The organism is Rahnella sp. CFA14(1/10) (assembly GCF_004195095.1).
Classification (GTDB): domain Bacteria; phylum Pseudomonadota; class Gammaproteobacteria; order Enterobacterales; family Enterobacteriaceae; genus Rahnella; species Rahnella perminowiae.
Genome location: NZ_SEWS01000006.1, coordinates 230,545 through 345,887 on the forward strand (window position 1 = coordinate 230,545; position 115,343 = coordinate 345,887).

Genomic DNA, 115,343 nt, shown 5'->3' on the forward strand with positions numbered 1-115,343 from the left:
GCCACCGTAGTCAGCATGGGCCTGGCCTGGAGCGCGCAGGCTGCCGACACCATCAAAGTCGGTATCATGCACTCGCTTTCCGGCACCATGGCGATTTCAGAAACCCCGCTGAAAGACGTGGCGCTGATGACCATTGACGACATCAACGCCAAAGGCGGCGTGCTGGGCAAAAAACTGGAACCGGTGGTCGTCGATCCGGCTTCCAACTGGCCATTGTTCGCCGAAAAAGCCCGCCAGTTGCTGACGCAGGATAAAGTCGCGGTAGTGTTTGGCTGCTGGACCTCGGTGTCGCGTAAATCCGTGCTGCCGGTGTTTGAAGAACTGAACGGCCTGCTGTTCTATCCGGTGCAATACGAAGGCGAAGAAATGTCGCCAAACGTGTTCTACACCGGTGCAGCGCCTAACCAGCAGGCGATCCCGGCGGTGGAATATCTGATGAGTGAAGACGGCGGTGCGGCCAAACGCTTCTTCCTGCTCGGCACCGATTATGTGTATCCGCGAACTACTAACAAAATTCTGCGCGCCTTCCTGCATTCCAAAGGCGTGAAAGACAGCGATATCGAAGAAGTCTATACGCCGTTCGGTTACAGCGATTATCAGACTATCGTCTCCAACATTAAGAAATTCTCCGCAGGCGGAAAAACTGCCGTGATTTCCACTATCAACGGTGATTCCAACGTGCCGTTCTACAAAGAACTGGCAAATCAGGGTGTGAAAGCGACCGATGTGCCGGTAGTGGCGTTCTCTGTGGGTGAAGAAGAACTGCGTGGGATCGACACCAAACCGCTGGTGGGCGATCTCGCGGCGTGGAACTACTTCGAGTCCGTCGATAACCCGACCAACAAGAAATTCGTGGCCGAATGGAAGGCCTACGCTAAAGCCCACAAACTGCCAAACGCCGATAATGCGGTCACCAACGACCCGATGGAAGCGACTTATGTCGGTATCCATATGTGGGCACAGGCGGTGGAAAAAGCCGGTACGACGGACGTGGATAAAGTCCGCGCCGCCATGGCCGGGCAGACCTTCGCCGCACCATCCGGCTTCACGCTGACCATGGATAAAACCAACCATCACCTGCACAAACCGGTGATGATCGGCGAAATCGAATCCAACGGTCAGTTCAACGTGGTCTGGCAGACCGACAAACCTATCCGCGCCCAGCCGTGGAGCCCGTACATCGCGGGTAACGATAAAAAGCCAGATACTCCGGTAAAAACGACTCACTGATCATTCATGAGTCGCCATTAATACCCCACCCCTCCCCTTCGCAGGGGAGGGAGCAGATCGGCGCTTTTCACTCCTCCCCTGCGAAGGGGGGGACTGGGGAGAGGGTTTAGCAACGAACTCCGGGCAACAGGAAAACATCATGACGCATTTTTTATCTCACTTCAGGCCACTGATTTTCCTGCTTGGTTGCCTTCCGCTTCTGGCCGTGGCGGGGGCGGCGAATGACTTTGCTGCCGCCAGCCGCAGCCAGCAGGCCACGTTATTACAGCAATGGGCGGCCGATCCGCAGCCGGAAAGACTGCCCCTGCTCGAAGCACTGAAGCAGGAAAACGTCGTCACCGACGAAGCGAAACATGCGTTTGTGCAAAAGGGTGAGCAGCTGGCACCGCTGGAAGGTGACGTGAAGCCGCAGGGCGAAGTCAAAAAAGTCTGGCTGAATAACCGTCTGCGTATCCTGATTGCCAATGCGCTTTCCGCACACCGTCTGGTGAGCACAGACAGCGCCGTCCGGTTGCAGGCCGCCAAATCTCTGCAACGCGAAGCGCAGGCCGATCAGTTGCCGCTGCTGACCCGTCGTCTTGAGCTGGAAAAGGACAGCACGGTGCACGACGCCCTTTCCATCGCGCTGGCGAATTTACAGCTGGCCGATACCCGTCCGCAGGTGCGCCTGAAGGCCGTTGAACTGCTCGGCACGTCGGGCGATCCGGACACGCAAGGCCGTCTGCAAAGCCTGACGGATCCGAAAACCGAGCCTGACGCTACGGTGCGCAACGCCGCGCTCGCCAGCCTGAAAGCGGTGCAGCATCGCCTGATGATTGGCGATTTGCTCGGGCAGGCGTTTACCGGTTTGTCGCTCGGCTCGATTCTGCTGCTGGCTGCCCTCGGTCTGGCGATCACTTACGGTTTGCTGGGCGTGATTAACATGGCGCACGGCGAAATGTTAATGATCGGCTCCTATTCGACCTATATGGTGCAGTCGCTGTTTCAGCACTACGCGCCGGGTCTGCTGGCGCTGTATCCGCTGGTCGCGCTGCCGGTAGCCTTTTTCATTACCGCCGGGATTGGCATGGCGCTGGAGCGCACCGTCATCCGCCATTTATACGGACGCCCGCTGGAAACCTTGCTGGCGACCTGGGGCATCAGCCTGATCCTCATCCAGGGCGTGCGCATGCTGTTTGGCGCGCAAAACGTCGAAGTGGCGAACCCCGGCTGGCTCTCCGGCGGTATTCAGTTGCTGCCAAATCTGGTGCTGCCGTACAACCGCATCGCGGTAATCATCTTCGTATTGCTGGTGCTCGGCCTGACCTGGTTGCTGCTTAATAAAACCCGGCTGGGCATGAACGTACGCGCCGTGACGCAAAACCGCGCCATGGCGGCCTGCTGCGGCGTACCGACCGGACGCGTCGATATGCTGGCGTTCGGTCTTGGTTCCGGCATTGCCGGTTTAGGCGGCGTGGCATTATCGCAGCTCAGCAATGTCGGCCCGGAACTCGGCCAGGGCTATATCATCGACTCCTTCTTAGTCGTGGTGCTTGGCGGTGTCGGACAACTGGCCGGTACCGTGGTGGCGGCTTTTGGGCTGGGCATCGTGAACAAAATTCTTGAGCCGGAGATCGGCGCAGTATTGGGGAAAATCCTGATCCTCGCGCTGATTATCCTGTTTATTCAGAAACGTCCTCAGGGACTCTTCGCCTTCAAAGGCAGGGTGATTGACTGATGAGCCAGCCTCTGACGATTACCGGCGTACAAAAAGCGCCAAAGATTGCGATTTCGGTGGGCACGCTGGTGCTTATCGGTCTGATTGTGATGCCGTTTCTGGCGCTGTTGCCCGCCAGTAATCCGCTGGCGATCTCCACCTATACGCTGACATTGATCGGCAAGATCCTCTGCTACGCGATCGTGGCGATCGCGCTCGATCTGGTCTGGGGTTACGCCGGTTTGCTGTCGCTCGGCCACGGGTTATTTTTCGCCCTTGGCGGTTATGCGATGGGCATGTATTTAATGCGGCAGGCCGCAGGCAGCGGACTGCCGGATTTTATGTCGTTTCTGTCGTGGACGGAGCTGCCGTGGTTCTGGGCGGGTACTCAGCATTTTGCGTGGGCGCTGTGTCTGATCGTACTGGTGCCCGGCGCGCTGGCGTTTGTTTTCGGTTATTTCGCCTTCCGCTCAAAAATCAAAGGTGTCTATTTTTCGATCATGACACAGGCGCTGACTTACGCCGGTATGTTGCTGTTTTTCCGCAATGAAACCGGCTTCGGCGGCAATAACGGTTTCACCGGTTTCACCACCCTGCTCGGCTTTCCGGTTACCGCTACCGGTACCCGCGTGGGATTATTTTTAGCCACGGTTATGGTGCTGGTCGTCAGTCTGGCGCTCGGCTTTGCGCTGGCGCGCAGTAAATATGGCCGCGTGCTGACGGCAGTGCGCGACGCTGAAAACCGGTTGATTTTCTGCGGCTACGATCCGAAAGGCTTCAAGCTGTTCGTCTGGACAATTTCCGCCATGCTGTGCGGCCTGGCGGGTGCGCTGTATGTGCCGCAGGTCGGAATTATCAACCCGGGTGAAATGTCGCCGACCAACTCCATCGAAGCGGCTATCTGGGTGGCCCTCGGCGGACGCGGCACGCTGATCGGCCCGATTATTGGCGCAGGCATCGTCAACGGCGCGAAAAGCTGGTTCACCGTCGCCATTCCCGAATACTGGCAATTTGTGCTCGGTGGCATGTTTATTCTGGTGACGCTGTTCCTGCCGCAAGGTGTGATCGGCCTGCTGCGCAAGAGGAAATCCTGATGGATCCGCTCAACATGACCGAAGACCTGTTTACCCGGCCGCAGCTGGCGGACCGGCATCGCGAACAAACTGACCCGATTTTGCAACTGGAAAACATCAACGTCAGTTTTGACGGATTTAAGGCGCTGACCAATTTGTCGCTGAACATCGGCGTCGGTGAATTACGCTGTGTGATCGGCCCGAACGGCGCGGGAAAAACCACGCTGATGGATGTCATCACCGGCAAAACCAAACCGCAAAGCGGCCGCGTTTTTTACGATCAGCGTACCGATCTGACGAAGCTGGATCCGGTGCAGATTGCGCAGTCCGGCATCGGGCGGAAATTCCAGAAACCGACCGTATTTGAAGCACTGACCGTATTCGAAAATCTGGAAATCGCGCAGAAAACCCATAAATCGGTATGGGCCTGTCTGCGTGCCAAAATGAACAGCGAACAGCGTGACCGCATTGATGAAATGCTTGGTACGCTGCGCCTGGCAGCGGAACGCCACCGGCCAGCAGGCCTGCTTTCGCATGGCCAGAAACAGTTTCTGGAAATCGGCATGCTGCTGGTACAGGAGCCGCATCTGTTGCTGCTCGACGAGCCGGCGGCAGGCATGACTGATGCCGAAACCGAATACACCGCCGAGTTGTTCAAACAACTGGCGGGCAGACATTCGCTGATGGTAGTCGAGCACGATATGGGGTTTGTGGAAACCATCGCTGACCACGTCACCGTGCTGCATCAGGGCCAGGTACTGGCTGAAGGCTCGCTGCGTGAAGTGCAGGCCAACGAGCAGGTCATCGACGTGTATTTAGGACGCTGAGGAATCGCATTATGTTGCAGGTAAATGAACTGAATCAGTTTTACGGCGGCAGCCACATTTTGCGCGGCCTGTCTTTCGAGGCAAAAATCGGTGAGGTCACCTGCCTGCTCGGGCGTAATGGTGTCGGGAAAACTACACTGCTCAAGTGCCTGATGGGACTGATTCCGGCGAAGTCCGGCACCATCAGCTGGCAGGATCAGGTGATCAATAACCGCAAACCGCACCAGCGCGTGCAGGCAGGGATCGCTTACGTCCCGCAGGGACGCGAAATTTTTCCGCGCCTGACGGTGGAAGAAAACCTGCTGATGGGATTATCGCGTTTCTCCGGCAGTGCGGCAAAGCAGGTGCCGGATGAAATCTATCACCTGTTCCCGATCCTGCTGGAAATGAAACATCGCCGTGGCGGTGATTTGTCCGGCGGCCAGCAGCAGCAACTGGCAATCGGCCGCGCGCTGGCCTGTAAGCCGGGCCTGCTGATCCTCGACGAACCGACAGAAGGCATTCAGCCATCGGTGATCAAGGAAATCGGCGCAGTGATCAAACAGCTCGCCGCCCGGGGCGACATGGCGATCCTGCTGGTTGAACAATTCTATGATTTCGCTGCCGCTCTGGCCGACAGCTATCTGGTGATGTCGCGCGGCAGCATTGTGAAACGCGGTCGCGGGGCAGAAATGGAGGCGGAAGGAGTTCGGGGGCTGGTGGCGATTTAGTCGCACTGACTTTTTAGAAGACAAGCCGACATTTTTCCGCCACATTTAGACCCTTTTTAAGTCCGCACTGAAAAGATTAAGAGTATGAAAATCAAAAGTCAGGAAGCCCTGATGCGTCAGCGTAAGCGCTGGATCATGCTGGCGGTGCTGGTGGCGGTTATCGCCGGGTGCCATCAGTGGTGGAAACAGGGGAAGCTGGTTTCGGAGCAGTGGAGCCCGAATAAACAGTACGTGGTGCGCGAGTATAAAACCTTTGAATTTATCCCGCGCATGACCATGCCGGGCGATGGCGGTCATTACTCCGGCTACATGCGCGTATATAACCGTGACGGTAAGCAGTTTTACGAAGAGTATTCCGATCTTCTCGACTTTATCGAAGGCCCGTTCTGGGCGAAAGAAGGCGTCTACTGGATGGGCAATGAAAATCAGGACATCGTGCGGCTGCCGACGTCGCCGGTGGAGTGAAACTTCACTGATGAAACCTTAGGCAGTTTAGGATTAACAGCCGTACAATATTTCGAATGAATCGAACGAATCATTCGAAGGAAGTCAACATGAAGTCACTAAGCGCTAATGAAGTCAAAACTCAATTTGGTGATGTTCTTTTGAGAGTCCAGCGGGAACCTGTGTAAATCAATCGGAACGGCAAACCCGTAGATCTCTTCCGGTTTCTCCATCAGCACCATGTGGCGTACTTTTTAACCACTCCTGCCGGGCTCGTATTTATGGTAATCATGCATAAGAGCCGATCTCCTGCCGATACTCTTTCCATGAGATTGCATGAGCCTGAAGCCAGTTATCAGGTTATGCTTCGGGATTAACAGACACAAAAAGCCGCGACTTGCGCGGCTTTTAACATTTCAGCATCAGAGCAAATCTTTAACTTCTGACTTTACGGTAGATAAACAGCACAACAATTGCACCAATCACCGCGACAACGAAGCTGCCGAAGTTGAATCCGTCCACGCGACCAAAGCCGAAGAAGGTACTGATATAACCCCCTACAACAGCACCGACAACACCCAGAACGACAGTCAGAATGAATCCGCCGCCATCTCTGCCTGGCATGATCCACTTCGCCAGAATACCTGCGATCAGACCAAAGATAATCCAGGATAAAATTCCCATTTTTCGACTCCTCCGAATAAATTTCCGTTACCGTGAATATTGTTCAGCCAAGTTAGCCAAACAAGAGCAGAACGATTCAGGCCCTGCGAGCAGAACGCGTGTTTTACACGCATGCCCTCCTTCTTGAACTACAGATAAAGTCTAGCACCATTCTACAAAACCGCCCAAAATCAGCAGGAAGGGAAGAAATGCAGAGAAATCTAAGGCACTTTCAGACAGTGTCAGCACGAATGCGGTTTCGTCAGTTGCCTGCACGGGGACGTAAAATTGCGTAAAAAGTAGAGCAAATTTTTTGAACGAGATACTCAAATCAATCCGTTTTTCATCCCTGAAGATCACGCCTATTATACATTCATCGAAAGGCAACCACCTTTCACTCTCATAACCTGAATGGATAAATCATCATGAAAAACGTCAAAATTTTTGCTGTAGCTGCCACCCTTTCCCTGATTTCTTTCGGCAGCTTCGCGGCTCAGCAGATTAATCAGCCAACAAATGACATGCAGAAAATCGGTGTAATTTCCGCCGCCAACTCCACCTCTATCAGTGGCCTGGAAGCGAAACTTTCTCAACAAGCACAGGAAGCCGGTGCCTCTTCTTACCGCATCATCTCCGTGACCGGTAACAACAAACTGCACGCTGACGCTGAAATCTATAAATAATCTCCTGCATAAAACCCGCTGAAAAGCCTGTGGAAGCCCGACTTCCACAGGCTTTTTTATTTGCCCGTATTTTTATGCCGAATTTCATTTAAATTCGTGATTGCATCTGTGCCGCACGTTTCACTATTCTGGGTTTTTCGCTCATCAGGAAAAGCCATGACCCTCACCGAATCCCTGCTTTCTTACGCGCTTGCCGCCGGTATTTTAACGCTTACGCCCGGTCTCGATACCGCACTGGTGTTGCGCACTGCTGCCAGTCAGGGCAGTAAAAAGGCGCTGTTTACCGCTTTTGGCATCAGCACAGGATGTCTGGTCTGGGGCGCAATGGTGGCACTCGGTCTCGGTGCCGTGCTGGCTGCCTCTGAAATCGCCTTCAATGTTTTGAAATGGATCGGTGCCGCGTATCTGGCCTGGCTGGGACTGCAGATGTTGTTCAAACCCCGCAGCGAAATGAACATGAATGCGCCGGAAAGCCGCCACAAAGCCTTGCGTATCGGAAACTCGCCGTTCGTTAAAGGTCTTTTTGGCAATGTGCTTAACCCGAAAGTCGGCGTGTTTTATGTCTCCTTCCTGCCGCAGTTCGTCGCCACCGGCTATCCTGTCGGGCCATATATTTTCGGCCTCGCCGCCATGCATGCGGTGATCGGGACGTTATGGTCAGTCACGATGATTTCGGCCACCCGCCCGCTGTCGCGCTGGTTGCGCCGTCCGGCAGTGGTCAGAACGCTGGATCGCCTTACCGGCACCGTATTTATCGCTTTTGCAGTTCGCCTCGCTACGACAAAACGTTAACAATAAAAGGAAAAATGTCATGAAGACCCGTCTCAGCCATGCCCCGACCGAAAGCGATCTCGAGGAGATCAAAACGGCACTGCGGGATTTCAACAGAAACTTTATCCCGAAACCGACATTCCGCGAGTTGGGTATTTTTGTGGAAGATGAAAATGGAAAGAAGCTGGCGGGTATCGTAGCGGAAACCGTCGGTTACTGGATGTACATAAAAATGCTATGGGTCGATGAATCGCTGCGCGGCAAAGATGTCGGCACGCAGCTGATTACAGAAGCAGAAGAAGAAGCCAAAGCACGGGGTTGCCGTTACTCGCTGGTTGATACGTTCAGTTTTCAGGCGCGGCCTTTCTATGAACGTATGGGCTATAGCATGCAAATGGCGCTGGAGGATTATATCCCTGACTCCCGTGCGCCGGACGATGCGCCCTCAACGCATACGCGGTTCTTTCTGACAAAAACGTTAAGCTGAAAGCGCCAGCCATTCCTTAACCGATGGCCGCTGCCATTGCGCATCTGCATACGCGGCCAGTTTTTCCGGTACCGGATCACCGTTCAGATGCAGACGGTTAATCATCAGCGCCAGATCCACGTCCGCAATACACCATTCGCCAAATAAATGTTCTTTGTCGCCCAACAAAAACGCGGCGGCGGCATACAGTTTTTCAGCCGCCTGCTGTCCGTTTGTACTGAGCGCCGGACGTTTCGCACCGGCAAACACCACTTCAGTTGAGCGCTCTTCGCGAATGGGCATCAGATCACTGCGCAGCCATGCCTGTACTTCACGGGCCTTGGCGCGGTTTTCAGGGTCAGCCGGGTAAATCGCCGGGAACGTCGGCGCCGGGAATAACTCTTCGACATATTCATCAATCGCAGAAGATTCGGATAAGACAAAAGCGCCGTTGGTTAATGTCGGTACGCGGCGGGTGATGGAAATCGCCGAATAATTTTCTTTCAGGTTTTCTGCATTAGCCAGATCCACCTTTTCCAGTTCAAAGGGAATGCCTTTTTCGGTTAACGCGACAAAAGCCGACATCACGTAAGGACTGAAAAAATTGGCGTCGGAATACAAAATTAGCGAAGGCTGGCTCATAGCAAACTCCTGAAAGAAAGAGAACAAAGGAGAAAAACATAGCGCAGAAAGAGGGAGGTGTCGTTAAAAACTCATTCAGATGATAAACCCGAGTGGAGTTGTTGGGATACGGGCAAATTTTCTCATTCTAAAAAATGCGTACATCATCTTATACATTCAGCTAATTTTCAGAAACTGATTAAACAAGATATTTTCCGCACCAAACTTTCGCACGTTTTTTAGCCATTGCCATTTGGCTTAAGTCAATATACCCTCTAAAAAACCGCCAAACAAACGGACTTCAAAGGGCGCCTTATGGATAATTCAGAAGAGATAGCACAGCGCATTACCGACATAATTATTTCACCTGATTCAGCTATTGGTTTGGTACATGGAATACTTTCCGTGCCAGTTGATCTGGGATATCTTGCGTATGGTTTTTTCGATACAGACTATACTTAACGATTTCAATAAATATGTTTCAGAAAGCGAAAAAAACAAAACATACAGCCGATCTTTTTTCTCAGTTGTCGGCAGAACTGCAACTAACACAGTTATTGCCGGGAAAGTTGCTATCGCGATAGCTCAAGGAACAAGCTTTTTTGTGAAAGTAAGAGGCGGGGTCATTGGAAACATATTATTAGTCTGAGGAATGAAAGAACGCTGCAGTAGGTCAAATAGGCGCAATCCTTGGCGGTGCATCAGTCTGGTTTTCGTTATTCTTTGTATTTTATTTTGATACCTGGCTGGAGAGATTGCTCGCCATTTCAGCTATGGTATTTGTCATATGGATTATTGGTAAACTAATCGATAAATATTACCCGCAAGATAACTAAACATTAAAAATAAGGATATTTCATGTCAAATCCAGCATATTTATTTCTAACCGGAGTAGATGGTTCGCCGATTGTTGGTGGTTCGTTGAAGCCGAATACTTCAATATCATTTTGGAAAATGTAAAAATTACATCCATTGCACCAAATTTATACCCAAGCAACCAGACTGGAACACATTTTGAAACTATCCAACTACGCTATGAAAGCATTACATGGAAGTATGTAAACGGGAATATCATTTATAAAGATACCTGGAATGAACGCATAACCGCCTAATAGATCGGCGACAACCCACTACAGCCTCCCTCTCTGCTTCTGAAATCCAAAAACGACATATAAAGTCGGCATTTTTACGCCTCCAACCCGGCCCATCCTTATTCATTGTAACAATGAATAAGGATGAGGTCCGCCAAAGATAAACATTCGCATCCTGCGCCGGTCTCCCTATACTGCTGTTATGTCGGCTGATTCAGCACCTGTTCAGGAAACTCCTATGAAGTCATGGCTCTTACCTCTTCTGCTGCTTGCGCCGCTCTGCTCGCAGGCGGCATCCACGCCGAAAGAAATCAAAGCACGGTTCAGCCAGTTCAAGGTCGGGGATAAAACCATTTGCCTCGATGACGTGACTTACGCCAACAACAGCAAAATGAAAGTGATCGAGAACGGTTTTGTCGTCTCGAAGCGCAAGAATGTGCTGGTTTACCAGAGCAACACGTTATTTCTGCTCGGTAATGACGTCACGGTGAACATTAAGGCCGTGATTGAAAGCCGGGCGGGGAAAACAGGATTCAGTAACCAGTTTAAACAGGCGATGATCCGGGTCGACGGAATGGATGATCCGACACGCGCCAGTGAGAAGGCCAAAATCATTCAGTCTTTTGAAGACGTGATTGCAGATAAAAATAATGAAACTCCCTACAGCTCGGTGGCGCTGACGGATAAAGGCTACATCATCACGCAGATGGAAAGTCATTCCACCACCATCAGCGAATGCTACGTTACGCCGTATAAAAAATCGCCGAAGGAGTGATTCTGATGACCTTTTTATCCGCTATGCGTGATACTTTTTACCCGCAATTTTTTGATCGGCTGGTCAGCGATTACGCCAGAGAAAATGTTAGTTCAGGCCGCTGGCAGCAGGAAAATGCGCTGACACGATCACAAGGTGAAATAACGCGTTTGCTGCCGCAGGGCCTGGCCACACCGGATAATTATTTGTTTGAAATAAGAACAGAGGCCGACGGGGAAACTGCGGGGTATATTTGGTTTGCGGTCAGTGAGCGTCAGGGCGAGCGTAGCGCTTTTATTTATGAAGTGTCAGTGTTTCCGCAATTTCGCCGTCAGGGTCATGCCCGCGCAGCCTTTTTACAGCTGGAAGAAAAAGTGCGCGGACTGGGTTTGACATCTGTCGGCCTGAATGTGTTTTATAAAAACAGTGCTGCGCAGGCGTTATACAGCAGTCTGGGCTATGCGCCGACCAATCTGACGATGGTAAAAGCGTTAAGCGCAGAATGACAGCGCCGGTCAGCGCTGGTATTTAATAAAATCAGTCAGCCGCCCCACACGATCGTACAGTTTGCGGGCAGTATGATTCGAGGTTTGGGTCGTCCAGTAGACGTTAGCTTTATTGTTTTCATCGGCGTAGGCGTAAACCGCTTCAATCAGTTTTTGCCCGATCCCCAGTTTACGCGCGCCGTCATCGACATATAAATCCTGCAAATACACCACCTGCTGCATATGCCAGCCATGATCGTGATTGATACAGTTCACCAGACCGACCAGTTTCCCCTCATACTCCGCCACATAGCCAAACATACTGGCATACTCGGGCTGCGATAACCGCCGGAAGGTGTGATCAAACTGCGCCGGATCGAGCGTCGACTGATAAAAATCCAGGTAATCGCGCCATAACATTTCCCACTCCTGACGGTCTGCGGGCGTTAACGGACGGATCACCACATCTTGCGGCTGGCTCATCGGGACATTCTCCTGAGGAAATGAAAACGTTACGGACGTGACTGCGGATAATGTATCAGGTCGTGGAAACGTACGGAATGACCGCTTTCATTGCGGTAAGCGTGCGGGCAATCGGCGGCAAAACGCAAAGCTTCACCGGCACTGAGCAGGCGCGTCATACCGTCCACCGTCAGTGTCAGTTCTCCTTCGATAACAATGACATGCTCAATCACACCGGCTTCGTGTGGCGTGGATTCGCTGCATCCACCCGGTTCAAGATCGATAACAAACATGTCCATACGCAATGTGGTGTCAAACGGAAACAAAGGCACTACGCGCATTCCTGAGCTGTCGCTGTTAAACGTGGTCAGCAAACCGTGCCGGTGCAATGCCGCCGACTGCGCAGGCGGGGTTTCAAGAAACTCCGAGAACGAAACATTCAGGCCACTGGCGATTTTCCATAGCGTCGCAACGGTCGGGCTGGATTCGCCGCGTTCAATTTGCCCCAGCATTGCCTTGCTGACACCGGTGTGTTCTGCCGTCTGGCTGAGACTCCAGCCACGTTCGCTGCGAACGGCTTTCAGCTGGCTGCCAATATGGCGGGTGAGCTCCTGCATCCTGACTCCTCTGGCAATCATTTTTAGCGATCATGGTTGTGCGCTATAACGCACAATGATATTTTGAGCGCATCCGATGTACGCTATAACGCACAACAGCATACCGCCAGCAAGCGGTAACCAGAAGGAATTTCACCTATGGCCTCGCGTTTCAGTCCGCAGGATTTGACATTTTCGGCGGTAATCGCCGGATTTGTTGCGGTTTTAGTCGGTTATACCAGCTCCGCAGCGATTATCTTTCAGGCAGCGGAAGCGGCAGGGGCCAGCGCGGGACAAATTGGCGGCTGGCTGAGTATGCTGGGTCTGGGCATGGGGGTCACCAGCATCGGGCTATCACTGTATTACCGCACACCGGTGGTGACGGCCTGGTCGACACCCGGCGCGGCGCTGCTGGTCACCAGCCTGCCCGGCACCTCACTTAACGAAGCCATTGGCGTATTTGTCTTTGCCACCGGGCTGATCCTGCTGTGCGGCGTGACCGGCTTATTCGCCCGACTGATGCATTACATCCCGCAGGCGCTGTCAGCGGCGATGCTCGGCGGCATTCTGCTGCGCTTCGGGCTGGACGCCTTTACCTCACTGCAAAGCAATTTCGCCCTTGCAGGCACCATGTGTCTGGTGTATCTGCTGGCAAAGCGCGCCCTGCCGCGCTATGCGGTGGTGCTCGCACTGGCCGCCGGGCTGATCGTCGCCGGATTACAGGGTGATATTGCGCTGCACGGCCAGACGCTGACCTTCGCCGCACCGGCGTTTGTGATGCCGCATTTCACGCTTTCCTCAATTATCGGCATCGGCATTCCGTTTTTTGTGGTGACCATGGCCTCACAGAATGCGCCGGGCATCGCCACACTGAAAGCGCACGGCTATCATCTGCCTGTTTCGCCCCTGATTTCCTGGACGGCGCTGACTGCGTTAGTTTTAGCGCCGTTCGGCGGTTTTACCATCTGTATCGCCGCCATTACCGCCGCGATTTGTATGGGCGAGGACATTCATCCCGATCCTAAAAAACGCTATATGGCGGCCGTCTCGGCTGGCGTTTTCTATCTGATTGCGGGCGTGTTTGGCGGCTCCATCGGCATGGTCTTTACCGCCCTGCCACAGGCGCTGATCCACACCATCGCCGGGCTGGCGTTGCTCGGCACCATTGCAGGCAGCCTGTACCGCGCGCTGGAAAACGAGCGTCAGCGCGACGCGGCAATCATTACGTTTCTGATCACGGCTTCCGGTGTCACGCTGCTGGGTGTCGGTTCGGCATTCTGGGGTCTGGCGGGCGGTGTGATAACTCATCTGATCCTCAGCATGCCGGCGCGAAATCGTGATAAATCCGCCGGGAAAAGTTGAGTCCGTTCAAGTTATGGGTAACAGGTTTTCGTAACACGGCACAAGGTGACGTCGATCACATTTTCTGACCGGTAAACCCTCTTTACTGGGCGCAATCAGGCCCTTTAAAGAGCGAGAATCCCATGACTATTGCCACACAATCCTGCGTCGTGACCGGGAAAAAAGACGTCTCGGTGATCCACCAGACCCTCAGCTATACCGGCCAGGGCACGCTGGTGAAAATCACCCGCGGCGGCATCTGCGGTTCGGATCTGCATTATTACGAACACGGCGCTGTCGGTGATTTCAGAGTGCGCGAGGCGATGGTACTTGGCCATGAAGTGGTCGGTGTGGTGGATAAATCGGATAACCCGCGTTTGCAGCCCGGTCAGAAAGTGGCGCTGAACCCGAGTAAGCCGTGCAAAGCCTGCAAGTATTGTCTGTCCGGTGACGAAAACCAGTGCACCACCATGAAATTTTTCGGCAGCGCGATGTATTTCCCGCACATCAACGGCGCGTTCACGCAGTATAAAATCGTCGACAGCGACCAGTGCATTCCTTACGACAATCAGGTCAGTGACCGCCTGATGGTGTTCGCAGAACCGCTGGCCGTCGCCATTCATGCCGTAAACCAGGCGGGCGATATTCATGGTAAAACCGTGTTTGTTTCCGGCGTAGGTCCGATTGGCTGCTTAATCGTGCTGGCAGCAAAAGCCAAAGGCGCGGCGCAAATCGTGGTGACCGACCCGAGCGAACGTTGCCGTACGCTGGCACTGGCAGTTGGCGCAAATAAAGCACTGGACGCTGCACAAGGTGATTTCAGCGAATATCAGGCAGAGAAAGGCTTTTTCGATGTCTCCTTCGATGCCTCCGGCCATCCGTCTTCCATCCGCCGTTGTCTGGAAGTGACCCGCGCACGCGGCACCCTGGTGCAGGTTGGCATGGGGCCGGTAGTGAATGAATTCCCGCTGATGTCGCTGATTGCCAAAGAAATTAACTGGGTCGGCAGTTTCCGTTTCACAGAGGAATTCAATACCGCCGTCGAATGGCTGGCGAATAGAACCGTCGATCCGATGCCATTGCTGTCAGCAGAATTCCCGCAGGAAAGTCTGGTGGAAGCGCTGGAATACGCCCTGGATAAATCCAAAGCGTCAAAAGTGCAGCTGGTCTTCTAGCCCGGTCTGCAATACCAGTCACAATATCAAAACACCGTTTCATTTTATGATGTCCTCTGATTTTTATCCTCAGAGGACATTTGCATTATGGTAAAGGACAAGGCGAAAAAGCAGGTCGCGCTGCTGCTGGCTAACGGATTTGAAGAAGGCGAAGCGGTGATTGTGCTCGATATTCTTGAGCGGCTGGAGATTCAGGTCACCACGCTGGCCTGCCAGGAAAGCCTGACGCTGCGCACGTATCACGGCATTCAGATGCAGGCCAACGAACTGCTGTCCGCGCAGGGCGACCGCTTATTCGATGCTGTGGTAATGCCCGGCGGACCGGAAGGCTCAGTGGCGCTGGCGGCCAGTAAAGCGGTGGTGGAATTTGTCCGACGTCACGACGACGCCGGTAAACTGATCTGCCCGCTGTGCTCCGCTGCCGCGCGTGTGCTGGGCGGGAACGGTCTGCTGAAAGGCCGTCGTTACGTCTGTTCCGGCGATTTATACCAGGACGTGAAAGACGGCGTTTACGTCAATGAGTCCTTTGTGGAAGACGGTAACTTGCTCAGCGGAAAAGGATTAGGGCTGGCGTTTGACTTCGCCTTCCAGCTGGCATACCGCCTGACCGGCGATGCTGAAACCACCAATTTCCAGGCTGATCACATCGATTATCACCACTGGCGCGCCGGCCAGAAGCGTTGATCAAAAAGTTGAACCGGGGCAGATGGCGCAGGTCGTCCGCCCCGGTCAGTATCCTGTCCGTTTTTGGCATTCTTCCCTTTCCAATTCAGGCGCACACTGATTTCACACTCACCAGATGGAGTCCGTAAATGACCCAAAGCGCCCTGTTAAATATCGACGTTCAGCGTTCATTTGAACAAAAAGACTTCTGGCAACAGGATGATTTACCGGCTTTCAGCGAAGCCCTCAACGGCCTGATCGATGGCTGTCAGACCCGCAATGTACCGGTTATCGATGTATTTCACGTCAACCCTGATGGCGACTTTTCGCTGGCCTCCGGTCTGGTCACACCAATGACTTTTCTCACACACCGGCCGCAGCATGTTGTGCATAAACATGTCCACAATGCCCTGACCGAATCCGGCCTCGATGGCTGGTTGCGCGAAAAAGGCATCACGCATCTGATTATCGCCGGTATGCGCACCGAGCAGTGCTGTGAAACCACGGCCCGGGTGGCGTCAGACCTCGGCTATTCAGTGACCTTTGTCACCGATGCGACACTGACGTTTCCGATGACGCACGCCAGTGGTATCACGCTGAGCGCACAGGAGATCAAATTGCGGACCGAACTGGTACTCGCCGACCGCTTTGCCACTGTCACTGACGTGACCGGTGCGCTGGCGCAACTCGACCGCACTGTGTGAAGATAGCGTTTTTCCCCACAGACGGATGAAGCACTATGCAGCGCAATGTCTACTTTGTGACGCTCCCCGGCGTGATGTCGTTAGATCTTACCGGCCCGGCGGAAGCGTTGCGCCTGAGCGGGCAATTTTCGCTTCATTATATCGGGCCGCAGCCGGAAGTGATGATGTCAACCGGCCTGATGGTCAGCCATTTGCAGCCACTGCCGCAAAGCCTGCCCCCGGGCAGTATTGTGATCATACCGGGTGTGGCAGAATCCGACGAAAACTTCTCCTCACCGGTCGCACAGACCGCCTGTGAGTGGCTGCATCAGCAAAAAAGCGCCATTGAAGCAGGAAATTTAAGACTGGTATGCATCTGTTCCGGCAGCCTGCTGGCCGGGCAAGCCGGTCTGCTCGACGGCTATCAGTGCACCACGCATCACGATGTAATCGGACGGTTGCGCGAGCAGGTACCTGCTGCCCAGGTGAAAGATAACCGGATATTTGTCGAAGACCGTTCGGTACTGACCAGCGCAGGCATCAGCGCCGGTATCGATCTGGCACTACATCTGATCGCCACACATCTTGGGCCGCAGGCCGCGCTGGATGTTGCCCGCGAAATGGTGGTCTATTTCCGCCGTGGCGGTGATGATCCGCAACTCTCTCCGTGGCTGCGTTACCGTAATCATCTGCACCCCGCGGTGCACCGTGCGCAAAACCTGATTGCTGCCGAGCCGGAATCGGCCTGGCAGGTGGAAGATGTTGCCGCCAGGGCGCACATCAGCGCACGCCACCTCACCCGTTTGTTCCGACAACATCTGGGCATCAGCGTGCGTGACTACCACGAGCAATTGCGTATCGCCGTGGCGCAACAACGCCTTCAGCAGGGATCCGGCATCGAAAAAGCCGCACTCGCTGCGGGCTTCTCATCCGCACGGCAATTACGCCGGGCGCAGGAGCGGTGGGCGTAATATCAGGTCAACCGGGAAGTCACAAGAACACGTATATTATTTTCTCCTGATTAAGAATAAAATTCCTTCAGTACTTAACCATGACTTCAGGAAATTGAGATGTTTAAGATAACAGACTTAATTGATCTCCAAACCCTTGCTGAATCTGTCGAGTTAGAATTTAAACAAGCACAGGGGCAGGATGGTCAAGGGAAATTACCTCAGGATTTTTGGCCAACATATAGTGCAATGGCTAATACCCGAGGAGGCTATGTTGTCTTAGGTGTCAAAGAAAAAAAGGGTCAGTTCATTCCTGTAGGAATTAATGATCCGGAAAAAATCAAAAAAGAGTTGTTTAACAATCTTAACAATAAAAACCTGGTAAATATAAATTTGCTAACAGATGCAGATGTGCAAACAACACTTCTTGATAACAAACTCATCCTTGTGATCCATATTCCTATTGCAAACCGACATCAAAAGCCTATTTTCCTTAAAAATAATCCTCTTGAGTTTACCTATATCAGGCTTCATGAAGGCGATCGCCATTGTTCTCAGGAGCAAGTAAAAAGAATGCTGGCAGAGCAGGTTGAGGATAGCCGAGATGATAAAATTCTCACTGGCTTTGACCTGAATGATATTGAACAAGAAAGCCTGAATGCTTATAAACAACTTTTAGCGATTGCGAAACCACAACATCCATGGTTAGAGCTTAATAATTTCGATCTTATGACCAAAATTGGAGGCTGGCGTAAAGATCGTCAGACGGGTCAGGAAGGAATCACTCTCGCTGGTATTCTGATGTTTGGGACCTGGCAAGCTATTCAGGATGCAGTACCTCATTACTTCGTTGACTATCAGGAACGCCCGGAAGCAAAGACCGAGTTACGCTGGGTAGATCGTTTATGCCCTGATGGTACATGGTCAGGAAATATCTTTGATTTTTATCGACGGACATATCGAAAACTAACAACAGACCTAAAGATTCCATTCAAAATTAAAGATGGTGTGCGTCAGGATGATACATTAATTCATGTTGCGCTACGCGAAGCCTTAGTTAATACACTTGTTCATTCTGATTACACAGGACGCGCATCTATATTGATAGTTAAACGCCCCGATATGTTTGGTTTTCGCAACCCTGGGCTAATGAGAATCCCGCCAGAAATAGCAATAAAAGGCGGAGAAACTGATTGTCGAAACCGGCGCATGCACCAGATGTTTCTCAACATTGGTGCTGGCGAACGAGCCGGTTCCGGTATCCCAAAAATTTACAGCGGCTGGCAATCCGCAAATTGGCGCGCACCAAAACTTTATGAGAAAACTGAGCATACCGAGCAAACATTACTAGAACTTTCAACAGCAAGTTTGATTCCTGAATACATTTCAGCGCAGCTCCAAAAACTCTTCGGTACCAGGTTCAGTACCCTTGATGACTTTGAGCGCATGATCATAACGACTGCGGCGATAGAAGGGTGGATTAATCACCAAAGAGCCTGCCAGCTGACGAGCAAACACACGCGGGATGTCACGCTGGCGTTACCTCGTCTTGAGGCTAAAGGTTTTCTGGTTTCTAGTGGTGAGCGTAAGGATAAATCTTACAGCCTGCCGGGAATGGAGCAACCTCCTTCCCCTGAAGATGTATTTTCAAATGCGTTAAGTCTCATCTCTGACTTCACGCATAGCAAAAACAGCTTAACGCATAGTGAAGGGGACTTAACGCATAGCAAAAATAATCCGATGAGCCATGATGCAATGCTACCGAGAATAGATGAGCATCGAGACTCTCATGGCAGATATATTAGCCCTTTATTAGACCGACCTTTTGTAGACCAGCTTGACGCGTTGGAATTATCCTTTAGAAATTATTTATTAAGCCTTGCAAAACCTGCAAGAGAGAAAAGAAGATTAACCAATGAAGAGATGCGAGATGTCATTAGTACATTGTGTAACGAACATTACATCGCCATCTCAGTTTTAAGTGATCTTACAAACAGAACGGCTCAAAATATCAGACAAAGCCATTTAAAACCCATGGTTGAAAAGGGTGAATTAAAACTGGCTTTTCCCAATAAACCAAATACCCCAAAACAAGGATATACCGTTACATAACAACTGGGTTTCAGAGTATTCAGCTCACCCAGTTCCGGCGGTCTATTTTCCCCAGCCCCATCGCCAGAAATAATCCGCCGCCGAGTCCGCAGATAAACAAAAAGACCAGGTTCAGCAGCGGGTATTGCGGAAAGTCGAGATGCCGGCCGCGCAGGCCGGTGATGATCAGCGCATGAAAGCCGTAGATAGCCAGAGAGTGGCGGGAGATTAACGAAAATCCTGGCAGGAGACGTTGTGCCAGTGTGTTCTTGAAAACCACAAATAAAGACATCGCAGAGATAAATACCAGCGGACCACTGTAGATATAAAAGGTATCGGCGAAACTCTGATTAATCTGCATTTGCCGGTATGTGCCGGTGGCAATCGCCAGCGTGCTGAGAATGAACATGGCGCTGGCGACGAGCGTGATCGCCGTTTTTTCAGTCCTGAGCTGGCTGATGGCGCGGCCCAACAGGGCATATAGCACGTAATAGAAAGTGTCACCGCTAATGTATAAATCCAGCGGCAAAAGATGGATTTTGTGCCACGTCACGGCAGGAAGCTGCGGATTTGCCAGTACGCCGAACAGCATTGCGACAATCAGCAGGTATCTGCCGGATACGGCTTTAACATTAATCAGCGGGGAAAGCAGGTAAATCAGGATAATCGCGTAGAAGAACCAAAGATGGTAAAACACCGGTTTTTCCATGATAAGACGCAGAGACGGCCAAAACCCGATTTTTGTCATCGTGAGGATATAAATCAGCGAGACGGCGCTGTAGAACAGCAAACATAATGTGACTCGCAGAAAATGGCGTTTTTGCGCGCTCCTTTCCCCCAAGAACAGCGCACCGGAAATCATAAAAAACAGGGGTACGCAGACGCGCGAAGCGGAATTGAGCACGTTTGCCGCCGTCCATTCAGGGGTATTTACCGCAGCGAAATTGACGACCAGCGACGTGCTGGCGTGGATCATCACCACCATCATGCAGGCGAGTGCGCGCAGATTATCTATCCAGCTGATTTTTTGGCTCATTCCCGGTAATTTCCTTCTTATCGATGGGCTGTTTGCAGCCTAGCCAGCTTTTGGACGGCTAACAAGGCAAAAGTGCCGATCTCAGATTGTGCTGAACGTGAACCTGAACATTGCGTTGCGCTCAAATAATCGGCAAAATAGTCCCTATTACTGCCTCGCTTGCGAAACCCGCCCGGACAGTCTCTTATTTTCTGCTAATTTTCAAAGAATTAGCCTTACGTCTGTGAAATAACTACAATGCATAATTCTCCAAATACTGCTTCCCTTCTGGGTCGGCAGGCGCTTTTGTTCCCTCTGTGCCTGGTGCTGTTCGAGTTCGCGACTTATATCGGCAACGATATGATCCAACCGGGCATGCTGGCCGTCGTGGCTAATTTTAATGCCGGCGAAGAGTGGGTGCCGACATCCATGACCGCTTATCTCGCTGGCGGCATGTTCCTGCAATGGCTGCTCGGTCCGCTGTCCGACAGGCGCGGCCGTCGTCCGGTCATGCTCGCGGGCGTGAGTTTTTTCATCATCACCTGTCTGGCGATTCTGTTTGCGCAAAATATAGAACAATTTATGGTGATGCGATTCCTGCAGGGCATCAGCCTGTGCTTTATCGGCGCGGTCGGCTATGCCGCTATACAGGAATCTTTCGAAGAATCGGTGTGTATTAAAATCACCGCCATGATGGCTAACGTCGCGCTGATTGCGCCGCTGCTCGGGCCTCTGGCTGGTGCGGCGCTAATCCACGTTGCGCCATGGCAGTCAATGTTTGTGATCTTCGCCCTGCTCGCCGCCATTGCGCTGTGGGGATTGTGGAAATCGATGCCGGAGACCGCTTCCCGCCTGGGCGAACCGTTCTCCATGCCAAGCCTGCTGCGTGATTACAAGCATGTGCTGAAGAACCGCCAGTTCCTGTGTGGTGCGCTGGCGATAGGTTTTGCCAGCCTGCCATTGCTGACGTGGATTGCACAGTCGCCGGTGATTTTAATCAGCGGTGAAGGGTTAGCGGCCTATGATTATGGCTTGTTGCAGGTACCGATTTTCGGCGCACTGATTATCGGTAACATCACACTGGCGCGCCTGTCCGGCAAACGTACCGTCGAATATCTGATTAAACTGGGCGCAGGCCCAATGGTGGTTGGTTTGCTGATCGCAGCTGCGGCCACGCTGTTTTCCGCACATGCGTATCTGTGGATGACTGCCGGTCTGAGCCTGTACGCCTTCGGGATTGGTGTGGCGAATGCCGGTCTGTACCGTCTGACGCTGTTCTCCAGCGACATGAGCAAAGGCACGGTTTCCGCCGCCATGGGCGTCATCAGTATGTTGATTTTCACACTGGGCATTGAACTGGCAAAAGTGGCTTATGTCGAAGGCGGTGCGGGGATGTTTAATACATTCAATTTGTTAAGCGGTCTCGCCTGGCTGGCGCTGGTGGTGGTATTTCTGCGCAGCCGACAGGTGGTTCTGCCGCCAAACAGCGTGGTGTGATTTCGTTCGTTTCACCGCTCTGTTTCAGAACAAGACATGGAAGATCGCTCTCCCATGTCTTTCGTTTACGTCTTTCTATTCTTGTTTATTTCTTGGATGGATCGCAGCGCGGCAAGGTGTTCATGAGAAGCCCGGGTGGTATCAATGCCTGCGATGCAGATCTCGCCACTGTCAGGGATATCCAGTCCGCCTGACAGGTTCATCAGGGTGGATTTTCCTGGATAGGTTTTACTGGCAACAATACCTGCCAGGATATCCGAAACCATATGCAGCGGCGCAAGGATGACGGGTTTCCTGCTCTGATGCAGCGGTTTAACGAATTGATCTAACTGATATGCACAATTTTCCAGCTGGCTGACGACACGCTGATTTTTGCCATAAGTTGCCGCGTAATCCAGGGCTTTCCGGCGTTGCGCAATCCAGGTGAAATCGACGATGCCGGTGTCGTTTAACAAACACCGTTTATTTTCATTGGCGACCAGCGTCAGTGCTTTTTGATGTTTCCCTATACATCGCAGAAAACGCATCACATGCAACATTCCAAAAATAATTTCTAATGGCAATAACTTATAAAGAGACAGTCCAACTTTTATTATCCGGCTATAAAATAAGAAAATTTTATAGTTTATAGCCGCCCCCAAAGACATGCTGTGCAAATAGATCCATACCGGAACAAAGCGCATTATATCTCCAGTGGTTTATGCCTGGTAAGCAGGGAGATAAGTTGATCACCAAAAGCTTTAAAATCGCGATCCTGATAGGCAAGCCATTGCTTGTTTACAATAAATGCCGGCGTTGCAGAGACGTCATAATAGTTACTGACAGCTGACATATATTGAAGTAACGCTTTGACCGCCGGCGATGCGTTGATTTCGTGATATTTCCCAACGTCAATACCATTATGTTCCAGCCAGTTATTTAAAACAGTGTCGTCAGCTAAATCAATGTTATCTTTGATCACAGCTGTATAGATTTTTTCCCGATATTGAGACTCCAGCCCCATCACCTCAAGTGTTGCAAATAACGGTGCGTAACGGGCTAAACCACTCTGACCAAAGGTGCCGCATCGGAATTGAGAACAATATATTGATAATAGGCAACGGTGCGACCTATTGAAACAGCAAAAATGAAAATCGTATATATCACAATATATAAAAACCGTTTAAACATGACTCTCTATCCTTAGATATGAACATCCGTCCACGGTCACGTTTAAAATATTACAATTAGCGCATTCATAATGTTTTATTATTGAATTAACATATAAAATATTTATATAGGCACTTTAAGTTAACCGCTAAATGAGAGCAATGCACATGATGTATTAAGTAATCTCACTGACGATGGCGTTTTTATATGCCATCGTCAGCCGGAAAAATCAATTACGGTCAGAATGCGCGATCATTCCTCAGAAAAGCCCCATCGGTTTACTCGAATAAGAAACGAGTAAACATTTCGTTTGCTGATAGTGATCCAACATCATTTTATGAGTCTCGCGCCCGATACCGGACTGTTTGTAACCCCCAAATGCGGCATGCGCCGGATAAGCGTGATAACAGTTGGTCCATACGCGCCCGGCCTGAATATTGCGGCCCATGTGATAGGCCACATTGCCGTCACGACTCCAGACACCTGCGCCTAATCCGTAAGCGGTATCATTGGCAATTTGCAGCGCATCGTCCATATCTTTAAACGTGGTGACGGCCAGCACCGGTCCGAAGATTTCTTCCTGGAAAACACGCATGTTGTTTTTACCCAGCAAAATGGTGGGTTGCAGGTAATATCCCTCGTTCAGCGAACCTTCGAGTTTTTTCTTCGCGCCGCCGGTCAGTACCTCTGCGCCCTCTTTTTTACCGATTTCGATATAATCCAGAATGGTTTTCATCTGTCCGGCAGAAACCTGCGCGCCCATCTGGGTTTCAATATCCAACGGGTTACCGGTTTTAATAGCCTCAACACGTTTGATCGCACGTTCCATAAAACGTTCGTAGATAGATTCCTGAACCAGCGCACGGCTCGGACAGGTACAGACTTCACCCTGATTGAAGGCAAACAGCGCAAACCCTTCCAGCGCTTTGTCGAAGAATTCATCCTCTTTATCCATCACATCGGCAAAGAAAATATTGGGTGATTTACCGCCCAGTTCCAGCGTGGCCGGGATCAGGTTTTGTGCGGCATAGCCGGCGATTTGCTGGCCGACCTCCGTCGAGCCGGTAAACGCCACTTTCGCGATACGTTTAGACGTCGCCAGATATTCGCCGATCTCACCACCCGCGCCGTTAACCACATTAATGACGCCCGCAGGCAAAATGTCCTGCACCAGCTCCATCAACAACAGAACGGACAGCGGCGTCAGTTTGGCGGGTTTGAGCACAATGCAGTTACCTGCCGCCAGCGCCGGTGCCATTTTCCAGCACGCCATCAACAGCGGGAAGTTCCACGGGATAATCTGCGCCACCACGCCGAGCGGTTCGTGGAAATGATACGCAACGGTTTCGCTGTCGATTTCGCTGATCCCCCCTTCCTGCGCACGCACGCAAGAGGCGAAATAGCGGAAATGGTCGATGGCTAACGGCACGTCGGCGCCGCTGGTTTCGCGGATCGGTTTACCGTTATCCCAGGTTTCGGCGTTTGCCAGCAGTTCAATGTTTTGTTCCATGCGATCGGCGACTTTCAGCAGTAAATTTGCACGCTGCTGCACCGGCATTTTTCCCCATGCGTCTTTGGCCTTATGGGCGGCGTCCAGCGCCAGATCGACGTCATCGGTGCCGGAGCTGGCCACTTGGCACAGTACCTCGCCGGTCACCGGTGTCAGATTGTCGTAATACTGTTTTTTCACCGGCGCGACCCATTCACCGCCAATGAAGTTGTCGTATTGTTTTTTGAGTTTAAGCGGGAAACCGTATTCTTCCGGTTTGACGGCATGAGGATTTTTATCATAAGCCATGATGGAACTCCTTTATGCAGCAGGGATTAGCAGAGCGCTGCATAAAGTCTAGGCAGTGAAAATCGAACCGGTGGGATGTAAAGAGAACTCTTCGAGCGGCTTCACACCTTTTTAGCTGCAAAGCTGGCGTTACCACTCCCGGGTGGGGTGGTGCGCGCGAAACTCTCGCGCTGGAACAGGCGTTCTGCCAGTTTTACCAGTTCAGGACGCTCAACACACCAGCCCGGCGCGATACGCCGGAAATTGAGATAGCCCAGACAACAGGCGACAGCAATATCGGCCACATTGAGGCTTTCAGAATTGAGCAATGTACGGCTTGCCGCATGCTTTTCCAGCGCATCCAGCCCGCGCAACAGTTTTTCCCTCTGGCGCAAAATCCAGGCTTCGTTACGTTTATCAGCATCGCGGCGACCTTCCAGCACCAGCGCCACGGCGGCATCAGTGACCCCGTCGGCCAGCGATTCAATTTGCCTCACACGTAACGCGTCCAGCGGTTGCCACGGCAACAGCGTGGGTGCGACATTCATCAGTTCGATGAACTGCACAATAATCGGCGAATCATAAAAAATTTCGCCATCATCGGCCACCAGCGCGGGGACTTTTCCGAGAGGATTGTACTGTGTGATTTTGCAGCCCGGTTCGTGGGGCGTGTCGTTAATGAAATCAAACGGGATGCCTTTTTCCAGCAACATCACCGAAATTTTGCGCACATACGGGCTGGTATAACTGCCGATCAATTTCATCAGACCCTCCTCGTTTTCGCCGGAACCTCTATTAAAACTAGCAGCCATGCAGGGGTTTACCAGTCACGGCTGCCGGTTTTACCGGTTATTCAGCGGGAAACAGGAACGGGTTGATGCCGCTGCCGGAAAAACCTTTGTCCTCCAGACGGTCATCAAGTAACAGCGTCGCAAGGTCGTCCGCTACCGCGTCTGCCTGCGGGTCTTTATCCTGATAAATCACTTTCAGGTAAGCATTGCAATCGTCGCAGGCTTCGGCTTTCACCGTGGCCTGTTCATCGCCGATGGACCAGAGGTTTACATGTTCCATTGCATCGCAGTTGCTGCATTTTGCGCGCACGACATGCCATTCACTTTCGCAAAGATTACAGTGCAGATAGCGCAGGCCGCTGTGGGTACCAAACGCGATCACCGCAGAAACGGGAACGCTGCCGCACACCGGACAGAACAGACGATTTTCGCCATAATCTGCCCGCCCGACACCGCGCAGTTGCGCCGCCATCTGTGCCCAGTACAGCGACAACGCAGCCCAGATAAACGGGGCTTTGTCAGCCGGAACGTGTTTGAAATCCTGGCAAAGCAGCTCTGTCGCCATCATTTCGCGCTGAAGATTCGGGGAGTGTTCAAGGCGCTCAAGCACACCGAGCACCGGCTCTGACGCGCCGTGTTTGAGCACCCTGATCAGCGCATCCAGCAATGTAAGCCAGTGCGGCGTTCGTGGAAACAACCGGCAATCGAGCGGCGGTTTACCCGCCGCTTTCGCTAATTCATCACGCAGGTCGACAGTGAGCGGGAAATCTTTCAGCACGCGCTGCTGGGCATCGCAAATCGCCGCAGCAAAATTCAGATATCCGTCGAGCGGGCTGTCTTCGGCCAGTTTACGCAGGCGATCGGCACGGCGCTGATACAGCGTTTTCAGATTGGCGAACAGTACCGGCGGGATATTCCCCGCCGTGGTTTTACCGTCTGCCAGCGCGTCCCGGGGAACAATCTGGATGCTCATCCGGCTTTCCTCTCATCTTTATCTTGTTCTTTCTTCAACGCTTCAGCACGCACCTGACGGTACCAGCGTGGATGGTGATACTTCGCCCATGACGCAGGCACTTTACCGCCGGTCATCGCCGGGATAGAGCCTTTCGCCCAGGTCGCAGCGTAGACATGCATGATAATCACCAGAATCAGGCCGATGCCGGCCAGCGAATGCACCAGCAGCGCCAGACGGATCAGCGGGATCGGGAAATAACCGGCAAACCACGGACGCCAGATAATGACGCCGCTGGCCATCAGAAGCACAAGACAACTGATCGCCGCCCAGAACACGCATTTCTGACCGAAGTTGTAGCGCCCGGTATCGCCGACCTCATGGTTGGTCAGCACTTTACCGATATTTTTCACCCACACAATGTCGTCTTTTTCCGGCAGGTTGTGCTTCCAGTAGCGCAAGAACATGCCGAGGAAAGAGATGAACATCACCACGCCGAAAAACGGATGCAGGATACGCGCCATCTGGGGTGTGCCGTAAATGTTCATCAGCCAGTTAAACGACGGGAAAAAGAAGCCGATGCCGCTGAGGGCGAGCGTCACAAAACAAAAGGCAACAATCCAGTGATTGAGACGTTCCGCCAGATTATAGCGCTGGATTAACTTCTCTTTTTTCATGGTCGTTTCTCCTCATCATCATGTTTTTCTTCCTCTTCTCTGTGCTCATCCTCTTTCACGTAGTTCGGCCCCACGCCCAGGAAATGGAATGCTGCGGCGGCGAAGGTTACTGCGAAGCCGACAGCAGCCAGTGGTTTCCAAACCCCTTTCCACAAGGTGACCGCCGCGCTGATGGCCGGATCTTTTGGCAGGCCGTGATACAACTCAGGATTGTCGGCGTGATGCAGCACGTACATCACGTGCGTACCGCCAACACCCTGCGGATCGTATAAACCGGCATGATCAAACCCGCGACCTTTCAGCTCGCTGACCCGTTCTGCAGCTAAATCCTGCATGGCGGTTTTCGTACCGAAATGAATTGCACCGGTCGGGCAGGTTTTCACACACGCCGGTTCCTGACCCACACTCACACGGTCAACGCACAGCGTGCATTTATAGGCACGGTTATCCTGTTGATTGATGCGCGGAATGTTGAACGGGCAACCGGCGATGCAGTAACCGCAGCCGATGCAATGTTCCGACTGGAAATCGACGATGCCGTTGGCGTACTGCAAAATCGCGCCTTCCGCCGGACAGGCTTTCAGACAGCCCGGATCGGCGCAGTGCATACAGCCGTCTTTGCGGATCAGCCATTCCAGCTTGCCGTTTTGTTCCACTTCAGAGAAACGCATCACCGTCCAGGATTTCGCACTGAGATCCATCGGGTTATCGTAAACGCCGGTGTTGATACCGACCTCATCGCGCAGGTCGTTCCATTCGGAACAGGCGACCTGACAGCCTTTACAGCCAATGCAGGTGGTGACGTCGATAAGTTTCGCCACTTCCTGCTGATGGTCACGGGCGCGCGGCGCTGGCGTCAACCCGTTGGTTGCGGACTTACGCAGTATGTCCTGAGATTGCATTGCCATAATTCGCCTCCGTTAGACCTTTTCCACGTTAACCAGGAACGCCTTGAATTCCGGCGTTTGCGAGTTAGCGTCACCGACTGACGGCGTCAGCGTGTTGGCTAAATAACCTTTACGCGTCGCACCTTCAAATCCCCAGTGGCACGGGATGCCAATGGTATCGACGTGCTTACCGTCGATGGTCAGCGGCCGGATGCGCCTGGTCACCACGGCTTTGGCCACGATGAATCCGCGCTTCGAAGACACTTTCACTTCATCACCCTGCGCAATGCCCTTCGAGGCGGCCAGACTTTCGCCGATCTCGATAAACTGCTCAGGCTGCGCAATGGCGTTGAGCAACGCGTGTTTGGTCCAGTGGCGGAACAATTCGGTAATTGAATAGGTGGTCGCCACATACGGGAAGTCTCGGGCGGTGCCCATATTCGGCAAATCACTGGCAAAAATACGCGCAACCGGGTTCGAGATAACGTCCGGATGCAGCGGGTTGGTGCCAATCGGTGATTCGATAGGTTCGTAATGCTCGGGGAACGGACCGTCGGCCATTTTGTCGGTCGCAAATAAACGCCCGACGCCTTCCTGTTGCATGATGAACGGCCCGACACCCGAACCCGGCGCAGCGGCGCTGTAATCCGGGACGTCAAAACCGGTCCACTTCGCACCATCCCAGCGGATGATTTCGCGTTTCGGATCCCACGGCTGTCCCTGCGGGTCGGCGGAGGCGCGGTTATACAGAATGCGGCGGTTGAGCGGCCAGCACCATGCCCAGCCGGACGTGCAGCCCAGACCGGACGGATCGGCGTTATCGCGGCGCGCCATCTGATTACCGGCTTCCGTCCAGCTTCCCGTATAAATCCAGCAGAAACTGGCCGTGCTGCCGTCATTTTTCAGATGGGCAAATGTTGAAAGTTGCTGGCCTTTTTTCGCCAACAGATTGCCCTGATCGTCATGAATATCGGCCAGCGCTTTGCCGTTGGCTTCGCGGGCGATCTCTTCCGGCAACGGGTCGAGTGGATCCTGATAATCCCACGCCATATTCAGCACCGGCAGCGGGTTCGCACCGCCTTCTTTCTGATACAGTTCGCGCAGTTTCATAAACAGACGGGCGATAATTTTGCCGTCATGCAGCGCTTCACCCGGTGGCTCAGAGGCCTGAAAGTGCCATTGCAGCCAGCGACCGGAGTTGACTATTGATCCGTTTTCTTCGGCGAAACAGGAAGACGGCAGGCGGAACACTTCGGTCTGAATATCGGCGGTTTGTACGTCGTTCATCGCGCCGTGGTTCTGCCAGAAATTCGAGGATTCGGTGACCAGCGGGTCGATCACCACCATGTATTTGAGTTTCGAGAGCGCGCGCGAAGATTTGTTTTTATCCGGGAATGCCGCCAGCGGATTGAAGCCCTGCACGATATAGCCGTTGAGTTTGCCTTCGGTCATCAGCTCGGTCTGTTGCAACACATCGTAGCTTTTGTCCCATTTCGGCAACCAGTCAAAGCCCCAGTCATTTTCCGCCGTGGCATGTTCGCCCCAGAAGCTTTTCATCATGCTGACGAAAAAATTCGGCGTGTTTTTCCAGAAATTGACCTGTCCGTCCACCAGCGGCACGGGGGTGATTTGTTGCAGATAATCAGTAAAACGGGTCTGTTTTTCAGACGGCAAAGGCATGTAGCCGGGCAGGTTCAGAGACAACAAACCGAGGTCGGTATAGCCCTGAATATTGGAGTGACCACGCAGGGCATTCACGCCACCGCCGGGCATACCGATATTGCCGAGCAGCAACTGGATCATCGCCGCACAGCGGATGATTTGTGCGCCGCCGGTATGGTGCGTCCAGCCCAGTGCATACAAAATGGTCGACGTTTTGTCGCGCGCACAGGTTTCCGCCAGAATGGAACTGATCAGCAGGAAATCTTCTTTCGGGGTGCCGCACAAGCGCTCCACCAGTTCCGGCGTGTAACGGGATACGTGCGCTTTCAGCAGATTCCACACACAGCGCGGGTCCTGCAACGTTTTATCCTGTTTCGCGAAGCCTTTTTCATCAAGCTGATAGTGCCAGCTTTCCTTGTTATAGGCTTTTTTCGCTGCGTCAAAACCGCTGAACAGCCCGTCGTTAAATTCATAGTCTTCACGCACCAGCAGGCTGGCGTTGGTATATTCCCGGACGTATTCGGTCTGGATTTTATTGTGGGTGATCAGGTAGTTGATCATACCCAGCAGGAAAACCGTGTCGGAACCGGCGCGGATAGGCGCGTAAATATCGGCCACGGCAGCACTGCGGTTAAAGCGCGGGTCGACCACGATGACTTTAGCGTTGTTTTTGGTTTTGGCCTCAATCACCCATTTGAATCCGACCGGATGCGCTTCTGCCGCATTTCCGCCCATAATCAAAATCACGTTGGCATTTTTGATGTCGACCCAGTTGTTGGTCATCGCGCCACGACCGAACGTAGGCGCTAATGCTGCAACGGTCGGGCCGTGACACAGCCGGGCCTGGCAGTCGATCGCCACCATACCCAGTGCGCGGGTGAATTTCTGATCAAGCAGACCGGTTTCGTTACTGGCCGCTGAAGAACACAGCATACCGGTGGTCAGCCAGCGGTTGACCGTGACGTTATTGTGATTTTTCTCGACAAAGTTGGCGTCGCGGTCATCTTTCATCAGGCGGGCGATACGGGAAATCGCCTCATCCCAGGAGATGCGCTGCCACTTATCGGAGCCGGGTGCACGGTACTGCGGATGTGTCAGGCGGCCTTCACTGTGGATGTAATCCAGCACACCTGCACCTTTCGGGCACAACGAGCCACGACTGACCGGATGATCGGCGTCACCCTCTACATGAAAGATATTTTCAGTGACATTTTTTGCGCCGTCGCCCTGGCTGTAAATCAGCATGCCGCAACCTACGGAACAGTAAGTGCAGTTGTTGCGGGTTTCACGTGAGCGAAGCAGTTTGTATTGGCGGGTTTCCGCCAGCGCCAGGGTCGGCGTGAATCCTAATAATGCTGCTGTGGTGCCGGCCATACCACCCGCACATATTTTGAATAATTGTCTTCTGCTGACTTGCATGAAAGACTCCTTCCCATCATTTAGACACACATTGCTTTTCAAATTGGCGCTTTCATGAACAACGTCGAAAGCGGTAAAATTAAGGTATAAAGTCCTGACTTTTTGTACGGCTTATGTAGCCGGAATGTTTATAAGGTTATTGCTAATGGATGTCCATCACGTAAACGAACTGGGCGAAAAAGATGACAAAAAAGTGACTCAGATCATCGGAGCGAGCCAAAAACCGGTGATGCAACGCACACATCTCAATGAACCTGAAGATGACTGGATTGCTCAGGAAGTGCCCGTCGCTCTGGTCTATAACGGCATTTCACATGTGGTGATGATGGCGTCGCCAAAAGATTTACAAGCCTTTGCGCTGGGCTTTTCATTGTCAGAAGGGATTATTGAATCCACCGGTGAGATTTACGGGATGGAGGTGACGCCAAACTGCCACGGTATAGAAGTTAATATCGAACTGTCGAGCCGCCGTTTTGCCGGGCTGAAAGAACGCCGCCGGGCTATGGCGGGCCGCACCGGTTGCGGAGTCTGCGGCATCGAACAGTTAGACGATCTGTTCCGCCCGCTCGCGCCACTGCCGTTTACCCAAACGTTTGAGCTGGCGAATCTGGATAATGCGCTGCATCAGCTGAAATCCGTACAGGAAATCGGCCAGCTTACCGGTTGCACCCACGCCGCTGCCTGGATCACGCCGGAAGGTCAGTTACTGGGTGGATGCGAAGATGTGGGCCGTCACGTGGCGCTGGATAAAATGCTGGGTATCCGTGCCAGACAGAGCGACTGGAAATCCGGTGCCGCGCTGGTATCAAGCCGCGCCAGTTATGAAATGGTGCAAAAAGCCGCCATGTGCGGCATCGAAATTCTGTTCGCCGTCTCCGCCGCCACCACGCTCGCGGTCGACGTCGCCGAAAAATGCAATCTGACGCTGGTCGGTTTCAGCAAACCGGGACGGGCAACGGTGTATACGCATCCGCAGCGGCTGAGGTAAACTCAGCGCAGAATTTGAACAGTTATCCATCAGAATAATAAGGAAATCAAATGCGGCGGCCGTACCGACTGGAAAGCATAACTCTCAGGGATGTGGGCGTATTCGAGAATACGCATTTTGATTTCCCACCGATTAAAAGCGCAGAAGCTGATGCTGAAAAGGCAGAGATCCATATCTTCACCGGCCCGAACGGCTGCGGGAAAAGTACTCTGCTGTATGCGCTGGCGGCGGTATTTGATGAAGCAACGGGGGACATGTCTTTAATTAATTCGCGGCTGGCGACAAAAGACAACCGTGTTCATTACATGTTTGACCATCAAAACGGTTCATATAGCGGGTATAAGTTTCTGGCTCAAGACGGTGACAGCCTTGGTTATTCTGATTCAAGCTATTCAGAAATTATTTATGAATACCATCAATCTGCAAAAGCATTCCTTGATTCTGGAAGAGATTTTTGAAGTGAAGGAACAGTTTGATGTCGAAAACGTTTCCGCTGGTATTCAACCAAATGCTATGAAAATGTCCGCCAAAAGTTATTCGACGCAAGCCTTCAACATTGTGCATTTTGCGACGGACTGACCGGTGCTGAAAGCCGCCAGACCATCGAACATTTTAAGCCCAAGGAACGCCACGCCTTTCCGGAACTGGCTTTCCACTGGCAAAATCTTTATCCCTGCTGTGACCGCTGTCAGAGTGAAAAAGGTAACCGATATGATCCCGCACTGCTCAACCCTGATGATCTCGAATATCATTTTGATGATTACTTCGTGGCAAATTACCTGACAGGTGAAATTGAAGTGTCTCCGCTCGCCAGCACGGAAAACTGTCACAGAGCATGTGTTACTCTTGAGCTATATGGATTAAATCTGGATATCCGTACTGCGCGTCGTAAATGGGAAGCGCAGAAATCCGGAAACAGAACTCTTAGATGACTTCAGTTATCGCTATTTCATCAAGAACAGCTAAAAGCCCCTTTAAGCACCGCGTGCCTTTAGACAATTTAGGATTGTTTGCGGTTATCTGGTTCTAAGCCCCGAATAACAGGCGCTTACGCGTATCTATCCGCTGGCGGGGACAGAGATAATCATTTTCAATATCATTTAATTAACTATAATGATCCGACTGATTACGCGGTGCTCACAATGACGGTGCCGCCCTACACTACGGAGACGATGAACATGAGTTATTCACTGCCATCACTGCCTTACGCATACGACGCACTCGAACCGCATTTCGACAAAGAAACGATGGAAATCCATCACACTAAACATCACCAGACTTACGTTAACAACGCTAACGCTGCGCTGGAAAGCCTGCCGGAACTGGCTGCACTGCCGGTTGAAGAACTGATCACCAAGCTGGATCAGGTTCCTGCAGACAAGAAAGTCGTTCTGCGTAACAACGCAGGTGGCCACGCTAACCACAGCCTGTTCTGGAAAGGCCTGAAAACCGGCACCACACTGCAAGGCGAACTGAAATCTGCCATCGAACGCGATTTCGGCAGCGTTGACGCTTTCAAAGAAACTTTCGAGAAAGCAGCGGCAACCCGTTTCGGTTCAGGTTGGGCATGGCTGGTACTGAAAGATGGCAAACTGGCCGTCGTTTCTACAGCTAACCAGGACAGCCCGCTGATGGGCGAAGCCATTTCCGGCGCTTCCGGTTACCCGCTGCTGGGTCTGGATGTGTGGGAACACGCTTACTACCTGAAATATCAGAACAAACGCCCTGACTACATCAAAGCCTTCTGGGCTGTTGTAAACTGGGACGAAGCTGCAAAACGTCTGGCTGAAGCGAAGTAATTTCGCACTGCCGCCCAGCACGGGCAAGATGTCTTAGCCAATGGCGGGTCTGTGACCCGCTTTTTTATGTCCTGAATTTGTACGCATGCTCACTGTTTCACAGCGAATTATTCTTCTGTTTCCCACCATTATTAGACCCCGCTCGCATTAATCAAAAATACGCCACACATCCTATAAAGTTTATGAAAAAGCCTACCGATAGATTGTTCACAAAGGCGTCACAAAACCGCATGTCTATTTAAAAGGGATGTTTGACGGAGAATGATTATGAGTAACGGATCGGGTCTTTCGCAGTGGATGAACAATCTTAAGGTCGGCACCAAACTGGGTCTGGGTTTCGGCCTGGTGCTTTTGATCGCGGCCGTCATTACCACTGCGGGAATGATTAAATTTAACGACATCAGTCAGCGTGCGGAAAAAGTCGATTTCAGTAATCAGATGAATGCATTACTCAATGATGCCCGCCTCAGCCGTACGCTTTATCAGCTCAATTACAATCCGGTGTATCTCAAACAAAACCAGGACAACATTGACGCACTGTCGCAACTGATAACCCAGTCGAAAGACAAGCTGGACTGGGATACCGCCAGTCAAACAAATCTCGATCAGGTGCCGGTGAAAATCCATGAGTACCAGCAGGCGCAGGCCGCATTCAAAGAAGCCGTCGATCGCAAAGATGCGGTGCGGGCCAGCTGGAATCTTTCCGAGACGGAAGCCGTGGTGACGCGTTTGCAGGATCAGTTACGCGTAGAAGATGCCGATCCTTCCATTCGGCTTTCACTGGCTGAAGTGATTCAGAAACTGATCAGTGTGCGTTATAACGTGCGCGGCCTGTTGCTGAACATTAATAAAGAAACTGAAGCCAAGCTGTTGAAGTCAATTGATGATACACAAGCGAATGCTAAAAAACTCAATGCATTATTGTTGCCGGATCAGCAGGCCACACTTGCCCCGCTGATGAGTGCACTGGCAACCTATAAAAATCACGTTCAGGCGTTCATGCCGGCTTATGAAGATGAACAAAGAAATTCACAATTGCTGTCAGTAAAAGCCGCAGAGATGAACGCCCTGGTAGCGAAAATCTTTAAAAATGAACTGATTAACACGCATAAAGACATACGTGATGCGCAGAACATCATGATGGTGATTACGCTGATCGTACTGCTGGTCGGGATTATCATTGCATGGCGAATCACCCGCCAGATTGCCCAGCCGCTGCGTGATACGCTGAAAACAGCAGAGGCGATTGCGCAGGGTGACCTGACTGTGGCGCATCCGACCACACGTCGCGATGAACTGGGCATGCTGATGAACGCGGTATCCGCAATGAGCCAGAACCTCAGCACCATGATTTATGAAATCCGCTCCGGTGTTTCACAGGTATCTCACGCGGCGGCGGAAATCGCTGCCGGGAATACCGATCTTTCCTCACGCACCGAACAGCAGGCTGCGGCCGTCGAAGAAACCGCCGCCAGCATGGAAGAACTGAGCGCAACAGTGAAACAGAACGCTGATAATGCCCATCACGCCAGCAAACTGGCCAGCGAAGCTTCAGGTACCGCGACGCTCGGTGGCAAACAGGTCGGCCAGGTGGTCGACACCATGCAGCAGATTTCCGGCAGCTCAAAACGTATTGCTGAAATTACCTCCGTCATCAACGGCATCGCGTTCCAGACCAATATTCTGGCGCTGAACGCCGCCGTTGAAGCCGCCCGGGCCGGTGAACAGGGGCGCGGATTCTCCGTCGTCGCCTCAGAAGTCCGCACACTGGCACAGCGCAGTGCGCAGGCAGCGAAAGAAATTGAAGGACTGATTGCCGAATCCGTTGAGCGGGTGAATACCGGTGCGAAGCTGGTGGAAAACACCGGACGAACCATGCAGGACATCGTAAAATCGGTCTCGCATGTGCGCGATATTATGGGTGAAATCGCCTCTGCTTCTGACGAACAAAGCCGTGGCATCAGTCAGATTTCGCAGGCGATTGTCGAAATGGACAGCACGACACAGCAGAATGCCGCGCTGGTTGAGCAGTCTTCCGCCGCCGCTGATTCACTCGAAGATCAGGCCGCGACGCTGACCCAGGCAGTCTCGGTATTCCGTCTGGCTGATAATGGCGACAGACTGGATGCGCCAGCATCCGCCGCGCTGCGCCGTCCGACTCTGGCACTGCCGGCACAAAGCAAAACCAGTCAGGATAACTGGGAAACGTTCTGATTAACGATTTAACCTGCGCACCCGTTTGTGTGCAGGTATTCCTTCTACTCCCGCTGTCGAATGCAGGTTATGCTTGAGCAAGTGACCTTTCAGCAGCGGAGAGCTTATGCATTATCCCGACGTATATATCGGTACCATCGAACATTATCCCGATTTTTCATCCAGTGCGATTGCCAAACGTCAGGTTGATGGCAGCATCGCTTTAACGCCGCTCGGGCTGGAAAATGATCAGCAAGCCGAAAAGTCTTATCACGGTGGCGCTGACCGCGCGCTGTGCCATTTCCCCCGCGAACATTACGCCTGGCTGCGCCAGCAATTTCCCGAAGAAGAAGACCGCTTTCATCCCCCTGCGTTTGGCGAAAATCTTTCAACGCTGGGCATGACCGAAGATAACGTGTTTATCGGCGATATTTTCCGCTGGGGCGACGCGCTGATTCAGGTCACCCAGCCGCGCGCGCCCTGCTACAAGCTGAATCATTTTCTCGACTGCAAAAACCTGTCGCCGTTGTTACAACAAAGCGGACGTTGTGGCTGGTTATATCGGGTCGTCAGTACCGGAAATGTCAGCGGCGACCGGCCGCTGGAATTGCTGACGCGCAACAGCGAGGTGTCTGTTGCAGAAGCGATTTCTATCGCCTTCAACATGCCATTTGATGAGGAACAGTATCGCCGTCTGATGTCTGCCGCAGGGATCTCCGCCAGCTGGAGTAAAACCATGCAAATGCGGCTGGTAAACCGCAAGATCGAAGATTTTGGACGACGATTGTTTGGGAAGTAATGTTAACGCCCTCCTCCTTCGCAGGAGGAGGAGCAGGGCAAAACTTCACCCCCGGGAGTATGAGTTCAGAATTCTTTCTTAGAAAAACCGGTCACCGCTTTCAGGCCCATTTCGCGGCCCAGCGCCGTCATCGGGTGAACCACCACGATACCGCGTACGGTTTTCTTCAGCGTGCCCATATCAGCCTGTTCTTTCTTGGTGATTTCACGGCTGAACAGCTTTTCCAGCTTCTGCGCTTCGGTGCTGAGTTTTTTCTCACGCACGGCTTTCAGACGCGCGATTTCTGCCGCGAGCTTTTCTTTTTCTTCTTCGTGCTTAGCGATTAACTCAGCGTTACCCGCCTGAATCACGGTCGCATCTTTGTGATTCAGTGCATCCAGCATATCGCTGAGACGTTTGATCTCGGCTTTTTCAACTTCTTTCATGATTTCAGATCCGTTCATGCCGCAGCGGGCACGATTGTAAATGGGGAATAATAACCGTCAGTGTATCAGGAAGTGCGGGATTCTTCAGCTTGCTCCTGCGTTTCTGCCAGCCCCGGAGGCAAACCGCACATCTCACAGGCCCGCTCACCAATGCGGATCATTGCTGAAATATAGCGTGTATCAAAAACATAGCAGCACGACAAACGCAGGCCATTGGTGTAGCGGCCGCTGGGTGAATACAGTTGCCCCGGCGTCATACAAATTTTATCTTTCAGCAACTGGCGGAACAGCGTGACGCAGTCGACACCCGGCGGGAAATCCACCCAAATCACAAATCCGCCTGCCGGCTGTGTGGCACGGGTGCCTTGTGGAAAGTGGCGGGCGATTAGCGCGCGTGCCTGCTCAACCTGCGACGCGTAGCGCTTGCGTAAAGCCCTCAGATGATGATCGTAACCGCCTGACTCCAGAAACAGCGTCAGCGTTTGGGAAAGCAAAGCGGACTCTGCCATTGACGATACAGCTTTCAGTTTATGCAGCTTATCGGCAAAGCGTCCGCCTTCCACCCAGCCGATGCGAAAATCGGGGGCCAGCGTTTTGGTAAAGCTGGTGCAAAACAGGATCCAGCCGTCGCGGTCAAAGGCTTTTACCGCCGGAGACAATGTCGCGCCAAATTGAATTTCCGCGTACAACCCGTCTTCAATCAGCGGGACATGGTGATCGTTCATCAGCCGCGCCAGCCGTTTTTTTGCCGCCAGCGGCATAGTAAAGCCCAGCGGATTTTGCGCCGTCGGCATGGCGATCACCGCATTCAGACGTTTCTCGGTCAGCAGCATTTCCAGCACATCCAGCGACAGGCCAGTTTGCGGATCCGTGGGGATTTCCACCGCTTTCAGCCCGAGACTTGCCAGCATCGGCAGCAGGTAAAAATAGGTCGGCGTTTCCAGCCCGACGCTGTCACCGGGTTTGGTGGTGACGCGCAACGCCAGCTGTAACGCTTCCATGCAACCGTGCGTAATCGTGATATCTGCGGGTTCTAAAATCATACCGAGCGCCAGTGCACGGCGGGCAATTTGCTGGCGTAACGCCGGGCTGCCCGGCGGCAGCGCGTATTGCCCGATCAGATTGGGCTGACGACGCAGCAGTGATGCCATAATTCGCCCCAGCTTGCCGGTCGGGTAAAAATCGTTCGACTGCGGGCAGGCCAGCGATAAGTTGGTATAGGTGGGGTCAATTTGTGAGGCGAATACTGTGTCGATCAGATCCAGCACTTCATCTGCGGGTTTTGCGGCTGGCGTTTGTGGTTGTTCCTGTGGCTGATGGTTCAGCGCAGGCAACGCGGCACGGACATAAAAACCCGACTGCGGGCGTGCCTCGATAAAGCCGCGATCTTCCAGCCGCCGGTAAGCCGCTACCACAGTGTTGATGCTGACTGACCAGGTTTGTGCGCTGCGCCGCACGGACGGCAAACGGCTGCCCGGCGCGAGTGTGCCACGGCGGATAGCGTCCGCCAGTTGTTCTGCCAGCTGGTTATATCGGGTGTCGCTGAAATCCGCGGTGTCAGTCATGGTGTCAGTTCCGTAAAAAGTGATGGGTACAGTTTTGGGTTACGCAATCTGTAACCATAACAATAGCGTATTTCTGGTTCTGTTACCTTCTCTGTTCAGCGTTTACTCTGGCTATCTGGAAAACAGGGGATGCAGGAAAACAACATGATCGATACCGCTTTTGTCAGTTACGTCACTGTGATGTCAATTACGCCCGGCCCGAATAATCTGTTGCTGGCGGCTTCCGGGGTGAATTTCGGGCTGCGCCGCAGCGTGCCGATGATGCTGGGCATTACACTTGGCTGCGTGGTGCAATGTGCGCTGATGACTTCCATGCTGGCGATTCTGCTTAGCTGGATGACGGTGGTGCGTCTGCCGATGGCGGCAGTGGGCTGCGCCTATCTGTTATGGTTGTCGTGGAAAATTTACCGTTCCGGTTCGCCAAAAGAAGGGACCAAACAGCAACCGATGAACATGGTTAATGGTGCATTATTTCAGGCTGTGAACCCAAAAGCCTGGCTGATGGCGACTAATGTGGCGATCTTATTCACCCCGCCTGATGGCAACATGCTGCAACATACACTGCTGATTTGTATCGGCTTCGCGCTGATCAATCTGCCCTGCATTCTGGTGTGGGTAGTGATGGGTGACAGGTTACGTCAGGCATTACGGGTAGAATGGAAGCTGAAAATGTTCAACACGATCATGGGCGGCATGATGGCGTTAACCGCGCTTTGGCTGCTGGTGGGCGAAGTGCGTCATGCGATTCACTAAAACGAATCCCCAAAATAGTTCGGGTTGCAGAAAGGCGGCAAGTGATGGAATCCTGATGAGCTTACTCAAGTAAGTGATTCGGGTGACCGAACGCAGCTAACGCATCTGCGGCCCGAAGTATGACGGGGATTCACTTTTGCACCGGAGAAAGCCTGGAAGGCTGCTGATTACTGATATGGGCAATCAGCCCGGTCACGGAAAGCACCATGGTGGAGCGGACGATTTGCTGATAACGCTGGCGTTGCATGGCGATCAGCGATTCGTCGGCTTCCCCGGGTTTCAGGAAGGTCGGTGCCGGCGGCAGTTCTGTCACACAATGCAATTCACCGAACGGGCCGAGAATTTCATCATCGGTAAAACGATACTCTTCGCCGTCGTAATTCAGCTCTTCACGCAACGCCATCAGTAATTCCGCATCTTCATACTCGTGACGGCTGATTACACCCAGCGCATAAATCAGTTTTAAGCGAACAGACAAATCACCGAGCGGGCCGGTGCCGGTCAGTAAAGGTTCGACTGCATATTTCACCGCGTAATCGTCTTTGCGGAAAACCTGCACGACCAGAATATCCAGCGCTTCCGCCAGTAACTCCACAGCGGTCATTAAAAAGCTGCGCACGGTTTTACCCGCATTGAGCTTTTCAAGGACACGGTTTTCAAACGCCTGAGCTTTTTCCATAGGGCTTACTTGCATTAAAGAGCCGGTGCCGACAGCGCCCCTGGCGTCATCCATGATGCGCGCATGTCGGACAGAGACATCCTGCCCGACAGGGCTTTCTTTGCCTGGTGTTGGCGAAATCAAAATAAACGCAGTATCAGCGCATCGATTCGTAGAGAGCGACGGCTTTCGCCACGACTTCGCCATCTTCTGGCAGACCTGAAATCTGGGCGAGGGCTGCTTTTGGCCCCACTTTCTCCAGCAATTCTACCAGTTCTTTCGCTTGCGGATCCTGCTCGCTGCGATAATGCATCGCGGCCGCAATTCCTCTCACCAGGTTGTCGTTCGGCAGGCGATATTCCTGCGTACCCAGCAAAGGTTTGATCAAACGATCGCCTGCGCTCAGTTTACGCAGTGGCTGACGGCCAACGCGTTCAACATCGTCATGCAGGTACGGATTTTCGAAACGAGTCAGAATCTTTTCGATGTACGCGAAATGTTTTTCCGGGTCAAAACCGTAACGGCGGATCAGCACTTCACCGCTCTCCTCCATCGCACCACGAACCACCAGACGCACTTTCTCATCAAGAATTGCATCACGAATTGTCGCATGGCCTGCCTGCTGACCCAGATAGGCGGTGATGGCATGGCCGGTATTGAGGGTGAACAGTTTACGTTCGACAAACGCCATCAGGTTATCGGTCAGTTCCATGCCGGCGATTTCCGGCAATTCGCCTTTGAACTGGGTTTTGTCGACGATCCATTCACTGAAGGTTTCAACGGTAACTTCCAGCGGATCGGTGGTGCCAGCAGCGGCAGGCGGAACGATACGGTCAACCGCAGAATCGACAAAGCCGATATGCGCTTCAACCCAGGCTTTTTCATCTTCCGGCAGCGCATTGAATACGTGCTGTTTGAACTGGCTGGTGCCGCGCACCATGTTTTCACAGGCAATAATGTTCAGCGGCTTTTCGTTGCCCTGCTGATGACGCAGCACCAGACCTTTGGCGACGTTTGGCGCGATTTTTTCCAGCACGGTCGGGCCGACGGCGGTGGTCACCAGATCGACTTCAGCGATCAGGTTGATGGCCTCCTGACCAGCGCTGTTCACGGCATTCACATTCGTGACAGGCTCAATGGTGGCCTGCTCACCGACAACGTGCACGTCATAACCTTTACGGCTGTTCAGCGCGTCCAGCAACGCAGGGCTGACATCCGCAAACGTCAGTTCAGCCCCGGCATCAGCAAGTAATTTGCCAATAAAACCGCGACCGATGTTACCTGCACCAAAATGTAATGCTTTCATAATATTTCCTTCAAATCGGGGGCCATACTTTATGGTAAAAAGCTTTGGGTAAAGCCGGGAGCCGCCCGGCTCCGAATCAACAAGCGGGTCTTTTATCAAGACCCGCTTAGTGACGCTCTACTGATTAACCGCTCAACGTTAGCCGCGAAGGATGGTCAGAACTTCTTCAACGCTGGTGGTGTTCGCCAGACGGTCAATAACCCCGTCTTCATCCAGCGCCGTGGTCAGTTTGGTGATCACGTTGATGTGCTCATTGTTACGCGCTGCAATACCGACGACCAGGCGTGCACGGTCATCTTCATCATCGCCCCAGCGGATACCCGCCGGATACTGGCAGAACACGATACCGGTTTTCAGTACGCGATCTTTCGCTTCAATGGTACCGTGCGGCACAGCAATGGATTCCCCCAGATACGTTGAGGTCAGTTGCTCACGTGCCAGCATCGCCTCCACATATTCTGCCTGAACATAACCGCCTTTCACCAGTTGTTCACCGGCAAAACGAATCGCGTCTTCTTTGGTGCCCGCATTCAGGCCGAGGAAAATGTTGCTTTCGCTGATGCGGAACAGGTTTTCGTTTTCATTGTCAGCCACAAGGCTGTCGCCCAGCGTAGTGGTCACTTTCTCTTTGTACTGGCTGGCTTTGTTCACTTCTACCAGACGGGAAGTCAGGTCCGTGTACAAGCCGCTGTCGAGGAAGTTAGTCAGCGAAATGTGCTGTGCATGTGGCACCTGACGCATGGCACGTTCGGTCAGGTCACGGTGAGTAATCACCAGATCCACGTCATCAGGCAGATTGTTGATTGCACTGTTGGTGACGCTGATGTTGGTCAGACCTGCATCCTGCACTTTTTTGCGCAGCACACCGGCACCCATGGCGCTTGACCCCATACCGGCGTCACAGGCAACGATGATTTTACGTACGGTAGACAGGTCACCCGCTACGCCTGCAACAGCCGGTTTGCCGCCTTTAGACTGGGCTTTCATATCCTGCATGCGACGTGTTGCTTCGTCCAGATCGTCGCCATCTTTCGCTTTGGTGGTTTTCAACAAGAATGCGGAGATCACGAAGGACACCGCAAATGCTGCCACAATCGCCGCAATGTTAGCGAAGTACGTGCCTTTTGGCGTCATCGCAAGAACCGCAAGAATGGAACCCGGAGAAGCCGGGGATACCAGGCCACCGTTGAGCAGCGTCAGGGTGAACACGCCGGTCATACCCCCCAGGATTACCGCCAGCAACAGACGTGGGTTCATCAGAACGTATGGGAAATAAATTTCGTGGATACCACCCAGGAAGTGGATGATTGCCGCGCCGCCCGCAGATTGCTTAGCGCTGCCACGACCGAAGAACATGTACGCCATCAGGACGCCCATACCCGGACCTGGGTTCGCTTCGATCAGGAAGAAGATAGATTTACCGGTTTCAGTCGCCTGCTGGATACCCAGCGGAGAGAAGATACCGTGGTTGATGGCGTTATTGAGGAACAGGATTTTCGCCGGTTCAACAAAGATAGAGGCGAGCGGCAACAGGTTATGGATAACCATGATGTGCACGCCTGCAGCCAGCAATTTAGACAGGGCTTCAACCAGCGGGCCGATGGCCAGGAAAGCCAGGATTGCCAGCAGCATACCAATAATACCGGCCGAGAAGTTGTTAACCAGCATCTCGAAGCCGCTTTTGATTTTACCGTCAACCCAGCGGTCAAAACGCTTGATGCACCAGCCGCCTAACGGGCCTGCAATCATTGCGCCGAGGAACATTGGCATATCCGCACCAACGATAACCCCCATTACGGTGATTGCGCCGACCACACCACCACGATCACCACCAACCAGACGACCACCGGTAAAACCGATGAGCAATGGCAGAAGATACGTGATCATCGGGCCAACCAGTTTCGCTAATGTTTCATTAGGGATCCAGCCGGTAGGAATGAACAGAGCAGTAATGATACCCCAGGCGATAAATGCGCCGATGTTGGGCATTACCATGTTACTCAGGAAGCGACCAAAGTTTTGAACTTTGATCTTAACGTCTGGTGAAAACATAAAACGCACCCCTATTGATACGCGCTGACAATAGAGCGCGTGATATCAGTTAATTATCGGTGACGGTTATTTCGGTTTTTGTGCCACTGCTTTAAAAATCCGTCCGTCGAATTGCTGTCTGCGAGGCGGACTCTACCATGTGATTATAGGCCTCGCGTAGCCACCCCACAGCTCGTGACGCAGATCACACATACGGGACCCTTACCCCCTGCATTTTGGTGACTTCGATCACAAAAACAGTCTGTAACCGAGCTACACTGGCGATTATTTAAGCGCAACACCCCTAATAATGGGACTTAAGTCACTTTTTGTTAACGAGTCTTTATCATTAAAACGTGATATTCATCACAAAGTATTTTTGGGCGGACTTGTGTATTTCGCTTAAAAAAAATTCAGACGTGTCTTAGGAAAGGAAAACTGAGTTTACAGAGGAAATGCTGAAAGAAAATTACAGGCGGGGGCGGAAAAACAAAACGGCGAACTGTCAGACAGCCCGCCGTGATGAAATCGTGTTTTACAGAGAAAATTACTTCCCGCCCTGCGCCTTCACAATGGCGGCCTGCAGTTCTTCGGCAGAAACGGCACCAGGCAGCACACTGGTGTTTTCAGCAGTTGCACCGCTGGTTGGCATCACCACGAAACCCGGGGTGCCGCTGAAGCCCAGCGTACGTGCCAGCTCATCGTTAGCGGCGATCGCTTCGTGTGTGGCTTTGCGCTGTGCATCGGTTGGCGCTGTCGCTTTGGCAGCTTTCACTGCACCGGCGATATCAGCATCTGTAAGTTTACCTTCATCATGACCCGTGCGGTAAATGCTGTTGTGATAATCGAAATACGCCTGGCTGCCTTTTTCTTTCCAGATGGCCATACCGGTTTCCGCAGCCGTGATGGAGGCTTTCCAGCGATCACCGAAGATTGGCCATTCTTTGAAGACGAAGCGCACGTTCGGGTTCGCTTTCACGGTCTGCTCAACCACCGGCGCCATGTGGCTACAATACAGGCACTGATAATCGAAGAATTCTACGAACGCGACTTTGGCATCTTTCGGACCATAGCTTGGGGTCGCCGGGTCGTTTACCAGCGTTTTGGCGTTTTCAAGCACGGCGCTCAGGGTTTGCTGTTGTTGCTGATCAGCCTGCTGCGCCTGCAATTTCTGGCTGACCTGCACCAGAATTTCCGGGTGCTGCAACATGTAATCCGCCGCAATTTTACCAATGGCTTCCTGCTGCGCCGGGGTGAAATCTGCGGTTGCGCTGTCGGCAGCAAAAGCCAGCGTCGGCGCCAGCACCAGAGAAGCCAACAGAGTCATCGTCTGACGTTTCATCAAAAATCCTTAAAGTGAAATACGGGGAAAATCGGACAGTTGCCTTCAAAAGTAGAGGAATTCAGCCGGATTTGCAGGCTAAAAATTGTCATTTTTTATAAATCTATGGGCAGGGTCCGGGGCAATAAAAAAGCCACGTACAAGATGACGTGGCTTTTTTGCAGATTTTAGTGTGGCTTAGTGGCTGAAATCGCCCTGCGCGACTTTTTGCGCCTGAAGCAATGTCTGCTGTTTGCCCACCAGATTAGACATCATGGTGTTGTACTGCGTAGCCTGTTGCTGCGTCGGGAACTGCACGCCGCCGTTAGCAAAGGCGACCTGAGTGCCCTGCTGTTGCAGGAAATCACCCACTGACACGATATCCTGCGTGAAGCTTTGCAGCGCAGGCACCAGCGGGGTCAGCACGTTAGCAGGCTGGGTCACCACACTGTTGTATACCTGGCTATAAACGGCTTTCAGATCATCCGGCTGTTTCAGTGCAGCCATCGCGGTATCGGCTTTGACTTTCGAATCACGCAACTGGGCATTGAGCATGCTCAGCGTACTTTCCGCCTGTTGCAACGCGCTGCGCTGCGTCATGTAATCCTGCGGCGTACGCACCTGACCAATCGCGCTGACCACCGGTACCAGGCTACCTTCAACGGCACCTTTCATCTGGCGGGAGAATGACAGAATGATGCCGTAGTCATTCGCGTAATTACCAAAACGTTGTTTCTGATCTTCACTCAGCGACGGCAGATTTTGCCCGCTGCGCATGACGGTATTTTGCAAATAATCGATAAAGGCTTTGCGTTGTTCCGGTTCTTTATCGCCGCATGCAGTGAGCTGAAACACCACCAGCAGTGCGATAATCGGCGCCAGCCAGCGAGACAATACACCGCTTCTGATCCCTACAGCCATGAGTCCTGACTCCTGATTTCAATGTTCTTCTTCCGGCCAGTTCCCTGCCGATATGCGGCTTTCCATGCCAGGTATCAACCCAAAATAATTCCAGATGCGGGAAGGCAGCAAGCACGCGAATCCCTATGAACTTACATAAGTAAGTCATTCTGGCGCAGCCGCCACCTGCAATCTGAAGTATGACGGGTATAGGATAGAACATCTCAGGCAGATGTGATACTCACAAAACAAGTACGTTGAGTTATCGTTTCCAGGCCCCCTTCGCTTTTTTTGCGTACAACGCTTACCTGTCATTTCACTATGTGGCTTTATCTCCTGAATGAATAATAGAAATAAATCTTCATACCTATTTCTATTTATTCATATTTATTAACAAGCTGAGAATTAAAGATTTATATTTATATAGATCACTAAAAATATCTTAATAAACAATTAAGTTAAGGCAATTCACCACCGTGATAAACTGAAGGTGGGATTATATAATCATTAACTTTAGGAGTAGGTATGTTCTCAGAAAAAGAAACGCAAGACAAAATCGCTGATATGCAAGATAAAAAACAAAAAATGCTACAGATAAAATCAAAATTAGAAAATGAAATCAAAGAGTTAGAAGAAAAATTCAGTCGTCAATGTGATTTCGCTAATATATCTCAAAACATGAGACATTATATTTTATTAGAAAAAAAAGTGGAAGAATTAGCAAATAGGTGCTTCAGTAATTCGACGAGATACTGTAACACCTTTCATGAGGGATTATATAAAGAGAAAGATGAGATAAAGAAAAACCTGAAAAGCCTGCAAGGATATTCCTCTCTCTTAAATAAAACAAAAGTGACCGATAAAAATGCAGAATTACGATTAAAAGGTCAAAAAATTAAAGCAAGCCAACCTAAAAACGTGTTAAAAAAACTCTTTTACCAGGGGCGGTATGAGAGAGAAACTCAGGCATTGAATTATGCTTTATCTTGTTACGATATAAAACCTGCAGGCGAAAATTTCACACTCAATGACGCACATACTATTAATGAAAAAATAGATGATTTCCGCCATTTCAGCACACAACTTGATCAGCTTCATGAAGAAATAAAGAAATTCGGCTCAAATTATACACTTGCATTAATGAGTTTATCATCAGTAGCCAGATCTATTTCCGATAACCCTGCTTATTTAAAAATGAAAGAACTGTTCCTTGGATATAAAACTCTTTCCTGTATTTATTCAAGTAACAGAGGATCCAGCGAGATTAACAAAGCCCTTCGCGCAAAAAGAGATCCCCACCTCAGTGCAAATGATGTGATCGAAGGCATGCGTAAATTCAATCACGATATTGAACACCGAAGCCTGAAAGAAGAAAGAGACAAAATTAAGTTCTATTGCAAAAAAATGTCTTACGCCACACTGTGTAAGATGGAAAAATTTATGTATCAACCTAAAGGAGTTAAGAGGACTTATTATCGTGGACAGGATCTGAATTCCAAATTGGCAATTAGCCAGTTTCAAAGTTATATGGACAATGGCACCACCGTAAGCCCGACGTCATTTTTCTCCACTTCCGGCACCCGATCCGTTGCTGAAAAATTCGCCAGAGGTGGTGTTAAGGTACTCTTCAAAATATCCGGGTTCTCCTGCGTGAGGATGAGCGGGGAGTATGCAGATCCTTCAGAAAATGAATTCGTTTTTACCCGTCTGGCAAAATTTAGCGTTAAGGAAGTCAGCGAAGACAGCTCCGGCATGTATCACATCAGCCTCCAAGAAGTCACCGTAGGCAACAATAATAAAGAAATGCCTTATTAAGATCAGAAAACAAAAAGCCAGTTCAAATACGATTTTGAACTGGCTTTTTCATTACCGAACTACCCTTACTGAAGCAGCGAAATATCCGCGACCTGCAGGAACAGCTCACGCAGTTTGGACAGCAGTGTCAGACGGTTAATCCGCACCGCTTCGTTCTCGTCCATCACCATGACGGTGTCAAAGAACGTATCGACGGTTTCACGCAATGCAGCCAGCTCCACCAGCGCTTCTTTGTACTGACCAGCCGCAAACAGCGGTTCCAGTTTGTCGCGCAACACCACCAGATGCGTTGCCAGTTTCAGCTCAGCAGGTTCTTTCAGCACCGATGCGTGGACGTGATCGAACAGGACATCCGTGGATTTGGCCAGAATGTTGGAGACACGCTTGTTGGCCGCAGCCAGCGTTGCCGCTTCGTCCAGCGTACGGAAGTAACTCACCGCTTTCACACGGGCATCGAAATCAGCCGGTTTGGTCGGACGGCGTGCCAGCACAGCCTGAATAGTATCGACCGCATGACCTTCTTCCTGATACCACGCACGGAAACGCCCGAGCATAAAATCAACCACATCATCAACAACCCTGGTGTTGGTCAGCTTGTCGCCATACAGACGCACCGCTTCTTCAGTCAGGGTTTGCAGATCGAGCGACAGGTTTTTTTCAACAAGAATACGCAGAACGCCCAGCGCGGCACGACGCAGCGCGAACGGGTCTTTGTCGCCTTTCGGATGTTGACCGATACCAAAGATACCGGCCAGAGTGTCCATCTTATCCGCGATAGCCAGCGCGCATGCCACCTGCGAAGCCGGTAATTCGTCGCCCGCAAAGCGTGGCTGATACTGTTCGTTCAGCGCAACGGCAACTTCTTCCTGCTCGCCGTCGTGACGCGCATAGTGCATGCCCATCACGCCCTGCGTGTCGGTGAACTCGAAGACCATGTTGGTCATCAGGTCGCATTTTGACAGCAGACCGGCGCGTTTTGCGTTCTCAACGTTGGCACCGATTTTCTCAGCGATCCAGCCAGACAGCGCCTGAATACGGTCGGTTTTGTCGCGCAGCGTCCCCAGCTGTTTCTGGAACAATACGGTTTCCAGACGCGGCAGGTTATCTTCGAGACGTTTTTTGCGGTCGGTGTTAAAGAAGAACTCGGCATCAGCCAGGCGCGGGCGCACCACCTTCTCGTTACCGGAGATGATTTGCTGCGGATCTTTCGATTCGATGTTAGCCACGAAGATAAAGTTCGGCAGAAGTTTACCTGCGGCGTCATACACCGGGAAATACTTCTGGTCACCTTTCATGGTGTAAACCAGCGCTTCTGCCGGCACCGCCAGGAATTTCTCTTCGAATTTAGCCGTCAGTACCACCGGCCATTCCACCAGAGATGCGACTTCTTCCAGCAGGCTTTCGCTCAGATCAGCGATACCGCCAATCTCTTTCGCTGCTTTTTCAGCATCACGTTTGATCAGTGCTTTACGCTCTTCGTAATCAGCGATCACTTTGCCGCGTTCCAGCAGAATTTGCGGATACTGATCGGCATTATCAATCGTGAACTCCGGCTCACCCATGAAGCGGTGACCGCGAATAGTGCGGGCGGAATCAATACCGAGGATTTTCGCCGGGATCAGTTCATCGCCTAACAATAGGGTGACGGTATGCACCGGACGCACGAACTGCACGTCGGAATCGCCCCAGCGCATCAGTTTAGGGATCGGCAATTTGGACAATGAAGTTGCAATCATCGCAGGCAGCAGCTGTTGTGCGCTTTCGCCTTTGACGTGCGCACGGTAAACCAGCCATTCACCTTTGTCAGTGACCAGACGATCGGCCTGATCCACCGTGATACCGCAACCGCGAGCCCAGCCTTCAGCGGCTTTGCCCGGTTTGCCTTCAGCATCAAACGCCTGCGCCACAGCCGGACCGCGTTTTTCAACTTCGCGGTCAGCCTGTGACTCGTGCAGTCCGGAGACTTTCAGCGCCAGACGGCGCGGTGCTGCAAACCATTTTACATCGCCGTGTGGCAGATTCGCCGCATCCAGCTCCGCAGTCAGGTTGGCCGCAAATGATTCAGCAAGGCTGCGCAGAGCCTTCGGTGGCAGTTCTTCCGTGCCGATTTCCACCAGAAATGTTTTTTCAGTCATGGACTTATCTCACTTCTCGTTCTTTTTGCACATCGGGAAGCCCAGCACTTCGCGGGAAGCGTAATACGCCTCAGCTACCGCTTTAGTCAGGGTACGGATGCGCAGAATGTAGCGCTGACGTTCAGTCACAGAAATCGCTTTACGGGCGTCAAGCAGGTTGAAGCAATGTGCCGCTTTCAGGATGCGCTCGTAAGCAGGCAGCGCCAGTGGCTTTTCGAGAGCCAGCAGGGTTTGCGCTTCTTTCTCGTGCTGTTCAAAACAGGTGAAGAGGAAATCAACATCGGCGTATTCGAAGTTGTAAGTAGATTGTTCTACTTCATTCTGATGGAACACGTCACCGTACGTCGTTTTGCCCAGCGGACCGTTGCTCCACACCAGATCGTAAACGCTGTCCACGCCCTGGATATACATCGCCAGACGTTCCAGACCGTAAGTGATTTCACCGGTCACCGGTTTACATTCCAGGCCACCGACCTGCTGGAAGTAAGTGAACTGTGTCACTTCCATGCCGTTCAGCCACACTTCCCAGCCGAGGCCCCAGGCGCCGAGCGTCGGGTTTTCCCAGTTGTCTTCAACAAAGCGAATATCGTGGATCAGCGGGTCGAGGCCCAGCTCTTTCAGCGAGCCGAGGTACAGCTCCTGAATGTTTTCCGGTGAAGGTTTGATCATCACCTGGAACTGATAATAGTGCTGCAGGCGGTTCGGGTTTTCGCCGTAGCGACCGTCAGTCGGACGGCGTGATGGCTGAACATAGGCTGCCGCAAAAGGCTCAGGGCCGAGTGCGCGCAGGCTGGTCATCGGGTGCGAGGTGCCCGCGCCGACTTCCATATCCAGTGGTTGAACAATGGTGCAGCCCTGCTGCGCCCAATAATCCTGCAGTGTCAGGATCAGGCCCTGAAATGTCTTGGTATCAAACTTTTGCATGTTGGTTTCGCACGCGAGAAAGTGGGTGTATACACAAAATACTTCGAGTTGCAGGAAGGCGACAAGCTCGTGAAACCCCGGGAGCTTAGATAACTAAGTGACCGGGGTGAGCGAGCGCAGTCAACGCATCTGCAACTTGAAATATGACGTGTATTAGAGAGTGCGACAGTATACCCGCTGAACGGAAGATAATCAGCCAGAATGACACATCCGTTCTGCCGGATTGGCTTTGGAGACGCAAGTATTTACCGCTTCTCAGCCAGTTTGTACGCTTCGTTGCCTTCGCGTTTACCCACGGCGACAACGGTCACCACGATTTCCTGCTCCTCTACCTGATAAACCAGCCGGTAACCAAGACTCTTTAATTTGATTTTATAGCGGTTGTTTTTAGGGCCGCATAAGCGGGCAGAAGCCACGTGGGGATTCTCCAGCCGCTCAGCCAGTTTCTTTTTAAATTGTTCCTTGATCGTTGGGGCAAGTGCTTTCCATTCTTTTAAAGCTGATTTGAAAAAGTTGAGTTTATAGGTCATCCAGTGTCAGCCCTATCCTTTCTTCACCCTGCCGCGCATCCATTATGCGGTTCAATTCGACGTCTTCTGCAAGACTCAGAAAATAGGCGTAAACATCGGGTGGAACACAATAAAAAGCGGGCTCGTTACGGTTAAGGATGGCCACCGCTTCGCCCTCACCTGCGCTAAACGTTCCCATCGGGTCACGTTTTAGCTCAGTGATACTTGCAGCTGAGGAAGTGAGTATTTCAAATGGCATCGTTTTTCTCCTTTCATGTTATGCCATCAGTATAGCTTTTAAAGACACCTTTTAAAGCACTCTTAAAGATATGTTTTAAAACCGTGCGCTCAGCCCGGCGTTGTAGGAGGTTTGTTCGCCGGAATCCAGTCCGGTAGTTTGTGAGATAGCGGCAAAGGCTGAAATGCTGTGGGTGATTTGCACGTTTAAGCCCGCCGTCATATCCACCCAGTCGTCATCCTGCTCGCCGGTGGTACGGCTGAACCGGGTGCGGGTGGATTTAATCGCGCCGGTGGTGGTGTAAGTATTATCCCCAAACTGGCGGTCATACGTGACCTGCGCATACGGATTGACGATGCCGAGTTCGGCATTGACACGCCAGCCGAGCGCACCGACTTGTGAATGGGAAGTCTGATCACCAAAACGCATTGATGTGCTGTTGTTACCCTTCTCGCTGTAGCCGTCGACGCTGCTGTAATCCCAGCTATATTGCGCTACCGGCCCGGTTTTCAGCACCGGCAAAACCGGGAAATCCCAGCCCGCCGTAACGCGCCCGCCGATCTGTTTGCCATCCGTTTCGCCACGCTCGGTACGGGTGGCGGGCCCGAGTGTAATGCGGCGTTTGATGTCGTCATAATTAAGCGAGCCGTAATGCACGTCCCCGTTGATCCAGCCATTTTCGGCGATTTTGATACCGGTGAATGCGGTCGCCATCCAGCCGCGCGTGCGGTAGCTGTAATGATCGGTCGGATCATCCTTATCATCGGAACCGGAAATCATCAGCCCCATCATCCAGCGATCAGTCATCTGATAATCCATGCCGATATTCAGCGAGTGAGACGTCAGATCGCCATCACCCAACCCCATCGACGGGCTGAATTTACTGTCCGCACTTTGTCCGGCATAACCGCCGAACATGCCGAATGTCCCGGCGTCGTTATCCTGGGTGCGCAGTTGCTGATAACGGCTGTCGAGCAATCCCTGAGTATTTCGTGCCAGCGACAGCGATCCCTGACTCAGTGCGGAGGCTTCGAGCGGACCATCGATAACCGACTGCATATACTGAGCCATCAGCGCGTGAGCCTGCGGGGTCGGGTGGAAATGGTCAGAAAACAGGAAGGCTTTGCTGCTGTCGAAACCCGGCAAATTCGAGGTGCATTCCGAGGCTGATGTGCCGACCGGGCAGGCCGTTCCGGCGGTATTGGCGAAACCGTACAACGCCGGATCAGCCACCACTTCGTTGAACAGTCCGTTGATATCCACACGCACAATGTTGCCGCCGGTTCTGGCCAGTGCGATATCTTCGGTGGTGTTATAGGTATCGGTCAGCCCGCCCGCCACGTCTTTCAGCGCGTCGTAAGCCGCTGCCAGTCCTTTAGCAAGAATGTCTTGCACCAGCGGAATATTCGAACCTTCTGCCGCAGCGGCCGCCAGCGCACTATGAATAGCCCCGGTGCGGGCGTCAGCGTTTGGCGTGTTTTGCGCATTCAGATACTGGTATGCGGCTTCCAGCGCCTGTTGCTGCACCGGCAGCAGTCCGACCTGAACAATACCTTCCATCAGCACAGGTGTCAGGCCAATGTTTGGCACCGTCGGTACCACCACTGTGCCGGCACCGGCTTTGAGTAAATCATTCACCTGTGAGGCAGCCTGCGTCGCGCTGTTCGTCGCAATCTCTGCCGCGGTGACCGGGTTCAGGCTGAGCGCTGCCGCTGCCAGATCATTGCCGCCAATCCAGTGAACATACAGGCCGTTAGGATCGGCTTTACCGCCGGTCGAAGCCAGATAGCTTTTCACCTGATCCTGGGTGGTGTAATCGGAATCCAGCCCCGGCACCGCCACACCACCGCCTTCGGCATAGTTCAGACCCCCTTTTGAAGACGGGGTTAACGTGGTGCCGATATTGTTCGCCAGGATCTCGTCATAGAGCTGATGGGAACTGCTGTCGAAGGTCCAGCGGCCGATGTTACCCGTGTCGCTCAGGCTGTCACCAAAAACATAAAGCTGATCAAACGCCTGGGCGGGCATCTGTAAACCGAGACACAGCGCCACCGCGAGTGCCCCCCGGGAGAGTCGTAAAATGGATGTATTTCTGTCTGCCATAACGGTAATTTCCCTAAAATAATGGCGTTCAACGCAAGGATTAAACGTAAGGATTGCGTAATGATTGGCTTTAAATATTGTTCAGATCCGACCAGCGTCAAGGCGGGAGTTGAGAAATTGCGACGTTGCAGAGTTATCCGAGAAGCCACACACTGACGCCACGCATTTAGGCCCCTTATAAGGACGACAGAATGGCAACCACCCGATGCAGCTGGGTTTCGAAAGAACCGATTTACCTCGAGTATCACGACAAAGAATGGGGCGTGCCGGTGAAAGATGGCCGTGAATTGTTTGAAATGTTGTGTCTGGAAGGTCAGCAGGCCGGCCTGTCGTGGATCACCGTGCTGAGAAAGCGCGACAACTATCGCCAGAATTTCCATCACTTTGACCCGGTACGCATTGCAAAAATGACCGATGATGACGTCGAGCAGTTGGTGCTCGACGCCGGCATCATCCGCCATCGCGGCAAAATCAAAGCCATTATCGTCAACGCACAGGCGTATCTGGCGATGCAGGCCAATGGTGAAGACTTCTCTGAATTCATCTGGAATTTTGTTGGCGGCCAACCGGTCATCAATAATCCGCTGGGCCCGGAAGGTATTCCGGCCACCACCGCTGTGTCAGACGCCATGTCCAGGGCACTGAAAAAGAAAGGCTTTAAGTTTACCGGCCCGACAATTTGTTATGCCTTTATGCAGGCGGCAGGGCTGGTGAACGATCATCAGTCCTATTGCTTCTGTCACCCTGCGAATCAGCCGTCATGATCCGCGCTGCGCGGCCCGCCGATACCGAAGCCATTCTGATGCTCTGGCTGCGCAGTTCATTGCTTTCCCACGCATTTATCGCCGAGTCCTACTGGATTGAAAGCCTGCAAATGGTCAGGGAAGATTTTCTGCCCAAAGCCAGAACCTGGGTTGATTGCGACGAAAATGATCAGGTTTGCGGCTTCATCAGTGTGCTGAATCAGCAGTTTATCGGCGCACTGTTTGTCGAAGCCTCACACTACGGAGATGGCACCGCCCGGCGTCTGATGGCGGCGGCAAAAGAGGCATATCCGGTGCTGTTACTGGAGGTTTACCAGCAGAATCATCGCGCCGTCTCGTTCTACCGTAAGGAAAATTTTGAGATAACTGCCAACACCCGCCATCCCGGGACTGATCTGCCAACGTATATTCTGCGCTGGTATTGTCCCCTTTCAGAATAAGTTCCTAAAATACGAAAAAATACAAAAACGGATATCCGGAATTCTCCTACTGCTTAACCTGCCAAAATTGCGCATAAAGAGCGCCGGAACGCCGCAGGACTGATGTCCTCCCGTTGCATTTGTTTATGTTTTGACACCTTTTTTTGTGCAACTTGTTGGAAAGCAGGTAGTCATAATGCAGCGGTAAAGTTCTAAATAATAAACATCCTGAAGGAAATAAGATGAGCAAAAGATTACTTGTGGTTGCGGGCGTACTTTGCGTCACCCTGGGCCTGTCAGCCTGTACCACTAACCCTTACACCGGCGAATCAGAAGCAGGGAAATCCGGCATTGGCGCAGGTCTTGGTGCCGCGCTTGGCGCCGGTGTCGGGATGCTGTCTTCCTCTAAACATGATCGCGGCAAAGGCGCCCTGATCGGTGCCGCAGCGGGTGCCGCACTGGGTGGCGGTGCAGGTTATTACATGGATGTGCAGGAAGCTAAACTGCGAGACAAAATGAAAGGCACCGGCGTCAGCGTGACGCGTCAGGGCGACAATATCGTGCTGAATATGCCGAATAATGTCACCTTCGACACCAACAGCAGTACGCTGAAACCGGCAGGCGCAAATACGCTGACCGGCGTGGCGATGGTACTGAAAGAGTATCCGAAAACCGCGGTTAACGTGATCGGTTACACCGACAGCACCGGTACCCGCGCACTCAACATGAAACTGTCGCAGCAACGTGCTGACGGCGTGGGCAGCGCACTGATCACCCAGGGCGTTGAAGGCAGCCGCGTACACACCACCGGCGCAGGCCCGGATAATCCGATCGCCAGCAACAGCACCGAAGCCGGCAAAGCGCAAAACCGTCGTGTAGAAATCACGCTGAGCCCGTTGCAATAAAGTTTGCAGACTCTCTGTCATCACGGGGCCAAATGGCCCCGTTTTGTTTGGCTTATGATATTCTCCCGCAACGTGCCTTCCAAACTGCGTTACGGGTGTCAGTATGTCTCTGAAAGCAATAGCGAAAGATCTCGGTATTTCCGTAACCACAGTCAGCCGTGCGCTGAACGGTTACGACGACGTTTCAGCAGAGACCAAAGCCCGGGTTCAGGCGGCGGCAAATGCGCGCGGATATCGTCCAAATACCCTCGCCCGCCGCTTAAAAATGGGTAAGATCGACGCCGTTGGCCTCATTTTCCCCTTCAGTTCCCATCCTTTAAGTAATTCTGCGTTTATCGAAATGGTCGGTTGTATCACGCGTGAGCTGGCCAAACATGAAATCGATCTGTTACTGGTGCCGGACGAACTGGGCACGTTTTCGTGGCAGCGTCTGATTGAAAGCAAACGCGTCGATGCGATGCTGGTAGCGCATACACTTGACAACGATCCCCGGCTGCTGGATTTGCAGCAACGTAATTTCCCGTTTCTGGCCCTCGGCCGCAGCGGGTGTCTGACACAGGATTATGCCTGGTTCGATTTCGATAACCGCGCCGGTATGCAGATGGCGGTGGATCACCTCGCCGCGCTCGGCCATCGGCGCATCGCGTTTCTCGGCGAAAATAATCAGCAATCTTTTATCGGCCAGCGCTATCAGGGATATCTTGACGGGTTGCGGATAAACGCGCTGCCGGTGAACACCGGCTATATGCATAAAATCAATCCAAGCCGTCGGGCCGGTTATCAGGCCACGCAGGCAATGCTGGCATTACCGGTGCCGCCTACGGCAATTGTCTGCGACTGCAATATGCACGGTGAAGGCGCAGCACTGGCGTTGCATGAAGCCGGTTTGTTGCTCAGCGGCGCTGTGTCGCTGATTATCTTTGACGGATTGCCGTACGACAGCGTGCCGGATGTGGCAGTGACCGCCGTCCGTCAGGGCACCCGCGAAGCGGTGGGGCTGCAAATCGCTAATATGACAATGTCGCTTATCCGCAATGAACCGCTGAAGGATTTACAGGTTCTGTGGCAGCCGGAATTACAGGCGGGCGTTACCGCACATCCACCACGCTGATACTTCCCCTTTCGATTATTTTTCCACCCTATATCACAAATCTGACGCTACACATTTCCCATCCGAAACGTTTCGGATCCATAGTAATCCGACTAACCCGCTTTTTTGCAGTCACAATTTTTCTGACGGAGTCGTGAAACTATGGAAAACCAGTTCGTCCATTTAACCGCCGCGCGCACCAGCCTGATCGTCCGCTGCACCCCGTTCGCCGAAATCCTTTACTGGGGTAACCGCCTCAGCCAGTTTTCAGCCGATGACATCATTTCCCTGAGCCGCGCGGTGCCCAATGGCCGGATTGATGTGGAAGCGCCGGTGAATGTCAGCGCAGATACCGGACGTGGTTCCTTTGGTGCGCCGGGCATGGAAGGCCATCGCGACGGGCTGGACTGGTCACCGGTGTTTAATACCACGCAGGTGGAGCACGACGGCAATCAGCTGATTCTCCTCACTGAAGATCCCATCGCCGGCCTGCAATTTCGCAGCGAATTGCGTCTGGATGACAGCGGCATTTTGCAGACGCGCAATGCCCTGACCAATCTTAAACCCGGCGCCTATCAGGTGACGCGACTGGCCGTCACGCTGCCGCTGCCGGAACGTGCCGCCGAAGTGATGGCTTTTCATGGCCGCTGGATCAGGGAATTTCAGCCACACCGTACCCTGCTCGATCACGGCGGCATCATTCAGGAAAACCGCCGGGGGAAAACCTCCTCCGAATATTTCCCGGCAATGATGATCGGTCATCCGGGTTTCAGCGAAGAACAGGGTGAGGTCTGGGGAATGCATCTGGGCTGGAGTGGCAACCACAGGCTGCGCGCTGACATTAAAGTCGACGGTCGCCGTCTGGTGCAAGCCGAAGCACTGTATTTTCCGGGTGAGCAAAAACTGGAACAAGGCGAAACGCTGGAAACCCCGTGGCTGTATGCCGGCTTTTCCAGGACTGGCCTGAATGGCATGAGCCAGCAATTCCACCGCTTTGTGCGCGAACAGATTCTGCGCTTCCCGGATCAAAAACCACGGCCTGTACACCTTAATACCTGGGAAGGGATTTATTTCAAACATGATCCTGACTACATCATGCAGATGGCCACCGAATCAGCGGCGTTAGGCGTTGAACGCTTCATTATCGACGACGGCTGGTTCCGGGGACGTGACCATGACCGTGCGGCCCTGGGTGACTGGTATCTCGACGAGAAAAAGTACCCGCACGGCCTGAAACCGGTGATCGACCATGTCAAAAAACTCGGCATGGAATTTGGTATCTGGGTCGAGCCGGAAATGATTAACCCGGATTCCGATTTATACCGTGCGCATCCTGACTGGCTACTGGCATTACCCGGCTATCAGCAACCCAGCGGACGACATCAGTATGTGCTTGATCTGAACAACCGGCAGGTCTTTGACTATCTGTTGGAACGCATGAGCTGGCTGCTCGGTGAGCACGATGTGGATTATGTGAAATGGGACATGAACCGCGAAATTGTGCAGCCGGGGCATGAAGGCCGCGCGGCGCTGACAACACAGACGCAGCAATTTTACCATCTGCTGGATGTACTGGGCGAACGCTTCCCGCACATTGAGTTTGAATCCTGCGCATCCGGCGGTGGCCGCATTGATTATGAAGTGCTTAAACGCAGCCACCGTTTCTGGACTTCCGACAATAATGACGCGCTGGAACGGCAGAAAATCCAGCGCGGTATGAGCTATTTTTTCCCACCGGAAGTCATGGGAGCACATATCGGCAACAAACTGTGCCACGCCACCTCGCGCCAGCACAGCATTGAATTTCGCGGACTGACGGCGCTGTTCGGACACATGGGTATTGAGCTGGATCCGGTGAAAGAAGGTGAGGCCGAACGCGCAGGTTTCGCGAAATACACCCGGCTTCATCAGCAACTTCGGCCGTTATTGCACAGCGGAAACGTGTATCGGGTGGATACCCATGACAAGACGGTGCTGATTAACGGAGTGGTCAGTCAAAACGCCGATCACGCCGTATTCCTGATCAGCCAGCTGACGATGCCCACTTGGTCATTGCCTGGTGCCTTGCGCGTGCCGGGGCTGAAACCCGCCGCACGTTATCGCGTGACGGTGCTGGACGAACCGCCATTGCTGGCAGGCGGCGGCAGCGGTCACACCATGCGTGCGCAACCGGCGTGGCTGCATGAATCTCCGGTATTGAGCGGCGAATGGCTGGCAAATGCCGGGCTGACGCTGCCGGTGCTGGATCCTGAAAGTGCCCTGCTTCTGGGCTTCGAAGAAGTCCGATAACAACAAAAATACGCCGGTACGACAGTGCCGGTTTTCATGGTTTCGGCAAGGAAATCACTATGACCCCTACACAAACCTCCGATCGTTGCTTCTATAAAAACAATACTAATTTCTGGATATTTGGCAGCTATTTCTTCCTCTATTTTTTCATTATGGCGACCTGTTATCCGTTTTTACCCATCTGGCTTTCTGACATTATCGGCCTGAGTAAAACGGAAACCGGCATTGTATTTTCCAGTATGTCTTTGTTTGCCATTCTGTTTCAGCCGGTTTTCGGCATCATTTCTGACAAGCTCGGCCTGAAGAAACACCTTCTGTGGATCATCGCCGTACTGCTGTTTCTGTTCGCGCCGTTCTTTATTTACGTTTTCGCGCCCTTGTTAAAACTGAATATCGTGCTCGGCGCGATACTCGGCGGCGCCTATATCGGTTTCGTGTTTGCGGGCGGTTCAGGTGCAACCGAGGCCTATATCGAAAGGGTCAGCCGCAACAGTTCGTTTGAATACGGCAAGGCGCGGATGTTCGGCTGTTTCGGCTGGGGGATTTGTGCTTCAACGGCAGGCGTGCTGTTTAACATCAACCCGGATATTGTGTTCTGGATGGGTTCCGGCGCAGCGGTGATCCTGATGATTCTGCTGTTGATTGCCCGTCCGCAGGAAAACAAAAACGCGCTGGTTTTGAATAAACTTGGCGCCAATCAGTCGCAATTCTCGCTGAAAACGGCAGCTTTATTGCTGAAAGAACGCAAGCTGTGGATGCTGATTTTATATGTGGTTGGCGTGGCCTGTGTCTATGACGTATTCGATCAACAATTCGCCACCTTCTTCAAAACCTTCTTCGCGTCCCCGCAGCAGGGCACCGAAATGTTCGGCTATGTCACCACGGCAGGTGAGCTGTGTAACGCACTGATTATGTTCTGTTCACCGTGGATCATTAACCGTATCGGCGCAAAAAACACCTTACTGCTGGCGGGTACGATTATGTCTATCCGCATTGTCGGTTCGTCGTTTGCCACCACGGCAATCGAAGTGATTTTACTGAAGATGCTGCACGCGCTGGAAGTCCCATTCCTGCTGGTTGGCGTATTCAAATACATCACACAGATTTTTGATGTCCGGTTCTCCGCGACCCTTTATCTGATCGGCTTTAACTTTGCCAAACAGCTGGCGGCGATTTTCCTTTCGGCCTTCGCGGGGAATTTGTATGACCGGATAGGATTCAGCGATACTTATCTGATCCTCGGCGGTATCGCCTTCGGGGTCACGATCATTTCGGCATTTACCCTGAGCAGCCGGCCAAAGGCAGAAGCCACGCCGCCAATACACACGGCAGAAAGTTTGCGCTGACTGGCGGGTGCAGCCTTTCGGCACTCTGTGCTAGTCTCCGTGGGATAAGCATGAGGGGAGAAAGGCTGTGAGTAAAAAACAGGAACCGGGCGTGACGGTCCGCGCCACGATACGTGATGTCGCCAGTGCTGCCAAAACCGGCAAAACCAGCGTGTCGCGTTATCTCAACGGCGAAAAACACCTGCTGTCTGATGCGCTGAAAGAGCGTATCGGACGGGCAATCTCCCTGCTGGATTATCAGCCCAGCCAGATGGCCCGCAGCCTGAAAAGCGGGCAAACGCGCCTGGTGGGGCTTATCCTTGCAGATATTACTAACCCGTATTCGGTTGAAGTGATGCGTGGCGTCGAAGCCGCCTGTCGTCAGGAGGGCCTGACTCTGCTGGTGTGTAACACCAATAATGAGCTGGATCAGGAAAAGCATTACCTGCAATTGCTCAGCAGCTATCGCGTCGATGGTATCGTGGTGAATGCCGTCGGGATGCGCGAGGCGGCAATTTCCACGCTGCAACAGGCTAATTTACCGATGGTCCTGATTGACCGCAAAGTCGCGAATTTCGCCTGCGATGTCATCGGGTTGAACAACATTGAAGCCACACAGATGATGACCGGTCATCTCCTGAAGCAGGGTTTCGAAGCCCTGCTTTTTATCAGTGAACCTGCCACCATTAATACCCGTTTTGACCGCTTACACGCCTTCCTGAAATGTATGCAGCAATACCCGCAGAACATTGCTGAACAGGGCGAAATTGAGCTGAACAATACCCAAGGGCTCGATAATCTGTTGGAAGATTTTGTGGCACGGCATGCGGATAAACACAAAGCCGTGATGTGCGTGAATGGTGCACTGACGCTACAGGTCGCGCGCGCTATGCAGCGGCTGAATATCCGCTGGGGACCCGACATCGGTTTATCCGGTTTCGATGAGCTGGTCTGGGCTGATCTGGCGGGCGTGGGCATCACCACGCTCAGGCAACCCACCTATGATATGGGTGTTGCGGCACTCAGACAGCTGGTGACCCGGATTCAGGGCAATTCTGACCCTGTGGCTGAGCTGGAATTTTCCGGTGAGCTGGTTGTGCGTGGTTCAACAGCCGCGCGCTGATCCCTTTTCTTCTCCCGCTACCTGTCCGTTCTTCGTGAGCGGGATCATATTTTTGCGCTTTTGTTCTGTCGGTTGGAACCGGTTCCAATTAGGTTGTATAAAACGAAACAAAACGTTAACAACAGCTCGACCTGTCATTTGTTCCACTAAAATGAGGTTTCGGAAATGATTGTCTGCACCGGTTTTACCGGGTGCTTTACAGGATAAATATTCATGAAAAGAGAAATCGTCATTGTCACCGCCGCCTACGGCAACAGTGTGGTAAAAGCCCGTGGCGGCCAGACAGCGCTGCTTTCAGTGATTGCTGATGCAAAGGCCGACGGCGTGGAAATTCGCCGCGAATTATTCTCTGCCGGAGAGCTGGATTCGCTGCCAACGCTGGCAGAAAAAATCCAAAATCATGGATTGTTTGCTGTGTACTCCGTGCCTTTTCCGCTGTTTTCACCAGGTGGCAAGCTTAACCCTGATGCACCACAATATTTTGAAGAGGCGCGGATTCTCAATGCACGCACAGTTAAGTTTTCTCTCGGCGAATTTGAGCCGGGCCAGGATCTGACGCCGTTGAAAGTCGTGCTGGCATCAAGCCCGGTGAAACTGGTGGTTGAGAATGACCAGTCACCGGATTGTGGCATTCTGTCGCGCATTAACGCCTTTATGTTTGCTGCTGAGTCGCTGCATCTGCCGTTAAGCATGACGTTCGACATGGCCAACTGGCTGTGGGTCGGACAGGATCCGGCGGTTGCTGCTGAACGTCTGGCGCGTCACGTGGGTTATGTGCATATCAAAGCAGCCCAAAAACGTAGCGGGAAATGGCATGCCGTTGCACTCGATGACAGCGACGGCAGCTGGGAACCTTTATTAAAAATTCTGCCTCAGGATGTTCCGCGCGGTATCGAATTCCCGCTTGAAGGGGATGATCTGACCGCGGTGACGCGCTATTACGTAGAACTGTTACGTCAGTAAGCGGAGACGGGAACGTGCTGATGCACTATCAGGAGAACGCGTTATGAATCAGTCCAGGATCGCCACCCGCCGCTGGTGGTACATCATGCCTGTCGTGTTCATCACTTACAGTCTGGCGTATGTTGACCGCTCGAACTTCAGTTTTGCTTCGGCGGCCGGTATCAACGACGATTTGGGCATCACCAAAGGAATGTCGTCCCTGCTCGGGGCACTGTTTTTTCTGGGTTATTTCTTCTTCCAGATCCCCGGCACGATTTATGCTGAGCGCCGCAGTGTTAAGAAACTGATTTTCTGGTGTTTATTGCTGTGGGGTGGATTTGCCTCTTTAACCGGCGTGGTGACCAACATTCCTATGCTGGCGGTGATCCGATTCGCACTCGGCGTGGTTGAAGCCGCCGTCATGCCCGCTATGTTGGTGTATATCAGCAACTGGTTCACAAAATCCGAACGTTCCCGTGCCAACACTTTCCTGATCCTCGGTAATCCGGTGACAGTATTGTGGATGTCAGTACTTTCCGGCTATCTGATCAAATCGTTTGGCTGGCGAGAGATGTTTATCTTCGAAGGTATTCCGGCGATTATCTGGGCGGTTATCTGGTGGTTTACCGTCAAAGATAAACCCGAAGAAGTCAGCTGGCTGAGCGATCGGGAGAAACAGGCGCTGGCCGCGCAACTGGAAAAAGAGCAGAAAAATATTCAGGCGGTCGGCGGTTACCGCGAAGCCTTCCGCTCGCGCAATGTGGTGCTGCTTTGTCTGCAATATTTCTTCTGGAGCATTGGCGTGTATGGTTTTGTGCTCTGGCTGCCGTCGATTTTACGCGACGGCAAATCAATGGGCATGGTCGAAGCGGGCTGGTTATCCTCTGCCCCTTATCTGGCCGCCACGCTCGCAATGATTCTGGTGTCCTGGGCATCGGACAAAATGCAAAACCGTAAGTTGTTTGTCTGGCCGTTATTGCTGGTGGGCGCGCTGGCGTTCTTTGGTTCATGGGCCGCGGGCACAAATAATTTCTGGCTTTCGTACAGTTTACTGGTGGTCGCTGCTGCGGCAATGTATGCCCCGTACGGCCCCTTCTTTGCCATCATTCCTGAAATGCTGCCGAAAAATGTTTCCGGTGGCGCAATGGCATTAATCAACAGTCTCGGTGCGCTGGGCTCGTTCTTTGGTTCCTGGTTTGTCGGTTATCTCAACGGGAATACGGGCAGCCCGGCAGCATCCTTCATTTTCATGGCCGTGTCGTTACTGGTTTCCGCAGGCCTGACCCTGCTGGTGAGACCACGACAGGCCAACATTCAGCCGAAAGAAGTTTCCTTAACCCAAGGGAGTAAGTCATGAAGCCGTCTATTGTTTTATATAAAAAATTACCCGCAGATTTGCATCAGCGTCTGGAAGAGCATTTCACCATCACTGAATTTGATGGCATCACGGATAAAAATCGCGCTCAGGTTTTTGATGCGCTGCAAAACGCGGAAGGATTACTGGGTTCTGGCGGGAAAGTGGATAAGGAATTGTTTGACCATGCGCCGCGCCTGCGGGCTGTCTCAACAATTTCAGTGGGTTATGATAATTTCGATGTAAAAGAACTGACCCGTCGCCAGATCCCGATGATGCATACTCCGACGGCGCTGACCGATACCGTAGCCGATACGGTGATGGCGCTGGTGCTTGCCACCGCCCGTCGTGTGGTGAATGTGGCCGAGCGCGTAAAGGCCGGTGAATGGAATGAAAACATTGGCGAAGACTGGTTCGGCACCGACGTGCATCATAAAACCATGGGTATCGTCGGCATGGGCCGTATCGGTCTGGCGCTGGCACAACGTGCCCACTTTGGCTTCGATATGCCCATTCTGTACAACGCACGCAGTCAACATAAAGAAGCCGAAGAGCGTTTTGGCGCCCGTAAATGTGAGCTGGATGAACTGCTGGAAGCATCAGATTTCGTTTGTGTTCTGCTGCCAATGACGGAGCAGACTTTCCATCTGATTGGCAAAGAGCAACTGGCAAAAATGAAATCCAGCGCCATTTTGATTAGCGCTGGCCGTGGCCCTGTGATTGATGAGCCGGCACTGATTGATGCGCTGAAAGCCAAAACCATTTATGGCGCAGGTCTGGATGTATTTGAAACGGAACCGCTGCCAAAAGACTCACCGCTTCTGAGCCTGCCGAACGTGGTTGCCCTGCCCCACATCGGATCTGCAACTCATGAAACCCGTTATGACATGGCTGCCTGTGCCGTAGATAACCTGATTGCGGCGCTGAAAGGCGACGTCAAACAATTCTGCGTTAACCCGGAAGTTCTGCAGAAATAGGTGAGGGCAATGAAGCGGACCGGCCCGGGCCATGACCTGATGGCCGGTCTGTTAAGTTGGCGAAGGGTCAGAGGTATTTCATTAATATCTCTCTGATCTGCCTGTCAGCTTTTCTCGCATACACTTCCTGGTTAAATGCCAGAAGACTATTTTTCAGCACCGGGGTGGGGACATGGTCGGGTGTCAAAAGTTTGTAGATAATATTGCCATCATAGGGGCTACTGCCAGCGACCATCGACTCGAATTTGTTGAGCAATTCTTCGCCCCCCAGCGCGTTGGCGCGTTTATTTAAACCTTCGATAAGAGGCTCTTTCCAGGGTTGCTTGTCGTAATACGGTAAGCTCTTTTTCAATGACAGATAGTCGGAAAGACTTTGGTCGCCGGACATCATGCCGGTTTTACTGAAACTGGTAAGATTTTTGAACATCGTTGAAGGAAGCGTTTTAGTAATACAAATATGAATTTTTTTATTACCGGCCCCCCGGTTGTAACCGTGATTGATGACTTTACTTTCATCGGTTATTGAAGAGAGATGAAACTCCGAAAACAAGTCATTATGAGGAGGTCTTAAAAAAGAGCCTTTGAGTTTTATCAGTAAGCGATTAATGACATGTTCTTCCCGGCAGACAAAAACATACGCTGAATTACCCGGGGTATTTCTGTCTTCGATCAGTGTATTGATAATAAAAGTCTGGGCACAAGTGAAAAAGGTATCTGAGCTTAAATATGCAAAATAGAGCGCGCAATCTTCCGGTAAACATAAATTATAACTATCCAGCAATTTAATAATATCCTGCTTGGCGGATTTTTGTATGCTGATAACCTCTTGTCTTGCTCCGGCATAGGCAAATAACCCAGAGATTTTTTTCTGAACCCAAGGCTATGAACACTGATGTTTTTTAAGCCTAAGCTGGAGAGAGCGGCTTTATAGTCACGATCAGATGAACCGTAATCACGAGTAATATCCATTTCGTCAATTAGAATAACAGTATCACAATTTATTATGTCCAACTGAAAGAATAAATCCGCCAACACGGAAGCTAAAGGCACGGGAGCCTTAATGCTATAGGGCGTCACAACAATCACACAATCCCTGTAATTCATTTTTTTGCCTTGATTGAATTTTTCCTCCCCCTCGATTTTAAAAGATTTTGATCTTGAACTAACCTTAAATAACACCCCCTCTGCCTGAGTGCTGCGCGCGATATCTTTTATTTTCTTTCCCAGTGCATAATCCCCGCCACCCGCCATAACTAAATTCAAAATAATTATACTTTTTTTCATTGTATTAACCTGGCTTATGTATTTTTGAATAATAATTATGCCATTCGTGAAAATGAAAACACAGACGAGTTTCATTACTCTGTCAGTAAGCAAATCATAATAAGGTCAGGGGCATATATAATTTCCTGACATAATTTATCCCACTCTTTCCTGTAACACTCTGAAAGGAAATGCTGCGTTAAACCCCGGTGGTCCGATTGCACTGTTTTGCTGCAGGCGTTATGGTGGAAGACACATTTCGATAACATACAAAGCTTTCTATGACGTTTTCTGCTTTCGGTGACAAATTTACCCGTTTTTCAGGTATAACACGCCTGATGGGCGATATGAATGATGGTCTGCGCACACCTGGCGCCGTGATGCTGGGCGGGGGCAATCCGGCTCAAATTCCTGAGATGCAGGATTATTTCCAGACGCTGCTGTCGGAAATGCTGGCCGCGGGCAAACTGACTGAAGCGCTGTGCAACTACGACGGTCCGCAGGGCAAAGACGTTCTGCGCCACGCGCTGGCCGAGATGTTGCAGAAAGAGCTCGGCTGGCAGCTGGATGCACAAAATATCGCGCTAACCAACGGCAGCCAGAGTGCCTTCTTCTATTTATTCAATCTGTTCGCCGGTCGTCGCGCCGACGGCAGCATGTCGAAAGTATTGTTCCCGCTGGCACCGGAATACCTCGGTTACGCAGATGCCGGACTGGATGAAAATCTGTTTGTGTCGGCCAAGCCAAACATCGAATTGCTGCCGGAAGGCCAGTTCAAGTATCACGTCGATTTCGATCATCTGAATATTACCGATGACATCGGCCTGATATGCGTTTCCCGCCCGACGAACCCGACCGGCAACGTGATTACCGATGAAGAGCTGATCCGCCTCGATGCACTGGCACAGCAGAAAAATATTCCGTTACTCATCGATAATGCCTATGGCGTGCCGTTCCCCGGCATTGTGTTCACTGACGCGACGCCGCTGTGGAACCCGAATATCATCCTGTGCATGAGTCTGTCGAAACTCGGCCTGCCCGGTTCGCGCTGCGGCATCGTGATTGCCGATGAAAAAATCATCAAAGCGATCAGTAATATGAACGGCATTATCAGTCTGTCTCCGGGCAGTGTCGGACCGGCGATTGCCCACGAAATGATTACGCGCGGCGATTTACTGCGTCTTTCCAACGAGGTGATTAAACCGTTCTATTTCCAGCGCGTGCAGGAAACTATTGCCACGCTGCGCCGTTATCTGCCAGAAGAACGTTGTCTGATCCATAAACCGGAAGGCGCGATTTTCCTGTGGCTGTGGTTTAAGGATTTGCCGATCACTACCGAAGTGTTGTATCAGCGCCTTAAGCAGCGCGGCGTTCTGATGGTGCCAGGCGATTACTTCTTCCCGGGGCTGGAACACCCGTGGCCACATACCCATCAGTGTATGCGAATGAACTACGTCCCTGACGCCGAGCAGATCGAGCGCGGCGTGCAAATTTTGGCCGAAGAAGTGGAAAAAGCACACGCCGAAAATCAGTAACTGAGCGCGATTTATTGAGAACGGGTCGGCACAAAGAAAAAGGGAGGACATATTAATGTCCTCCCTTTCTTTATTGGGCTGAAACCGTCTTATTCAGACTGGTTTTCCAGCGCTGGTTTCTCAGTGCCGATCGCGATTTTTTGTGGTTGCAGCGCTTCCGGTACTTCGCGCACCAGATTGATATGCAGCAGGCCATGGGTAAATTCAGCGGCCGAAACGTGCATATGCTCTGCCAGCGTGAAACTCAGGGTGAAAGGCTTAATCACTAACCCCTGATGCAGATATTCCACCTGCGTTTCCGGCTGAGCCGGTGTGCCGCTGACCGTTAATCGTGGCCCTTCGACTTCAATATTCAGTTCACTTTGCTGGAAACCCGCCAGCGCCAGTGAAATGCGGTAATGGTTGTCATCCGACTTTTCAATATTGTAAGGAGGGAAAACCTGATCGGCCCCCTGCATTGAACTGGCTAATTTATCGAAACCAATCCACTGACGCAGCAATGGGGAAATATCATAATTACGCATAATGTAACTCCTTCTTTGAAGCGAGATGATTAATGCCATCATCCGTTTTGGATGTGACGGTACAGCCCCCTGACGGCGAGCCTAAACTTTTTCATTTTCTGGCGGTCAGTAAAGATGGCCGCTGGTGATTTATTGCCGCTAAATCAGCGGATTTCGATACGCCGTGGTTTGGACGATTCAGGAACGACACGTTCCAGATCGATATACAGCAAACCGTTCGACAAATTGGCGGCTTTTATTTGAATATGCTCCGCCAGCTGAAATTTGCGTTCGAAATTACGTTCGGCAATGCCCTGATATAAATAGGTCCGCCCGGTGTCGGCGGGTGCATGTGCACCTTTGACCAGCAGCATGTTGTCATGCGCAGTAATGTCCAGCTCTGATTCGGCAAAACCTGCAACTGCGATAGCAATCCGGTAATGGTTTTCGTCAACCAGCTCGACATTATATGGGGGATAGCCGCCACCCTGATTCTGACCCGATTCGATAAGATTAAACAAACGGTCAAAACCAATGGCAGAACGGTATAACGGGGATAAATCAAAATTACGCATGACAACTTCTCCTGATATTCAGCGAGTATTGTTGAGTCGTCCTCCTGGCGGACCGACCCGCGACACAGTGATGACTGAAAAACCCTTCCGGCGTTTCTCCTCCTGCGTCGTACAGTAAAAATGGAGACGAAAGGAAAATTTTCAAGCCAGAAAAAACAAAAAATTTGGCTGTGGTTTATATGATGAAGGCCAAAATACATAACGGACCGGAGCGAAAAGACAGAGAGAGCAGGCAGATTCCTGCAATATTTCAAATAGTAATTACACTTAATGGGATCGCAGCCACAGAGCTACAGCTTGCTTTGTTAATTTTTTGTGCTGAGTGGTATAAGTCACCTTGACGTACAAGCTCAGCCTGACAGCATAAGATGAGTTCTAACATGATGAAATTTGCATTAACGCCGCTGATGACAGGATGTGTTTTTTTAGCGACGAGCGGTTGCTCCAGCGTAATGAGCCATACAGGTGGCGATACCGGATATTATTCAGGCGCACGCGCTGATGTAAATATGATAAAAAGTGATGAAACCAGCTGGGCGATGACGCCGCTGCTGTTAATTGATTTGCCGTTCAGCGCAGTGCTGGATACGGTATTGCTGCCTTATGATTATTTTCGTAGCGGAAAAGTGACGACGCGGGATCGCGTCAAAGCCAGTGAAGAACACAATATTGCGTTGAGCAACGGTGTCGATATTGATCACATCCCGCCCATGACCACCACCGATCGCGGTCACAAGTCTTCGGCGCATAAAAAATAAGCGTAAAAAAACCGGCCAACATTATGGGACCGTTTCAAACCCTGGCCGGTTTACTAAAAGAGCTACTGAGCGTCGGTAACAAAAATCTGAGCGAATTCCCCACACTGGCGCATAAACGCCACTTTGCTGCCATCCGGTGAATACACGACCGCATCGGCGCAAGGCGTAATCTCCGTTCTCTGCGTTAACCGCTGCATTTCTCCGCTTTTAACATCAAGACGCATCACGCTGTTATCGCATACCAGTGCCAGCGATTTTCCATCAGGACTCCAGCTGAACGCAGACTGAACCCCCTGCCCGGTATGGCTGATTTGCACCGGTTCGCCCCCGTTCGGTGAAACCGTCCAGACCTGCACGACCCCGTTTTGGTCTTTCATCAGAAACGCAATCTGTTCGCCATCCGGCGATGTGCGTAGCCAGTGGCGTGGCTGGGTAGCGATGCCGTTTTCAGTAAAGGTGATGCGCCTTTGCTTTACGCCTGAAGGGGGAGCGGGCAACATTTCCGGCGTGCCCTGCAAAGGTTTATCACCCGACTGACGGTAATCCTGATCATGGTGTGGCAAATCCACCACATAGACTTCAGGATGCTTTTCGCCGCGGGCGGAAAGAGTATCGCCGATAAAGGCCAGTGCCCATCGCTGACGGCTGCCATCCGGTTTCAGATAGCCTTCATGCCCGATCCAGCCCTCTTCATAAGCCCGGTTGATTTCATCGCTGCCGGGCTGAGGACAGGGCGTGGTTTCGCTAACCAGAACGCTGAAATGGCTTCCATCGTATTCACGCGGGTGATGTTTTGGAGAAACTACCGGATAACCTGAAACAGCGACGCCAACATTACGCAGGTCGAGTGCCGGCGCACGTTCATGCAACACATGGTCATTATAGGTAAAACTCAGACGCGAACCGTCCGGGCTGAATACGTGAACATGTGAGCCACCGCGCAGGGCTCCGGCGGTAAAAGGGGCGGTGATGTCCATCGCATCCAGCGTCACGGCCTTTTCGCCTGCAGGCTCTGAAACGATGACACCGCGACGGTGATGAAAATCATACTGCCAGCTTTCATCCGGATTTTCCGGGCCATGAATAAACGCATAACGGGCAGGCAGATCCGGGCTGACGGTTACCACACCCACATGTGCGCCGTGATGTGCCTGATAAAGCACTTGTACCTCAGCCGTTTCGACATTCACCCGCTCAATGGTTGAGCCGGTAAAAGAACCACCATGCGGGCGCACGTCATACGCCAGCCACTGGCTGTCCGGCGTCCAGACGTTAATGTTAGTCAGCTGATGCCCGCGGGCATCAGAAGTTAATTGTTTTTCCATGGCCACGTGGCTCCTTCTGCCTTACAGGTTCAGACGTTCAGAACGAACTTCTCGATTGCAAACGCCACACCGTCTTCAGTGTTCGTTTTGGTGACGAACTGGCTGACGGCTTTTACGCTGTCCAGCGCATTTCCCATCGCAACGCCAATCCCGGCATATTCCAGCATCGCAATGTCATTTTCCTGGTCGCCGAGCGTCATCACACTCGCACGCGCAATACCCAGTTTTTCTGCCAGTGCCTTCACGCCTTCGCCTTTATTCACGCGCTTATCAAGGATTTCAAGGAAATACGGCGAGCTTTTCATGATGGTGTAGCGTTCTTTTGCCTCAGCAGGAAGCTGGCTGATAGCGCGGTCCAGCAGTTGCGGATCATCAATCATCATCACTTTCGGGAACGTGAGCGCCGGATCCATTTCCTCTGCCGGACAGAATTGCAGCGGAATGCCGGTGGTGTAGGATTCATGTACGCTGTATTTGCTGATATGGCGGTTAGCGGTAAACAGATCATTTTTTGTCAGGGCATGGAAATGCACACCAAGCTGACGGGCGAGCTGTTCGAAGTAATGATAATCATCAATTCTGAGGGCTATTTCGGCGATCACGCTGCCATCTTTGGCATTATGCACCAGCGCGCCATTATTGGTGATGCAATAACAACCGTCCTGCTGTAAATCCAGTTCCATCAGATAGCGCTGTACACCGATAAAAGGACGGCCCGTCGCCAGAACGATTTGCACACCTTTCGCCCGTGCTTCTGACAACGCTTTTTTAACGGCGGGTGTCACTTCATGCTGCGGATTGAGCAACGTCCCGTCCATATCAATTGCAATTAATTCAATAGCCATAGCATCCTCAGAGTTTAAGAAATCTTGCTCAATGCTAACGCGATTACCCGCTGTAAAGCCAGCCGGAATGCGGGGTGCGTCAGACGAAAAAAAAGTCCGAAACGGTTTCCCGGTTCGGACTTTTTATCAGCTCATGCCTTGATCAGATATCAATATTGGCCGCTTTCAGGGCGTTCTCTTCGATAAAGGCGCGACGCGGTTCAACCGCATCGCCCATCAGCGTGGTGAACAACTGGTCAGCCGCGATGGCATCTTTCACCGTCACACGTAACATGCGACGTTGCTCAGGATCCATGGTGGTTTCCCACAGCTGATCAGGGTTCATCTCGCCCAGACCTTTGTATCGCTGAATCGACAGGCCACGACGGGACTCTTTCACCAGCCATTCCAGGGCCTGCTCGAAGCTGGTCACTGGCTGACGGCGTTCGCCACGTTCGATGAAGGCATCTTCTTCGATCAGGCCGCGAAGCTGTTCGCCCAGTGCACAGATTTTGCGGTATTCGCCGCCCTGGATGAAGTCAGCATCCAGATCGTAATCCGTATCGACACCGTGCGTACGGATACGCAGAACCGGTTCGAACAGCTGATGTTCGCGGTTTTCACGCACGATCGCGCTGTAAGAACTGCCGTGCTGCTCTTTCTCATTGAGACGCGCGACCAGCGATTCCATCCAGGCCTGAACTTTCGCCTGATCAGTCAGATCAGACCCCGGCAGCGTTGGCTGATAGATCAGGTTATTCAGCAGAGCACGCGGATAACGACGTTCCATACGGCCAATCATTTTCTGCACGCTGTGATGTTCAGCCACCAGTTTCTCCAGCGGTTCACCCGCCAGGGCCGGTGCATGGGCGTTGGCATGTAACGTTGCCCCGTCCATCGCGATGGAAATCTGATACTGATCCATGGCTTCGTCATCTTTAATATACTGTTCCTGCTTACCTTTTTTCACTTTGTACAACGGCGGTTGTGCGATAAACACATGGCCACGTTCTACAATTTCAGGCATCTGACGGTAGAAGAAAGTCAGCAGCAGAGTACGGATGTGTGAACCATCGACGTCGGCATCGGTCATGATGATGATGCTGTGATAGCGCAGTTTGTCCGGATTGTATTCGTCACGACCAATGCCGCAACCGAGCGCAGTAATCAGTGTCGCGACTTCCTGCGAAGAGAGCATTTTGTCGAAGCGCGCTTTCTCTACGTTGAGGATTTTACCTTTCAACGGCAGAATCGCCTGGTTCTTACGGTTACGGCCTTGTTTTGCAGAGCCGCCCGCAGAGTCCCCTTCCACTAAGTACAGTTCGGAATGAGCCGGGTCACGTTCCTGACAATCCGCCAGTTTGCCTGGCAAGCCAGCCAGATCCAGCGCGCCTTTACGGCGGGTCATTTCACGCGCTTTGCGGGCCGCTTCACGGGCGCGCGCCGCATCAATGATTTTACCGACAACGATTTTGGCGTCTGACGGGTTTTCCATCAGGTAATCCACCAGCTTTTCGTTCATCAGCGTTTCAACAGCCGTTTTCACTTCTGAAGAAACCAGTTTGTCTTTGGTCTGTGAAGAGAACTTAGGATCAGGCACCTTAACAGAAACAACAGCAATCAGGCCTTCACGGGCATCGTCACCGGTGGCACTGATTTTGGATTTCTTGCTGTAACCTTCTTTATCCATGTAGGCGTTCAGGGTACGGGTCATCGCCGAACGGAAACCGGCTAAGTGAGTCCCGCCATCACGCTGTGGAATATTGTTGGTGAAGCAGTAAATGTTTTCCTGGAAACCGTCATTCCACTGCAATGCAATCTCAACACCAATATCGTCCTTCACCGTAGAGAAATAGAATACGGTCGGGTGGATTGGGGTTTTGTTCTTGTTCAGGTATTCCACGAAGGCTTTGATACCGCCCTCATAATGGAAATGATCATTCTTACCATCACGTTTATCCAGCAAACGGATTGCCACACCGGAGTTCAGGAATGACAGTTCACGCAGGCGTTTTGCCAGGATGTCATACTCGAATTCAGTGTGATTCGTGAAGGTCTGGAAACTCGGCCAGAAACGTACCGTGGTACCGGTTACGTCAGTATCGCCAATGACTTTCAGCGGATCCTGAGGCTCGCCATGCACATAAGTCTGGGTGTGCACTTTGCCTTCACGGCGGATAACCAGTTCCAGTTTTTCTGACAAGGCGTTAACGACGGAAACACCCACGCCATGCAGGCCGCCGGAGACTTTATACGAGTTATCGTCGAATTTACCGCCAGCATGAAGCACGGTCATGATGACCTGAGCAGCAGAAACGCCCTCTTCTTCATGAATGCCGGTCGGAATACCACGACCATCATCCTGTACGGAAACAGAGTTATCCGCATGGATCGTGACCTGAATCTCTTTACAGTGGCCCGCGAGGGCTTCGTCGATAGCGTTGTCCACAACCTCGAATACCATGTGGTGCAGACCAGTGCCGTCATCGGTATCGCCGATATACATGCCGGGGCGCTTACGCACCGCGTCCAGCCCTTTTAATACCTTGATACTTGAGGAGTCATAAGAATTCGACATCAACGTTTCTCGCTCATTTTTAGTCCTGTGATAGAACGGCTATTTTACCTTGTTCCACGCGGAACATCTTGCCCTTTTCACCCATCATATCGGTCACTTGCTCAGCGCTTATCGCACTGACAAAAACCTGTGCCCGGGTGGCTTTCAGGCGATCGGCCAGCAACCGACGTCGGTCGGCGTCCAGCTCGGAGGCAAAATCGTCAAGAAGATACAGGCAACGCCGCCCGCTCTGTCGGGTGAGGAACTCACCCTGCGCCAGTCTCAGCGCACACATCAGTAATTTCAGCTGCCCGCGGGACAGTAAATCTTCCACCGGCGTGCCGTCGGCACGAATGCGGAAATCCGCTTTATGCGGGCCTGATGCGGTATAGGTTAAGGCTCTGTCGCGTTCAAAATTACGCTCCAGCAACTCGCCGTACTCAGTTTCCTTGTCCCATCCACGCTGGAAAGAAAAACTGAGGGCAAATTCAGGCAGGAATTGCGCGCAGGTCGCGCTGATATCAGCTGCGATCGCGTCGCTGTAAGCCGCCCGCCATTCGCTAATGCGTTCGGCTAACGGGATCAGTTCCTGATCCCAGGCACGAATTTGCGCATAACGACTCACCTGTCGCAGCGCGGCGTTGCGCTGCTTGAGTAACCGTCGCAGGTTGCTCCAGGCGATAAAAAAACCGGGGTCGTGATGAAAACAACCCCAGTCAATAAACGCCCGCCGGTACTTCGGCCCGCCATTAAGCAGGGTGAAGCCTTCGGGTGTGATAAGTTGCATGGGCAGCATCTGGGCCAGTTCCGACACTTTGTGGCCGTCACTGCCATCAATGCGCACTTTACTGTCGCCCTGACGACTTTTGCTCAGGCCAATCGACAATTCGCGATCACCACCGTCATCCACACGCGCATGGAGCACAAACTCCGGCTGCTCGTGACGGATAACACGTCCTGCCTGCAAACTGCGAAAAGCGCGGCCATGCCCCAGCGTATATACCGCTTCGAGCACACTGGTTTTACCGCTGCCATTGGGACCAACCAGAAAGTTAAAACCGGACGACGGATCCAAATCCGCCGCCTCGATGTTGCGGAAATCTTTTATCAGTAAGCGCGTTAAGGCCATCTACATCCATTCCAGGGCGTCATCGTCGCTGTCAGTTTGCGTGCGGACAGCGCACAGCAAGCGGAGCGTACTCAGGTACGTGAGCATTGCGAGCACTGCCCAAGCGCAAAATGACAAGTAAGACAGCCCGATCAGAGCCTCATTGGCATGACGACGTAGGCGGCCGACTGGCTCGCAGCGTCTTCGATCTGCACGCTGGAGACAGAGTCCGTCAGCAGCAGATTCACATCTTCGCACTTGAGGGCGTTGAGCACATCCAGTACGTAACTGACGTTGAAACCGATTTCCATTTCGGTGCCTTCATAGCCGACATCCAGAATTTCTTCTGCTTCTTCCTGTTCCGGGTTATTCGCGGTGATTTTCAGCTGGTTATGGCTGACATACAAACGCACGCCACGGAATTTTTCATTAGAAAGAATCGCTGCGCGGGCAAACGCCTGTTTCAGTAAATCACAGCCGGCTTGCAGCGTTTTGTCCGGATTCTTCGGCAATACGCGGCGATAATCCGGGAAGCGACCGTCAACCAGCTTAGAGGTAAAGATAAAATCGCCAACGTGAGCACGGATATTATTGCTGCCGATTTGCAGCTGCAATGTGGTGTCACCGCCGTCAAGCAGACGCACCAGTTCCATCACGCCTTTACGAGGCACGATCACCGAATGCGACGGCAGGGACTGGCCGATTGACATAGAACACACCGCCAGACGGTGACCGTCGGTCGCAACAGTACGCAGCTCTTCACCTTCGGTTTCAAACAGCATGCCGTTTAAATAATAACGAACGTCCTGATGTGCCATGGAGAACTGCGTGGCTTCGATCAGGCGTTTCAGCGTAGCCTGCGGCAGGGTGAATTCTACTTCGCTTTGCCAGTCATCCAGATTTGGGAAATCTGTGGCTGGCAGAGTCGACAGCGAGAAACGGCTGCGGCCTGATTTTACCAGCATGCGATCGCCGTCGAGAGCGACGGAAATTTCCGCGCCTTCCGGCAATCCACGGCAAATATCAAAGAATTTACGTGCCGGCACCGTGGTGGCGCCCGCTTCATGTGGCTGAGACAGCGCGACTTTCGCCACCATCTCCATTTCCAAATCCGTCCCGGTCAGCGACAGCGCGCCATCCGTTACCTGTAATAACAGGTTACCCAGAATAGGCAACGTTGGTCGTCCACCCAGCGGGCTACTGACCTGTTGCAGTGGTTTCAGCAAATGCTCACGTTCAACAATAAATTTCATAGCGCTAGGAAGATAATGTTCTGATTAAGTTGGAGAAATCTTCTTTGATGTCGTGACTTTCTTCACGCAACTGCTCGATTTTACGGCAGGCGTGCAACACCGTGGTATGGTCCCGACCACCGAACGCATCGCCGATTTCTGGCAGGCTGTGGTTGGTCAGCTCTTTCGCCAGCGCCATCGCCATCTGGCGTGGGCGGGCTACCGAACGGGAACGCCGTTTGGAAAGCAGGTCAGCGACCTTGATTTTATAATATTCGGCCACTGTTTTCTGAATATTATCGATAGTGACCAGCTTCTCCTGAAGCGCTAACAAATCGCGCAACGCTTCACGAACGAAGTCGATAGTGATCGCACGGCCGGTAAAGTTGGCGTTGGCAATCACGCGATTCAGTGCGCCTTCAAGCTCACGCACATTAGAGCGCAGACGTTTAGCAATAAAGAAGGCGACTTCACCCGGCAGCCGGATATCGTTCTCGTCCGCCTTTTTCATCAGGATCGCCACGCGGGTCTCTAATTCCGGCGGCTCGATCGCCACCGTCAGTCCCCAGCCGAAACGCGATTTCAGACGATCTTCAACCCCGTTGATCTCTTTCGGATAACGATCCGAGGTCAGGATGATCTGCTGATTGCCTTCCAGCAGGGCATTAAAGGTGTGGAAAAACTCTTCCTGAGAACGTTCTTTATTAGCAAAGAACTGAATGTCATCGATGAGCAACGCATCGACAGAACGGTAGTACCGTTTGAACTCTTCGATGGCGTTGTTTTGCAGGGCTTTGACCATGTCCTGTACAAAACGCTCGGAATGCATGTACACCACTTTAGCATTGGCTTTACGCGCCATGATGCCGTTACCGACCGCATGCAATAAGTGGGTTTTACCCAGACCGGTGCCACCATAAAGGAAGAGCGGGTTGTACGCGCCTCCCGGATTATCTGCCACCTGACGCGCCGCCGCGCGGGCCAGCTGGTTAGATTTACCTTCTACGAAGTTATCAAAGGTATGTTTCGGGTTGACGTTAGAACGATAGGACAGCTCGGGCTGAGCCGGTGAGCTATCCCAGCTTGGACGGGAAGGTGCCAGACGCGGAATGGCAGGCGCAGCCTGGGAACTGACACTGGCGGCGACAGGCTGACTGACACGCTGGATCACCGGCTTGCTGCCGACTTCAAAACGCAGCAACGGTGCATCCGGGCCACAGAAATCATTAAGCAAACCGTTAATATTGTTTAGGTATTTGTCACGAACCCAATCCAGGACAAAACGATTCGGGGCATACAGCGCCAACGTATTGTCGTTGAGTTCCGCCTGCAGGGGGCGTATCCACATACTGAATTCTGTGGCAGGTAGTTCATCCTGCAAACGGGCAAGACATTGCTGCCAAAGCGAAAGTGACACGGCGGACTCCACTCGAACAAGTATCAAAAAAGAAAAGGATCAGGATGTTTTTTAAATCATGATTTTTGGCACACGTTCCGCCCGTCAATGGGGGAAATTTCTCTTACCACCCTGTCAGTGGCGTAAAGTCACGTGCGAACCGCTTTTTGCGATTTTTGTCGAAAGCATCCCAGCCGGGATCGCGATCGGAATGGCGGATCATAACGCAATCCGGCACAGAGATCCTCCCCTTCCTGACAGTTTAGATCCTTTTTATCCACAGGCAGCAATCGGCAAGTGGGTAAGCTTAGCCGATCCTTTTTAAATTAGGCGATGTAATCATCACTCTGCTGAAAAAATAGGAGTCCGCTGAGCTAAATTTCAACACTCTGCGAGGAAGATCTCACGCCTGTGGATAAGGATCAGCCGAGGATCCTTGCGATTTATGGCAGAGTCCGTATAATCCTCAGCCCTACGTGTGAAGCCTGTGTTCCTGATGGTCATAACCAGATGGATATTGCGGTGTGACCACGGGCAATTCTGGTAAACACTTGAACCATTTCTGGCAATGTAAATTGACTCAGGACTGTACAGTTATTACAATCCCGCTTCTTTATATGTTGCGACAAAGGCACCGGTCGTTTTTTCGCCGAAATGTCTTCGCGTTTACTGATCAGTAATAATTTAAGTTTAGGTAGAAATCGCCATGAAACGCACTTTCCAACCGTCCGTATTGAAGCGCAACCGTAGCCACGGCTTCCGTGCTCGTATGGCCACCAAAAATGGTCGTCAGGTTCTGGCTCGCCGTCGTGCGAAAGGCCGTACCCGTCTGTCAGCTTCTAAGTAATAAAAGCTAACCTATTTAGTGGTTAAGCTCGCTTTTCCCAGGGAGTTACGTTTGTTAACTCCCCGTCATTTCACTTTCGTCTTCCAGCAGCCACAACGGGCTGGCACGCCGCAAATCACGATACTCGGCCGCCTGAACGAGCTGGGGCATCCCCGCATCGGTCTCACCGTCGCAAAAAAACACGTCAAACGCGCACATGAACGCAATCGGATCAAACGCCTCACCCGCGAAAGTTTCCGCTTGAATCAGCATACGCTGCCGTCGATGGATTTTGTGGTAGTAGCCAAAAAGGGTGTCGCCGATTTAGATAATCGCGCGCTGACGGAAGCGTTGGAGAAATTATGGCGTCGACATTGCCGACAGGCTCCCGCATCCTGATAAAGCTGATACGTGGTTATCAGTTATTCATCAGTCCGTTGCTCGGGCCACATTGCCGCTTTCGACCAACCTGCTCTCAATACGGTATTGAAGCAATTGGTCGTTTTGGCATGTTAAAAGGCAGTTGGTTGACTTTGAAACGCGTATTAAAATGCCATCCTTTGAACCCAGGTGGTGATGACCCCGTACCGCCGAAAACCGACAATAACAGAGAACACTAACGATGGATTCGCAACGCAATCTTTTCCTCATCGCTCTGCTGTTCGTGTCTTTCATGATCTGGCAGGCATGGCAAACGGACCACGCTCCGCAACCGGCCAACCAGACCACGCAACAGACTGCGAACACTGCAAACGGTGATGCTGCTAATCAGGCTGTTCCTGATAGCGGACAGGGCAAATTAATTACAGTTAACAGTGATGTGCTGTCATTAACGATCAACACCCGTGGTGGCGACATTGAGCAGGCTCTGCTGAAGGCTTACCCGACGTCTTTGGGTTCTGACCAGCCTTTCCAGTTATTAGAAACGACTCCTAATTTCCTCTATCAGGCACAAAGTGGCCTGACAGGCAAAAACGGTCCAGACAATCCGGCTAACGGCGAACGCCCTCTGTTCCAGGCGAGCTCCGATACCTTCACGATGGCTGAAGGTCAGTCTGAACTGCGCATTCCGATGACTTACACGGCGGCAAACGGTGCAATTTATACCAAAACCTTCGTGATCAAACGTGGCTCTTACGCGGTAAACGTTGAATACAATATCAACAACACCACGGCAACCCCGCTTGACCTGACTATGTTCGGTCAGCTGAAACAAACCACCGAATTGCCTAAGCACCGTGATACCGGCAGTAATAACTTTGCCCTTCACACTTTCCGCGGCGCGGCATATTCCTCAAGCGATGACAAATATCAGAAGTATGCGTTCGATAAGAGCGATGCACTGAATGTCACGACTCAGGGCGGTTGGGTTGCAATGTTGCAGCAGTACTTTGCAACGGCGTGGATCCCATCAGCGAAAGACACCAACACTTTCTTCACGACCACCAATAACGGTATTTCAACGATTGGCTTTAAAGGCACACCGTTTACCGTTGCACCGGGCGCACAGCAACAAGTTGCTTCGATCCTGTGGGTTGGCCCGGAAATTCAGGACAAGATGGCTGCAATCGCGCCACACCTTGACCTGACGGTTGACTACGGTTGGTTGTGGTTCATCTCTCAGCCACTGTTCAAGCTGTTGAAATTCATTCAAGGGTTTGTCGGTAACTGGGGCTTCTCGATCATCGTTATCACCTTTATTGTCCGCGGTATCATGTATCCCCTGACCCGCGCACAGTACACGTCGATGGCGAAAATGCGTATGTTGCAGCCTAAACTGGCCGCCATGCGTGAGCGTATCGGGGATGACAAACAGCGCATGAGTCAGGAAATGATGGCGCTGTATAAGTCCGAGAAAGTGAACCCGCTGGGGGGCTGTCTGCCGCTGGTTATTCAGATGCCAATCTTCCTGGCACTGTATTACATGCTGTCTGGTTCCATTGAATTGCGTCATGCGCCATTCATCCTGTGGATCCATGACCTGTCAGCACAAGACCCGTACTACATTCTGCCGGTTCTGATGGGTATCACGATGTTCTTCATCCAGAAGATGTCGCCGACCACCGTAACCGACCCGATGCAGCAGAAGATCATGACCTTCATGCCGGTCATCTTCACCGTGTTCTTCCTGTGGTTCCCGTCCGGTCTGGTGGTGTACTACATCGTCAGTAACCTGGTAACCATTCTCCAGCAACAGCTGATTTATCGCGGGCTGGAAAAACGTGGCCTGCACAGCCGCGACAAGAAAAAGTCATAAGTGAAAGTCAGGACGGGTTTCGTCCTGACAGCTAAACTTGATGATAAAAAACAAAGGCGATCATTTGATCGCCTTTTGCATATCCGTAAAAAGACCAAAAGAGATGAATATGAGCACCTCAGATACCATCATTGCCCAGGCAACGCCCCCCGGCCGCGGTGGTGTAGGCATTTTACGCGTTTCCGGCCGCGCGGCGCGTGATGTGGCACAGGCTGTCTTAGGCAAACTGCCCAAGCCGCGTTATGCCGATTATCTGCCGTTTCAGGATGCCGATGGCAGTACGCTGGATCAGGGCATCGCGCTGTGGTTCCCCGGCCCGAATTCCTTTACCGGTGAAGACGTACTTGAGCTGCAAGGTCACGGCGGGCCGGTGATCCTGGATTTGCTGCTTAAACGCATCATTGCGCTTGAAAATGTACGTATTGCGCGTCCGGGCGAATTCTCTGAACGTGCATTCCTCAATGATAAACTCGATCTGGCGCAGGCTGAGGCCATTGCTGACCTGATTGATGCCAGTTCTGAGCAGGCGGCACGTTCAGCCGTTAATTCATTACAGGGCGCTTTCTCGAACCGTATTCATCATTTGGTGGAAGCACTCACTCACCTGCGGATCTTTGTCGAAGCGGCTATTGACTTCCCCGACGAGGAAATCGACTTCCTGTCTGACGGCAAAATCGAAGCCAAACTCAATACGGTGATGGGCGATCTTGATGCGGTGCGTGCTGAAGCGCGTCAGGGCAGTCTGCTGCGTGAAGGAATGAAAGTGGTGATTGCCGGGCGTCCGAATGCCGGGAAATCCAGCCTGCTGAATGCACTGGCAGGTCGTGAAGCCGCGATCGTGACCGATATTGCCGGCACCACCCGTGACGTTTTACGCGAACACATTCACTTAGACGGCATGCCTTTGCATATTATCGACACCGCCGGGTTGCGCGAAGCCAGCGACGAAGTTGAGCGTATCGGTATCGAACGTGCATGGAATGAGATCGAACAAGCTGATTTGGTACTGTTTATGGTCGACGGCACCACAACGGCCGCCACGGAACCTGCACAAATCTGGCCTGAATTTATGGCCCGCCTTCCAGCCTCTTTGCCTATCGTGGTTGTGCGTAATAAAGCCGATATCACTGGCGAAGCGCTGGGGCAGACACAAGTGAATGGTCACTCACTTATTCGCCTTTCCGCCCGTACCGGTGACGGCGTTGACCTGCTGCGCGATCATCTGAAACAGGTCATGGGCTTTAATCACAATATGGAAGGTGGATTCCTTGCCCGTCGCCGTCACTTACAGGCGCTGGAACAGGCTGCACAGCATCTGGTTCAGGGTAAAGATCAGCTGCTTGGTGCATGGGCGGGGGAATTACTGGCAGAAGAACTGCGTCTGGCACAGCAATCGCTGAGTGAAATCACCGGTGAATTTACATCCGATGATTTGCTGGGCCGTATTTTCTCCAGTTTCTGCATCGGCAAATAATCTGTCATGCGCAATAAAAACCCGCATTTTAACATGCGGGTTTTTATTGGCTTCAGAACGTCGGGCCTTACCAGACTTTATAAATCCGCCCGTTCTGTGCACCTTCCACACTGCGGCGGTACGCTTTTGCCACACGTGCTGCTGGGGCCGCTTCAAAGCCAGGGAAGAACGGGCCATAGCCTGTAAGGGATTCTTCTACCACTGTCGGGCTGACGGCATTAATACGCATCCCGCGTGGTAACTCAATCGATGCACCACGTACAAAGCCCTCGACTGCCGCATTCACCGTGGTGGCGTTGGCCCCCTGACGGATGGGCTCATCAGCAATAATCCCGCTGGTCAGCGTGATGGAACCACCATCATTGAGAAATGCCTGACCGATCAGCGCAATGCGTACCTGCCCGAGCAGTTTATCCTGTAAACCAATATTGAATTGTTCTGCAGTCATTTCTGTCAGCGGGCCGAAGTGCAGGCTCCCTGTGGTTGTGATAATCGCATCAAGTTTACCCGTACGTTGGAAAAGCGTTTTTACGCTGTTTTCGTCGGTGATATCTACCTGAAAATCCCCCTGTGTTTTACCTGCCGTGATCACCTCATGATCACCGGCAAACTCACGCACTACGGCTTTACCCAATGTACCCGTCCCGCCAATCACTAAAATTTTCATCACAGACTCCTCAATAATGTTTGTGGGTTCATCTTTCACCAAACTGAGGGTTAGATATAGACTCGAATTATTCGTTCTGTTCTAACTCAGGGTTTGTAATATGGATAAGCTGCGGAATATCGAAGTCTTTGTCAGCGTAGTAGAAACCGGAAATTTCAGCACCGCGGCAGAAAAACTGGGGATCTCCGCAGTGATGGTTGGCAAGCACATTCAGCAGTTAGAAAAGTATCTGAATGCCCGCCTGTTGCAACGCACCACCCGCAGGCAAAGCCTGACCGATGCCGGTGAAGTATTTTATGAGAATGGAAAACGGGTGCTGGAACAGATGAAATTTACGGAAAGCGCGATGGAAAGCCTGCAAAGCGTACCGACCGGGCTGCTGCGGGTCAGCGCGCCGGTGTCACTCGGCTCCAGCGTGGTAGCGCCGATGCTGGCCCGTTATCTGCAAAAACACCCTAAAATTAATGTGGAGCTGATACTTAGCAATGCCCGGGTGGATTTGCTCGCAGAGGGTTTTGACGCGGCGATTCGCATTGGCGAAACAGGTGATGACCGGCTGGTCGCGAAGCCGCTGGCCCCCTATGAAATGGTGATCTGTGCTTCTCCGGAATATTTGCAGCGTTTTGGTATGCCCGCTTCGCCTGAGGATTTGAAAACGCACCCGTGTCTGGTGCATACCGTCTGGAATCAGAGCGAAGGCTGGCATCTGGCGAATGCAGAGCACACCACGTCAGCGTGGCCTGTCCATAGCCGTTATGTATCAAACGACGGCCATGCATTACGCGCCGCTGCGCTGGAAGGCGCCGGTTTGCTGTTGCAGCCCAAAGTTCTTCTGGCCAGTGATATTGCCAGCGGAAAACTGATCCCTGTGCTTGAGGCTTTTATCCCGAAGCCACGTCCGGTACATCTGGTGTATCTGCCCGATTTCAGACCACGCGCCAAACTCACCAGCCTGATTAATTTTATGACTGAACACACCTTTTACTGAGGCACTGTTCAAAATAAAAAACGGTGAGTGATCGCTCACTCACCGCCTGATTTAACTTTCTGTAGCAAACGTGATCAGAGCTTAAAGCCTGCAACCACGGTCTCCAGCTGAACGGTCTGATCCTGCATCGCCTGTGCGGCAGCCGAAACCTGCTCAACCAGCGCGGCATTCTGCTGCGTCGCATTATCCAGCTGAGTGATCGCGACGTTAACCTGCTCAATGCCGAGACTTTGTTCCTGACTGGAAGACATGATTTCGTTCATCAGTGTCGCAACATTATTTACGCCGCCCATGACTTCATCCATCGTCGTCCCGGCGGTCGCCACCAGTTCGCTGCCGGTGGAGATATCTGCCACCGAATCCTCGATCAGTTTTTTGATTTCACGCGCCGAAGTGGCCGACCGCTGTGCCAGACTGCGTACCTCGGATGCCACAACGGCGAAGCCACGCCCCTGTTCACCGGCACGCGCCGCTTCAACCGCCGCATTCAGCGCCAGAATGTTAGTCTGGAAAGCGATGCCGTCGATCACGCTGATGATATCGACGATTTTATGAGAAGAACGGGTGATCGAACCCATGGTCTCAACCACTTGTTTCACCACCTCCGAGCCCTTCTCAGCAACAGCAGAGGCATCACGCGCCAGCTGGTTAGCCCCTTCCGCATTGGCAGCGTTCTGTTTCACGGTGCTGGTCAGTTGTTCCATTGAGGCTGCCGTTTCGACAATCGAACTGGCCTGCTCTTCGGTTCGTGCAGACAAGTCCAGGTTACCACTGGCAATCTGACGCGAGGCCGAGGTGATCGCCAGACTACTGTCGCCGACCTGACGCAGAATCGACTGCAGGAAAGACAGGAAGCCGTTGAAATTCTGGTTGATCTGATTGAACTCAGGGCTTCGGCTTTCCGGCAAACGACGGGTTAAGTCGGCACCGCCAGCGGAAAGCTGGGCGATATTTCTATTCAGTGCTGCCAGCTGGCGCATGAAAATTTTAATTGCGGCGATCAGAACGATCAGTAACAACAAGACCATCGGGATTTGAACCAGTCCGAGGCTCGCCAGAATGCTGTGGCTGCGCGCCAGTAACTGGCTGGTCGGCATATCGGTGGCGATAAACCAGGGTCCCTGAATGTTACTCATGAATAGGGTGTGCGACGTGCCGTCATTGTCGTAGTCAGCGATCAGACTCGCCTGTCCGTTGATCTGATCCAGACTTTTGCGGATCTGCATCGCCAGTGGAGAAGTCTCACCCAGTGAAGCCAGTTTCGGCAATTTTTCATCGGTAGAATGGCTGGTACCGACGATCGTGCCGTCTTTTTCCACGATATAAATTTTCGCATGAACCTTTTTTTCCATCTCCGTCACCAGTTGGTTAAAGAAACCCAGTGTGACGTCAATGGTTGCGACACCCCATTGTTTATCGCCTTTGTAAATCGGCATCGCACAGTTAGTCCGCGGCTGCGTGCTGGCGTCATCGAAATAAGCAGGCGCCCAGACACACTGGCCCTTTTCACCTTTTGAAGCCGCCAGATACCACGACTGATCGAAATAGTTGGGAGATTCAGCGCTGTTCCAGAAGGTATTGACCGTCAGCTGATTATTATTATTACGGGCAAAGAAAGTGCTGAATTTGATTTTGGCCGGATCGCGTTGATTCGGCAGTGGCCAGATCCCGCCGCCAAATACCGCAACGTCACCGTACTGATCAACCAGTGCCGGAAGTAAACGATCGATACTGTCGCTGTCCATTTGTGCGACAGTCTGGGTAATGGTCCGTACCTGAGACTCAACTTTATTCAAGCGGTCATTAATTGCCACCGCAACGTCATCCACCTGATTAGCCACCAGATTACTTTCTGTCTGCTTCAGCTGGGGAGCGATATACACCTGGATCACGATAAGCGTAACGATGACCAGCGCAATAAAAAACAAGCTGATCAATGCGATAAAGCGGGATTGCGTTGTTTTTAACATTTTTGGGCACTCACAGGCAAAGCAGCGAGATCGCTGCTTAATTAGTAACGGCATTTTCTGACGTTTCTTTATGTTGCTATAGTAGATATATCTGGCGTGAGAAGGGTATGCGTAAAAAACCAGAACATCATTCCAATGATATTCTTTCTCAATAAGGGACTTAGGCTGTGATGGCTTTCACTTTATGATGATGAAATATTGTCGGAAAAGGGAAAAAAGTGTGCAGTGCTGCGGGTTTTAAGCGGTTTTTAATGATTTCTCTTAATGTTATTCTTTAGCACAATTGAGAAAATGCGGTCGAACCATTAATCATGGAGTGAACAATGGCGTGCCATTTTGCAAGATGGGCAATGACGGATGCAGAACCGGATACACACCGGTTGCCCAAAGAGATCATATTATTCGCCAGACACCTTTCCGAAAAACAGCGCAAGCGTTTCTTAAACGGCCGCGTTCTGCTGGCTGAAATGATTTTCTATCTTTACGGCATCGCTGAGCTTCCCAACGTTATAACGCTGCCGAGCGGTCGTCCAAGTTTTGAATCCCCTGATCTGCCGGATTTCAGTCTGGCGTATGCCGGAAGTACCGTCGGTGTTTTAATCAGCAGCGAAGGAAAAGTCGGCCTCGATCTCGAAATCATTCATGCCCGCAGTGCGCTGGTGAATCCGCAACAGCAATTACAGCTTTCTGCCGTGGAGAAAACCTGGATTGCCATGCAATCGGATCCGGTGGAATCCTCGCTTCAACTGTGGTGTATCCGCCAGAGCATGCTGAAAATGTCCGGCCTGAACGATCAGAGCCCGCTTACGCTCAGCCTGAATCCTGCTTCGGGTCGTTTGCGGTCTACCATAACGCCCGAGGCGCAGGTGATGAGTGACATTGAAGGCTCAATTACCTGGGCCTGTGCGCAATCTCCCTCAATTATCCGTTTGCAATGCTGGCGTTATGAACCTGAAAACGGCTTTACCCGCACGCAAACCCTGTCAGTCGATCAGCAATCTGAATCACCACACTTCATGAAGTTCATCAGCCTGCCACCCGCTAAATAAAACTACACGTTTGTTTACGCCAGTTGTGATGTTTTCGTTTATGGTTACAGGCAATTCCTTTCGAAAAGTCACCCATAACAGGAGTTACCCATGTCAGCTCAACCACTGAAGTTTGTCACACTGTTAGGCAGTCTTCGTAAAGCGTCTTATAACGGAATGGTCGCCCGTACCTTGCCGAAAGTGGCGCCAGAGGGCATCAGTATTGAGGCGTTGCCTTCCATCGGTACACTGCCGCTTTATGATGCAGATATTCAGCAGGAAGAAGGTTTTCCGGCTGATATAGAAGCCATAGCAGAGCAAATCCGTCAGGCTGACGGCGTGATCATTGTGACGCCGGAATATAACTATTCTGTGCCAGGCGGCCTAAAAAATGCCATCGACTGGATTTCCCGTTTGCCGAATCAGCCACTGGCGGGTAAACCGGTGCTGATCCAGACCAGCTCAATGGGCCCGGTCGGCGGCGCACGTTGCCAGTATCACCTGCGTCAGATTCTGGTGTTCCTGGATGCGATGGTGATGAATAAACCTGAATTTATGGGCGGCGTGATCCAGAACAAAGTGGATGAGCAGATTGGTGAAGTGATTGATCAGGGCACGCTCGATTTCCTGCGCGGTCAGCTTACGGCATTTGCCGACTATACGCGTCGCGTCAGCAAGTAATCTACAGCCTCAGAAATGCAAACAGCCCGCAAAATTGCAGGCTGTTTTTTTTGCCGTCACGAAAATCAATGTCCGTCAACAAATGCGATTTTCAGCACAAACAGCAGGGCGACAACGACCACACACGGACTGATTTCTTTCCAGCGACCGGTACCCAGTTTCATTACCACGTAAGAGATGAAACCCAGCGCGATACCTTCGGTGATCGAGAAGCTGAACGGCATCATCACCGCCGTCACGAATGCCGGAACGGCTTCGGTCAGATCATCCCATGAAACGCGTGCGAGACTGGAGGTCATCAGCACGCCCACATAAATCAGGGCACCGGCAGCCGCGTATTCCGGCACCATACCTGCGAGCGGAGAAATGAAGATAACCAGCAGGAACAGCAAACCGGTGACGACTGCCGTCAGACCGGTACGCCCCCCGACAGAAACGCCGGAAGTGCTTTCAATGTAAGCGCCAACCGAAGAGGTGCCGATAAAAGCGCCTGCGACAGACGAGATGCTGTCGACATACAAGGCCTGTTTCATCTGCGGGAATTTACCTTGCGCATCCGCCAGACCCGCTTTGTCCGTCACACCGATGAGCGTGCCGGAGGAGTCAAACAGGTTCACCAGCATGAAGGAGAAAATGACGCCTGCCAGTCCGATATTCAGCGCACCTTTCAAATCCACCTGGCCGACGACCGTAGTGATGCTCGGCGGCATCGACCAGAAACCGGTGTAATGCACGTCGCCGATCATCAGACCAATGACTGTCGTGACAATAATCGACACCAGTACCGAGGCGTGAAAATTGCGCGATGCCAGCACGGCAATAATGAAGAAGCCCAACACGCCGAGCAGCACGTTGTGTGAGGTCAGGTTTCCGATGGTCACGATGGTGTCAGGGTTCGGGACGATAATACCGGCGTTTTTCAGCCCCATCATGCCAATAAACAGCCCGATACCGGCGGTGATACCCACGCGCAGACTGACCGGGATGTTTGCAATCATCCAGTAACGGATGCGGAAAATGGTCAGCAGCAGCAAACCCACGGCACCCCAGAAAATCGCGCCCATCCCGATCTGCCAGGAAACGCCCATCGCGCCCACCACCACAAAAGCAAAAAACGCATTCAGGCCCATCGCTGGCGCCAGTGCCACCGGTAAGTTGGCGATAACACCCATCAGGATGCTGCCGAACGCAGCGATCAGACAGGTGGTCACAAAGACGGCCTGTTTATCCATGCCCGCGACGCCGAGAATTTGCGGGTTCACGAAAACAATGTAGACCATGGTCAGAAAGGTGGTTAAACCGGCGATAGTTTCGGTGCGTACGGTGGTGCCGTGCTGCGTCAGTTTAAACAGACGTTCGGCCAGTCCTTTACCCGCAGTCGCATTGCTCTGTGGTGTGCTCATTGGTGAGTTCCAAAATAGGGGAAAACAATCGGGGGGTATCCTAAGGATTTTAGCCCTAAAGCGCCAGCACTGGATGTATGGGATTAAATCTATCGTTGGGGTAGAGTGCCTGAATGCTTACCAATAGATGAAGTGTTCACAGGGAGAAAGTATGTCACAGGTTGAATGCGTCTTTTTTGATTGCGACGGTACGCTGGTAGACAGTGAATTATTGTGCTGCGAAGCCTATGTTGAGATGTTCGCGCATTTTGGCGTGACGGTTTCATTCGACGAAATGTATAGGAAATACAAGGGCGTTAAACTTTACGAAATCGTGGCTATCGTCAATAAAGAACACGGTATCGATGTGCCGAAAGAAGAGATGGAAGTGGTGTTCCGCCAGCATGTTGCGCGGCTTTTCGACAGCAAACTTGAGCCGGTTGTCGGCGCGCATGAGTTACTCGAACAAATTACCGTGCCGATGTGCGTTGTCTCCAACGGCCCGGTCACCAAAATGCAGCACTCTCTCGGGCTGACCGGCCTGCTCCCTTTTATGGGTGATAAACTGTTCAGTGGCTACGATTTGCAGCGCTGGAAACCTGATCCTGCCGTATTGTACAAAGCCGCAGAAGTCATGAAAGTGCCGGTTGAAAACTGCATTCTGGTGGAAGACTCCGTGGCGGGTGCACAGGCCGGGATCACTGCCGGTATTCCGGTCTTTTATTACTGCGCCGATCCGCATAATCCTCCGCTCGATCACCCGCTGGTCATCACTTTTCACGACATGAACGAACTGCCGGAGATCTGGCGTCAGATGGGATATAAGATCACGCGCTGAAAGGCTTATTCAGACATTGCATAAAGCTTGCGTGGGTGGTCAGTCCGAGCAGTTGCGCACTCTCGCAACCGTTCAGTGCATCAGCAAGATGGCTGAACATTTTTAATTCCTGCCGCCCTCTTGCATTCACACATACCACCAGGACGTTCTGTACCCGCTGACTTTCAATCAGCAGCGGGTTTTGCAGATGCACAAAAATGCCGATAAAGGGCTGCTCGCGCTGTCCCGAACAGTGCGGCACAGCCAGATGATTGATGATCAGGTTTTCGCCCTGCGCTTCCCGCGCCACAATAAGCTCTGCCTCGGCGATTGTCAGCGCGTCACGACGGACGAGATGCTGGCAGATTTCGCCGATCACTGTTTGCCAGTTATCCTGCGGCGCATTCGCATAGGTAAAAGACAGGTGTTGCGGAAAACACACGGCGCTGTGCTGGTACAGCATCAGTCCAGCCAGCCTGACACGCAGCTGTTCCAGTTCACGATGTCCGACTAATTCACTGACAGACCATACCGCCGTCGCATTCTCCATCGCCGGATATTGACGGTGATTATTGAGTACCAGCGCAACAGGCTGATGAAGCAGGCTGGCAAGTAGCTGTTCCGGATGCGTGGCGATAATCACATTCACACCGCTGATCTCCCGCTCGATAATTTCTTTATTAAGCGTCGCCATAGACAAATATTCACTGTAAACCACCAGATTCAGCACGGCGGATTGCGTCCGTTCCAGCGCACAGGCGAAATATAATCCTGCCCAGTCGTCGTCATAAAACTCGATCTTCAGGCTCTGATTCAATTCGCGGACAAAAGACAAACTGAGGTCAAATGCCTGAGGATAGGTCGTTTTGATTTTACGAAAATCATGCAACGGCGCGACAGGCAGAATCGTCGGGCAGGCCACCGAGCGCTTAATATGGTCGGTCAGCTGACCAACCAGTTCCTCATCGATAAGCCCCGGTAACGGCGTTGCGACGCGCGTTAACACCGTGCGGATAGCCTCGGGTGTAATGCCGGAAAGCTTGTGCCGCAAGGGTTGCAGAATCTTCACCACCGAAAGGTGGGTTGCGGGTAGATATTCCACCGCCAGCCCCAGCGCCGCCAGAAAGAGCGGCGTACCGAAAGGATAATCCAGTGTGGTTAACAGTGAGCGGGCAGACACAATGCGCACACTGAAGGCATGCGCGCAATGTTCGCCACAACAGGCGGGGTTGCGGATAATCAGGTTCGCCAGCAATAAAACTTTTTGCCGGTCGTCGAGCAGAAGCGAATGACCATGTTTTGGCCGTGAGCCTATCAGCGGCTGCGTTCGGGATTTCTTGCGCACTGCGCTGATGAGATCGATGACGGCGGATTTACTCAGACGGAGTTTATCAGCCAGTGCTCCCAGTGGCAGACAGGCATTAAAGATCAGAGCCAGAAAGAGCGCGTCCTCCGCATTCCCCAGCAGACGCTCTATGTCACGCCCTTCTTCGACTAAAAGCTGATAACCCTCTGCGCCGGAGATAATTTTACCGGCTGCGCCCAGCCGGTAATTAATGTAGTCAATATCCCGCAACAGGGTACGCACAGAAATACGTGCGCACCTTGCCAGTGCCTGACCGCTGATCCGCTGGTGGCTGAGTGCGGATAAAATCTCTTTCTGTCGTGGATTCAACATCCCTGAGTTCTCCACAGCCCGTCAGCCGATAAATTGCGTCACCTGCTGATGAACGTCCTGTCCGTAATGATTTACCAGTGAAACGACCAGACGGATCAGCATGTTATAATCCGCAGCACAAATCACTGAGGCGTTTGCATGCAGATAGCGTGTCGGCAGACACAATGCAATCACCGGCCTTCCGCCGCCCATAACGTTATAACGCCCGCCATCCGTTGCGCCGGTTTTGAGTGTGCAAAACTGCAAATCAATACCCATTTCTGCTGCGGTATTCTTTACAAGCTGCGTTAATTTACGGTGAGCAATGTAACGCTTATCGAATAAAGAAATGGCTGGCCCTGCGCCGAGTTTCAGGGGAAAGGCGACAGGACAGAGGCCCGGTGTATCACCCGCCACCAGGGTGTCTATCACAATCGCGATATCAGGTTTCACGGCTTCCGCTGACGTCTGCGCACCGCGCAACCCAACTTCCTCCTGCACCGTCGCCACGGCATAAAGCTGGATATCCGGGTTCTGGCACTGGCGGAAAATTTCCGCCACTACGGCGCAGCCCGCACGGTTATCCAATGCTTTTGCCATAATGCCGTCATCACCAAACGTGCTGAAGAAGGGCTCAGGGCAAATAAAATCTCCCACCGCCACGCCACGCTCTCTGACCTGTTCTGCCGACGCCGCGCCAATATCAATGAACATTTTTTCTATTTTCACGGGATGGCATTTATCTTCCTCCGTCAGTGCATGAGGTGAGACCGAGCCGATAATGCCGGGGATTTTTTCCCCGCTGGCGGTTTTTATTTCCACACGCTGATTGAGCATACTCTGGTTCCACCACGAACCGACAGTATCAAAGTAAATGAAGCCTTCCGCATTGATATGCTTAACAATAAATCCCACTTCGTCCATATGCGCGATCAACGCGACCTTCGGCCCGCGCGTACCTTTACGGGCGATAAAACTTCCCAGGCCGTCAAAAGTAATTTCCCCTGCGTGAGGTTTGACGGCCTGATACAGAATTTCACGGATTTCCTGTTCATCACCGCTGACGCCGGAGGCCAGTGCCAGTTTTTCCAGTAAACCGTCTTTTAAAATGTCAGATCGCATCTGTTGCTGTCCTTAACGTCTGGCGCTTCATCCACCAGTTTTTGAAAATAACGATGAAGGCCACGTTGAGCAGCAGCCCGATACCCAGCACCAGATAAAAACTGTACCACGGCGACATCAGACCAATCAGCGGATCGAAAACCCCAAGTCCGGGTGCCAGCCGCCGGAGACCAAAGACCATCACCAGCATTCCGGCAATGCCGCCGCTCAGCGTGTTGGCGGTGATCATCGGCAGAGGAGCCGCAAGTGCATAGGGAATAGCCGGTTCGGTGGCTACCGTGGCGCCTACCACCAGCGTGCTGACCGCAGCACCCCGCTCCTGTTCGGTAAACAGACGAGGGGCGAGAAATGTCGCCAGTGCGGCAGACATCGGCGGCATCAGCGCGACCACACCGACAATGGCATACCAGTCATAAATGCCTTTATCGAGCAGTGAAAAACAGAAAAACCACGCTGTTTTGTTGACCGGCCCGCCCATGTCAAACGCCAGCATCGCGCCGACCAGACAGGCTGCGCCGAGTTTCATCGACATCGGAATGGTATTGAGCAGATGCAGCAGGATTTCCATCATGCTGGCCATGACTGGGCCAATCAGGTAATAGGTCAACAGGCCAAACAGCGCCAGCGTCACGAACGGGATCAGCATAGAACCGAGCAACGGCTGAAGTGATTTTCCGAGCCGGACTTTGCGAAATGCACGGACGAAATACCCGATGCTTAGACCCAGTATTACCGCACCGAGAAAACCTGCGCCGGAACTGGTGCCCAGCATCGCGCTGTCATTGGCCAGATAACTGACCAGGAAGGCCGGGGCAAACGCCGGTTTATCGCCTACCGAACTGGCAATGTAAGCACCCATTACCGGGATCATGAATTTGAACCCCAGATAACCGATGGATTCCACAATCCAGGTAAAGGATGGCGAAACGTCATTGCCCTGCGCAATATATGGCAACCCCATCTGCACCAGCATATTGGCCAGCGCCACCAGCAATCCCCCGCCGATCACAAACGGTAAAGCTGCTGAGACACCCGCCATCAGATGATTCATGATGCTGTCGGCTTTCACCGGCTGCTGACCAAGCCTGACGCCGGATGCCTCCTTCATTAACATTGCTTTTTCTTCCAGCGTGTTGAAGACAAGCGGAATGTTTTTCAGCGCGTCAGAAATTTTCATTTCCAGTACGCGTTTTCCTGCAAAGCGACGGCGATCGTCTTCACTGAGGGTTCTGCCCAGCGCCAGAATGACAAAATCTGCGGCCTCAATCTCCTGTGCGGTCAGTGTATTTTCCACGCCGCTGGCGCCCTGCGTTTCAACTTTAATATCGTGTCCCAGCGAACGGGCTTTTCTTTCCAGTGCCTCAGCCACCATATAAGTATGCGCAATACCCGCCGGGCAGTTGGTCACGGCGACCAGTTTCCAATTGTTTTCCATTGCTGACGTCCTGTCAGGAAATAGCGTTGAAAATCAGCTCAACAATGCCGTGTTCATCACGGGTTTTGAGTGCTGCGATAAAATCAGGATTGACCATTTTCCGACACAGTTTAGACAGTAACAACGTGTCAGCGTCTGAACCATTTTCGGGGATCATCAGACACAGCCAGCAGGAAACCGGCTCATCATCTGAGGCATTCCATGTGACCGGATGCGCAGTTCTGGCTACCAGAATACCGGGGGATGTGACACAGGCAGAACGGGTATGCGGCAGCGCGACGCCGTCACCAAATCCAGTAGAGCCATGTAATTCACGCACGGTGAGTGCCTGCGCAAAAATTTTAGGACTGTTAATTTTTCCAAGGCCAGCGGCCATTTCGGCCAGCTCATGGAGGATTTCAGCCTGTGTACGGCCGCGAAGGGAAAGGTTTATCGCCTGAGAAGAGAAAAGCGTCATGATGAAAACATCCTTGTGAGAACAGGGTTTTCAGTATAAACAAAGCGCAGTGGGCGAATGATCGCCAATATGTCACGTCAGGAATGACATATTGGCAATGAATCAGTTTTCAGAGGCGGACGGATCGTAAGCCTGCATCCGCTTTTCCAGCTCAGTCAGGGAGCGCAGGCCATCGGCCAGTGGCAAGGTTTTATCATTAAAGATTTCCAGTGACCACGGGCCCGTGAAACCTTTACGGTTCAGCGTGCTGACGAAATCTACCAGCGGTAAATCACCCTGGCCGGGATAACAGCGGTAACTGCGGCTCCACTGCTGCACGTTCATGTCTTTAAACGGCGCATCGGCCAGTTGCAGGAAGCTGATTTTTTCCAGCGGCACTTCATCCAGACGGTCCAGATTGTCACCCACCGCTAAAATATGAAAACTGTCGAGCACGATACCCAGCGACGGGCTATTCACCTCGCGCACCCGATCCCACGCCTGACGGTAGCGGTTGATATGCTTCCCCCATGCCAGTGCTTCATAGCCAATGCGGATAGCATACGGCTGCGCCATTGCGGCCAGCGCCGCGAGATCGGCAATCTGTACCTCGCGCTCCGGCGAACTGGCGGGATCAGTATTGCTGCACACCAGTAAATGGTCGCATCCCAGTTCGCTCATCAGATCGAACTGACGGCGTGCGCTGGCAAGTTTTTCAACCCGCTTCTCCGCAGGCACCCCTTCGAAATCGCGGAAAGGTTGCAGCAGGAAAATGCGCAGGCCGAGGGAATCGGCCAGGTTACGGATAGCCGCCGGTTTGACCGGACTTTTAAGTAAATCATCTTCGAATATCTCTACACCATCAAATCCAGCCGCCGCAATAGCAGTGAGTTTTTCTGGCAAAGTTCCTGGTACTGAAACTGTCGCAATAGAATGTAACCGGGTTGTTGCAGGCAAAATGGCGTCCTTTAATTCAGGCTTCGATACTTACAGTAGTGAACCCTCATGCCACGTTCGTCAAGTGCGGCGAAGTTGGATGAACGCACAGATTGTATCTGGACGAAGCAATGGTTAATCTCTGTGGCGAGAATGGGGTTAATGAAGAGGATAAGACGCTGAGCAGCCAAAATTCCCCGGCGCCGGGACGTAAAAATGATCCGATAGGGCTCAGGCAGCGCATTTTCGACAGTGCTCTGGCTGAATTCGCTGAATCCGGTCTGATGGGCGCGCGCATGGAAAACATTGCCTCCAATGCCCGTACCACGAAACGTATGGTGGTCTATCACTATAAGACCAAAGAAGCCCTGTATATGCTGGTGCTGGAGCACGTTTATCGCGGTATTCGTCAGCATGAACTGGAACTGGACTTATCTTCCCTGCCACCGGCGGAAGCGATCGTTAAACTGGTGGAAGCCAGCTTTGATTTCCATGTCTCTCATCCGGAATTCATCCGTATTGTGTCCACGGAAAACATGCTGCGTGGCCGGTTTATCCGCCAGTCCACCAGCATCCGTGAAATTAACAAAACGGCATTAACGCTGCTGGAAGATATCCTTGAACGTGGTAAACAAAGCCATCTGTTTAAGGATGATGCGCAGGCGCGTGACGTTCACCGCCTCATCAGCAGCCTGTGTGTGCACCAGGTCGCTAACCAATATACGTTCGGCGCTTTGTTTGAAAATCCGGATGAAGGGGATTTACAGATCGCCCATTATCGCCAGCTGGCTGTCATGGTTGCCCTGCGATATGTGATGAAATAATTGTGTTGATCGGACGCTGGTATCGATCTGAAAGCAAAAAGGCCTCGTCTGAGGCCTTTTTTGTGCGGCAATCTCAGCAAACCGTTATTCTTTCGGCGCGTCTTTGCCGTCTGTCAGTAATTTATCCAGTGCGTCACCGCCGACATGACGGAAATCCTGACCTTTCACGAAGTAGAAAATGAACTCGCAAATGTTCTGGCAGCGGTCACCGATACGCTCGATAGAACGGGCGCAGAACAGCGCGGTCAGCACGCTTGGAATCGTCCGCGGATCTTCCATCATGTAAGTCATCAGCTGGCGCACGATGCCTTCATATTCCTGATCCACTTTTTTGTCTTCACGGTAAATACGCACCGCTTCGTCAAGATCCATACGTGCAAAAGCATCCAGCACATCATGCAGCATCTCTACGGTATGACGCCCCAGCGATTCCAGGCTGACCAGCAACGGCTGGTGCAAATGTGAGAATTTTTCCAGCGCCGTGCGGCAGATTTTATCGGCCACATCACCGATACGCTCGAGTTCAGAAATGGTTTTGATAATCGCCATCACCAGACGTAAATCGCTGGCGGTTGGCTGGCGCTTGGCAATGATGCGCACACAAGCTTCGTCGATCGCCACTTCCATCAGGTTAACTTTGTCATCGCCTTTGATAACGCGTTGCGCCAGTTCGGCATCCTGATTGTGCATCGCAGTGATGGCATCAGTCAGTTGTTGCTCAACCAGGCCACCCATCGCCAGAACCTGTGTGCGGATGTGCTCAAGCTCTGCATTAAACTGGCCAGAAATGTGTTTGTTTAAGTTCAGGTTATCCATTCTTTTTACCTCAACCGTAGCGGCCAGTAATGTAATCTTCAGTCTGTTTGCGCGCTGGTGAAGTGAACAGCGAGTCAGTGTCGCTGTATTCGATCAGTTCGCCCAGATACATAAACGCAGTGCGATCTGAACAACGCGCAGCCTGCTGCATGTTGTGGGTCACAATCACCACGGTGTAATCAGATTTTAGCTCGGTGATCAGTTCTTCGATACGACCGGTAGAAATCGGATCGAGCGCGGAGCAAGGTTCATCGAGCAATAAAACGTCAGGGCGGATCGCAATACCACGCGCGATACACAGACGCTGTTGCTGACCGCCGGACAGGCTATAACCGCTCTGGTGCAGCTTGTCTTTGGATTCATTCCACAGCGCGGCTTTAGTCAGCGCCCATTGCACGCGCTCATCCATGTCCGTGCGGGACAACTTCTCAAACAGGCGGACACCGAACGCAATGTTGTCATAAATTGACATCGGAAACGGCGTCGGTTTCTGGAAGACCATGCCAACTTTGGCACGCAGCAGCGCGATATCTTGCTTATCAACCAGTATGTTTTCGCCATCAAGCAGGATTTCACCTTCAGCATGCTGTTCCGGATACAACTGGTACATTTTGTTAAACGTACGCAGCAGCGTGGATTTGCCACAACCTGAAGGGCCGATGAATGCCGTGACTTCGTTCTTAGCAATATCCAGGGAAATATTTTTCAGCGCGTGGAATTTGCCGTAATAAAAGTTCAGATCACGAACCTGAATTTTGCTGTTGGATGCGTCAGTCATTCGACTCATTAAGACATCTCTCTTTTTCGTGCGCCGCGTGGCGACGCCGGGTAAACAGTGACAGCAGCCGTTATCGCCTGCCATCAATAATGAATTAACTTATTGCTTTTTCGGGGCAAAAATCACACGCGCCAGGATGTTCAGTAACAGCACACAAACTGTAATCAGCAGCACGCCCGCCCAGGCCAGTTGTTGCCATTCGCCGAACGGGCTCATCGCAAACTTAAAGATGGTGACCGGCAGGTTAGCAATCGGCTGCATCATGTCGGTGCTCCAGAACTGATTGGAGAGCGAGGTGAACAGCAGCGGCGCGGTTTCACCGGCAATACGGGCAATCGCCAACAGTATCCCGGTAATAATGCCGGAAACAGAGGCTTTCAGCGTGATAGCTGAGATCATTTTCCACTTCGGCGTACCCAGCGCATAAGCCGCTTCACGCAGGCTGTCCGGCACCAGTTTCAGCATATTTTCCGTGGTGCGGATAACAATCGGGATCTGTAACAGCGCCAGCGCCAGCACACCCGCCCATCCGGAGAAATGCCCCATTTTTGCCACCATGATGGTGTACACAAACAAGCCCACCACAATCGATGGCGCAGAGAGCAGGATGTCGTTAATAAAACGGATGAATTCCGCCAGCCAGGATTTACGACCATATTCGGCGAGATAAATCCCGGCCATGACGCCCAGTGGCGTACCAATCAACGTGGCCCATAAAATCAGTAATCCGCTGCCCGCAATGGCATTAGCCAGACCACCGCCTGCCGTATTCGGTGGCGGGGTGTTCTGCGTGAACAGCGCCAGCGACATTCCGTCAACACCTTTAACGATAGTGGTGAACAGGATCCACACCAGCCAGAACAGGCCAAACGCCATGGTCAGCATGGAGATCATCAGTGCCAGACGGTTTTTCTGACGGCGCCACGCCTGACGTTTTCGACGCGATTCCAGCAGCGCCGGGGTACTTTGCATGTCGAGTGTCGTCATCTTAACGGCCCTCTTTCTTAGCCAGACGCAGGATCATCATTTTCGACAGCGCCAGAACAATAAAGGTAATGACGAACAGGATCAGTCCCAGTTCCATCAGTGCAGAGGTGTGCAATCCGGCTTCCGCTTCGGCAAATTCGTTCGCCAGTGCGGAGGTAATACTGTTGCCCGGCGCGTACAGCGATGCGCTGTCGAGCTGGTAGGTGTTACCGATAATGAAGGTCACCGCCATGGTCTCGCCAAGTGCGCGTCCCAGGCCTAACATCACGCCACCAATCACACCATTTTTGGTGAACGGCAGCACGATGCGCCAGATCACCTCCCAGGTGGTGCAACCAATGCCGTAAGCAGATTCTTTCATCATCACCGGCGTTTGTTCGAATACATCACGCATAACGGAAGCTATGTACGGTATGATCATAATGGCGAGAATGACACCTGCCGCCAGAATGCCGATACCGAAACCCGGGCCAGCAAACAGTTCGCCAACAATCGGGATACCGGAAAGCACGTCGCCCACTGGCGTCTGGAAATATTGCGCAAACAGCGGGGCGAAAACGAACAGACCCCACATGCCATAAACAATACTGGGGATAGCCGCCAGCAGTTCAATAGCAATCCCCAGCGGGCGCTTCATCCAGTTAGGTGCAAGCTCGGTGAGAAATAATGCGATGCCAAAGCTCACCGGAACAGCAATCAGCAGGGCAATAATGGAGGTTACAACCGTGCCATAAATCGGCACCAGTGCACCAAATTGTTGGTTCGGCGCATCCCAGGTTTTCGTCCACAGGAAGGATAATCCGAACTTTTCAATGCTCGGCAGAGAAGCAATAAACAGCGAGACGATAATGCCGCCCAGCATAAATAGCACTATCAGCGCTGCCAGTTTAACCAGCGCGCCGAAGATGATGTCACCGTTTTTGCCAGGTGCCTTGATAGCCGGCTTGTATTCAGCCATACCACTCTCTTTTAATTCAGATTTAATTCCCTCCCCGGCCGGAGAGGGAATGAAGCAGAGTTACTATACCCAAAATAATTGGAGTTGCACCAAGGCAGCAAGCAAGTGAATCCCGATGAGCTTACTCAAGTAAGTGATTCGGGTGAACGAGCGCAGCTAACGCCGGTGCAGCTTCAGGTATGACGGGTATTCCTAGTACAGTGCTTTACCGCTGCTGTCTTTGATGTTGGTCTTCCAGGCTGCACGGATCTGCTCTACAACAGAGGCTGGCAGTGCGGCATAGTCCAAATCAGTTGTCAGTTTGGTGCCATTTTTGTAGGCCCAGTCGAAGAACTTCAGCACTTCTGCGCCCTTCGCTGCATCTTGCTGATCTTTGTAAACCAGGATGAAAGTGGTGGAGCTGATTGGCCACGCATTATCACCTTTCTGATTGGTCAGGTCCTGAGCGAAGGTTTTGCTCCAGTCAGCGCCTTTAGCAGCTGCACTGAAGGAGGCTTCCGTCGGGCTGATAGCTTTGCCGTCTGCATCGACCAGCTTGGTATAAGCCAGGTTATTTTGCTTAGCATAAGCATATTCAACGTAACCGATTGAACCTGGCAGACGCTGTACGAATGCGGCCACACCGTCATTGCCTTTGCCACCGAGACCCGTTGGCCAGTTCACCGTTGAACCTGCACCGATTTTGTCTTTCCACTCGCTGTTGACTTTCGCCAGATAGCTGGTGAATACGAACGAAGTACCGGAACCGTCAGCACGACGCACCACTGCGATGTTGGTGTCTGGCAATTTCACACCCGGGTTCAGCTTAGTGATCGCTGCGTCGTTCCACTTTTTGATTTTACCGAGGTAAATGTCACCCAGCGTTGCGCCATCGAGTGTCAGCTGACCAGATTTGATGCCAGGGATGTTAACAGCCAGCACCACGCCACCGATCACGGTAGGGAACTGGAACAGGCCATTTTTATTCAGATCTTCTTCTTTCATCGGTGCATCAGATGCGCCGAAATCAACGGTCTTGGCGATGATTTGTTTTACACCGCCGGAAGAACCGATGCCCTGGTAGTTCACCTGAGTACCGGTTGCTTTCTGATATGCGTCAGCCCACTTAGCGTAGACAGGTGCGGGGAAGGTGCCGCCAGCGCCAGTCAGGTTAGTGGCAGCGAAAGCAGACATTGCTGTGAGGGAGAAAGTCGCTGCTACAAGACCGGCGACGGTGTTACGCATCAATTTCATGTTCCACTCCTGGTGGTTTTAAACTTCCCGACTGATGTCGACGTTAATTAAAGTGTTTGGCACAGGAGGAAAATAGGACAGTTTAGTGACAGTAAAATGTACGTTATATGACAGTTTTATGACACCGTTCACAATTCGAACCACCCGGGCAATATGAAGGTGTTTTAAGCGGGAAAAGCCGGTTATTACACCGGCAGATAATGAAAAACAGGTAAATTAACGCCCTTTTTTCTTACGACCAGGCTGGGCAAAACGCTTGCGGGATGCAGAATTAGTTTCAGGTTTTTCGGTATTTTTTGTTTTTGTGGCAGCCGGTTTTGTGACAACCGCTTTTTTAGCCTGAGTATGGTTTGCCTGCGTTTTTTTCGCCGGTTTATCTTCAGACGAGGAGTTTTCAATCAGCCTGAATAACTCGATCAATTCATCATCGGTTAAATCCCGCCATTCTCCCGGTGGAACACCTTTCAGGTTGATGTTCATAATACGCACGCGCTCAAGCTTAGTGACTTCATAACCGAAGTGCTTACACATACGGCGGATCTGTCGGTTAAGCCCCTGTACCAGCGTAATACGAAACACCATGGGTGCTTCTTTCTTTACTTTGCATTTCTTGGTCACCGTGCCAAGCATCGGCACGCCAGCACCCATACCTGCAATAAATTCGTCAGTGATCGGTTTATTAACGGTCACGATGTACTCTTTTTCGTGATCATTACCGGCACGCAGGATTTTATTGACCAGATCGCCATGGTTAGTCAGTAAAATCAGCCCCTGAGAATCTTTATCCAGACGGCCAATCGGGAAGACACGCTTGCTGTGATTGACGAAATCACGAATATTGTCCCGCTCCCCCTCTTCCATCGTGGTGATAATACCTACCGGCTTGTTCAGCGCGATAAGCACCAGATCTTCTTCATCACGTGGCTCGATAAGCTGACCGTTAACTTTCACCACGTCTGTGGCAAACACCTGAGCCCCCACTGCGGCACGCCTGCCGTTGATGAAAACATTTCCCTGTTCGATGTAACGATCGGCATCGCGGCGTGAGCAGATACCGCTCTCGCTAATGTATTTGTTAAGACGAATGGAGGAATTGGTCAGCATTCAGCGGGGTACCTTCAGAAAAACGCGAACTATACCTTATCCGGGGCGGGTTACGAAGCCTGAGAGGGGAGAATCGTGATCGGCTGCCGGGAAAGTGGGGAATCAGGCAAAAACATTCTGAAAATAGAAAAGCGCCCCGGGAGGCGCTTATATATCGCATAGCTGAAACCGGACAGTCTTATTCGACAGTCACAGATTTCGCCAGGTTACGTGGCTGGTCAACGTCGGTACCTTTAATCAGGGCAACGTAGTAGGACAGCAACTGTAGCGGAACGGTATAGAAAATAGGTGCGACAATTTCCTCAACGTGTGGCAGCTGGATAATCTTCATGCCTTCACTGTCGGTAAAACCGGCATCCTGATCGGCAAAGACATACAGCAAACCGCCACGGGCGCGCACTTCTTCGATATTCGATTTCAGTTTTTCCAGCAATTCGTTATTTGGTGCCACCACGATCACCGGCATATCTGCGTCAATCAGCGCCAGCGGACCATGCTTCAGCTCACCCGCCGCATAGGCTTCCGCGTGAATATAAGAAATCTCTTTCAGCTTCAGCGCACCTTCCATCGCAATCGGATACTGATCACCACGGCCAAGGAACAGAGCGTGATGTTTATCAGAAAAACCTTCGGCCAGCGTTTCGATGGTTTTATCCAGCGACAACATTTGTTCGATACGCGCAGGCAACGCCTGGAGCGCGTGAACAATATCGTGCTCAACGTGCGGATTCATCCCTTTCAGGCGCCCCATACGCGCCACCAGCATCAGCAGAACGGTCAGTTGTGTGGTGAACGCTTTGGTTGATGCCACGCCGATTTCGGTGCCTGCTTTGGTCATCAGCGCCAGATCGGATTCACGCACCAATGAAGAACCGGCTACGTTACACACTGCCAGAGAACCGAGATAACCCAGCTCTTTCGACAAACGCAGCGCAGCCAGCGTATCTGCCGTTTCACCAGACTGAGAAAGCGTGATGATCAGGCTGCCCGGACGAACGGCAGATTTGCGATAGCGAAACTCTGAAGCGATCTCAACATCACAAGACATGCCAGCCAGTGACTCAAACCAGTAACGCGCCACCATTCCCGAGTTATATGACGTGCCACAGGCGATAATCTGCACATGTTGAACACGCGATAAGATTTCGTCCGCTTTTTCGCCCAGCTCGCTGAGGTTCACTTCACCGTGGCTGAAACGCCCTTCCAGGGTGTTTTTGATTGCCAGCGGCTGTTCGTAGATCTCTTTTTGCATATAGTGACGGTATACGCCTTTATCACCGGCGTCGTACTGCACTTTAGATTCAATTTCTTCACGCTCAACGGCATGGCCGGTTTTATCATAAACGCTGACAGAACGGCGTTTAATTTCAGCCACATCCCCTTCTTCAAGGAACAGGAAGCGACGGGTCACAGGTAACAGTGCCAACTGGTCGGAAGCAATGAAGTTTTCCCCAACGCCACGACCAATCACCAGCGGGCTACCGGAACGGGCGGCCACCAGGACAGACGGGTCGCGCCTGTCCATCACTACAGTACCGTAAGCGCCACGCAGTTGCGGGATCACACGCTGTACGACTTCCAGCAGCGTACCGCCCTGAAGTTGTTCCCAATGCACCAGATGTGCGATCACTTCAGTATCCGTTTCAGAATCAAAACGGTAGCCGCGTTCAGTCAGTAATTCACGCAGAGGTTCGTGGTTTTCGATAATACCGTTATGCACGACGGCAATGTAATCAGATACATGCGGGTGAGCATTCGCTTCAGAAGGTTCGCCATGAGTGGCCCATCGCGTGTGAGCAATGCCAGTGCCGCCCTGCAAAGGATGTTCGTCCAGTGCATCAGCCAGCATCTGGACTTTACCCAGACGACGTAAGCGGCCCATTTTTCCCGCAGCATCAATGACAGCCAGCCCGGCGGAGTCATAACCGCGGTATTCGAGACGACGTAAACCTTCCAACAGAATTTCAGCAATATCGCGTTGCGCTACTGCGCCTACAATTCCACACATCAGTTTTATTCCTAATGAAGATCCTTTCGGGACCTTTTTTGATGCCTGACCTGATTTATCCACAAGCCCCGTTTTCCGGTGTACTTGCGGTTCCCCGAGCCTTGTAGAGAGTTGGGGATTATTATGAACAGCTTATTTTTTCTTTACCGGTTTCTGCCAGTCTGGTTTATGTAACTGAGGCACCCGGCTTAACACTAAACCCTTGTCCGGCACGTCGCGGGTGACCGTTGTACCGGCGGCGATGGTCACGTTATTCCCCACTGTCACGGGCGCGACCAGTTGAGAATCTGAACCTACAAAGACATCATTCCCGATGATGGTCTTATGCTTATTTACGCCGTCGTAGTTACAGGTAATGGTACCTGCGCCGATATTGACGTTATCCCCTATATCAGCATCGCCAAGATAGGAGAGATGGCCCGCTTTTGAGCCTTTGCCGAGACGCGCTTTTTTGATTTCAACGAAATTGCCAACATGCGCACCTTCTGCCAGTTCAGCGCCGGGACGCAGACGGGCAAAAGGCCCGACCGTACAGCCGCTTTCCAGCACTGCATCTTCGAATACGCTGTACGGACTGACTTCGCAATCGTCGCCGATAACGCAATTTTTCAGCACACAGCCTGCGCCGATCTTGACGCGGTCACCCAGTTTTACGTGACCTTCGATAATGACATTGGTATCTATCAGTACGTCGATACCGTGCGACAGTTCGCCACGCAGATCAAACCGCGCCGGATCCATCAGCATTACGCCTTCGAGCAACAGACGCTCTGCCTTTTCACTCTGATATACGCGTTCAAGACGGGACAGTTGCAGGCGGTTATTCACACCATCCACCTCACTGTTACGCGCCGGATGCACCGTCGCGATGATATGTCCTTCGGCGTGCGCCATCGCAATAATGTCCGTGATGTAGTATTCACCCTGCGCATTGTTGTTGCTCAGTTGGCTGAGCCAGCGTTTTAATGACGCGCCATTGGCGACCAGGATGCCGGTGTTAATTTCACGGATTTTCAGCTGTTCTTCGCTGGCATCTTTTTGCTCAATGATGCCGGTAACGATGCCATTCTCACGGACGATACGCCCATAGCCAGTGGGATCATCCAGCACCACCGTCAGTAAACCTATGCCACCTTCCGGTTTGGCTTGCAGTAAATTATTCAGCGTATCGACGGAAATCAGCGGAACATCGCCGTACAGCATCAGGATATCTTCGTCATCGGCAAAATAAGGCGCCGCCTGCTGCATCGCATGACCGGTCCCCAGTTGCTCTGCCTGCAATACCCAGTTCAGATCACTGCCCGCCAGATTTTTCTTCAATAAATCGCCACCGTGACCATAGACCAGATGCACGTTGCGGGCGCCGACCTGCGTAGCCGCATCAATAACGTGCTGGACCATTGGCTTGCCCGCCAAGGAATGAAGAACTTTTGGAAGGTTGGAATACATGCGTGTTCCCTTGCCCGCGGCAAGGATCACCACACTCAGTGTGCTGTTCGACATAGGTAACCTGACAAATCCAATTTGAGTGACAAATGTAATCCGTTCAATGGACGGATTACTACATATTTCGCTTCAAAAACCACCCGAAAGCCGCAGCCAGCAAGGGTTGAACACGACATAGACTACAGCAAAAAAACGGAGGGTAAAGCGTCCACTAATCGTCCAAGTATTCCACTAAAATCGAAAATTAACCTTGGGGAAATGACTGAAAATACGCTTTTTTAAAAACAAAAAAAAAGCGACCCGAAGGTCGCTTTTTAAACTGATTTAGTTACATCGCTTTTCTGGTTAGTTCGATAACGCGAAGTTTCGCGATCGCCTTAGCCAGTTCCGCTGACGCCTGAGCGTAATCAACGTCGCCGTGAGAACCACTAATGTGTTCTTCCGCTTTGCGCTTAGCTTCAAGCGCTCGCGCTTCGTCGAGGTCTTGCCCACGGATTGCAGTATCAGCCAACACGGTCGTTGCATTCGGTTGCACCTCAAGGATGCCGCCGGAAAGATAGATATACTCTTCTTCACCGTGTTCTTTAACAATGCGCACCATGCCAGGCTTGATGGCGGTGAGCAGCGGAGCATGCCCCGGGAAAATACCCAGTTCGCCTTCGCTACCCGTCACCTGGATCTTTTGTACCATGCCGGCAAACATACGTTTTTCCGCACTGACAACATCCAGATGGTAAGCTTTTTCAGCCATGTCATCCTCTCTCACAACAAGCTAGCGTTACAGTTTTTTGGCTTTTTCCACTGCTTCATCAATGGTGCCAACCATGTAGAACGCTTGTTCCGGCAGGTGATCGTAGTCGCCGTCCATAATGCCTTTGAAACCACGAATGGTATCTTTCAGCGATACGAACTTGCCCGGAGAACCGGTAAAGACTTCGGCCACGAAGAATGGCTGGGACAGGAAACGCTGAATTTTACGCGCACGGGATACAACCAGTTTGTCATCTTCTGACAACTCGTCCATACCCAGGATCGCGATGATGTCTTTCAGTTCCTGGTAACGTTGCAGAATAGACTGCACGCCACGAGCCACATCGTAGTGTTCCTGACCAACAACCAGTGGATCCAGCTGACGGCTGGTGGAATCCAGTGGGTCAACCGCCGGGTAAATACCCAGTGACGCGATCTGACGACTCAGAACCACGGTCGCATCTAAGTGAGCGAAGGTGGTAGCAGGTGATGGGTCAGTCAAGTCATCCGCAGGAACGTAAACGGCCTGTACGGAGGTGATGGAACCACTTTTGGTAGAGGTGATACGTTCTTGCAGAGCGCCCATCTCTTCCGCCAGCGTTGGCTGATAACCTACCGCCGATGGCATACGGCCCAGAAGTGCGGACACTTCAGTACCGGCCAGGGTGTAACGGTAAATGTTGTCAACGAACAGCAGTACGTCACGACCTTCATCACGGAATTTCTCCGCCATAGTCAGGCCGGTCAGTGCAACACGCAGACGGTTACCTGGTGGCTCATTCATCTGACCATACACCAGGGAAACTTTGTCGATAACGTTGGAGTCAGTCATTTCGTGGTAGAAGTCATTACCCTCACGAGTACGCTCACCCACGCCTGCAAACACAGAATAACCGGAGTGCTCGATCGCGATGTTACGGATCAGCTCCATCATGTTTACAGTTTTACCTACACCCGCACCACCGAACAGACCGACTTTACCGCCCTTAGCGAACGGACACATCAGGTCCATAACTTTGATACCGGTTTCCAGCAATTCCTGAGAGTTTGCCAGCTCTTCATAAGAAGGCGCAGCACGGTGAATCGCACGACGTTCTTCTTCGCCGATTGCACCTTTCATGTCGATTGGTTCACCCAATACGTTCATGATACGACCCAGAGTCGCTTTACCCACCGGTACTTCAATTGGGTGTTCCAGGTTGTTCACTTTCAGACCGCGACGCAGGCCGTCTGAGGTACCCATTGCGATACAACGAACAACGCCGCCGCCTAACTGTTGCTGTACTTCCAGCACCAGTTTGGAGGTACCGTTTTCTACCTCAAGAGCATTGTACACGTTCGGTACTGCATCCTGAGGGAACTCGACGTCCACCACGGCGCCGATTACCTGGATAATCTTTCCAGTAGCCATCTTGAATCCTCTACGTAATTCGTAAACCTAGCTTAAACCGCGGAGGCTCCCCCGACGATCTCGGTGAGTTCCTGAGTGATGCTGGCCTGACGAGCTTTGTTGTATACCAACTGCAGCTCTTTGATCAGGCTGCCGCCGTTATCGGTTGCGGCTTTCATCGCTACCATTCGCGCGGCCTGTTCGCTGGCCAGGTTTTCTACGACGCCCTGATAAACCTGGGATTCCACATAGCGACGCAGGAGAGTATCCAGCAGTGCTTTAGGGTCCGGCTCATACAGGTAATCCCAGGATTTTTTCGCCAGTTCGCCGTCTTCTGCAGGTGGCAGAGGCAACAACTGAACGATACGTGGTTCCTGGGACATGGTATTGACGAACTTATTGCTAACAACGCATAACTTGTCTAAACGACCTTCGTCGAAAGCCTGCAACATCACTTTCACCGGCCCGATCAGTTCTGACAGAGAAGGGTTATCCCCCATGCCAGTCACCTGAGCAACAACGTTGCCCCCAACGGAGCCGAAGAAAGAAGCTGCTTTGGAACCGATCAGTGCGAGATCAACTTCAACACCTTTTTCGGACCAGCCTTTCATCTCTGACAGCAGTTTCTTGAACAGGTTAATGTTCAGACCACCACAAAGACCACGGTCGGTAGACACCACCAGATACCCGACGCGCTTAATTTCACGCTCATCCAGGTACGGGTGCTTGTATTCCAGATTCCCAAGCGCAAGGTGACCAATCACTTCACGAATGGTTTCTGCATAAGGACGGCTGGCCGCCATGCGATCCTGCGTTTTACGCATTTTGGAGGCGGCGACCATTTCCATCGCTTTAGTGATCTTTTGCGTGTTTTGCACGCTGCTGATCTTACTACGTATCTCTTTTCCGCCGGCCATCTCTGCTTCTCCTCATTACCAAACGGCCTGCTGCTTATCTGCCAGAGGCAGGACAGCAAGGCCGCGAGGTGTTACCAGGACTGGGTTGCTTTGAAGGTATCAAGGATATTTTTGAATTTACCCTCGATCTCATCGTTATACGCACCAGTTTGGTTGATTTGCTGCAGAAGCTCGCCGTGCTCACGGTCGGCGTAAGCCAACAGTGCCGCTTCGAAGCTACCGACTTTAGACAACTCAACGTCTTCCAGATAACCACGTTCTGCTGCGAAGATAATCAGAGACTGCGCAACGATTGACATCGGAGCGTATTGTTTCTGTTTCAGCAGCTCAGTCACTTTCTGACCGTGGTTCAGCTGTTTACGGGTTGCCTCATCCAGATCTGAAGCGAACTGCGAGAACGCAGCCAGCTCACGATACTGTGCCAGAGCGGTACGAATACCACCGGACAGTTTCTTCATGATCTTAGTCTGAGCAGCACCACCCACACGGGATACCGAAATACCCGGGTTAACCGCAGGACGAATACCGGCGTTGAACAGGTTAGATTCCAGGAAGATCTGACCATCAGTAATCGAAATTACGTTGGTCGGAACGAACGCGGAAACGTCACCCGCTTGCGTTTCGATGATTGGAAGCGCAGTCAGGGAACCCGTTTTGCCTTTCACTTCACCCTTGGTGAATGCTTCAACATACTCGGCGTTTACACGCGCAGCACGTTCCAGCAGACGGGAGTGGAGATAGAAAACGTCGCCTGGGTAAGCTTCACGACCTGGTGGACGACGAAGCAACAGGGAGATCTGACGGTAAGCAACAGCCTGTTTAGACAGGTCATCATAAACGATCAGTGCGTCTTCACCGCGGTCACGGAAGTATTCACCCATTGCGCAACCGGAGTACGGTGCCAGGTATTGCAGTGCAGCAGATTCTGATGCAGTTGCAACAACAACGATGGTGTTTGCCAGTGCGCCGTGCTCTTCCAGTTTACGAACCACGTTAGAAATAGTGGACGCTTTCTGGCCGATAGCCACATAGATACATTTGATGCCGGAATCACGCTGGTTAATGATCGCATCGATCGCCAGAGCGGTTTTACCGGTTTGACGGTCGCCGATGACCAGTTCACGTTGACCACGACCAATTGGGATCATGGCATCAACGGACTTATAACCTGTCTGCACAGGTTCATCGACGGACTGACGTTCGATAACGCCAGGTGCGATCGCTTCAACAGCTGAGAAGCCGTCGTGCTCTACCGGACCTTTACCATCAATTGGCGCACCCAGGGTGTTAACAACGCGACCTAACAGGCCACGGCCAACAGGAACTTCCAGGATACGGCCAGTACATTTTACTTTCATACCTTCGGCGAGGTCAGCGTAAGGGCCCATTACAACGGCACCTACAGAGTCGCGCTCCAGGTTCAGGGCGATAGCGTAACGGTTACCCGGCAACGCAATCATTTCGCCTTGCATGACATCGGCTAAGCCGTGCACGCGGATGATCCCGTCACTGACGGAAACGATAGTACCTTCATTGTGAGCTTCGCTCACCACATTGAACTGAGCAATGCGCTGCTTGATCAGTTCGCTGATTTCGGTGGAATTCAGTTGCATGCTCCAGTCCCCTTAAGACTGCAAGACGTCTGCCAGGCGTTCCAGACGACTGCGAACGCTGCCATCAATCACCATATCACCTGCACGGATTACGACACCGGCAAGAACAGACTTGTCAATTTTGCAATTCAGCTTAACTTTGCGAGACAGACGTTTTTCCATCGCAGCGGCAATTTTTGCCTGCTGTTCTTCCGTAAGCGGATTTGCTGAAGTTACTTCAACTTCAGCAACAGCCTCAAGAGAGGCGCGCAGTTCAATAAACTGCTCCAGTACTTGCGGTAGAACGCGTAAACGTCCATTTTCAGCCATCACCTTAATCAGGTTTTGGCCTGCGTCGTCGAGTTCGTCACCACATACGGCAATAAACGTTTTAGACAAAGTTTCAGGCGCGCTAGCACCGGAAAGCAGTTCTTCGATTTGTTCATTGCGCGTGACTTCAGCCGTGAACGCTAACATGGACTGCCAGCGGTCTAAGCTTTGGTGCTCAACGGCAAAGTCAAAAGCTGCTTTGGCGTAGGGGCGAGCTACAGTTACAAATTCAGACATCAGCCCCTCCCTCCTTACAGTTCAGCGACCAGTTTATCAACGATGTCGCTGTTAGCAGCTTCATCCACGGAACGTTCGATGATCTTCTCGGCGCCAGCAATGGCCAAAATCCCGACTTGCTTACGCAACTCTTCACGGGCGCGTTGGCGTTCGGCGTCAATCTCTGCCTTGGCTTGCGTCACGATCTTGTTACGTTCCTGCTCGGCTTCAGCTTTTGCTTCGTCGACGATTTGGGCTTTACGCTTGTTCGCCTGATCGATGATTACCTGAGCTTCAGCTTTGGCTTTCTTCAGTTGGTCGGTCGCATCGGCTTGCGCTAAGTCCAGCTCTTTTTTTGCGCGTTCTGCGGAAGATAAACCTTCAGAAATTTCTTTCTGACGTTTTTCGATGGCAGCCATAATTGGCGGCCATACGTACTTCATGCAGAACACGACAAACAGGACGAACGCGATAGCCTGGCCGAGGATTGTTGCGTTAAGATTCACAGCACAATGCCTCTTTCAAAGTGAATTATTTGATGTAGTTCGATTAACAGTGAGCAAGCTCAATGTTAGGCGACAGCAAACATCACGTACAGACCCAGACCAACCGCAATCATTGGGATTGCATCGACCAGACCCATAACGATAAAGAACTGTGTACGCAACAGAGGGATCAGGTCAGGCTGACGTGCAGCACCTTCCAAGAATTTACCACCCAAGATGCCGATACCGATTGCAGCACCGATTGCCGCCAGGCCCATCATCACAGCGGCAGCCATGTACAGCAGATCCATACTCAGGTTTTCCATGACAGTCTCCAGTTTGTTTCAGTTAAAACGCAGTAGTGTTGAAAGAAAATCAGTGTTTTTCAGATGCCATCGAGAGATAGACGATCGTCAGAACCATGAAAATAAAGGCTTGCAGCGTAATGATCAGGATGTGGAAAATGGCCCAAGGCACATTCAGGATCCACTGTGACCACCACGGCAACAGGCCAGCAATAAGGATGAAGATCAACTCACCCGCATACATATTGCCAAACAGTCGCAGACCCAGTGAAACTGGTTTAGACAGCAGGCTGACACCTTCAAGAATCAGGTTAATCGGAATGAAAACCGGATGATTGAATGGCTGCATTGTCAGTTCTTTGATGAAACCGCCAAAGCCTTTCATCTTAATGCTATAGAAAAGAATCAGAATGAATACGCCAAGCGCCATGGACAACGTGATGTTCACGTCAGCCGTTGGAACCACACGCAACGCAGGCAGACCAAGCAATTTTTCACCGATAGTCGGCAGCAAATCAATTGGCAGCAAATCCATCAGGTTCATCATAAACACCCAGACGAAGACGGTCAGCGCGAGAGGTGCAATCACTTTGCTTTTGCCGTGATACATGTCACGCACGCTGCTGTCGACGAAACCAACGACCAGTTCAACTGCGGTTTGCAGCTTCCCCGGGACACCGCTGGTGGCGTTTTTGGCTACGCGATGGAAAATAACCAGAAAGAGTACTCCGAGGAACACGGAGAAAAACATCGAATCGATGTTAATCGACCAGAATCCCGTCCCGATCTGAAGCTGAGTCAGATGGTGACTGATATACTCTTGTGGAGTAGAGATTTCTCCTGATGCAGACATGATGCCTCTTACCCTTTAGTAGTTAAGTACGGTAACTGTTAATGACGGCCGGTGCCAAAATCTGAGTCATCAACACCGATAAATAGGCCAACCCCAACGGAGCAAAAGCCGCTTTAAACAGGCCAAGTGCGATAATCATTAAGATCACCGTAGCCAGCACCTTCAGCGCTTCTCCAATTGCAAAGGACCAGGCAACCCGTCCAGAGACCGTTGTTTGCGCCTGATGACGCCATGCAAACAGCATGAACAGTATATTTGGTAACCAAGCGGCCAACCCACCCATAAGAGCCGATAGGGTCCATTCCAGGCTTTTTAAACCAAATACTGCACTGAGCAGAACAAAGGTCAATAACTGCAGTATCAATAGCTTTCTGGCAACCTTCACACTCTGTGTACTGTGTAAAATACCGGATACAGACATGACGTTTGTTCTCTCCGTATCGAGTACCTAGCTGGAGGTATACTGAATGCCGTATATCACTGCCTTTACTGTTTTGAGTCAAGCAGCAAAAACCGAGCAAATTATACGGGGCACAGGAACGAATTCAATGGATAAGTAGCGAAAAGGTGAACAATTATTTAAATTTTCCTCTTCATCACTATTTTGCCAACCAAACTATAGCTGAATTTGCCCTTTTTACTTTGGTTCGGTTATTTCATCACCCGACAAAGAAGCGTGCACTGGATCACATAATTAACGCTAATCCCTTTATATACCCAGCATGCTTTCAATGTCTTTAGCTAAACAGGCTTTTTAAAAGCCATATAAATCAAATTGTTAATGAAATACTGCTCGAATATCAAACTTATTTAAAAATAGGCTCGATTTATTTACACAACAACCCAACAAATAACAACATTTTCATTACAAATTGAATATCAGCAGCTTGATGCCCGTTCAATTTCAAAAGTGACTATTACGCTCCGGATTAAAATAAAAACATCTCAGAAATGCTATCAGGGTGTAAAAAAGCGGTGTTTGGGTGTTCTTCCCTGCTATATAATTAGCCTGCTCATTTTAACTAAGTTAACACATGTTTTTTTTAAATCTTTTTTGATAAATCGCAACTTTAGTTTGCGCTAAGAATTATCAGATGACGTTCGCCGTCAAGTTCGGGTACCTGCAGCTTAATGACTGACTTCAGAGTAATCCCTGCCGGCAGCGCAGCAAGTTCATCATCAGGACGTACACCCTTTAAGGCATAAAAATGCCCCTCACCTTTCACGGGCAGATGGTGACACCAGGAAAGCATATCCTGCATTGATGCGAAAGCACGGCTTATCACCCCATCAAAAGGTGGATTCGGCACAAATTCTTCCACACGACTTTGTATAGGCTCGATATTTTTCAGCCCCAGCTCATGCTGAACCTGACGCAAAAAACGCACGCGCTTACCCAGGCTGTCCAGCAACGTAAAGTGTGAATCAGGGCGAACAATGGCCAGAGGGATCCCCGGTAAACCCGGGCCGGTTCCAACGTCAATGAAACGGCTACCTTGCAAATGCTCGTTCACCACAATGCTGTCCATAATATGACGTACCAGCATCTGCATCGGGTCACGGACAGATGTCAGGTTGTAGGCTTTGTTCCACTTATGCAGCAGTTCAACATAGCCAATCAGTTGTTGTTTTTGCTGATCGGGTAACGCTATTCCTGCCGCAGCAAGCAGCGAGTCGAGTTTATTATGCACGGTGAATCCTCAGACAGAATCGATATGCCGGGAACAACCCGGTTTAAAAATGATAAAACATACAAAATGATGGGAAAAGTAAGAATCGACCGCCGCTTCGGGATACCAAGGGCGGTCATCAGAGCAGTCGTTTATGCGCTGCGGCGCAGCAAACCTTGTTTTTTAAGCCAGATCAGCAAAATTGAGATTGCAGCCGGCGTAATACCGGAGATCCGTGAGGCCTGACCAATGGAGGTTGGCTTGTGATCGTTAAGTTTGGCGATCACTTCATTTGAAAGGCCATTCACCTGCCGGTAATCAAGATCGACAGGCAGCACCGTATTTTCGTTACGCTGCTGTTTTTCGATCTCTTCCTGCTGACGGGCAATATAACCTTCATATTTTATCTGAATTTCCACTTGTTCTGCCGCCTGCACATCCGGAACAGAAGGAGCGAACGGGGAAAGTCGGGTGATTAATTCATAGGTCATTTCAGGACGACGCAGCAGCTCTTCCGCACTGGCTTCTTTAGAAAGCGGGGCAGAAAGATGCGCGTTGATTTCATCAACCTGGGCATGATGAGGGTTCACCCAGATACCACGCAAACGCTGACGCTCCTGTTCGATCATTTCCAACTTTTCGTTGAATCGTGCCCAGCGGGCATCGTCAACCAGGCCTAACTCACGGCCCTTTTCTGTCAAACGTAAATCAGCATTGTCTTCGCGCAGCATCAGTCGATATTCAGCACGTGACGTAAACATACGGTACGGTTCTTTAGTGCCAAGCGTACACAGATCGTCAACCAGCACACCGAGGTAAGCCTGATCACGACGTGGTGCCCAGCCGTCTTCTTCACTGGCGCAACGGGCGGCATTCATACCGGCGAGTAAGCCCTGCGCAGCGGCTTCTTCGTAACCCGTCGTACCGTTGATTTGTCCGGCAAAGAACAGACCCGCGATAAATTTGCTTTCCAGCGTT

Annotated in this window: 109 protein-coding genes and 3 pseudogenes (2 of these 112 only partly in view); 50 read left to right on the top strand and 62 right to left on the bottom strand. The window is 51.9% G+C overall.

What is annotated here, in order from left to right; all coding sequences use genetic code 11:
* The 7 genes and pseudogenes from urtA to EVX52_RS25565 all read left to right on the top strand — a co-directional run.
* Positions 1-1,230, top strand: the 3' portion of a protein-coding gene (gene urtA / locus EVX52_RS13980) for an urea ABC transporter substrate-binding protein (RefSeq protein WP_129953968.1). 39 nt of this gene lie to the left of the window's left edge; 1,230 of the gene's 1,269 nt are visible here — the last part of the coding sequence; its start codon lies off the left edge, out of view; it ends in the stop codon at positions 1,228-1,230.
* Positions 1,231-1,369: 139 nt separating this feature from the next.
* Positions 1,370-2,947 carry an urea ABC transporter permease subunit UrtB gene (gene urtB, locus EVX52_RS13985; RefSeq protein WP_129991519.1) on the top strand — a complete coding sequence of 526 codons (1,578 nt, stop codon included), beginning with the start codon at positions 1,370-1,372 and terminating at the stop codon, positions 2,945-2,947.
* The gene (urtC, locus tag EVX52_RS13990; RefSeq protein WP_129991520.1) at positions 2,947-4,020 is read left to right on the top strand and encodes an urea ABC transporter permease subunit UrtC; all 1,074 of its coding nucleotides are present in this window, start codon (positions 2,947-2,949) and stop codon (positions 4,018-4,020) included. The genes urtB and urtC overlap by 1 nt, the downstream gene beginning before the upstream one ends.
* Positions 4,020-4,826, top strand: coding sequence for an urea ABC transporter ATP-binding protein UrtD (urtD, locus tag EVX52_RS13995; protein WP_205951600.1), 807 nt, complete (start codon positions 4,020-4,022; stop codon positions 4,824-4,826). Before urtC ends, urtD begins: the two co-directional genes overlap by 1 nt.
* Positions 4,827-4,837: 11 nt before the next feature.
* Positions 4,838-5,536, top strand: coding sequence for an urea ABC transporter ATP-binding subunit UrtE (urtE, locus tag EVX52_RS14000; protein WP_129953974.1), 699 nt, complete (start codon positions 4,838-4,840; stop codon positions 5,534-5,536).
* 84 nt (positions 5,537-5,620) lie between these two features.
* On the top strand, positions 5,621-6,001 hold the full coding sequence (locus EVX52_RS14005; protein WP_129953975.1) for a hypothetical protein: 381 nt from the start codon (positions 5,621-5,623) through the stop codon (positions 5,999-6,001).
* A gap of 89 nt (positions 6,002-6,090) precedes the next feature.
* Positions 6,091-6,165, top strand: a pseudogene (locus tag EVX52_RS25565) (antitoxin); the annotation flags it as partial.
* A 250-nt stretch (positions 6,166-6,415) separates the two neighbouring features.
* Here EVX52_RS25565 and EVX52_RS14015 read toward each other — a convergent pair.
* Positions 6,416-6,664, bottom strand: a complete 249-nt coding sequence (locus EVX52_RS14015) for a GlsB/YeaQ/YmgE family stress response membrane protein (RefSeq protein ID WP_129953977.1) — start codon at positions 6,662-6,664, stop codon at positions 6,416-6,418.
* Between the two features lie 404 nt (positions 6,665-7,068).
* Between EVX52_RS14015 and EVX52_RS14020 the strand changes: the two genes are divergently transcribed.
* From EVX52_RS14020 to EVX52_RS14030, 3 genes are all read left to right on the top strand, one after another.
* Positions 7,069-7,326 (top strand): YdgH/BhsA/McbA-like domain containing protein, encoded by a 258-nt coding sequence (locus EVX52_RS14020; protein WP_129991521.1) that lies wholly within the window; start codon positions 7,069-7,071, stop codon positions 7,324-7,326.
* Between the two features lie 156 nt (positions 7,327-7,482).
* Positions 7,483-8,118: a LysE family translocator gene (locus tag EVX52_RS14025; RefSeq protein ID WP_129991522.1), complete on the top strand. Its 636-nt coding sequence runs from the start codon at positions 7,483-7,485 to the stop codon at positions 8,116-8,118.
* Between the two features lie 19 nt (positions 8,119-8,137).
* Complete coding sequence (locus tag EVX52_RS14030) at positions 8,138-8,584, top strand: GNAT family N-acetyltransferase (protein ID WP_129953982.1); 447 nt, start codon at positions 8,138-8,140, stop codon at positions 8,582-8,584.
* Here EVX52_RS14030 and yfcF read toward each other — a convergent pair.
* Positions 8,576-9,205 (bottom strand): glutathione transferase, encoded by a 630-nt coding sequence (yfcF, locus tag EVX52_RS14035; protein ID WP_129953984.1) that lies wholly within the window; start codon positions 9,203-9,205, stop codon positions 8,576-8,578. The two genes, EVX52_RS14030 and yfcF, sit on opposite strands and share 9 nt — an antisense overlap.
* A gap of 294 nt (positions 9,206-9,499) precedes the next feature.
* Here yfcF and EVX52_RS25380 point away from each other — a divergent pair, with 294 nt between their 5' ends.
* The 4 genes and pseudogenes from EVX52_RS25380 to EVX52_RS14055 all read left to right on the top strand — a co-directional run bounded on the left by EVX52_RS25380 (position 9,500) and on the right by EVX52_RS14055 (position 11,535).
* Positions 9,500-9,646 (top strand): hypothetical protein, encoded by a 147-nt coding sequence (locus EVX52_RS25380; protein WP_205951601.1) that lies wholly within the window; start codon positions 9,500-9,502, stop codon positions 9,644-9,646.
* Between the two features lie 458 nt (positions 9,647-10,104).
* Positions 10,105-10,296: pseudogene (locus EVX52_RS14045) on the top strand (type VI secretion system tube protein Hcp); the annotation flags it as partial.
* 217 nt (positions 10,297-10,513) lie between these two features.
* Positions 10,514-11,050, top strand: a complete 537-nt coding sequence (locus tag EVX52_RS14050) for a hypothetical protein (RefSeq protein ID WP_129953986.1) — start codon at positions 10,514-10,516, stop codon at positions 11,048-11,050.
* Between the two features lie 5 nt (positions 11,051-11,055).
* Positions 11,056-11,535 carry an N-acetyltransferase gene (locus EVX52_RS14055; protein ID WP_129991523.1) on the top strand — a complete coding sequence of 160 codons (480 nt, stop codon included), beginning with the start codon at positions 11,056-11,058 and terminating at the stop codon, positions 11,533-11,535.
* Positions 11,536-11,544: 9 nt separating this feature from the next.
* On the opposite strand, the gene EVX52_RS14060 is transcribed toward EVX52_RS14055, so the two are convergent.
* Both EVX52_RS14060 and EVX52_RS14065 read right to left on the bottom strand, forming a co-directional pair.
* Positions 11,545-11,997 (bottom strand): GNAT family N-acetyltransferase, encoded by a 453-nt coding sequence (locus EVX52_RS14060; protein ID WP_129991524.1) that lies wholly within the window; start codon positions 11,995-11,997, stop codon positions 11,545-11,547.
* A 29-nt stretch (positions 11,998-12,026) separates the two neighbouring features.
* Positions 12,027-12,593: a helix-turn-helix domain-containing protein gene (locus EVX52_RS14065; protein ID WP_129953991.1), complete on the bottom strand. Its 567-nt coding sequence runs from the start codon at positions 12,591-12,593 to the stop codon at positions 12,027-12,029.
* A 138-nt stretch (positions 12,594-12,731) separates the two neighbouring features.
* Here EVX52_RS14065 and EVX52_RS14070 point away from each other — a divergent pair, with 138 nt between their 5' ends.
* The 6 genes and pseudogenes from EVX52_RS14070 to EVX52_RS14095 all read left to right on the top strand — a co-directional run bounded on the left by EVX52_RS14070 (position 12,732) and on the right by EVX52_RS14095 (position 19,496).
* Entirely contained in the window at positions 12,732-13,934 is a 1,203-nt protein-coding gene (locus EVX52_RS14070; protein ID WP_129953993.1) for a benzoate/H(+) symporter BenE family transporter, read from the top strand.
* 122 nt (positions 13,935-14,056) lie between these two features.
* Positions 14,057-15,088, top strand: a complete 1,032-nt coding sequence (idnD, locus tag EVX52_RS14075; RefSeq protein WP_129991525.1) for an L-idonate 5-dehydrogenase — start codon at positions 14,057-14,059, stop codon at positions 15,086-15,088.
* A gap of 87 nt (positions 15,089-15,175) precedes the next feature.
* Positions 15,176-15,772, top strand: a complete 597-nt coding sequence (locus tag EVX52_RS14080) for a DJ-1/PfpI family protein (protein WP_129991526.1) — start codon at positions 15,176-15,178, stop codon at positions 15,770-15,772.
* A 128-nt stretch (positions 15,773-15,900) separates the two neighbouring features.
* Positions 15,901-16,443: pseudogene (locus EVX52_RS14085) on the top strand (isochorismatase family protein); the annotation flags it as partial.
* A 47-nt stretch (positions 16,444-16,490) separates the two neighbouring features.
* The gene (locus EVX52_RS14090) at positions 16,491-17,405 is read left to right on the top strand and encodes a GlxA family transcriptional regulator (RefSeq protein WP_129991528.1); all 915 of its coding nucleotides are present in this window, start codon (positions 16,491-16,493) and stop codon (positions 17,403-17,405) included.
* A gap of 99 nt (positions 17,406-17,504) precedes the next feature.
* Positions 17,505-19,496: an RNA-binding domain-containing protein gene (locus EVX52_RS14095; RefSeq protein ID WP_129991529.1), complete on the top strand. Its 1,992-nt coding sequence runs from the start codon at positions 17,505-17,507 to the stop codon at positions 19,494-19,496.
* 19 nt (positions 19,497-19,515) lie between these two features.
* On the opposite strand, the gene EVX52_RS14100 is transcribed toward EVX52_RS14095, so the two are convergent.
* Positions 19,516-20,511: an acyltransferase gene (locus EVX52_RS14100; protein ID WP_129991530.1), complete on the bottom strand. Its 996-nt coding sequence runs from the start codon at positions 20,509-20,511 to the stop codon at positions 19,516-19,518.
* A gap of 237 nt (positions 20,512-20,748) precedes the next feature.
* Between EVX52_RS14100 and EVX52_RS14105 the strand changes: the two genes are divergently transcribed.
* Positions 20,749-21,987, top strand: coding sequence for an MFS transporter (locus EVX52_RS14105; protein ID WP_129954005.1), 1,239 nt, complete (start codon positions 20,749-20,751; stop codon positions 21,985-21,987).
* Between the two features lie 65 nt (positions 21,988-22,052).
* On the opposite strand, the gene EVX52_RS14110 is transcribed toward EVX52_RS14105, so the two are convergent.
* The 8 genes from EVX52_RS14110 to fdnG form a co-directional block, all read right to left on the bottom strand.
* Positions 22,053-22,670, bottom strand: a complete 618-nt coding sequence (locus EVX52_RS14110; protein ID WP_129991531.1) for a hypothetical protein — start codon at positions 22,668-22,670, stop codon at positions 22,053-22,055.
* Positions 22,670-22,990: a DsbA family protein gene (locus EVX52_RS14115; protein WP_129954008.1), complete on the bottom strand. Its 321-nt coding sequence runs from the start codon at positions 22,988-22,990 to the stop codon at positions 22,670-22,672. The genes EVX52_RS14110 and EVX52_RS14115 overlap by 1 nt, the downstream gene beginning before the upstream one ends.
* 405 nt (positions 22,991-23,395) lie before the next feature.
* Positions 23,396-24,934 (bottom strand): aldehyde dehydrogenase family protein, encoded by a 1,539-nt coding sequence (locus EVX52_RS14120; RefSeq protein ID WP_129954010.1) that lies wholly within the window; start codon positions 24,932-24,934, stop codon positions 23,396-23,398.
* A gap of 101 nt (positions 24,935-25,035) precedes the next feature.
* Positions 25,036-25,677 (bottom strand): glutathione S-transferase, encoded by a 642-nt coding sequence (locus EVX52_RS14125; RefSeq protein ID WP_129954012.1) that lies wholly within the window; start codon positions 25,675-25,677, stop codon positions 25,036-25,038.
* A gap of 85 nt (positions 25,678-25,762) precedes the next feature.
* Positions 25,763-26,677, bottom strand: coding sequence for a formate dehydrogenase accessory protein FdhE (fdhE, locus tag EVX52_RS14130; RefSeq protein ID WP_129991532.1), 915 nt, complete (start codon positions 26,675-26,677; stop codon positions 25,763-25,765).
* Positions 26,674-27,333, bottom strand: a complete 660-nt coding sequence (fdoI, locus tag EVX52_RS14135) for a formate dehydrogenase cytochrome b556 subunit (RefSeq protein WP_129954015.1) — start codon at positions 27,331-27,333, stop codon at positions 26,674-26,676. The genes fdhE and fdoI overlap by 4 nt, the downstream gene beginning before the upstream one ends.
* Positions 27,330-28,241, bottom strand: a complete 912-nt coding sequence (gene fdxH / locus EVX52_RS14140; protein WP_129954017.1) for a formate dehydrogenase subunit beta — start codon at positions 28,239-28,241, stop codon at positions 27,330-27,332. Before fdxH ends, fdoI begins: the two co-directional genes overlap by 4 nt.
* 12 nt (positions 28,242-28,253) lie before the next feature.
* Positions 28,254-31,301 (bottom strand): formate dehydrogenase-N subunit alpha, encoded by a 3,048-nt coding sequence (gene fdnG / locus EVX52_RS14145; RefSeq protein ID WP_129991533.1) that lies wholly within the window; start codon positions 31,299-31,301, stop codon positions 28,254-28,256.
* A gap of 145 nt (positions 31,302-31,446) precedes the next feature.
* Between fdnG and fdhD the strand changes: the two genes are divergently transcribed.
* The 5 genes from fdhD to yiiM all read left to right on the top strand — a co-directional run bounded on the left by fdhD (position 31,447) and on the right by yiiM (position 37,080).
* A complete protein-coding gene (gene fdhD / locus EVX52_RS14150; RefSeq protein WP_129954021.1) occupies positions 31,447-32,289 on the top strand; it encodes a formate dehydrogenase accessory sulfurtransferase FdhD in 843 nt (280 codons plus the stop codon).
* Positions 32,290-32,339: 50 nt separating this feature from the next.
* Positions 32,340-32,747: an AAA family ATPase gene (locus tag EVX52_RS14155; protein WP_129991534.1), complete on the top strand. Its 408-nt coding sequence runs from the start codon at positions 32,340-32,342 to the stop codon at positions 32,745-32,747.
* 720 nt (positions 32,748-33,467) lie between these two features.
* Positions 33,468-34,088, top strand: coding sequence for a superoxide dismutase [Mn] (gene sodA, locus EVX52_RS14160; protein ID WP_129954025.1), 621 nt, complete (start codon positions 33,468-33,470; stop codon positions 34,086-34,088).
* Positions 34,089-34,355: 267 nt separating this feature from the next.
* On the top strand, positions 34,356-36,302 hold the full coding sequence (locus EVX52_RS14165; protein ID WP_129954026.1) for a methyl-accepting chemotaxis protein: 1,947 nt from the start codon (positions 34,356-34,358) through the stop codon (positions 36,300-36,302).
* 106 nt (positions 36,303-36,408) lie between these two features.
* Positions 36,409-37,080, top strand: coding sequence for a 6-hydroxyaminopurine reductase (gene yiiM / locus EVX52_RS14170; RefSeq protein WP_129991535.1), 672 nt, complete (start codon positions 36,409-36,411; stop codon positions 37,078-37,080).
* 65 nt (positions 37,081-37,145) lie between these two features.
* Here the strand turns inward: yiiM and EVX52_RS14175 are convergent, their stop codons facing one another.
* A complete protein-coding gene (locus EVX52_RS14175; protein ID WP_129954030.1) occupies positions 37,146-37,505 on the bottom strand; it encodes a YibL family ribosome-associated protein in 360 nt (119 codons plus the stop codon).
* Positions 37,506-37,570: 65 nt separating this feature from the next.
* Positions 37,571-39,070, bottom strand: a complete 1,500-nt coding sequence (locus EVX52_RS14180) for a PLP-dependent aminotransferase family protein (RefSeq protein WP_129991536.1) — start codon at positions 39,068-39,070, stop codon at positions 37,571-37,573.
* Between the two features lie 144 nt (positions 39,071-39,214).
* Here EVX52_RS14180 and EVX52_RS14185 point away from each other — a divergent pair, with 144 nt between their 5' ends.
* A complete protein-coding gene (locus EVX52_RS14185) occupies positions 39,215-39,823 on the top strand; it encodes a LysE family translocator (protein ID WP_129991537.1) in 609 nt (202 codons plus the stop codon).
* Between the two features lie 130 nt (positions 39,824-39,953).
* Here EVX52_RS14185 and EVX52_RS14190 read toward each other — a convergent pair whose 3' ends face one another.
* From EVX52_RS14190 to EVX52_RS14210, 5 genes are all read right to left on the bottom strand, one after another.
* Complete coding sequence (locus tag EVX52_RS14190) at positions 39,954-40,502, bottom strand: MltR family transcriptional regulator (RefSeq protein ID WP_014411435.1); 549 nt, start codon at positions 40,500-40,502, stop codon at positions 39,954-39,956.
* Positions 40,503-40,638: 136 nt separating this feature from the next.
* Positions 40,639-41,787 (bottom strand): mannitol-1-phosphate 5-dehydrogenase, encoded by a 1,149-nt coding sequence (locus tag EVX52_RS14195; RefSeq protein WP_129954035.1) that lies wholly within the window; start codon positions 41,785-41,787, stop codon positions 40,639-40,641.
* Between the two features lie 138 nt (positions 41,788-41,925).
* Positions 41,926-43,839: a PTS mannitol transporter subunit IICBA gene (locus tag EVX52_RS14200; protein WP_129954037.1), complete on the bottom strand. Its 1,914-nt coding sequence runs from the start codon at positions 43,837-43,839 to the stop codon at positions 41,926-41,928.
* A gap of 526 nt (positions 43,840-44,365) precedes the next feature.
* Positions 44,366-45,160, bottom strand: coding sequence for a DsbA family protein (locus EVX52_RS14205; RefSeq protein WP_129954039.1), 795 nt, complete (start codon positions 45,158-45,160; stop codon positions 44,366-44,368).
* 177 nt (positions 45,161-45,337) lie between these two features.
* On the bottom strand, positions 45,338-46,060 hold the full coding sequence (locus EVX52_RS14210) for a DUF3053 domain-containing protein (protein ID WP_129954041.1): 723 nt from the start codon (positions 46,058-46,060) through the stop codon (positions 45,338-45,340).
* 504 nt (positions 46,061-46,564) lie between these two features.
* On the opposite strand from EVX52_RS14210, the gene EVX52_RS14215 reads away from it, so the two are divergent.
* Positions 46,565-47,854, top strand: coding sequence for a hypothetical protein (locus tag EVX52_RS14215; RefSeq protein WP_129991538.1), 1,290 nt, complete (start codon positions 46,565-46,567; stop codon positions 47,852-47,854).
* Between the two features lie 65 nt (positions 47,855-47,919).
* Here EVX52_RS14215 and glyS read toward each other — a convergent pair whose 3' ends face one another.
* The 5 genes from glyS to EVX52_RS14240 all read right to left on the bottom strand — a co-directional run bounded on the left by glyS (position 47,920) and on the right by EVX52_RS14240 (position 53,763).
* Positions 47,920-49,989, bottom strand: coding sequence for a glycine--tRNA ligase subunit beta (gene glyS, locus EVX52_RS14220; protein ID WP_129954047.1), 2,070 nt, complete (start codon positions 49,987-49,989; stop codon positions 47,920-47,922).
* 9 nt (positions 49,990-49,998) lie between these two features.
* Positions 49,999-50,913 (bottom strand): glycine--tRNA ligase subunit alpha, encoded by a 915-nt coding sequence (gene glyQ / locus EVX52_RS14225; protein WP_014333298.1) that lies wholly within the window; start codon positions 50,911-50,913, stop codon positions 49,999-50,001.
* A 245-nt stretch (positions 50,914-51,158) separates the two neighbouring features.
* Positions 51,159-51,443 carry a type II toxin-antitoxin system RelE/ParE family toxin gene (locus EVX52_RS14230; protein WP_129954049.1) on the bottom strand — a complete coding sequence of 95 codons (285 nt, stop codon included), beginning with the start codon at positions 51,441-51,443 and terminating at the stop codon, positions 51,159-51,161.
* Positions 51,433-51,681 carry a type II toxin-antitoxin system Phd/YefM family antitoxin gene (locus EVX52_RS14235; RefSeq protein WP_129991539.1) on the bottom strand — a complete coding sequence of 83 codons (249 nt, stop codon included), beginning with the start codon at positions 51,679-51,681 and terminating at the stop codon, positions 51,433-51,435. Before EVX52_RS14235 ends, EVX52_RS14230 begins: the two co-directional genes overlap by 11 nt.
* A 75-nt stretch (positions 51,682-51,756) precedes the next feature.
* On the bottom strand, positions 51,757-53,763 hold the full coding sequence (locus EVX52_RS14240) for an autotransporter outer membrane beta-barrel domain-containing protein (protein WP_129991540.1): 2,007 nt from the start codon (positions 53,761-53,763) through the stop codon (positions 51,757-51,759).
* Positions 53,764-53,954: 191 nt separating this feature from the next.
* Between EVX52_RS14240 and EVX52_RS14245 the strand changes: the two genes are divergently transcribed.
* The 10 genes from EVX52_RS14245 to ghrB all read left to right on the top strand — a co-directional run bounded on the left by EVX52_RS14245 (position 53,955) and on the right by ghrB (position 64,951).
* Complete coding sequence (locus tag EVX52_RS14245) at positions 53,955-54,527, top strand: DNA-3-methyladenine glycosylase I (RefSeq protein WP_129954052.1); 573 nt, start codon at positions 53,955-53,957, stop codon at positions 54,525-54,527.
* Positions 54,524-54,967 (top strand): N-acetyltransferase, encoded by a 444-nt coding sequence (locus tag EVX52_RS14250; protein ID WP_129954054.1) that lies wholly within the window; start codon positions 54,524-54,526, stop codon positions 54,965-54,967. Before EVX52_RS14245 ends, EVX52_RS14250 begins: the two co-directional genes overlap by 4 nt.
* A gap of 221 nt (positions 54,968-55,188) precedes the next feature.
* Positions 55,189-55,851, top strand: coding sequence for an OmpA family lipoprotein (locus EVX52_RS14255; RefSeq protein ID WP_129991541.1), 663 nt, complete (start codon positions 55,189-55,191; stop codon positions 55,849-55,851).
* 103 nt (positions 55,852-55,954) lie between these two features.
* Positions 55,955-56,962, top strand: a complete 1,008-nt coding sequence (locus EVX52_RS14260) for a LacI family DNA-binding transcriptional regulator (RefSeq protein ID WP_129991542.1) — start codon at positions 55,955-55,957, stop codon at positions 56,960-56,962.
* A 141-nt stretch (positions 56,963-57,103) separates the two neighbouring features.
* Positions 57,104-59,230 carry an alpha-galactosidase gene (locus EVX52_RS14265; RefSeq protein ID WP_129991543.1) on the top strand — a complete coding sequence of 709 codons (2,127 nt, stop codon included), beginning with the start codon at positions 57,104-57,106 and terminating at the stop codon, positions 59,228-59,230.
* A gap of 59 nt (positions 59,231-59,289) precedes the next feature.
* Positions 59,290-60,576 (top strand): MFS transporter, encoded by a 1,287-nt coding sequence (locus EVX52_RS14270; RefSeq protein WP_129954062.1) that lies wholly within the window; start codon positions 59,290-59,292, stop codon positions 60,574-60,576.
* Between the two features lie 67 nt (positions 60,577-60,643).
* Positions 60,644-61,678 carry a LacI family DNA-binding transcriptional regulator gene (locus EVX52_RS14275; RefSeq protein ID WP_129954064.1) on the top strand — a complete coding sequence of 345 codons (1,035 nt, stop codon included), beginning with the start codon at positions 60,644-60,646 and terminating at the stop codon, positions 61,676-61,678.
* Positions 61,679-61,891: 213 nt separating this feature from the next.
* Positions 61,892-62,641 (top strand): sugar phosphate isomerase/epimerase, encoded by a 750-nt coding sequence (locus tag EVX52_RS14280; protein ID WP_129991544.1) that lies wholly within the window; start codon positions 61,892-61,894, stop codon positions 62,639-62,641.
* Positions 62,642-62,684: 43 nt separating this feature from the next.
* Entirely contained in the window at positions 62,685-63,977 is a 1,293-nt protein-coding gene (locus EVX52_RS14285; protein WP_129954068.1) for an MFS transporter, read from the top strand.
* Positions 63,974-64,951, top strand: a complete 978-nt coding sequence (gene ghrB / locus EVX52_RS14290) for a glyoxylate/hydroxypyruvate reductase GhrB (protein ID WP_129991545.1) — start codon at positions 63,974-63,976, stop codon at positions 64,949-64,951. Before EVX52_RS14285 ends, ghrB begins: the two co-directional genes overlap by 4 nt.
* Positions 64,952-65,018: 67 nt before the next feature.
* On the opposite strand, the gene EVX52_RS25570 is transcribed toward ghrB, so the two are convergent.
* Together EVX52_RS25570 and EVX52_RS25575 are read right to left on the bottom strand one after the other, a co-directional pair.
* On the bottom strand, positions 65,019-65,732 hold the full coding sequence (locus tag EVX52_RS25570) for a hypothetical protein (protein WP_240783472.1): 714 nt from the start codon (positions 65,730-65,732) through the stop codon (positions 65,019-65,021).
* Entirely contained in the window at positions 65,672-66,235 is a 564-nt protein-coding gene (locus EVX52_RS25575) for a hypothetical protein (protein ID WP_240783473.1), read from the bottom strand. Before EVX52_RS25575 ends, EVX52_RS25570 begins: the two co-directional genes overlap by 61 nt.
* Before the next feature lie 260 nt (positions 66,236-66,495).
* Between EVX52_RS25575 and EVX52_RS14300 the strand changes: the two genes are divergently transcribed.
* Positions 66,496-67,749, top strand: coding sequence for a valine--pyruvate transaminase (locus tag EVX52_RS14300; RefSeq protein WP_129991546.1), 1,254 nt, complete (start codon positions 66,496-66,498; stop codon positions 67,747-67,749).
* 89 nt (positions 67,750-67,838) lie between these two features.
* Here EVX52_RS14300 and ibpB read toward each other — a convergent pair whose 3' ends face one another.
* Both ibpB and ibpA read right to left on the bottom strand, forming a co-directional pair.
* Positions 67,839-68,273: a small heat shock chaperone IbpB gene (gene ibpB, locus EVX52_RS14305; protein ID WP_129954076.1), complete on the bottom strand. Its 435-nt coding sequence runs from the start codon at positions 68,271-68,273 to the stop codon at positions 67,839-67,841.
* Positions 68,274-68,416: 143 nt separating this feature from the next.
* On the bottom strand, positions 68,417-68,827 hold the full coding sequence (gene ibpA / locus EVX52_RS14310) for a small heat shock chaperone IbpA (RefSeq protein WP_014333282.1): 411 nt from the start codon (positions 68,825-68,827) through the stop codon (positions 68,417-68,419).
* Between the two features lie 380 nt (positions 68,828-69,207).
* Here ibpA and EVX52_RS14315 point away from each other — a divergent pair, with 380 nt between their 5' ends.
* Complete coding sequence (locus EVX52_RS14315; RefSeq protein ID WP_129954078.1) at positions 69,208-69,585, top strand: YceK/YidQ family lipoprotein; 378 nt, start codon at positions 69,208-69,210, stop codon at positions 69,583-69,585.
* Positions 69,586-69,647: 62 nt separating this feature from the next.
* Here EVX52_RS14315 and EVX52_RS14320 read toward each other — a convergent pair whose 3' ends face one another.
* The 6 genes from EVX52_RS14320 to dnaA all read right to left on the bottom strand — a co-directional run bounded on the left by EVX52_RS14320 (position 69,648) and on the right by dnaA (position 78,048).
* Positions 69,648-70,910: a DUF3748 domain-containing protein gene (locus EVX52_RS14320; protein WP_129954080.1), complete on the bottom strand. Its 1,263-nt coding sequence runs from the start codon at positions 70,908-70,910 to the stop codon at positions 69,648-69,650.
* A 29-nt stretch (positions 70,911-70,939) separates the two neighbouring features.
* Positions 70,940-71,755, bottom strand: coding sequence for a sugar-phosphatase (yidA, locus tag EVX52_RS14325; protein ID WP_129954082.1), 816 nt, complete (start codon positions 71,753-71,755; stop codon positions 70,940-70,942).
* A gap of 142 nt (positions 71,756-71,897) precedes the next feature.
* Complete coding sequence (gyrB, locus tag EVX52_RS14330) at positions 71,898-74,312, bottom strand: DNA topoisomerase (ATP-hydrolyzing) subunit B (RefSeq protein ID WP_129954084.1); 2,415 nt, start codon at positions 74,310-74,312, stop codon at positions 71,898-71,900.
* Positions 74,313-74,331: 19 nt separating this feature from the next.
* Positions 74,332-75,420 (bottom strand): DNA replication/repair protein RecF, encoded by a 1,089-nt coding sequence (recF, locus tag EVX52_RS14335; RefSeq protein WP_129954086.1) that lies wholly within the window; start codon positions 75,418-75,420, stop codon positions 74,332-74,334.
* Positions 75,421-75,551: 131 nt separating this feature from the next.
* Complete coding sequence (gene dnaN / locus EVX52_RS14340; RefSeq protein ID WP_129954088.1) at positions 75,552-76,652, bottom strand: DNA polymerase III subunit beta; 1,101 nt, start codon at positions 76,650-76,652, stop codon at positions 75,552-75,554.
* A gap of 4 nt (positions 76,653-76,656) precedes the next feature.
* Complete coding sequence (gene dnaA, locus EVX52_RS14345; protein WP_129954089.1) at positions 76,657-78,048, bottom strand: chromosomal replication initiator protein DnaA; 1,392 nt, start codon at positions 78,046-78,048, stop codon at positions 76,657-76,659.
* A 685-nt stretch (positions 78,049-78,733) separates the two neighbouring features.
* On the opposite strand from dnaA, the gene rpmH reads away from it, so the two are divergent.
* The 5 genes from rpmH to mnmE all read left to right on the top strand — a co-directional run bounded on the left by rpmH (position 78,734) and on the right by mnmE (position 82,584).
* Entirely contained in the window at positions 78,734-78,874 is a 141-nt protein-coding gene (gene rpmH, locus EVX52_RS14355) for a 50S ribosomal protein L34 (protein WP_009637487.1), read from the top strand.
* A gap of 18 nt (positions 78,875-78,892) precedes the next feature.
* Positions 78,893-79,252, top strand: coding sequence for a ribonuclease P protein component (gene rnpA / locus EVX52_RS14360; RefSeq protein ID WP_071823635.1), 360 nt, complete (start codon positions 78,893-78,895; stop codon positions 79,250-79,252).
* Positions 79,216-79,473 carry a membrane protein insertion efficiency factor YidD gene (gene yidD, locus EVX52_RS14365; RefSeq protein WP_095924029.1) on the top strand — a complete coding sequence of 86 codons (258 nt, stop codon included), beginning with the start codon at positions 79,216-79,218 and terminating at the stop codon, positions 79,471-79,473. Before rnpA ends, yidD begins: the two co-directional genes overlap by 37 nt.
* A 2-nt stretch (positions 79,474-79,475) precedes the next feature.
* Entirely contained in the window at positions 79,476-81,110 is a 1,635-nt protein-coding gene (gene yidC, locus EVX52_RS14370) for a membrane protein insertase YidC (RefSeq protein ID WP_129954093.1), read from the top strand.
* A gap of 109 nt (positions 81,111-81,219) precedes the next feature.
* A complete protein-coding gene (gene mnmE, locus EVX52_RS14375; protein WP_129954095.1) occupies positions 81,220-82,584 on the top strand; it encodes a tRNA uridine-5-carboxymethylaminomethyl(34) synthesis GTPase MnmE in 1,365 nt (454 codons plus the stop codon).
* Between the two features lie 67 nt (positions 82,585-82,651).
* On the opposite strand, the gene EVX52_RS14380 is transcribed toward mnmE, so the two are convergent.
* Positions 82,652-83,251 carry a short chain dehydrogenase gene (locus EVX52_RS14380; protein ID WP_129991547.1) on the bottom strand — a complete coding sequence of 200 codons (600 nt, stop codon included), beginning with the start codon at positions 83,249-83,251 and terminating at the stop codon, positions 82,652-82,654.
* A gap of 100 nt (positions 83,252-83,351) precedes the next feature.
* Between EVX52_RS14380 and EVX52_RS14385 the strand changes: the two genes are divergently transcribed.
* Positions 83,352-84,239: a LysR substrate-binding domain-containing protein gene (locus tag EVX52_RS14385; protein WP_129991548.1), complete on the top strand. Its 888-nt coding sequence runs from the start codon at positions 83,352-83,354 to the stop codon at positions 84,237-84,239.
* Positions 84,240-84,313: 74 nt separating this feature from the next.
* Here the strand turns inward: EVX52_RS14385 and EVX52_RS14390 are convergent, their stop codons facing one another.
* Positions 84,314-86,209: a methyl-accepting chemotaxis protein gene (locus EVX52_RS14390; RefSeq protein WP_129991549.1), complete on the bottom strand. Its 1,896-nt coding sequence runs from the start codon at positions 86,207-86,209 to the stop codon at positions 84,314-84,316.
* A gap of 323 nt (positions 86,210-86,532) precedes the next feature.
* Between EVX52_RS14390 and EVX52_RS14395 the strand changes: the two genes are divergently transcribed.
* Together EVX52_RS14395 and EVX52_RS14400 are read left to right on the top strand one after the other, a co-directional pair.
* Positions 86,533-87,258, top strand: a complete 726-nt coding sequence (locus EVX52_RS14395) for a 4'-phosphopantetheinyl transferase superfamily protein (RefSeq protein WP_129954103.1) — start codon at positions 86,533-86,535, stop codon at positions 87,256-87,258.
* 90 nt (positions 87,259-87,348) lie between these two features.
* Positions 87,349-87,918, top strand: a complete 570-nt coding sequence (locus EVX52_RS14400; RefSeq protein ID WP_129954105.1) for an NADPH-dependent FMN reductase — start codon at positions 87,349-87,351, stop codon at positions 87,916-87,918.
* A gap of 65 nt (positions 87,919-87,983) precedes the next feature.
* Here EVX52_RS14400 and EVX52_RS14405 read toward each other — a convergent pair whose 3' ends face one another.
* Positions 87,984-89,321, bottom strand: coding sequence for an NCS2 family permease (locus EVX52_RS14405; protein ID WP_047609954.1), 1,338 nt, complete (start codon positions 89,319-89,321; stop codon positions 87,984-87,986).
* 151 nt (positions 89,322-89,472) lie between these two features.
* On the opposite strand from EVX52_RS14405, the gene yieH reads away from it, so the two are divergent.
* Positions 89,473-90,138, top strand: a complete 666-nt coding sequence (yieH, locus tag EVX52_RS14410; RefSeq protein ID WP_129954107.1) for a 6-phosphogluconate phosphatase — start codon at positions 89,473-89,475, stop codon at positions 90,136-90,138.
* On the opposite strand, the gene EVX52_RS14415 is transcribed toward yieH, so the two are convergent.
* The 5 genes from EVX52_RS14415 to EVX52_RS14435 form a co-directional block, all read right to left on the bottom strand.
* Complete coding sequence (locus tag EVX52_RS14415; RefSeq protein WP_129991550.1) at positions 90,128-91,795, bottom strand: PTS sugar transporter subunit IIA; 1,668 nt, start codon at positions 91,793-91,795, stop codon at positions 90,128-90,130. The two genes, yieH and EVX52_RS14415, sit on opposite strands and share 11 nt — an antisense overlap.
* A gap of 21 nt (positions 91,796-91,816) precedes the next feature.
* On the bottom strand, positions 91,817-92,896 hold the full coding sequence (locus EVX52_RS14420; protein WP_129991551.1) for a peptidase: 1,080 nt from the start codon (positions 92,894-92,896) through the stop codon (positions 91,817-91,819).
* A complete protein-coding gene (locus EVX52_RS14425) occupies positions 92,886-94,331 on the bottom strand; it encodes a PTS fructose-like transporter subunit IIBC (RefSeq protein WP_129991552.1) in 1,446 nt (481 codons plus the stop codon). Before EVX52_RS14425 ends, EVX52_RS14420 begins: the two co-directional genes overlap by 11 nt.
* Positions 94,332-94,344: 13 nt before the next feature.
* Positions 94,345-94,788, bottom strand: a complete 444-nt coding sequence (locus tag EVX52_RS14430) for a fructose PTS transporter subunit IIA (protein WP_129991553.1) — start codon at positions 94,786-94,788, stop codon at positions 94,345-94,347.
* Positions 94,789-94,890: 102 nt separating this feature from the next.
* Positions 94,891-95,670 carry a sugar phosphate isomerase/epimerase gene (locus tag EVX52_RS14435; protein WP_235173480.1) on the bottom strand — a complete coding sequence of 260 codons (780 nt, stop codon included), beginning with the start codon at positions 95,668-95,670 and terminating at the stop codon, positions 94,891-94,893.
* Positions 95,671-95,834: 164 nt separating this feature from the next.
* Between EVX52_RS14435 and EVX52_RS14440 the strand changes: the two genes are divergently transcribed.
* The gene (locus EVX52_RS14440) at positions 95,835-96,527 is read left to right on the top strand and encodes a TetR family transcriptional regulator (RefSeq protein ID WP_129991555.1); all 693 of its coding nucleotides are present in this window, start codon (positions 95,835-95,837) and stop codon (positions 96,525-96,527) included.
* Between the two features lie 84 nt (positions 96,528-96,611).
* On the opposite strand, the gene phoU is transcribed toward EVX52_RS14440, so the two are convergent.
* The 19 genes from phoU to mnmG all read right to left on the bottom strand — a co-directional run.
* Positions 96,612-97,343: a phosphate signaling complex protein PhoU gene (gene phoU, locus EVX52_RS14445; RefSeq protein WP_112290873.1), complete on the bottom strand. Its 732-nt coding sequence runs from the start codon at positions 97,341-97,343 to the stop codon at positions 96,612-96,614.
* A gap of 10 nt (positions 97,344-97,353) precedes the next feature.
* Positions 97,354-98,121 carry a phosphate ABC transporter ATP-binding protein PstB gene (gene pstB / locus EVX52_RS14450; protein ID WP_013577692.1) on the bottom strand — a complete coding sequence of 256 codons (768 nt, stop codon included), beginning with the start codon at positions 98,119-98,121 and terminating at the stop codon, positions 97,354-97,356.
* A 99-nt stretch (positions 98,122-98,220) separates the two neighbouring features.
* Positions 98,221-99,108 (bottom strand): phosphate ABC transporter permease PstA, encoded by an 888-nt coding sequence (gene pstA, locus EVX52_RS14455; protein WP_129991556.1) that lies wholly within the window; start codon positions 99,106-99,108, stop codon positions 98,221-98,223.
* A 1-nt stretch (position 99,109) separates the two neighbouring features.
* Positions 99,110-100,066 carry a phosphate ABC transporter permease PstC gene (gene pstC / locus EVX52_RS14460; protein WP_129954123.1) on the bottom strand — a complete coding sequence of 319 codons (957 nt, stop codon included), beginning with the start codon at positions 100,064-100,066 and terminating at the stop codon, positions 99,110-99,112.
* Between the two features lie 192 nt (positions 100,067-100,258).
* Positions 100,259-101,299 carry a phosphate ABC transporter substrate-binding protein PstS gene (gene pstS, locus EVX52_RS14465; RefSeq protein WP_129954125.1) on the bottom strand — a complete coding sequence of 347 codons (1,041 nt, stop codon included), beginning with the start codon at positions 101,297-101,299 and terminating at the stop codon, positions 100,259-100,261.
* 216 nt (positions 101,300-101,515) lie between these two features.
* Entirely contained in the window at positions 101,516-102,403 is an 888-nt protein-coding gene (gene rluF / locus EVX52_RS14470) for a 23S rRNA pseudouridine(2604) synthase RluF (RefSeq protein WP_129954127.1), read from the bottom strand.
* Between the two features lie 178 nt (positions 102,404-102,581).
* Complete coding sequence (gene glmS / locus EVX52_RS14475) at positions 102,582-104,411, bottom strand: glutamine--fructose-6-phosphate transaminase (isomerizing) (protein WP_129991557.1); 1,830 nt, start codon at positions 104,409-104,411, stop codon at positions 102,582-102,584.
* 132 nt (positions 104,412-104,543) lie between these two features.
* Positions 104,544-105,914: a bifunctional UDP-N-acetylglucosamine diphosphorylase/glucosamine-1-phosphate N-acetyltransferase GlmU gene (glmU, locus tag EVX52_RS14480; protein WP_129991558.1), complete on the bottom strand. Its 1,371-nt coding sequence runs from the start codon at positions 105,912-105,914 to the stop codon at positions 104,544-104,546.
* A 271-nt stretch (positions 105,915-106,185) separates the two neighbouring features.
* A complete protein-coding gene (locus tag EVX52_RS14485) occupies positions 106,186-106,608 on the bottom strand; it encodes a F0F1 ATP synthase subunit epsilon (RefSeq protein WP_101077831.1) in 423 nt (140 codons plus the stop codon).
* Between the two features lie 27 nt (positions 106,609-106,635).
* Positions 106,636-108,018, bottom strand: coding sequence for a F0F1 ATP synthase subunit beta (atpD, locus tag EVX52_RS14490; protein WP_013577684.1), 1,383 nt, complete (start codon positions 108,016-108,018; stop codon positions 106,636-106,638).
* A 32-nt stretch (positions 108,019-108,050) separates the two neighbouring features.
* Positions 108,051-108,914: a F0F1 ATP synthase subunit gamma gene (atpG, locus tag EVX52_RS14495; protein WP_013577683.1), complete on the bottom strand. Its 864-nt coding sequence runs from the start codon at positions 108,912-108,914 to the stop codon at positions 108,051-108,053.
* A gap of 71 nt (positions 108,915-108,985) precedes the next feature.
* Positions 108,986-110,527: a F0F1 ATP synthase subunit alpha gene (atpA, locus tag EVX52_RS14500; RefSeq protein ID WP_013577682.1), complete on the bottom strand. Its 1,542-nt coding sequence runs from the start codon at positions 110,525-110,527 to the stop codon at positions 108,986-108,988.
* Between the two features lie 12 nt (positions 110,528-110,539).
* A complete protein-coding gene (gene atpH / locus EVX52_RS14505; RefSeq protein WP_015699277.1) occupies positions 110,540-111,073 on the bottom strand; it encodes a F0F1 ATP synthase subunit delta in 534 nt (177 codons plus the stop codon).
* A gap of 14 nt (positions 111,074-111,087) precedes the next feature.
* Positions 111,088-111,558 (bottom strand): F0F1 ATP synthase subunit B, encoded by a 471-nt coding sequence (atpF, locus tag EVX52_RS14510; protein ID WP_120133800.1) that lies wholly within the window; start codon positions 111,556-111,558, stop codon positions 111,088-111,090.
* A 65-nt stretch (positions 111,559-111,623) separates the two neighbouring features.
* The gene (gene atpE, locus EVX52_RS14515; protein ID WP_004093904.1) at positions 111,624-111,863 is read right to left on the bottom strand and encodes a F0F1 ATP synthase subunit C; all 240 of its coding nucleotides are present in this window, start codon (positions 111,861-111,863) and stop codon (positions 111,624-111,626) included.
* Positions 111,864-111,912: 49 nt separating this feature from the next.
* On the bottom strand, positions 111,913-112,695 hold the full coding sequence (gene atpB / locus EVX52_RS14520) for a F0F1 ATP synthase subunit A (protein WP_129954133.1): 783 nt from the start codon (positions 112,693-112,695) through the stop codon (positions 111,913-111,915).
* A 22-nt stretch (positions 112,696-112,717) separates the two neighbouring features.
* On the bottom strand, positions 112,718-113,116 hold the full coding sequence (atpI, locus tag EVX52_RS14525; RefSeq protein ID WP_129954135.1) for a F0F1 ATP synthase subunit I: 399 nt from the start codon (positions 113,114-113,116) through the stop codon (positions 112,718-112,720).
* Between the two features lie 649 nt (positions 113,117-113,765).
* Positions 113,766-114,386, bottom strand: coding sequence for a 16S rRNA (guanine(527)-N(7))-methyltransferase RsmG (gene rsmG / locus EVX52_RS14530; RefSeq protein WP_129954138.1), 621 nt, complete (start codon positions 114,384-114,386; stop codon positions 113,766-113,768).
* 131 nt (positions 114,387-114,517) lie between these two features.
* Positions 114,518-115,343, bottom strand: the 3' end of a protein-coding gene (gene mnmG, locus EVX52_RS14535; protein ID WP_129991559.1) for a tRNA uridine-5-carboxymethylaminomethyl(34) synthesis enzyme MnmG. The gene runs 1,064 nt beyond the window's last position; only the last 826 of its 1,890 coding nucleotides appear in the window; the start codon falls outside the window, past its right edge; it ends in the stop codon at positions 114,518-114,520.

Excerpts from the sequence above, each read along its gene's own strand:
- urtB (WP_129991519.1), top strand. The coding sequence starts at position 1,370 with ATGACGCATTTTTTATCTCACTTCAGGCCACTGATTTTCCTGCTTGGT.
- urtC (WP_129991520.1), top strand. The coding sequence starts at position 2,947 with ATGAGCCAGCCTCTGACGATTACCGGCGTACAAAAAGCGCCAAAGATT.
- urtD (WP_205951600.1), top strand. The coding sequence starts at position 4,020 with ATGGATCCGCTCAACATGACCGAAGACCTGTTTACCCGGCCGCAGCTG.
- urtE (WP_129953974.1), top strand. The coding sequence starts at position 4,838 with ATGTTGCAGGTAAATGAACTGAATCAGTTTTACGGCGGCAGCCACATT.
- EVX52_RS14005 (WP_129953975.1), top strand. The coding sequence starts at position 5,621 with ATGAAAATCAAAAGTCAGGAAGCCCTGATGCGTCAGCGTAAGCGCTGG.
- EVX52_RS14015 (WP_129953977.1), bottom strand. The coding sequence starts at position 6,664 with ATGGGAATTTTATCCTGGATTATCTTTGGTCTGATCGCAGGTATTCTG.
- EVX52_RS14020 (WP_129991521.1), top strand. The coding sequence starts at position 7,069 with ATGAAAAACGTCAAAATTTTTGCTGTAGCTGCCACCCTTTCCCTGATT.
- EVX52_RS14025 (WP_129991522.1), top strand. The coding sequence starts at position 7,483 with ATGACCCTCACCGAATCCCTGCTTTCTTACGCGCTTGCCGCCGGTATT.
- EVX52_RS14030 (WP_129953982.1), top strand. The coding sequence starts at position 8,138 with ATGAAGACCCGTCTCAGCCATGCCCCGACCGAAAGCGATCTCGAGGAG.
- yfcF (WP_129953984.1), bottom strand. The coding sequence starts at position 9,205 with ATGAGCCAGCCTTCGCTAATTTTGTATTCCGACGCCAATTTTTTCAGT.
- EVX52_RS25380 (WP_205951601.1), top strand. The coding sequence starts at position 9,500 with ATGGATAATTCAGAAGAGATAGCACAGCGCATTACCGACATAATTATT.
- EVX52_RS14050 (WP_129953986.1), top strand. The coding sequence starts at position 10,514 with ATGAAGTCATGGCTCTTACCTCTTCTGCTGCTTGCGCCGCTCTGCTCG.
- EVX52_RS14055 (WP_129991523.1), top strand. The coding sequence starts at position 11,056 with ATGACCTTTTTATCCGCTATGCGTGATACTTTTTACCCGCAATTTTTT.
- EVX52_RS14060 (WP_129991524.1), bottom strand. The coding sequence starts at position 11,997 with ATGAGCCAGCCGCAAGATGTGGTGATCCGTCCGTTAACGCCCGCAGAC.
- EVX52_RS14065 (WP_129953991.1), bottom strand. The coding sequence starts at position 12,593 with ATGCAGGAGCTCACCCGCCATATTGGCAGCCAGCTGAAAGCCGTTCGC.
- EVX52_RS14070 (WP_129953993.1), top strand. The coding sequence starts at position 12,732 with ATGGCCTCGCGTTTCAGTCCGCAGGATTTGACATTTTCGGCGGTAATC.
- idnD (WP_129991525.1), top strand. The coding sequence starts at position 14,057 with ATGACTATTGCCACACAATCCTGCGTCGTGACCGGGAAAAAAGACGTC.
- EVX52_RS14080 (WP_129991526.1), top strand. The coding sequence starts at position 15,176 with ATGGTAAAGGACAAGGCGAAAAAGCAGGTCGCGCTGCTGCTGGCTAAC.
- EVX52_RS14090 (WP_129991528.1), top strand. The coding sequence starts at position 16,491 with ATGCAGCGCAATGTCTACTTTGTGACGCTCCCCGGCGTGATGTCGTTA.
- EVX52_RS14095 (WP_129991529.1), top strand. The coding sequence starts at position 17,505 with ATGTTTAAGATAACAGACTTAATTGATCTCCAAACCCTTGCTGAATCT.
- EVX52_RS14100 (WP_129991530.1), bottom strand. The coding sequence starts at position 20,511 with ATGAGCCAAAAAATCAGCTGGATAGATAATCTGCGCGCACTCGCCTGC.
- EVX52_RS14105 (WP_129954005.1), top strand. The coding sequence starts at position 20,749 with ATGCATAATTCTCCAAATACTGCTTCCCTTCTGGGTCGGCAGGCGCTT.
- EVX52_RS14110 (WP_129991531.1), bottom strand. The coding sequence starts at position 22,670 with ATGCGCTTTGTTCCGGTATGGATCTATTTGCACAGCATGTCTTTGGGG.
- EVX52_RS14115 (WP_129954008.1), bottom strand. The coding sequence starts at position 22,990 with ATGGGGCTGGAGTCTCAATATCGGGAAAAAATCTATACAGCTGTGATC.
- EVX52_RS14120 (WP_129954010.1), bottom strand. The coding sequence starts at position 24,934 with ATGGCTTATGATAAAAATCCTCATGCCGTCAAACCGGAAGAATACGGT.
- EVX52_RS14125 (WP_129954012.1), bottom strand. The coding sequence starts at position 25,677 with ATGAAATTGATCGGCAGTTATACCAGCCCGTATGTGCGCAAAATTTCG.
- fdhE (WP_129991532.1), bottom strand. The coding sequence starts at position 26,677 with ATGAGCATCCAGATTGTTCCCCGGGACGCGCTGGCAGACGGTAAAACC.
- fdoI (WP_129954015.1), bottom strand. The coding sequence starts at position 27,333 with ATGAAAAAAGAGAAGTTAATCCAGCGCTATAATCTGGCGGAACGTCTC.
- fdxH (WP_129954017.1), bottom strand. The coding sequence starts at position 28,241 with ATGGCAATGCAATCTCAGGACATACTGCGTAAGTCCGCAACCAACGGG.
- fdnG (WP_129991533.1), bottom strand. The coding sequence starts at position 31,301 with ATGCAAGTCAGCAGAAGACAATTATTCAAAATATGTGCGGGTGGTATG.
- fdhD (WP_129954021.1), top strand. The coding sequence starts at position 31,447 with ATGGATGTCCATCACGTAAACGAACTGGGCGAAAAAGATGACAAAAAA.
- EVX52_RS14155 (WP_129991534.1), top strand. The coding sequence starts at position 32,340 with ATGCGGCGGCCGTACCGACTGGAAAGCATAACTCTCAGGGATGTGGGC.
- sodA (WP_129954025.1), top strand. The coding sequence starts at position 33,468 with ATGAGTTATTCACTGCCATCACTGCCTTACGCATACGACGCACTCGAA.
- EVX52_RS14165 (WP_129954026.1), top strand. The coding sequence starts at position 34,356 with ATGAGTAACGGATCGGGTCTTTCGCAGTGGATGAACAATCTTAAGGTC.
- yiiM (WP_129991535.1), top strand. The coding sequence starts at position 36,409 with ATGCATTATCCCGACGTATATATCGGTACCATCGAACATTATCCCGAT.
- EVX52_RS14175 (WP_129954030.1), bottom strand. The coding sequence starts at position 37,505 with ATGAAAGAAGTTGAAAAAGCCGAGATCAAACGTCTCAGCGATATGCTG.
- EVX52_RS14180 (WP_129991536.1), bottom strand. The coding sequence starts at position 39,070 with ATGACTGACACCGCGGATTTCAGCGACACCCGATATAACCAGCTGGCA.
- EVX52_RS14185 (WP_129991537.1), top strand. The coding sequence starts at position 39,215 with ATGATCGATACCGCTTTTGTCAGTTACGTCACTGTGATGTCAATTACG.
- EVX52_RS14190 (WP_014411435.1), bottom strand. The coding sequence starts at position 40,502 with ATGGAAAAAGCTCAGGCGTTTGAAAACCGTGTCCTTGAAAAGCTCAAT.
- EVX52_RS14195 (WP_129954035.1), bottom strand. The coding sequence starts at position 41,787 with ATGAAAGCATTACATTTTGGTGCAGGTAACATCGGTCGCGGTTTTATT.
- EVX52_RS14200 (WP_129954037.1), bottom strand. The coding sequence starts at position 43,839 with ATGTTTTCACCAGACGTTAAGATCAAAGTTCAAAACTTTGGTCGCTTC.
- EVX52_RS14205 (WP_129954039.1), bottom strand. The coding sequence starts at position 45,160 with ATGAAACGTCAGACGATGACTCTGTTGGCTTCTCTGGTGCTGGCGCCG.
- EVX52_RS14210 (WP_129954041.1), bottom strand. The coding sequence starts at position 46,060 with ATGGCTGTAGGGATCAGAAGCGGTGTATTGTCTCGCTGGCTGGCGCCG.
- EVX52_RS14215 (WP_129991538.1), top strand. The coding sequence starts at position 46,565 with ATGTTCTCAGAAAAAGAAACGCAAGACAAAATCGCTGATATGCAAGAT.
- glyS (WP_129954047.1), bottom strand. The coding sequence starts at position 49,989 with ATGACTGAAAAAACATTTCTGGTGGAAATCGGCACGGAAGAACTGCCA.
- glyQ (WP_014333298.1), bottom strand. The coding sequence starts at position 50,913 with ATGCAAAAGTTTGATACCAAGACATTTCAGGGCCTGATCCTGACACTG.
- EVX52_RS14230 (WP_129954049.1), bottom strand. The coding sequence starts at position 51,443 with ATGACCTATAAACTCAACTTTTTCAAATCAGCTTTAAAAGAATGGAAA.
- EVX52_RS14235 (WP_129991539.1), bottom strand. The coding sequence starts at position 51,681 with ATGCCATTTGAAATACTCACTTCCTCAGCTGCAAGTATCACTGAGCTA.
- EVX52_RS14240 (WP_129991540.1), bottom strand. The coding sequence starts at position 53,763 with ATGGCAGACAGAAATACATCCATTTTACGACTCTCCCGGGGGGCACTC.
- EVX52_RS14245 (WP_129954052.1), top strand. The coding sequence starts at position 53,955 with ATGGCAACCACCCGATGCAGCTGGGTTTCGAAAGAACCGATTTACCTC.
- EVX52_RS14250 (WP_129954054.1), top strand. The coding sequence starts at position 54,524 with ATGATCCGCGCTGCGCGGCCCGCCGATACCGAAGCCATTCTGATGCTC.
- EVX52_RS14255 (WP_129991541.1), top strand. The coding sequence starts at position 55,189 with ATGAGCAAAAGATTACTTGTGGTTGCGGGCGTACTTTGCGTCACCCTG.
- EVX52_RS14260 (WP_129991542.1), top strand. The coding sequence starts at position 55,955 with ATGTCTCTGAAAGCAATAGCGAAAGATCTCGGTATTTCCGTAACCACA.
- EVX52_RS14265 (WP_129991543.1), top strand. The coding sequence starts at position 57,104 with ATGGAAAACCAGTTCGTCCATTTAACCGCCGCGCGCACCAGCCTGATC.
- EVX52_RS14270 (WP_129954062.1), top strand. The coding sequence starts at position 59,290 with ATGACCCCTACACAAACCTCCGATCGTTGCTTCTATAAAAACAATACT.
- EVX52_RS14280 (WP_129991544.1), top strand. The coding sequence starts at position 61,892 with ATGAAAAGAGAAATCGTCATTGTCACCGCCGCCTACGGCAACAGTGTG.
- EVX52_RS14285 (WP_129954068.1), top strand. The coding sequence starts at position 62,685 with ATGAATCAGTCCAGGATCGCCACCCGCCGCTGGTGGTACATCATGCCT.
- ghrB (WP_129991545.1), top strand. The coding sequence starts at position 63,974 with ATGAAGCCGTCTATTGTTTTATATAAAAAATTACCCGCAGATTTGCAT.
- EVX52_RS25575 (WP_240783473.1), bottom strand. The coding sequence starts at position 66,235 with ATGAAAAAAAGTATAATTATTTTGAATTTAGTTATGGCGGGTGGCGGG.
- EVX52_RS14300 (WP_129991546.1), top strand. The coding sequence starts at position 66,496 with ATGACGTTTTCTGCTTTCGGTGACAAATTTACCCGTTTTTCAGGTATA.
- ibpB (WP_129954076.1), bottom strand. The coding sequence starts at position 68,273 with ATGCGTAATTATGATATTTCCCCATTGCTGCGTCAGTGGATTGGTTTC.
- ibpA (WP_014333282.1), bottom strand. The coding sequence starts at position 68,827 with ATGCGTAATTTTGATTTATCCCCGTTATACCGTTCTGCCATTGGTTTT.
- EVX52_RS14315 (WP_129954078.1), top strand. The coding sequence starts at position 69,208 with ATGATGAAATTTGCATTAACGCCGCTGATGACAGGATGTGTTTTTTTA.
- EVX52_RS14320 (WP_129954080.1), bottom strand. The coding sequence starts at position 70,910 with ATGGAAAAACAATTAACTTCTGATGCCCGCGGGCATCAGCTGACTAAC.
- yidA (WP_129954082.1), bottom strand. The coding sequence starts at position 71,755 with ATGGCTATTGAATTAATTGCAATTGATATGGACGGGACGTTGCTCAAT.
- gyrB (WP_129954084.1), bottom strand. The coding sequence starts at position 74,312 with ATGTCGAATTCTTATGACTCCTCAAGTATCAAGGTATTAAAAGGGCTG.
- recF (WP_129954086.1), bottom strand. The coding sequence starts at position 75,420 with ATGGCCTTAACGCGCTTACTGATAAAAGATTTCCGCAACATCGAGGCG.
- dnaN (WP_129954088.1), bottom strand. The coding sequence starts at position 76,652 with ATGAAATTTATTGTTGAACGTGAGCATTTGCTGAAACCACTGCAACAG.
- rpmH (WP_009637487.1), top strand. The coding sequence starts at position 78,734 with ATGAAACGCACTTTCCAACCGTCCGTATTGAAGCGCAACCGTAGCCAC.
- yidD (WP_095924029.1), top strand. The coding sequence starts at position 79,216 with ATGGCGTCGACATTGCCGACAGGCTCCCGCATCCTGATAAAGCTGATA.
- yidC (WP_129954093.1), top strand. The coding sequence starts at position 79,476 with ATGGATTCGCAACGCAATCTTTTCCTCATCGCTCTGCTGTTCGTGTCT.
- mnmE (WP_129954095.1), top strand. The coding sequence starts at position 81,220 with ATGAGCACCTCAGATACCATCATTGCCCAGGCAACGCCCCCCGGCCGC.
- EVX52_RS14380 (WP_129991547.1), bottom strand. The coding sequence starts at position 83,251 with ATGAAAATTTTAGTGATTGGCGGGACGGGTACATTGGGTAAAGCCGTA.
- EVX52_RS14385 (WP_129991548.1), top strand. The coding sequence starts at position 83,352 with ATGGATAAGCTGCGGAATATCGAAGTCTTTGTCAGCGTAGTAGAAACC.
- EVX52_RS14390 (WP_129991549.1), bottom strand. The coding sequence starts at position 86,209 with ATGTTAAAAACAACGCAATCCCGCTTTATCGCATTGATCAGCTTGTTT.
- EVX52_RS14395 (WP_129954103.1), top strand. The coding sequence starts at position 86,533 with ATGGCGTGCCATTTTGCAAGATGGGCAATGACGGATGCAGAACCGGAT.
- EVX52_RS14400 (WP_129954105.1), top strand. The coding sequence starts at position 87,349 with ATGTCAGCTCAACCACTGAAGTTTGTCACACTGTTAGGCAGTCTTCGT.
- EVX52_RS14405 (WP_047609954.1), bottom strand. The coding sequence starts at position 89,321 with ATGAGCACACCACAGAGCAATGCGACTGCGGGTAAAGGACTGGCCGAA.
- yieH (WP_129954107.1), top strand. The coding sequence starts at position 89,473 with ATGTCACAGGTTGAATGCGTCTTTTTTGATTGCGACGGTACGCTGGTA.
- EVX52_RS14415 (WP_129991550.1), bottom strand. The coding sequence starts at position 91,795 with ATGTTGAATCCACGACAGAAAGAGATTTTATCCGCACTCAGCCACCAG.
- EVX52_RS14420 (WP_129991551.1), bottom strand. The coding sequence starts at position 92,896 with ATGCGATCTGACATTTTAAAAGACGGTTTACTGGAAAAACTGGCACTG.
- EVX52_RS14425 (WP_129991552.1), bottom strand. The coding sequence starts at position 94,331 with ATGGAAAACAATTGGAAACTGGTCGCCGTGACCAACTGCCCGGCGGGT.
- EVX52_RS14430 (WP_129991553.1), bottom strand. The coding sequence starts at position 94,788 with ATGACGCTTTTCTCTTCTCAGGCGATAAACCTTTCCCTTCGCGGCCGT.
- EVX52_RS14440 (WP_129991555.1), top strand. The coding sequence starts at position 95,835 with ATGGTTAATCTCTGTGGCGAGAATGGGGTTAATGAAGAGGATAAGACG.
- phoU (WP_112290873.1), bottom strand. The coding sequence starts at position 97,343 with ATGGATAACCTGAACTTAAACAAACACATTTCTGGCCAGTTTAATGCA.
- pstB (WP_013577692.1), bottom strand. The coding sequence starts at position 98,121 with ATGACTGACGCATCCAACAGCAAAATTCAGGTTCGTGATCTGAACTTT.
- pstA (WP_129991556.1), bottom strand. The coding sequence starts at position 99,108 with ATGACGACACTCGACATGCAAAGTACCCCGGCGCTGCTGGAATCGCGT.
- pstC (WP_129954123.1), bottom strand. The coding sequence starts at position 100,066 with ATGGCTGAATACAAGCCGGCTATCAAGGCACCTGGCAAAAACGGTGAC.
- pstS (WP_129954125.1), bottom strand. The coding sequence starts at position 101,299 with ATGAAATTGATGCGTAACACCGTCGCCGGTCTTGTAGCAGCGACTTTC.
- rluF (WP_129954127.1), bottom strand. The coding sequence starts at position 102,403 with ATGCTGACCAATTCCTCCATTCGTCTTAACAAATACATTAGCGAGAGC.
- glmS (WP_129991557.1), bottom strand. The coding sequence starts at position 104,411 with ATGTGTGGAATTGTAGGCGCAGTAGCGCAACGCGATATTGCTGAAATT.
- glmU (WP_129991558.1), bottom strand. The coding sequence starts at position 105,914 with ATGTCGAACAGCACACTGAGTGTGGTGATCCTTGCCGCGGGCAAGGGA.
- EVX52_RS14485 (WP_101077831.1), bottom strand. The coding sequence starts at position 106,608 with ATGGCTGAAAAAGCTTACCATCTGGATGTTGTCAGTGCGGAAAAACGT.
- atpD (WP_013577684.1), bottom strand. The coding sequence starts at position 108,018 with ATGGCTACTGGAAAGATTATCCAGGTAATCGGCGCCGTGGTGGACGTC.
- atpG (WP_013577683.1), bottom strand. The coding sequence starts at position 108,914 with ATGGCCGGCGGAAAAGAGATACGTAGTAAGATCAGCAGCGTGCAAAAC.
- atpA (WP_013577682.1), bottom strand. The coding sequence starts at position 110,527 with ATGCAACTGAATTCCACCGAAATCAGCGAACTGATCAAGCAGCGCATT.
- atpH (WP_015699277.1), bottom strand. The coding sequence starts at position 111,073 with ATGTCTGAATTTGTAACTGTAGCTCGCCCCTACGCCAAAGCAGCTTTT.
- atpE (WP_004093904.1), bottom strand. The coding sequence starts at position 111,863 with ATGGAAAACCTGAGTATGGATCTGCTGTACATGGCTGCCGCTGTGATG.
- atpB (WP_129954133.1), bottom strand. The coding sequence starts at position 112,695 with ATGTCTGCATCAGGAGAAATCTCTACTCCACAAGAGTATATCAGTCAC.
- atpI (WP_129954135.1), bottom strand. The coding sequence starts at position 113,116 with ATGTCTGTATCCGGTATTTTACACAGTACACAGAGTGTGAAGGTTGCC.